This window comes from Streptomyces sp. WAC 06738 (assembly GCF_003945505.1).
In the GTDB taxonomy this organism is placed as follows: Bacteria; Actinomycetota; Actinomycetes; order Streptomycetales; family Streptomycetaceae; genus Streptomyces.
Genome location: NZ_CP029618.1, coordinates 6,602,773 through 6,717,085, shown reverse-complemented (window position 1 = coordinate 6,717,085; position 114,313 = coordinate 6,602,773). Strand labels below are relative to the sequence as shown.

The 114,313-nt window shown below is 73.8% G+C and carries 100 protein-coding genes (2 of these 100 running past the window's edge); 37 read left to right on the top strand and 63 right to left on the bottom strand.

The features are described 5' to 3' along the window. Positions 1–594, bottom strand: partial view of an acyl-CoA dehydrogenase family protein gene (locus DMB38_RS29355; RefSeq protein WP_125937678.1) — the 5' portion only. Its footprint begins 591 nt before the window's first position; only the first 594 of its 1,185 coding nucleotides appear in the window; it begins with the start codon at positions 592–594; its stop codon lies off the left edge, out of view. A gap of 161 nt (positions 595–755) precedes the next feature. Here DMB38_RS29355 and DMB38_RS29350 point away from each other — a divergent pair, with 161 nt between their 5' ends. The 4 genes from DMB38_RS29350 to DMB38_RS29335 all read left to right on the top strand — a co-directional run bounded on the left by DMB38_RS29350 (position 756) and on the right by DMB38_RS29335 (position 5,744). Then, positions 756–2,387 carry an AMP-binding protein gene (locus DMB38_RS29350; protein WP_125937677.1) on the top strand — a complete coding sequence of 544 codons (1,632 nt, stop codon included), beginning with the start codon at positions 756–758 and terminating at the stop codon, positions 2,385–2,387. A gap of 9 nt (positions 2,388–2,396) precedes the next feature. Then, entirely contained in the window at positions 2,397–3,233 is an 837-nt protein-coding gene (locus tag DMB38_RS29345) for a PaaX family transcriptional regulator C-terminal domain-containing protein (RefSeq protein WP_125937676.1), read from the top strand. A gap of 200 nt (positions 3,234–3,433) precedes the next feature. Then, a complete protein-coding gene (locus DMB38_RS29340) occupies positions 3,434–4,261 on the top strand; it encodes an alpha/beta hydrolase (protein ID WP_125937675.1) in 828 nt (275 codons plus the stop codon). Positions 4,262–4,292: 31 nt separating this feature from the next. Next, positions 4,293–5,744 carry a catalase gene (locus DMB38_RS29335; protein ID WP_125937674.1) on the top strand — a complete coding sequence of 484 codons (1,452 nt, stop codon included), beginning with the start codon at positions 4,293–4,295 and terminating at the stop codon, positions 5,742–5,744. A 36-nt stretch (positions 5,745–5,780) separates the two neighbouring features. Here DMB38_RS29335 and DMB38_RS29330 read toward each other — a convergent pair whose 3' ends face one another. From DMB38_RS29330 to DMB38_RS29315, 4 genes are all read right to left on the bottom strand, one after another. Beyond that, entirely contained in the window at positions 5,781–8,102 is a 2,322-nt protein-coding gene (locus DMB38_RS29330; protein ID WP_125937673.1) for a bifunctional salicylyl-CoA 5-hydroxylase/oxidoreductase, read from the bottom strand. A 5-nt stretch (positions 8,103–8,107) separates the two neighbouring features. Then, entirely contained in the window at positions 8,108–8,935 is an 828-nt protein-coding gene (locus tag DMB38_RS29325) for an enoyl-CoA hydratase family protein (protein ID WP_125937672.1), read from the bottom strand. 162 nt (positions 8,936–9,097) lie between these two features. Next, a complete protein-coding gene (argF, locus tag DMB38_RS29320; protein WP_125937671.1) occupies positions 9,098–10,096 on the bottom strand; it encodes an ornithine carbamoyltransferase in 999 nt (332 codons plus the stop codon). 144 nt (positions 10,097–10,240) lie between these two features. Beyond that, a complete protein-coding gene (locus DMB38_RS29315) occupies positions 10,241–11,191 on the bottom strand; it encodes an AraC family transcriptional regulator (protein WP_125937670.1) in 951 nt (316 codons plus the stop codon). A gap of 142 nt (positions 11,192–11,333) precedes the next feature. Here DMB38_RS29315 and DMB38_RS29310 point away from each other — a divergent pair, with 142 nt between their 5' ends. Both DMB38_RS29310 and DMB38_RS29305 read left to right on the top strand, forming a co-directional pair. Next, positions 11,334–11,726: an ester cyclase gene (locus DMB38_RS29310; protein WP_125937669.1), complete on the top strand. Its 393-nt coding sequence runs from the start codon at positions 11,334–11,336 to the stop codon at positions 11,724–11,726. Between the two features lie 117 nt (positions 11,727–11,843). Beyond that, positions 11,844–12,596 (top strand): SDR family oxidoreductase, encoded by a 753-nt coding sequence (locus DMB38_RS29305; protein WP_125937668.1) that lies wholly within the window; start codon positions 11,844–11,846, stop codon positions 12,594–12,596. Positions 12,597–12,613: 17 nt separating this feature from the next. Here DMB38_RS29305 and DMB38_RS29300 read toward each other — a convergent pair whose 3' ends face one another. From DMB38_RS29300 to DMB38_RS29280, 5 genes are all read right to left on the bottom strand, one after another. After that, on the bottom strand, positions 12,614–13,855 hold the full coding sequence (locus DMB38_RS29300; RefSeq protein WP_125937667.1) for an arginine deiminase: 1,242 nt from the start codon (positions 13,853–13,855) through the stop codon (positions 12,614–12,616). Between the two features lie 116 nt (positions 13,856–13,971). Further along, positions 13,972–16,647: a polynucleotide kinase-phosphatase gene (locus DMB38_RS29295; protein WP_125937666.1), complete on the bottom strand. Its 2,676-nt coding sequence runs from the start codon at positions 16,645–16,647 to the stop codon at positions 13,972–13,974. After that, the gene (locus tag DMB38_RS29290) at positions 16,644–18,188 is read right to left on the bottom strand and encodes a 3' terminal RNA ribose 2'-O-methyltransferase Hen1 (protein ID WP_125937665.1); all 1,545 of its coding nucleotides are present in this window, start codon (positions 18,186–18,188) and stop codon (positions 16,644–16,646) included. The genes DMB38_RS29295 and DMB38_RS29290 overlap by 4 nt, the downstream gene beginning before the upstream one ends. A 263-nt stretch (positions 18,189–18,451) precedes the next feature. Then, a complete protein-coding gene (mmuM, locus tag DMB38_RS29285) occupies positions 18,452–19,390 on the bottom strand; it encodes a homocysteine S-methyltransferase (RefSeq protein ID WP_125937664.1) in 939 nt (312 codons plus the stop codon). Continuing rightward, complete coding sequence (locus DMB38_RS29280; RefSeq protein WP_125937663.1) at positions 19,387–19,734, bottom strand: nucleotide pyrophosphohydrolase; 348 nt, start codon at positions 19,732–19,734, stop codon at positions 19,387–19,389. Before DMB38_RS29280 ends, mmuM begins: the two co-directional genes overlap by 4 nt. Positions 19,735–19,853: 119 nt before the next feature. On the opposite strand from DMB38_RS29280, the gene DMB38_RS29275 reads away from it, so the two are divergent. Together DMB38_RS29275 and DMB38_RS29270 are read left to right on the top strand one after the other, a co-directional pair. Further along, positions 19,854–20,591, top strand: a complete 738-nt coding sequence (locus DMB38_RS29275) for a TetR family transcriptional regulator (RefSeq protein ID WP_206337762.1) — start codon at positions 19,854–19,856, stop codon at positions 20,589–20,591. Continuing rightward, positions 20,554–20,775 carry a hypothetical protein gene (locus DMB38_RS29270; protein WP_125937662.1) on the top strand — a complete coding sequence of 74 codons (222 nt, stop codon included), beginning with the start codon at positions 20,554–20,556 and terminating at the stop codon, positions 20,773–20,775. The genes DMB38_RS29275 and DMB38_RS29270 overlap by 38 nt, the downstream gene beginning before the upstream one ends. Positions 20,776–20,803: 28 nt before the next feature. Here the strand turns inward: DMB38_RS29270 and DMB38_RS29265 are convergent, their stop codons facing one another. Then, entirely contained in the window at positions 20,804–21,598 is a 795-nt protein-coding gene (locus DMB38_RS29265) for an SDR family oxidoreductase (protein WP_125937661.1), read from the bottom strand. Between the two features lie 129 nt (positions 21,599–21,727). Next, the gene (locus DMB38_RS29260; RefSeq protein WP_125937660.1) at positions 21,728–22,531 is read right to left on the bottom strand and encodes an NAD(P)H-binding protein; all 804 of its coding nucleotides are present in this window, start codon (positions 22,529–22,531) and stop codon (positions 21,728–21,730) included. A gap of 63 nt (positions 22,532–22,594) precedes the next feature. Between DMB38_RS29260 and DMB38_RS29255 the strand changes: the two genes are divergently transcribed. Beyond that, positions 22,595–23,326 (top strand): AraC family transcriptional regulator, encoded by a 732-nt coding sequence (locus DMB38_RS29255; protein ID WP_240662526.1) that lies wholly within the window; start codon positions 22,595–22,597, stop codon positions 23,324–23,326. Between the two features lie 63 nt (positions 23,327–23,389). Here the strand turns inward: DMB38_RS29255 and DMB38_RS29250 are convergent, their stop codons facing one another. From DMB38_RS29250 to DMB38_RS29230, 5 genes are all read right to left on the bottom strand, one after another. Beyond that, positions 23,390–24,643, bottom strand: coding sequence for an ATP-binding protein (locus tag DMB38_RS29250; protein ID WP_240662525.1), 1,254 nt, complete (start codon positions 24,641–24,643; stop codon positions 23,390–23,392). Between the two features lie 152 nt (positions 24,644–24,795). Continuing rightward, entirely contained in the window at positions 24,796–25,167 is a 372-nt protein-coding gene (locus DMB38_RS29245) for a cell division protein SepF (RefSeq protein WP_047018612.1), read from the bottom strand. A gap of 299 nt (positions 25,168–25,466) precedes the next feature. Further along, positions 25,467–27,032: an alkaline phosphatase D family protein gene (locus tag DMB38_RS29240; RefSeq protein ID WP_125937658.1), complete on the bottom strand. Its 1,566-nt coding sequence runs from the start codon at positions 27,030–27,032 to the stop codon at positions 25,467–25,469. Next, positions 27,029–27,610 (bottom strand): phosphoesterase, encoded by a 582-nt coding sequence (locus DMB38_RS29235; protein WP_125937657.1) that lies wholly within the window; start codon positions 27,608–27,610, stop codon positions 27,029–27,031. The genes DMB38_RS29240 and DMB38_RS29235 overlap by 4 nt, the downstream gene beginning before the upstream one ends. 131 nt (positions 27,611–27,741) lie before the next feature. Continuing rightward, complete coding sequence (locus DMB38_RS29230) at positions 27,742–28,746, bottom strand: winged helix-turn-helix domain-containing protein (protein WP_125937656.1); 1,005 nt, start codon at positions 28,744–28,746, stop codon at positions 27,742–27,744. Between the two features lie 186 nt (positions 28,747–28,932). On the opposite strand from DMB38_RS29230, the gene DMB38_RS29225 reads away from it, so the two are divergent. Further along, positions 28,933–30,198, top strand: a complete 1,266-nt coding sequence (locus DMB38_RS29225) for an SH3 domain-containing protein (protein ID WP_125937655.1) — start codon at positions 28,933–28,935, stop codon at positions 30,196–30,198. A 46-nt stretch (positions 30,199–30,244) separates the two neighbouring features. Then, complete coding sequence (locus DMB38_RS29220; protein ID WP_125937654.1) at positions 30,245–31,099, top strand: peptidoglycan DD-metalloendopeptidase family protein; 855 nt, start codon at positions 30,245–30,247, stop codon at positions 31,097–31,099. On the opposite strand, the gene DMB38_RS29215 is transcribed toward DMB38_RS29220, so the two are convergent. The 10 genes from DMB38_RS29215 to DMB38_RS29165 all read right to left on the bottom strand — a co-directional run bounded on the left by DMB38_RS29215 (position 31,051) and on the right by DMB38_RS29165 (position 43,661). Further along, positions 31,051–31,854 carry a PH domain-containing protein gene (locus DMB38_RS29215; RefSeq protein ID WP_240662524.1) on the bottom strand — a complete coding sequence of 268 codons (804 nt, stop codon included), beginning with the start codon at positions 31,852–31,854 and terminating at the stop codon, positions 31,051–31,053. The genes DMB38_RS29220 and DMB38_RS29215 overlap by 49 nt on opposite strands. A gap of 165 nt (positions 31,855–32,019) precedes the next feature. Then, entirely contained in the window at positions 32,020–33,174 is a 1,155-nt protein-coding gene (locus DMB38_RS29210) for an abortive phage infection protein (protein WP_125937653.1), read from the bottom strand. A gap of 318 nt (positions 33,175–33,492) precedes the next feature. Beyond that, positions 33,493–34,257: a GNAT family N-acetyltransferase gene (locus DMB38_RS29200; RefSeq protein ID WP_125939351.1), complete on the bottom strand. Its 765-nt coding sequence runs from the start codon at positions 34,255–34,257 to the stop codon at positions 33,493–33,495. Positions 34,258–34,384: 127 nt separating this feature from the next. Next, a complete protein-coding gene (locus DMB38_RS29195; RefSeq protein WP_125937652.1) occupies positions 34,385–35,596 on the bottom strand; it encodes an acyltransferase in 1,212 nt (403 codons plus the stop codon). 139 nt (positions 35,597–35,735) lie between these two features. Then, positions 35,736–35,927, bottom strand: a complete 192-nt coding sequence (locus DMB38_RS29190; protein WP_125937651.1) for a DUF397 domain-containing protein — start codon at positions 35,925–35,927, stop codon at positions 35,736–35,738. Then, entirely contained in the window at positions 35,924–36,772 is an 849-nt protein-coding gene (locus DMB38_RS29185; RefSeq protein ID WP_125937650.1) for a helix-turn-helix transcriptional regulator, read from the bottom strand. Before DMB38_RS29185 ends, DMB38_RS29190 begins: the two co-directional genes overlap by 4 nt. Before the next feature lie 134 nt (positions 36,773–36,906). Next, the gene (locus DMB38_RS29180; RefSeq protein ID WP_125937649.1) at positions 36,907–37,929 is read right to left on the bottom strand and encodes an alpha/beta hydrolase family protein; all 1,023 of its coding nucleotides are present in this window, start codon (positions 37,927–37,929) and stop codon (positions 36,907–36,909) included. A 74-nt stretch (positions 37,930–38,003) separates the two neighbouring features. Then, positions 38,004–39,647, bottom strand: a complete 1,644-nt coding sequence (locus DMB38_RS29175) for a phosphodiester glycosidase family protein (RefSeq protein ID WP_125937648.1) — start codon at positions 39,645–39,647, stop codon at positions 38,004–38,006. A gap of 145 nt (positions 39,648–39,792) precedes the next feature. Continuing rightward, positions 39,793–42,195 carry a family 43 glycosylhydrolase gene (locus tag DMB38_RS29170; protein ID WP_125937647.1) on the bottom strand — a complete coding sequence of 801 codons (2,403 nt, stop codon included), beginning with the start codon at positions 42,193–42,195 and terminating at the stop codon, positions 39,793–39,795. Next, positions 42,192–43,661, bottom strand: a complete 1,470-nt coding sequence (locus tag DMB38_RS29165) for a sulfatase-like hydrolase/transferase (RefSeq protein WP_125937646.1) — start codon at positions 43,659–43,661, stop codon at positions 42,192–42,194. The genes DMB38_RS29170 and DMB38_RS29165 overlap by 4 nt, the downstream gene beginning before the upstream one ends. Before the next feature lie 126 nt (positions 43,662–43,787). Between DMB38_RS29165 and DMB38_RS29160 the strand changes: the two genes are divergently transcribed. Further along, complete coding sequence (locus DMB38_RS29160; RefSeq protein WP_240662523.1) at positions 43,788–44,741, top strand: zinc ribbon domain-containing protein; 954 nt, start codon at positions 43,788–43,790, stop codon at positions 44,739–44,741. Positions 44,742–44,844: 103 nt separating this feature from the next. On the opposite strand, the gene DMB38_RS29155 is transcribed toward DMB38_RS29160, so the two are convergent. The 4 genes from DMB38_RS29155 to DMB38_RS29140 all read right to left on the bottom strand — a co-directional run bounded on the left by DMB38_RS29155 (position 44,845) and on the right by DMB38_RS29140 (position 48,715). Further along, on the bottom strand, positions 44,845–45,846 hold the full coding sequence (locus tag DMB38_RS29155; RefSeq protein WP_125937645.1) for an aliphatic sulfonate ABC transporter substrate-binding protein: 1,002 nt from the start codon (positions 45,844–45,846) through the stop codon (positions 44,845–44,847). A 61-nt stretch (positions 45,847–45,907) separates the two neighbouring features. Further along, complete coding sequence (locus DMB38_RS29150) at positions 45,908–46,687, bottom strand: ABC transporter ATP-binding protein (RefSeq protein WP_125937644.1); 780 nt, start codon at positions 46,685–46,687, stop codon at positions 45,908–45,910. Next, positions 46,684–47,496: an ABC transporter permease gene (locus tag DMB38_RS29145; protein WP_125937643.1), complete on the bottom strand. Its 813-nt coding sequence runs from the start codon at positions 47,494–47,496 to the stop codon at positions 46,684–46,686. Before DMB38_RS29145 ends, DMB38_RS29150 begins: the two co-directional genes overlap by 4 nt. Positions 47,497–47,512: 16 nt before the next feature. After that, on the bottom strand, positions 47,513–48,715 hold the full coding sequence (locus DMB38_RS29140) for an ROK family protein (RefSeq protein WP_047018595.1): 1,203 nt from the start codon (positions 48,713–48,715) through the stop codon (positions 47,513–47,515). Positions 48,716–48,984: 269 nt separating this feature from the next. Between DMB38_RS29140 and DMB38_RS29135 the strand changes: the two genes are divergently transcribed. From DMB38_RS29135 to katG, 3 genes are all read left to right on the top strand, one after another. Then, positions 48,985–50,337 carry a family 43 glycosylhydrolase gene (locus DMB38_RS29135; protein ID WP_125937642.1) on the top strand — a complete coding sequence of 451 codons (1,353 nt, stop codon included), beginning with the start codon at positions 48,985–48,987 and terminating at the stop codon, positions 50,335–50,337. Between the two features lie 111 nt (positions 50,338–50,448). After that, a complete protein-coding gene (locus DMB38_RS29130; RefSeq protein WP_125939349.1) occupies positions 50,449–51,534 on the top strand; it encodes a magnesium and cobalt transport protein CorA in 1,086 nt (361 codons plus the stop codon). A 354-nt stretch (positions 51,535–51,888) separates the two neighbouring features. After that, positions 51,889–54,120, top strand: coding sequence for a catalase/peroxidase HPI (gene katG / locus DMB38_RS29125; RefSeq protein ID WP_125937641.1), 2,232 nt, complete (start codon positions 51,889–51,891; stop codon positions 54,118–54,120). 98 nt (positions 54,121–54,218) lie between these two features. On the opposite strand, the gene DMB38_RS29120 is transcribed toward katG, so the two are convergent. From DMB38_RS29120 to DMB38_RS29090, 7 genes are all read right to left on the bottom strand, one after another. Further along, entirely contained in the window at positions 54,219–54,677 is a 459-nt protein-coding gene (locus tag DMB38_RS29120; RefSeq protein WP_240662522.1) for a hypothetical protein, read from the bottom strand. A 250-nt stretch (positions 54,678–54,927) separates the two neighbouring features. Beyond that, positions 54,928–55,500: a dihydrofolate reductase family protein gene (locus DMB38_RS29115; RefSeq protein ID WP_125937640.1), complete on the bottom strand. Its 573-nt coding sequence runs from the start codon at positions 55,498–55,500 to the stop codon at positions 54,928–54,930. A gap of 139 nt (positions 55,501–55,639) precedes the next feature. Continuing rightward, on the bottom strand, positions 55,640–56,737 hold the full coding sequence (locus DMB38_RS29110) for a chemotaxis protein (RefSeq protein ID WP_125937639.1): 1,098 nt from the start codon (positions 56,735–56,737) through the stop codon (positions 55,640–55,642). An 87-nt stretch (positions 56,738–56,824) separates the two neighbouring features. Next, positions 56,825–57,709 (bottom strand): universal stress protein, encoded by an 885-nt coding sequence (locus DMB38_RS29105; RefSeq protein WP_125937638.1) that lies wholly within the window; start codon positions 57,707–57,709, stop codon positions 56,825–56,827. 212 nt (positions 57,710–57,921) lie between these two features. Continuing rightward, positions 57,922–59,391 carry a glycoside hydrolase family 76 protein gene (locus DMB38_RS29100; RefSeq protein ID WP_125937637.1) on the bottom strand — a complete coding sequence of 490 codons (1,470 nt, stop codon included), beginning with the start codon at positions 59,389–59,391 and terminating at the stop codon, positions 57,922–57,924. A gap of 130 nt (positions 59,392–59,521) precedes the next feature. Continuing rightward, positions 59,522–60,949 (bottom strand): multicopper oxidase domain-containing protein, encoded by a 1,428-nt coding sequence (locus DMB38_RS29095; RefSeq protein WP_240662521.1) that lies wholly within the window; start codon positions 60,947–60,949, stop codon positions 59,522–59,524. 575 nt (positions 60,950–61,524) lie between these two features. Continuing rightward, positions 61,525–62,442, bottom strand: coding sequence for a LysR substrate-binding domain-containing protein (locus DMB38_RS29090; RefSeq protein ID WP_125937636.1), 918 nt, complete (start codon positions 62,440–62,442; stop codon positions 61,525–61,527). A 102-nt stretch (positions 62,443–62,544) separates the two neighbouring features. On the opposite strand from DMB38_RS29090, the gene DMB38_RS29085 reads away from it, so the two are divergent. Then, a complete protein-coding gene (locus DMB38_RS29085) occupies positions 62,545–63,654 on the top strand; it encodes an aldo/keto reductase (RefSeq protein ID WP_125937635.1) in 1,110 nt (369 codons plus the stop codon). Positions 63,655–63,681: 27 nt separating this feature from the next. Here DMB38_RS29085 and DMB38_RS29080 read toward each other — a convergent pair whose 3' ends face one another. After that, the gene (locus DMB38_RS29080) at positions 63,682–66,000 is read right to left on the bottom strand and encodes a serine/threonine-protein kinase (protein ID WP_125937634.1); all 2,319 of its coding nucleotides are present in this window, start codon (positions 65,998–66,000) and stop codon (positions 63,682–63,684) included. A gap of 183 nt (positions 66,001–66,183) precedes the next feature. On the opposite strand from DMB38_RS29080, the gene DMB38_RS29075 reads away from it, so the two are divergent. After that, positions 66,184–66,864 (top strand): hypothetical protein, encoded by a 681-nt coding sequence (locus DMB38_RS29075; RefSeq protein WP_240662520.1) that lies wholly within the window; start codon positions 66,184–66,186, stop codon positions 66,862–66,864. Positions 66,865–66,932: 68 nt separating this feature from the next. Here DMB38_RS29075 and DMB38_RS29070 read toward each other — a convergent pair whose 3' ends face one another. Next, positions 66,933–68,039, bottom strand: a complete 1,107-nt coding sequence (locus DMB38_RS29070; RefSeq protein WP_125937633.1) for an N-acetylmuramoyl-L-alanine amidase — start codon at positions 68,037–68,039, stop codon at positions 66,933–66,935. A gap of 262 nt (positions 68,040–68,301) precedes the next feature. On the opposite strand from DMB38_RS29070, the gene DMB38_RS29065 reads away from it, so the two are divergent. From DMB38_RS29065 to recQ, 7 genes are all read left to right on the top strand, one after another. After that, complete coding sequence (locus tag DMB38_RS29065) at positions 68,302–68,937, top strand: XRE family transcriptional regulator (RefSeq protein ID WP_125937632.1); 636 nt, start codon at positions 68,302–68,304, stop codon at positions 68,935–68,937. Between the two features lie 64 nt (positions 68,938–69,001). Then, positions 69,002–70,198, top strand: a complete 1,197-nt coding sequence (locus DMB38_RS29060; protein WP_125939346.1) for an FAD-dependent oxidoreductase — start codon at positions 69,002–69,004, stop codon at positions 70,196–70,198. A gap of 118 nt (positions 70,199–70,316) precedes the next feature. Next, positions 70,317–70,574, top strand: a complete 258-nt coding sequence (locus DMB38_RS29055; protein WP_164716135.1) for a (2Fe-2S)-binding protein — start codon at positions 70,317–70,319, stop codon at positions 70,572–70,574. Beyond that, the gene (locus DMB38_RS29050; RefSeq protein WP_125937630.1) at positions 70,571–71,935 is read left to right on the top strand and encodes an FAD-dependent oxidoreductase; all 1,365 of its coding nucleotides are present in this window, start codon (positions 70,571–70,573) and stop codon (positions 71,933–71,935) included. Before DMB38_RS29055 ends, DMB38_RS29050 begins: the two co-directional genes overlap by 4 nt. A gap of 96 nt (positions 71,936–72,031) precedes the next feature. Further along, on the top strand, positions 72,032–73,036 hold the full coding sequence (locus tag DMB38_RS29045; protein WP_125937629.1) for a proline racemase family protein: 1,005 nt from the start codon (positions 72,032–72,034) through the stop codon (positions 73,034–73,036). 96 nt (positions 73,037–73,132) lie between these two features. Next, positions 73,133–73,405, top strand: coding sequence for a hypothetical protein (locus tag DMB38_RS29040; RefSeq protein ID WP_240662519.1), 273 nt, complete (start codon positions 73,133–73,135; stop codon positions 73,403–73,405). An 87-nt stretch (positions 73,406–73,492) separates the two neighbouring features. Then, a complete protein-coding gene (recQ, locus tag DMB38_RS29035; RefSeq protein WP_125937628.1) occupies positions 73,493–75,322 on the top strand; it encodes a DNA helicase RecQ in 1,830 nt (609 codons plus the stop codon). Positions 75,323–75,362: 40 nt separating this feature from the next. Here recQ and DMB38_RS29030 read toward each other — a convergent pair whose 3' ends face one another. The 11 genes from DMB38_RS29030 to DMB38_RS28980 form a co-directional block, all read right to left on the bottom strand. Then, positions 75,363–76,304, bottom strand: a complete 942-nt coding sequence (locus DMB38_RS29030; protein ID WP_125937627.1) for an aryldialkylphosphatase — start codon at positions 76,302–76,304, stop codon at positions 75,363–75,365. Beyond that, positions 76,301–77,248, bottom strand: coding sequence for a shikimate dehydrogenase (locus tag DMB38_RS29025; RefSeq protein ID WP_240662518.1), 948 nt, complete (start codon positions 77,246–77,248; stop codon positions 76,301–76,303). Before DMB38_RS29025 ends, DMB38_RS29030 begins: the two co-directional genes overlap by 4 nt. Further along, positions 77,245–77,946 (bottom strand): bifunctional 4-hydroxy-2-oxoglutarate aldolase/2-dehydro-3-deoxy-phosphogluconate aldolase, encoded by a 702-nt coding sequence (locus DMB38_RS29020; protein WP_240662768.1) that lies wholly within the window; start codon positions 77,944–77,946, stop codon positions 77,245–77,247. Before DMB38_RS29020 ends, DMB38_RS29025 begins: the two co-directional genes overlap by 4 nt. 52 nt (positions 77,947–77,998) lie before the next feature. Then, positions 77,999–79,015 carry an NAD(P)-dependent oxidoreductase gene (locus tag DMB38_RS29015; protein ID WP_125937626.1) on the bottom strand — a complete coding sequence of 339 codons (1,017 nt, stop codon included), beginning with the start codon at positions 79,013–79,015 and terminating at the stop codon, positions 77,999–78,001. Further along, positions 79,012–80,502, bottom strand: a complete 1,491-nt coding sequence (gene xylB / locus DMB38_RS29010; protein ID WP_125937625.1) for a xylulokinase — start codon at positions 80,500–80,502, stop codon at positions 79,012–79,014. Before xylB ends, DMB38_RS29015 begins: the two co-directional genes overlap by 4 nt. Next, positions 80,499–81,704, bottom strand: coding sequence for an ABC transporter permease (locus DMB38_RS29005; protein WP_125937624.1), 1,206 nt, complete (start codon positions 81,702–81,704; stop codon positions 80,499–80,501). Before DMB38_RS29005 ends, xylB begins: the two co-directional genes overlap by 4 nt. Further along, the gene (locus DMB38_RS29000) at positions 81,701–83,293 is read right to left on the bottom strand and encodes a sugar ABC transporter ATP-binding protein (RefSeq protein WP_125937623.1); all 1,593 of its coding nucleotides are present in this window, start codon (positions 83,291–83,293) and stop codon (positions 81,701–81,703) included. Before DMB38_RS29000 ends, DMB38_RS29005 begins: the two co-directional genes overlap by 4 nt. A 9-nt stretch (positions 83,294–83,302) precedes the next feature. Continuing rightward, entirely contained in the window at positions 83,303–84,331 is a 1,029-nt protein-coding gene (locus DMB38_RS28995; RefSeq protein ID WP_125937622.1) for an ABC transporter substrate-binding protein, read from the bottom strand. A gap of 2 nt (positions 84,332–84,333) precedes the next feature. Beyond that, positions 84,334–84,948 (bottom strand): glucose-6-phosphate isomerase family protein, encoded by a 615-nt coding sequence (locus tag DMB38_RS28990; RefSeq protein ID WP_125937621.1) that lies wholly within the window; start codon positions 84,946–84,948, stop codon positions 84,334–84,336. 214 nt (positions 84,949–85,162) lie between these two features. Continuing rightward, entirely contained in the window at positions 85,163–85,942 is a 780-nt protein-coding gene (locus DMB38_RS28985; protein ID WP_125937620.1) for a GntR family transcriptional regulator, read from the bottom strand. A 291-nt stretch (positions 85,943–86,233) separates the two neighbouring features. Continuing rightward, the gene (locus tag DMB38_RS28980) at positions 86,234–86,671 is read right to left on the bottom strand and encodes a TIGR02611 family protein (RefSeq protein WP_125939343.1); all 438 of its coding nucleotides are present in this window, start codon (positions 86,669–86,671) and stop codon (positions 86,234–86,236) included. Between the two features lie 113 nt (positions 86,672–86,784). Between DMB38_RS28980 and DMB38_RS28975 the strand changes: the two genes are divergently transcribed. The 10 genes from DMB38_RS28975 to DMB38_RS28925 all read left to right on the top strand — a co-directional run bounded on the left by DMB38_RS28975 (position 86,785) and on the right by DMB38_RS28925 (position 98,585). Next, the gene (locus DMB38_RS28975; protein WP_276314980.1) at positions 86,785–87,972 is read left to right on the top strand and encodes a LacI family DNA-binding transcriptional regulator; all 1,188 of its coding nucleotides are present in this window, start codon (positions 86,785–86,787) and stop codon (positions 87,970–87,972) included. 13 nt (positions 87,973–87,985) lie between these two features. Beyond that, positions 87,986–88,756, top strand: coding sequence for an ABC transporter ATP-binding protein (locus tag DMB38_RS28970; protein ID WP_206337760.1), 771 nt, complete (start codon positions 87,986–87,988; stop codon positions 88,754–88,756). Next, entirely contained in the window at positions 88,743–89,576 is an 834-nt protein-coding gene (locus DMB38_RS28965; RefSeq protein WP_125937618.1) for an ABC transporter permease, read from the top strand. Before DMB38_RS28970 ends, DMB38_RS28965 begins: the two co-directional genes overlap by 14 nt. A gap of 61 nt (positions 89,577–89,637) precedes the next feature. Continuing rightward, positions 89,638–90,753, top strand: coding sequence for an ABC transporter substrate-binding protein (locus DMB38_RS28960; protein ID WP_125937617.1), 1,116 nt, complete (start codon positions 89,638–89,640; stop codon positions 90,751–90,753). Between the two features lie 43 nt (positions 90,754–90,796). Beyond that, the gene (locus tag DMB38_RS28955; RefSeq protein WP_125937616.1) at positions 90,797–91,630 is read left to right on the top strand and encodes an N-acyl homoserine lactonase family protein; all 834 of its coding nucleotides are present in this window, start codon (positions 90,797–90,799) and stop codon (positions 91,628–91,630) included. Further along, positions 91,627–92,421, top strand: coding sequence for a glutamine amidotransferase (locus DMB38_RS28950; RefSeq protein WP_125937615.1), 795 nt, complete (start codon positions 91,627–91,629; stop codon positions 92,419–92,421). Before DMB38_RS28955 ends, DMB38_RS28950 begins: the two co-directional genes overlap by 4 nt. A gap of 1,167 nt (positions 92,422–93,588) precedes the next feature. Continuing rightward, a complete protein-coding gene (locus DMB38_RS28940; protein ID WP_125937614.1) occupies positions 93,589–94,584 on the top strand; it encodes a LamG-like jellyroll fold domain-containing protein in 996 nt (331 codons plus the stop codon). A gap of 126 nt (positions 94,585–94,710) precedes the next feature. After that, positions 94,711–96,234, top strand: a complete 1,524-nt coding sequence (locus tag DMB38_RS28935) for a PQQ-dependent sugar dehydrogenase (protein ID WP_125937613.1) — start codon at positions 94,711–94,713, stop codon at positions 96,232–96,234. Positions 96,235–96,792: 558 nt separating this feature from the next. After that, entirely contained in the window at positions 96,793–97,923 is a 1,131-nt protein-coding gene (locus DMB38_RS28930) for a sensor histidine kinase (protein WP_125937612.1), read from the top strand. Beyond that, positions 97,920–98,585, top strand: a complete 666-nt coding sequence (locus DMB38_RS28925; RefSeq protein ID WP_125937611.1) for a response regulator transcription factor — start codon at positions 97,920–97,922, stop codon at positions 98,583–98,585. The genes DMB38_RS28930 and DMB38_RS28925 overlap by 4 nt, the downstream gene beginning before the upstream one ends. A 202-nt stretch (positions 98,586–98,787) precedes the next feature. Here DMB38_RS28925 and DMB38_RS28915 read toward each other — a convergent pair whose 3' ends face one another. Together DMB38_RS28915 and DMB38_RS28910 are read right to left on the bottom strand one after the other, a co-directional pair. Then, positions 98,788–100,992: an MMPL family transporter gene (locus DMB38_RS28915; RefSeq protein WP_125937610.1), complete on the bottom strand. Its 2,205-nt coding sequence runs from the start codon at positions 100,990–100,992 to the stop codon at positions 98,788–98,790. A 194-nt stretch (positions 100,993–101,186) separates the two neighbouring features. After that, positions 101,187–101,582 (bottom strand): DUF6223 family protein, encoded by a 396-nt coding sequence (locus tag DMB38_RS28910; protein ID WP_125937609.1) that lies wholly within the window; start codon positions 101,580–101,582, stop codon positions 101,187–101,189. A 246-nt stretch (positions 101,583–101,828) separates the two neighbouring features. Here DMB38_RS28910 and DMB38_RS28905 point away from each other — a divergent pair, with 246 nt between their 5' ends. After that, complete coding sequence (locus DMB38_RS28905; RefSeq protein ID WP_240662517.1) at positions 101,829–102,113, top strand: hypothetical protein; 285 nt, start codon at positions 101,829–101,831, stop codon at positions 102,111–102,113. A gap of 94 nt (positions 102,114–102,207) precedes the next feature. Here the strand turns inward: DMB38_RS28905 and DMB38_RS28900 are convergent, their stop codons facing one another. After that, positions 102,208–102,441: a hypothetical protein gene (locus tag DMB38_RS28900; protein ID WP_240662516.1), complete on the bottom strand. Its 234-nt coding sequence runs from the start codon at positions 102,439–102,441 to the stop codon at positions 102,208–102,210. Between the two features lie 107 nt (positions 102,442–102,548). On the opposite strand from DMB38_RS28900, the gene DMB38_RS28895 reads away from it, so the two are divergent. Further along, positions 102,549–104,030, top strand: a complete 1,482-nt coding sequence (locus DMB38_RS28895) for an aminopeptidase P family protein (protein WP_125937608.1) — start codon at positions 102,549–102,551, stop codon at positions 104,028–104,030. Between the two features lie 131 nt (positions 104,031–104,161). Here the strand turns inward: DMB38_RS28895 and DMB38_RS28890 are convergent, their stop codons facing one another. From DMB38_RS28890 to DMB38_RS28875, 4 genes are all read right to left on the bottom strand, one after another. Beyond that, the gene (locus tag DMB38_RS28890) at positions 104,162–104,872 is read right to left on the bottom strand and encodes a GntR family transcriptional regulator (protein WP_125937607.1); all 711 of its coding nucleotides are present in this window, start codon (positions 104,870–104,872) and stop codon (positions 104,162–104,164) included. A gap of 144 nt (positions 104,873–105,016) precedes the next feature. Continuing rightward, positions 105,017–105,880, bottom strand: coding sequence for a dihydrodipicolinate synthase family protein (locus tag DMB38_RS28885; protein ID WP_125939341.1), 864 nt, complete (start codon positions 105,878–105,880; stop codon positions 105,017–105,019). A gap of 194 nt (positions 105,881–106,074) precedes the next feature. Next, positions 106,075–108,327: a protein translocase subunit SecD gene (gene secD, locus DMB38_RS28880; RefSeq protein WP_125937606.1), complete on the bottom strand. Its 2,253-nt coding sequence runs from the start codon at positions 108,325–108,327 to the stop codon at positions 106,075–106,077. A 78-nt stretch (positions 108,328–108,405) separates the two neighbouring features. Next, on the bottom strand, positions 108,406–108,846 hold the full coding sequence (locus tag DMB38_RS28875) for a hypothetical protein (RefSeq protein WP_125937605.1): 441 nt from the start codon (positions 108,844–108,846) through the stop codon (positions 108,406–108,408). 286 nt (positions 108,847–109,132) lie between these two features. Here DMB38_RS28875 and DMB38_RS28870 point away from each other — a divergent pair, with 286 nt between their 5' ends. Further along, on the top strand, positions 109,133–109,795 hold the full coding sequence (locus tag DMB38_RS28870; RefSeq protein ID WP_125939340.1) for an HNH endonuclease family protein: 663 nt from the start codon (positions 109,133–109,135) through the stop codon (positions 109,793–109,795). 304 nt (positions 109,796–110,099) lie between these two features. On the opposite strand, the gene DMB38_RS28860 is transcribed toward DMB38_RS28870, so the two are convergent. The 5 genes from DMB38_RS28860 to DMB38_RS28840 form a co-directional block, all read right to left on the bottom strand. Beyond that, a complete protein-coding gene (locus DMB38_RS28860) occupies positions 110,100–110,615 on the bottom strand; it encodes a GNAT family N-acetyltransferase (RefSeq protein ID WP_125937603.1) in 516 nt (171 codons plus the stop codon). A 61-nt stretch (positions 110,616–110,676) separates the two neighbouring features. Further along, on the bottom strand, positions 110,677–111,849 hold the full coding sequence (locus DMB38_RS28855) for an ATP-binding cassette domain-containing protein (protein ID WP_125937602.1): 1,173 nt from the start codon (positions 111,847–111,849) through the stop codon (positions 110,677–110,679). Positions 111,850–111,863: 14 nt separating this feature from the next. After that, positions 111,864–112,703, bottom strand: coding sequence for a carbohydrate ABC transporter permease (locus DMB38_RS28850; protein ID WP_125937601.1), 840 nt, complete (start codon positions 112,701–112,703; stop codon positions 111,864–111,866). Next, positions 112,700–113,557 (bottom strand): sugar ABC transporter permease, encoded by an 858-nt coding sequence (locus tag DMB38_RS28845; RefSeq protein WP_125937600.1) that lies wholly within the window; start codon positions 113,555–113,557, stop codon positions 112,700–112,702. Before DMB38_RS28845 ends, DMB38_RS28850 begins: the two co-directional genes overlap by 4 nt. 10 nt (positions 113,558–113,567) lie before the next feature. Continuing rightward, a protein-coding gene (locus DMB38_RS28840; RefSeq protein ID WP_125937599.1) for an ABC transporter substrate-binding protein crosses the window boundary here: on the bottom strand, positions 113,568–114,313 show its 3' portion. The gene runs 505 nt beyond the window's last position; 746 of the gene's 1,251 nt are visible here — the last part of the coding sequence; its start codon lies off the right edge, out of view; the stop codon is at positions 113,568–113,570.

Sequence of the window (114,313 nt, the reverse complement as noted above, 5' to 3'; positions counted from 1 at the left end):
GGTCACGCCGCGGGCGCCGGCGTCCGGCGTGGTGCGGGCGAAGACGGTGGCGACGTCGGCCTCCGGGGCGTTGGAGATCCACTTCTTCTCGCCGGTCAGCCGCCAGCGCCCCGGCCCGTCCGGCTCGGCGGCCAGCCGCAGCGCCGCCGCGTCGGAGCCCGCCTCCGGCTCGGTGAGCGCGAAGGCGGCGACGGCCCGCCCGGCCGTCACCTCCGGCAGCCAGCGCTTCCGCTGCTCGTCCGTCCCGGCCTGCACGACGGGGTACGCGCCGAGCCCCTGGAGCGCGAGCGCCGTCTCGGCCTCGGTGCACTCGCGGGCCAGCGACTCGCGCAGCAAACAGAGCGTGAGCGCCGAGACCGGCCCGGCGGCGGGGAACACCCGTGTCAGCAGGCCGGGTTCGCCGTCGTCGCCCGGGGCGCCGAGGGCGGCGAGGAGCGGCCGGTTCACCCGTCCCGGCGCGCCCGCCTCGGCCAGCGGGCGCAGCCGCCGCGCGGCGAACGCGCGCAGCTCGGCGCACCACGCCTGGAGCCCGGGGTCGAGCGCGAAGGGCTGCGGCGGCTGCGGGTGCGGCGGCGGCTGCTGCTCCTGCGCCATGCGGCGCTCCTCTCTCGCGGGGGTGGCGTCCGGTGCGCGCCCCAGGCGCGTCCCGTGCGCGTACGGGCCCGCCCCAGCGGGTTATCGCGGACTGTTGACTGTCGTCACGCCAACGCTACGCTCCTTGGGGTACCGCAGGGCAGACCTAGGGGGCCTACGCCATGCAGCTCAAGCCTTCCGCCCACGCCGACACCTTCGCCCGCGACCACCTCCCGCCGCCCGGGCAGTGGCCGGACCTGGTCTTCCCGCTCCCCGGCCTGCGCTACCCCGACCGGCTCAACTGCGGCGCGGAGCTGCTCGACGCCACCGTCGAGCGGTTCGGCGCCGGCCGCCCCGCCCTGCACACCGCCGCCGGCGAGACGTGGACGTACGGCGAACTGCAGCGCCGCACCGACCGGATCGCGCACGTGCTCACCGACGACCTCGGCGTGCTGCCCGGCAACCGCGTGCTGCTCCGCGGGCCCACCACGCCCTGGCTGGTGGCCTGCTGGCTGGCCGTCATGAAGGCGGGCGCGGTCGCCGTGCTGGCCGCGCAGCGCGCGCAGGAGCTGCGCGGCATCTGCGAGATCGCGCGGATACGGCACGCGCTGTGCGACGCCCGTTCGCTCGACGATCTGGCCCGGGCGGAGGTGGCGGGGCTGACGGTCGTCCCGTACGGCGGCGGGGAGCCCGGCGACCTGCTGCGCCTCGCCGACGCCAAGCCCGACGCGTACGCCCCCGTGGAGACCTCCGTCGACGACGTCGCGCTGATCGCCTTCACCTCCGGCACCACCGGCCGGCCCAAGGGCTGCGTCCACTTCCACCGCGACGTCCTGGCCATCGCGGACACCTTCTCCGCGCACGTGCTGAAGCCCCTCCCCGACGACGTGTTCGCGGGCAGCCCGCCGCTGGGCTTCACCTTCGGCCTCGGCGGCCTCGTGGTCTTCCCGATGCGGGCCGGCGCCTCGGCGCTGCTGCTGGAGCAGGCCGGGCCCGACCGGCTGCTGCCCGCGGTCGCGGAGCACCGGGTCTCGGTGCTGTTCACCGCCCCGACCGCGTACCGGGCGATGCTCGACAAGCTCGGCGTGTACGACATCGGCTCGCTGCGCCGCTGCGTGTCCGCGGGCGAGAACCTGCCCGCGGCCACCTGGCAGGAGTGGCGCGAGCGCACCGGGCTGCGGATCATCAACGGGATCGGCGCCACCGAGATGCTGCACATCTTCATCTCCGCGGCCGACGACGACGCCCGCCCGGGATGGACGGGCGTGCCGGTGCCCGGGTACGAGGCGCGGGTCGTGGACGCGGCCGGATCCGAGGTGCCGGACGGGGAGCCGGGGCTGCTGGCGGTGCGCGGGCCCACGGGGTGCCGGTATCTGGCCGACGAGCGGCAGCGGGAGTACGTGCGGGGCGGCTGGAACCTCACCGGCGACACGTATGTGCGCGAGCCCGACGGGTACTTCCGGTATGTGGCGCGCGCGGACGACATGATCATCTCGGCCGGGTACAACATCGCGGGGCCCGAGGTCGAGGACGCGCTGCTGCGCCACCCGGACGTGCGGGAAGCTGCGGTCGTGGGCCGTCCGGACCCGGAGCGGGGCACGGTGGTCGTGGCGTACGCGGTGCTGCGCGAGGGCGTGGTGCGGGGTCCTGAGACGGAGGCGGCGCTGCGGGAGTTCACGAAGGGCGAGATCACGCCGTACAAGTGCCCGAAGGAGATCCTCTTCACGGACGCGCTGCCGCGGACGCCGACCGGGAAGCTGCAGCGCTACCGGCTGCGGGAGGAGCAGGCCGGCCTGGCGGCCGGGAATCGCTAGAGTGATCGAGTGCCAGCCGAACGAACCCCGCGGTCCCTGATCGTCAGCTTCTACGGCGCGTTCGGCCGCGGCGAGGACGCGGGCTCCGGGCGCGTCCCCGTGGCGGCGCTGATCCGGCTGCTGGGCGCGGTGGGCGTGGACCCGCCCGCGGTGCGCTCCGCGGTCTCCCGGCTCAAGCGGCGCGGGCTGCTGGTGCCCGTACGGCACGAGGGCGAGGCCGCGTACGCCCTGTCGCCGTCCGCCCGCACCCTCCTCGACGACGGCGACCGCCGCATCTACCGCCGGGAGGCCCCGGCGGGCCCCGGCGACTGGCTGCTGGCGGTCTTCTCCGTGCCGGAGCAGGAACGCCGCAAGCGCCACCTGCTGCGCTCCCGGCTGGCCCGGCTGGGCTTCGGGCAGGCGGCCCCGGGCGTGTGGATCGCCCCGGCGCACGTCGCGGAGGAGACCCGGCACACCCTGCGCCGCCTGGAACTCGCCCCGTACGTCGACCTCTTCCGCGGCACCCACGAGGGCTTCACGCCGACGCCGGAGGCGGTGGCGCGGTGGTGGGACCTCCCGGCCACGGCGAAGCTGCACGAGGCGTTCCTGGACGCCCACGAGCCGGTGCTGGCGAGGTGGTCCGCCCGCCCGGCGGCGGAGCGGGCCGCGGGCCCGGACGCGTACCGCGACTACCTCCTGGCCCTCGACACCTGGCGCCACCTCCCCTACGCCGACCCGGGCCTGCCGCCCGAGGTCCTGCCCCCGGACTGGCCGGGCGCCCGCGCGGCGGCGGTCTTCGCGGCCCTGGACGACCGCCTGCGGGCCCCCGCGTCGCGGTTCGTCCGCGCCACCCTGCACGCACCGTGACCGGCGGTCCTGCGCGATGAGCCGCTGACCCCTGCCTCCTCCACACCGGCCCTGCCCGAATTGCGGGGTTTCGGCGGCGTAGCGAAGATGAATGCGGTGCTGCCGCGCGTCTTCGCGGCCGCAATCCTCTCGTCACGCCTCTTTGAATCGCCGGGCGGCGGTCCGCCCCCGGCTGCTCCCGCGGGAAGGGAATTCCTGACATGCCGGTTTGCACGACGCGCGACGGTGTCGACATCTTCTACAAGGACTGGGGCGAGGGGCGTCCCGTGGTGTTCATCCACGGCTGGCCGCTGAACGGCGACGCCTGGCAGGATCAGCTCAAGGCCGTGGCCGACGCCGGCTTCCGCGGCATCGCGCACGACCGGCGGGGCCACGGGCGGTCCACGCCGGTCGTCGACGGGTACGACTTCGACACCTTCGCCGACGACCTGAACGACCTGCTCACCGATCTGGACCTGCGGGACGTCACCCTGGTGGCACATTCCATGGGCGGCGGCGAGCTGGCCCGCTACATCGGCAGGCACGGCACCGCGCGGGTGCGTTCCGCGGTGCTTCTCTCGGCGATCCCGCCGCTGATGCTCCAGGGTCCGGACAATCCCGAGGGCGTGCCGCAGAAGGTCTTCGACGACATGAAGGCCGGGATCCTCGACGAACGCTCGCAGTTCTGGAAGGACGCGTCCGTCGGCTTCTTCTCCGCCGACCGCGAGGGCACCAAGGCGACCCAGGGCAACAGGGACGCGTTCTGGTACATGGCCATGTCCGAGACCATCGAGGGCGGCGTCGCCTGCGTCGACGCCTTCGCGGCCACCGACTTCCACGAGGACCTCGCGAGGTTCGACATCCCGACCCTCGTCGTCCACGGCGACGACGACCAGATCGTGCCGATCGACGCCACCGCCCGCAAGACCGCCGAGATCGTCCGGGGCGCCGAGCTGAAGGTCTACGAGGGCGGCAGCCACGGCATCGCCCTCGTGCCGGGCTTCAAGGAGAGGTTCAACCAGGACCTGCTGGCGTTCCTCCAGAAGTGACGTTCCCGAACCCCCCACCCGGAGCAGCGCGATGAGCGATCCGAGCAGCACCGACGACAGCGGCACCCCCGTCGAGAGCGACCAGTACTCGCTCAGCGTCGGCGCCGACGGCCCGATCCTCCTCCAGGACGGCTATCTGATCGAGAAGATGGCCCAGTTCAACCGCGAGCGCGTCCCCGAGCGGGTGGTGCACGCCAAGGGCTCGGGGGCGTACGGGACCTTCCAGGTGACGGGCGACGTCAGCGAGCTGACGAAGGCCGATGTCTTCCAGCCCGGGCGCCGCACCCGGATGCTGGCCCGCTTCTCGACCGTCGCGGGCGAACAGGGCAGCCCCGACACTTGGCGGGACCCGCGCGGCTTCGCGCTGAAGTTCTACTCCCGCGACGGCGTGTACGACATGGTGGGCAACAACACGCCGGTCTTCTTCATGCGCGACCCCAGCAAGTTCCAGGACTTCATCCGCTCGCAGAAGCGCACCCTCGACTCGGGCCTGCGCGACAACGACATGCAGTGGGACTACTGGACGCTCTCGCCGGAGTCGGCGCACCAGGTGACGTACCTGATGGGCGACCGCGGCATCCCCAGGACGTACCGGCACATGAACGGCTACAGCTCCCACACCTACCTGTGGACCAACGCCGCCGGCGAGCGCACCTGGATCAAGTACCACTTCAAGACCGACCAGGGCACCGGGTACCTCAGCGACGCCGACGCCGCGGCGCTGGCCGGCGAGGACGCCGACTTCCACCGCCGCGACCTGGCCGAGGCCATCGCCCGCGGCGAGGCGCCGTCGTGGACGCTGTACGTGCAGGCGATCCCGTACGACGACGCGCCGGACTACCGCTTCAACATCTTCGACGTCACCAAGGTCGTCCCGCACGGCGACTACCCGCTCACCGAGGTCGGCCGGATGACGCTGGACACCAACCCCGGGGACTACTTCGTCCACATCGAGCAGGCCGCCTTCGAACCCAGCAACCTGGTCCCCGGCATCGGCCCTTCGCCGGACAAGATGCTCCAGGCCAGGCTCTTCTCCTACGCCGACACCCACCGCTACCGCATCGGCACCAACTACGCGCAACTGCCGCCCAACCGGTCGGAGACCGAGGTCCGTTCGTACGCCAAGGACGGCGCGATGCGCTATTACCCGCCCCAGGTGGCCCGCCCCTACGCGCCCAACTCCTACGGCGGCCCGGCCGCCGACGAGGAGCGCTCCAACCACCCGCCGCGCTGGACGGTGGAGACCGCGGAGATGGTCCGCGCCGCCTACACCCTGCACGCGGACGACGACGACTTCGGCCAGCCGGGCACGCTGGTGCGCGACGTCATGGACGACGCCGCCCGCGACCGCCTCGTCGGCAACATCACCCGGCACCTGCTCAACGGCGTCAGCGAGCCGGTACTGCAACGCGCGGTCGCGTACTGGCGCAGCGTCGACCTGCGCACGGGCGACAGGGTCGCCGCGGGCGTCCGGCAGAGCTGACGCGCGGGGCGCACCGGCCCCGCCGCCGGCCCGCGCTCAGCCGCCGTCCAGTGTCAGCCGCGGCTTCGGCCCGTCCGTGCGCCCGGTCGGCGGCCTGCGGCTGCCCGCGCGGTACGGGGCGGGCCACGGCGCGCCCGGTCCCGTGTAGCCCTGCTCGGCGGCGGCGTGCAGCGTCCAGTGCGGGTCGTAGAGGTGGGGGCGGCCCAGGGCGCACAGGTCGGCGCGGCCGGCGAGGATCAGCGAGTTCACGTCGTCCCACGAGGAGATCGCCCCGACCGCGATCACCGGGATCCCGGTCTCCGCGCGGATCCGGTCGGCGTACGGCGTCTGGTACGAGCGGCCGAACGCCGGCTGCTCGTCGGCGACGACCTGGCCGGTGGAGACGTCGATCGCCGCCGCGCCGTGGGCGGCGAACGCGCGGGCGACGGCGACCGCGTCGGCCGCGGTGGTGCCGCCCTCGGCCCAGTCGGTGGCGGAGATCCGCACGGTCACGGGGCGGTCGGCCGGCCACGCGGCCCGTACGGCGTCGAAGACCTCCAGCGGGTAGCGCAGCCGGGCGTCGAGGTCGCCGCCGTAGGCGTCGGTGCGGCGGTTGGTGAGCGGGGAGAGGAAGCCGGACAGCAGGTAGCCGTGCGCGCAGTGCAGCTCCAGCAGGTCGAACCCGGCGCGGGCGGCGCGGCGCGCGGCGGCGGCGAACTCCTCGCGGATCGCGTCCATTCCGGCGCGGTCCAGCGCGCGCGGCGTCTGGTTCAGGCCCGCGCGGTACGGCAGCGGGGAGGGGGCGACGACGGGCCAGTTGCCCTCGGGCAGCGGCTCGTCGATGCCCTCCCACATCAGCTTCGTGGAGCCCTTGCGGCCGGAGTGGCCGAGCTGGATGCCGAGGGCGGCGCCGGGCGCGTGGCCGCGTACGAAGTCGACGACGCGGCGCCAGCCGGCCTCCTGCTCGTCCGACCAGAGGCCGGTGCAGCCGGGGGTGATGCGGCCGCTGGGGCTGACGCAGACCATCTCGGTCATCACCAGACCCGCGCCGCCCAGCGCTCGGGCGCCGAGGTGGACGAGGTGGAAGTCGCCGGGCAGGCCGTCCTCGGCGACGTACATGTCCATCGGCGAGCACACGACGCGGTTGCGCAGGGTGAGGCCGCCGAGGGTGTACGGCGTGAACATCGGCGGCGTGCCCTCCGGCACCCCCGCCTCGCGCTCCACGGCGGCGACGAAGCCGGGGTCGCGCAGCCGCAGGTTGTCGTGGGTGATGCGGCGGCTGCGGGTGAGCAGGTCGAACGCGAACTGCCGCGGCGGGCGGCCGAGGTGGCGCGCCAGGTCCTCGAACCACTCGCGGCTGGCGTGCGCGGCGCGCTGGGTGGAGGCGACGACGGGCTTGCGCTCGGCCTCGTACGCGGCGAGCGCGGCCGGCACGTCCGGCTGCTCCCCGACGCACGCGGCGAGCGCGAGGGCGTCCTCGACGGCGAGTTTGGTGCCGGAGCCGACGGAGAAGTGCGCGGTGTGGGCGGCGTCGCCGAGGAGGACGACGGCGCCGCCGCCGGGCGAAGGCCGGTGCCACCAGCGGTCGTTGACGACCGTGCGGAACGCCGTCCACTGCGAGCGGTTGCCCGTCAGCGGCCGGCCGCCGAGCGCGTCGGCGAAGTACGCGGCGCAGCGCTTGGCCGTCTCCTCCTCGCCGCAGGCGTCGAGCCCGGCGCGGCGCCAGACCTCCTCGCGCATCTCGACGATGACGGTGGAGGCCGCCTCCCCCGACGACCCAGCCGACGCGGCCGATATCGCGTACGGGTAGCCGTGCAACTGCATGACGCCCGCGTCGGTCTCGACGATCTCGAAGCGGAAGGCGTCGAACGCGAACGGCGCGGACAGCCACACGTACCGGCAGCGGTGTTCGGCGATCCGCGGGCGGAAGACGCCGGCGTGCGCCTCGCGGGTGGCGCTGTTGACGCCGTCGGCACCGACGACGAGGTCGTGGCCGCGGGCGAGTTCGGCGGCGGGCGGCGCCTCGGTGCGGAACCGCAGGTCGACGCCGAGGTCGCGGCAGCGCTGCTGGAGCACCGCGAGCAGCCGGCGGCGGCCGAGGGCCGCGAAGCCGTGGCCGCCGGAGCGCTGCACGGTGCCGCGGTGGACGATGTCGATGTCGTCCCAGCGCACGAACTCCCGCTGCAGCGCGGCGTAGACGACGGGGTCGGCGTGCTCGATGCCGCCGAGGGTCTCGTCGGAGAGCACGACGCCGAAGCCGTACGTGCTGTCCGGGGCGTTGCGCTCGTAGACGGTGACCGTACGGGCGGGGTCGAGCCGCTTGAGGAGCGCCGCGGCGTAGAGCCCGCCGGGCCCGCCGCCGATGACCGCGGCCCGCACGGCGCTCAGCGCCCCTGCCAGGCGGGCGGCCGCTTGGCGGTGAACGCGGCGTGGAACTCGGCGTAGTCGGCGCTCTTCATCAGCAGCGCCTGGGTGGCCGCGTCCATCTCGACGGCGGCGGCCAGCGGCATGTCCAGCTCGGCGGTGAGCAGCGCCTTGGTCTGCGCGTACGCGAGGGTGGGCCCGGCGGCGAGGCGGCGGGCCAGCGCCTGGGCCGCCTCGTCGGCGCGGCCCTCGTCGGCGAGTTCGCTGAGGAGGCCGATGCGTTCGGCCTCGGCGGCGCGCACGGCGTCGCCGAGCATCAGCAGCCGGGTGGCGTGGCCGAGGCCGACGACGCGGGGCAGCAGGTAGGCGGCGCCCATGTCGCCGCCGGAGAGGCCGACGCGGGTGAAGAGGAACGCGAAGCGCGCGGAGTGGTCGGCGACGCGGAAGTCGGCGGCGAGCGCGAGGACGGCGCCGGCGCCCGCGGCGACCCCGTGCACGGCGGCGACCACCGGGAACGGGGCCTCGCGCAGGGCCCGTACGACCTGCCCCGTCATGCGGTTGAAGTCCAGCAGCCGGCCGGTGTCCATGGCCAGGGTGGCGCCGATGATCTCGTCGACGTCGCCGCCGGAGCAGAAGCCCCGGCCCGCGCCGGCGAGGACGAGCGCGCGGGTGCCGCCGGTGCGGGCCAGCTCGGCGATGAGGTCGCGGAGGTCCGCGTACGCCTCGAAGGTCAGCGCGTTGAGCTTCTCCGGGCGGTCGAGCGTGACGGTGACGACGCCGTCGTCTTCTGTGACCCGCAGGTGCTCCCACTGCGCGGTGCGGCCGGCGGATCCGGTGAACGGGCTCATCGTGCGCGGCCCCTGTCTGCAGACGGTGGCGGGCGGTGGCGGTAAGCCGAAGTTATCACCCGTACGTGACTGTCGTCACGACCACGCGATACGGGACCGGGGCGCACGCGCTCCGCCGCACGGCCCCGGGGAGCGGGCTGCCGGGCGGCCGGGGGCGGGGCGTCAGCCCAGGGTGGCGACCATGAGCGCCTTGATGGTGTGCATCCGGTTCTCCGCCTCGTCGAAGACGACGGAGTGCGCCGACTCGAAGACCTCGTCGGTGACCTCCAGCGACGTCAGCCCGTGCCGCGCGTGGATCTCCCGGCCGACGGCCGTGCCGAGGTCGTGGAAGGCGGGCAGGCAGTGCAGGAACTTCACGTCCGGGTTGCCGGTGGCGCGCAGCACGTCCGTCGTCACCGCGTACGGGCGCAGCGCGGCGATCCGCTCGTCCCACACCTCCTGCGGCTCCCCCATCGAGACCCACACGTCGGTGGCGACGAAGTCGGCCCCGGCCACACCCTCGGCGACGTCGGCGGTGAGGGTGATCCGCGCGCCGGAGGCGGCGGCGAGCCGGCGGGCCCCGGCGACGACGGCGTCGGCGGGCCAGTACGCCCGGGGCGCGACGATGCGCACGTCCATGCCGAGCAGGGCGGCGGTGACGAGGTAGGAGTTGCCCATGTTGAAGCGGGCGTCACCGAGGTAGGCGTACGCGATCTCCCCGACGGGGCCCGGGCGGTGCTCGGACATGGTGAGCACGTCGGCGAGCATCTGCGTGGGGTGCCACTCGTCGGTCAGGCCGTTGTAGACGGGCACGCCCGCGTACGCGGCCAGTTCCTCGACGGCCGACTGGGCGGCGCCGCGGTACTGGATGGCGTCGTACATCCGCCCCAGCACCCGGGCGGTGTCCTTCACCGACTCCTTGTGCCCGAGCTGCGAGCCGGCGGGGTCCATGTACGTGGTCGACGCGCCCTGGTCCGCCGCCGCGACCTCGAACGCGGCGCGGGTGCGCGTCGAGGTCTTCTCGAAGACCAGCGCGACGTTCTTCCCGGCCAGCCGCCGCCGCTCGGTGCCCGCCCGCTTCGCCGCCTTCAGCTCGGCGGCCAGCGCCAGGAGGTGGTGCAGCTCCTCGGCGGTGTAGTCCAGCTCCTTGACGAAGGTCCGGCCGGTGAGGTCTATCGCCATGGTTCCGCGCTCCTGAGATTCTATGCGTGCGAACGCATCACTATACAGACCGCCCGGTGGGCCGGGTCCCGTCACCACCGTCGCGCCGATGACGCCTACCCGCCTCGCCGCCAGTGGTGCACAGGACGCCTCCGTCAGCTTCCGTCAGCTTCCGTTCGCGGTCGACTGCGGCGGCTGCCGCGCCCGGCTCCGGAACTGTGCGGGCGACGAGCCGACCACGCGGCGGAACGCGGTGCTGAACGCGCTCTCGGAGAGGTAGCCCGTGGCCCGCGCCAGCTCGGAGATCGACAGCGTGTCCCGGGCGAGGGCGTCGCGGGCGAGGCTCATGCGCCACTGGATCAGGTACTCCAGGGGCGGGACCCCGACGTGGCTCTTGAAGGCCCGCGCGAACGCGGAACGCGACATGTGGCTGATCTCCGCCAGCTCCTTGAGGCTCCAGGAGTGGGCCACGTCGGCGTGCACGGCGCGCAGCGCGGCGCCGATGCCGTCGTCGTTGAGCGCCCCCAGCCAGCCGGTGGGCCGGTCCGTCTGCCCGGCGTGGGCGCGCAGCATGTGCACGAGCAGGATCTGCGCGAGGTGGTTCTGCACCAGCGGGCCGCCGGCGGCGGTGACGCCGACCTCGGTGGCCAGGAGATCGATCAGTTGCGCGAGCCGCCCGCCGTGGGGATCGGCCACGCGGACGATCACGAGCGGCGGCAGGAGGTCGGTGAGGAGGCCCGCGTTCCGCTCGTCGAACGCGATGTGCCCGATGCAGAGGTAGAGGTCGTCCTCGGCCTCCGGGCCGATCCGCACGAACCCGTCCGCCGCCCCCGCCAGCACCGGCTCCGCGGGGCGCGGGCTCGCGTCGGGCGAGGAGGCGAGCACGTAGGGCGGCGGGTTGCCCAGCATGAAGGTGTCGCCCTCCCGCAGGAGCACCGGCTCGCGCCCTTCGAGGATGAGCCGGCAGGTGCCGCGCACGAGACCGCCGATGCGCACGTGCAGGAACGGGTCGAAGCGCAACGCCCACTCGCCCGTGGCCCTCAGGCTGGGCCCGATCACCGTGCGGGGCCGGAGCAGGCCGATCGCGTCGGCCACGGGATCACGGAAGCCGAGCACCGGGCACCTCCTCCTGGACGATACGTAAAGAAGTCCGGACTCTCCATCATGGATCGTACTCCGCTCTTCCCGCAGTATCGATGTCGCGGGGGGAACGTGAGCACACGAGTACAGCCCGGACACCGGGCGAGGAAGGCAGTCGATGTCCGACTTCGACATTCGCGAGTTCTACGACCGCTACTGCGAAGCGCTCAACGCGCATGAGTTCGACCGCATGGACGAGTTCGTCGCCGAGTCCATCCTCTCGCACGGCCGGCCGGCCACTCGCGCGGACGTCGTCGCGGCACTGAAGAGCATCACCGACGCGGTTCCCGACATGTACTGGGAGATCAAGGAGGTGGCAATCCACGGTGAGACCCTGGCCTGCCACTCCGTCAACCACGGCACCCCCGCCAAGGAGTGGCTCGGGGTGGCTCCCACCGGCGCCCGGATCGAGATCGACGAGTTCGCCCTGTACCGGATCCGTGACGGGAAGTTCGTGCAGATGTCCAACGTCCACGACGCCGAGGCCCTGAAGAAGCAGCTCGCGGGCTGACCACCTCGTGGACGATACGTAAAGAAGTGTGGACTCCACATCATTGATCGTGCCGACCCGCTCCCGCACCCTCGATCTCGAACGGATCGGCAACGAGAGACTGAGGGAGACACCCACATGGGACAGCTCGAGGGCAAGACCGCGGTCGTCACCGGGGGCAGCACCGGTATCGGTCTGGCCACCGCCGTACGGCTGGCGGACGAGGGTGCGTACGTGTTCGTCACCGGGCGGCGCGAGGCGGAGCTGGAGGCCGCGGTCAAGACCATCGGAGCGGACCGGGCCACCGGGGTGGCCGGCGACATCGCCGCGATGGCCGACCTGGACCGGCTCTTCGACGCGGTCCGGGCCCGGGGCGAGGGCCTGGACGTGCTCGTGGCGAACGCGGCGATCGGCACCTTCGTGACGCTGGAGCAGACCACCGAGGAGCACTTCGACCAGACCTTCGCGGTCAACGTCCGGGGCACGCTCTTCACCGTGCGCAAGGCGCTGCCGCTGCTCAACGACGGGGCCTCGGTCGTCCTGGTCGGCTCGACCGCGGGCGACCGGGGCATGGAGGCGTTCGGCGCGTACGCGGCGTCGAAGGCGGCGGTCCGGTCCTTCGCGCGGACGTGGTCCAACGAGCTGAAGGACCGCGGGATCCGGGTCAACGTGGTCTCGCCCGCATGGATCGAGACCCCCGGGGGCACCGCCGCCTTCGGCGACGAGGAGACTGCGCGGGCCGTGAAGGAGAACGTCGCCGCGACCGTGGCCAAGGGGCGCATGGGCCGCCCCGAGGAGGCCGCCGCGGTCGTGGCCTTCCTCGCCTCGGAGCAGAGCAGCTATGTCGTCGGCGCGAACCTCTACGTCGACGGAGGCACCAACCAGATCTGAGCCGGCACCACCGGTGCCTAGACCGGGTCGCGCTCGACGGGGCAGCTCATGCACCGCGGGCCGCCCCGGCCCCGGCCCAGTTCGCTGCCGCGGATCTCGATCACCTCGATGCCCTGCTTGCGCAGGAACGTGTTCGTCGTCGAGTTCCGCTCGTACGCCACCACCACGCCCGGCTCCACCGCCAGCACGTTGCAGCCGTCGTCCCACTGCTCCCGCTCCGCGGCGTGCACGTCCTGCGTCGCCGTCAGCACCCGGATCCCGTCCAGGCCCAGCGCGGCGGCGATGGCGTTGTGCATGTGCTCCGGCGGATGGTCGGTGACCTTCAGATCGTCGCTGCCCGAGCCGGGCTCGATGGTGTACGAGCGCAGCATGCCCAGACCCGCGTACTGCGTGAACGTATCGCCGTCGATCATCGTCATCACCGTGTCGAGGTGCATGAACGCCCGCGCCTTCGGCATGTCAAGCGCCACGATCGTCCGCGCGGAGCCCGCCGCGAAGAGCCCGCGCGCCAGCAGCTCCACCGCCTGCGGCGTGGTGCGCTCGCTCATCCCGATGAGCACGGCGCCGTTGCCGAGGACCAGTACGTCGCCGCCCTCGATGGTCGACGGGTAGTCCTCCTGGCCGCCGGACCAGACGTGGAACTCGCCCGACTCCGGCCCCGCGAAGAGCGGGTGGTGCTTGTAGATCGCCTCGAAGTGGACCGTCTCGCGCTGCCGCGCCGGCCAGCGCATCGCGTTGATCGACACCCCGTCGTAGACCCAGCAGGAGGTGTCCCGGGTGAACAGGTGGTTCGGCAGCGGGCCGAGGAGGAAGTCGTCCGGGTCCATCACGTGGAAGCGCACCGACGCCGGCTCGGCGAACCCGCCCAGGTACTCGCGCTTCGTCATCCCGCCGACCAGCGCCTCCACCAGCGCCGCGGAGTCCAGGGACTCGAAGGTGGCCCGGAGCTTCTCCGTGGCGAGCGGCCCGTACTCCTTCTCGTCGAAGACCCGGTCGAGGACCAGCGCCCGCGCCTCGGGCAGGTCCAGGCTCTCGGCGAGCAGGTCGCCGAAGAGGTGGACCTGCACACCGCGGTCGCGCAGCACGTCCGCGAAGCCGTCGTGCTCCTCGCGGGCCCGGCGGACCCAGAGCACGTCGTCGAAGAGGAGGGCGTCCTTGTTGCGGGGCGTGAGCCGCTTCAGCTCCATGTCCGGCCGGTGGAGTATCACGCGGCGCAGGCGACCGGCCTCGGAGTCGACGCGGAATGAGGGCGCTGGCATGGGATCAGACTGCCACGCGGGGCGACGCGGGGCAGCGGTTCGGGATCAGTGACGGCAGCGGCGCGGGAGGGCAGGGTGTGGCGGGCCCGCGGTGGTGGTGCGCGGGCCCGCCCGTCTCACAGCCGCGGGTCCACCGGCTCCGACTCCAGCGCCAGCACCGCGAACACCGCCTCGTGCACCCGCCACAGCGGCTCCCCCGCCGCCAGCCGGTCCAGCGCTTCGAGGCCGAGCGCGTACTCGCGCAGCGCCAGGGAGCGCTTGTGCCCCAGGTAGCGGCTGCGCAGCCGGGTCAGGTTCTCCGGCCGGGTGTACTCCGGGCCGTAGATGATCCGCAGGTACTCCCGGCCGCGGCACTTGACGCCGGGCTGGACGAGCCGGCCCTCCCCGCTCCGTACGAGCGCCTGGAGCGGCTTGACGACCATGCCCTCGCCGCCGGCCGCCGTCATCTCCTGCCACCAGGCCACGCCCGCGGCCACCGACGCGTCGTCGCCGGTGTCGACGTACAGCCGCCCGGTGCGCTGGAGCAGGCCGGTGGCGTCCTGCGCCACCAGCCGGTCGAGGAGGGCGAGCTGCACGTCGTGCGGCTCGCCCGCCAGGCTCCGGCCCTCGGTGGCGAGGAGCTGGAACGGGGCCAGGCGCACGCCGTCGAGGCCGTCGACCGGCCAGCAGTAGCGACGGTACGCGGCCGAGAACGACTCGGCGTCGGCGGCCCGCTCGCGCTGGCGGTCGAGGAGGGCGGCGAGCGCGGTGGCGGGGTCGGTGCCGGTGCCCGCGTCGGTGGCGCCTTCCGGGTCGGTGCCCGCGACCGGCGGTACCGCGGGCGCGGTGGCCGCCAGGCGCGTGCGCGTCGCCTCCAGCGCCGCCAGCGCACCCGGGAAGACCGCCCGCGACGCCGCGCCCACCGCGGCGTACTGCTGCCGCAGCAGCCCGCCCGCCTTCAGCGACCACGGCAGCAGCTCGGCGTCGAGCAGCAGCCAGTCCGTCCCCAGCTCCTCCCAGAGCTCGGCCGCCGTCGCGGCGTCGCGGACCCGGGCGAGCACCTGCTCGGTGCGCTCGGCGTCCGGGAAGAACGGGCGGCCCGTGCGCGTGTGCAGCGCGCCCGTCACGCCCGCGCCCGGCGGCAGGCCGAAGCGCTTCTCCGCCACGCCCGCGTCCCGGCACACCAGCGCCACGGCGCGCGAGCCCATGTGCTTCTCCTCGCACACCACCCGCGCCACGCCGTCCGCGCGGTACGCCGCGAACGCCTCCGCCGGGTGCTCCAGATGCCCCTCCTCGGCGGAGGTGGCGGTCGGCGCCATCGTCGGCGGCAGGTAGAGCAGCAGCCGCGGGTCGACCGCGAAGCGGCTCATGACCTCCAGAGCCGCCGCCGCGTTCTCCTCCCGTACGGCGACGCGGCCGTGCTGGCCGGTCTCCACGACGCGGCGGCCCTGCACGTCGGCGAGGTCCAGCGGGCGGTCGCCCGCCGTACCCGGTGCGGAGTCCGTACCGGCGGCGCCGGCCGCGAGGGGCTTGACCGGCTCGTACCAGACGCGCTCGGCCGGGACGTCGACCAGCTCGCGCTCCGGCCAGCGCAGCGCGGTCAGCTTGCCGCCGAAGACGCAGCCGGTGTCGAGGCAGAGGGTGTTGTTGATCCACGACGCCTCCGGCGTCGGGGTGTGGCCGTAGACGACGGCGGCGCGGCCGCGGTACTCCTCGGCCCACGGGTAGCGCACCGGCAGCCCGTACTCGTCGGTCTCGCCCGTCGTGTCCCCGTACAGCGCGAAGGAGCGCACCCGGCCGGAGGTGCGGCCGTGGTACTTCTCCGGCAGGCCGGCGTGGCTGACGACGAGCCGGCCGCCGTCGAGGACGTAGTGGCTGACGAGCCCGTCGACGAACGTCCGTACCCGCTCGCGGAACCCGGGCTCCGCCTCCTCCGCGCGCTCCAACTGCTCGACGGTCTCGGCGAGGCCGTGCGTCAGCTTGACGTTGCGGCCGTGCAGGAGGCGGCCCAGCTTGTTCTCGTGGTTGCCGGGCACGCACAGCGCGCTGCCCGCGGCGACCATGCCCATGACGCGGCGCAGCACACCGGGGCTGTCCGGGCCGCGGTCGACGAGGTCGCCGACGAAGACCGCCGTACGGCCCGCGGGGTGCACCCCGTCCTCGTACCCGAGGCTCGTCAGCAGCGTCTCCAGCTCGCGCGCGCAGCCGTGCACGTCGCCGATGAGGTCGAACGGTCCCGTGAGGTGGGCCAGATCGTTGTAGCGGCGCTCCAGCACGACCTGGGCGGCGTCGATCTCGTCCGTGCCGCGCAGGTGGTGCACGGCGCGGAAGCCCTCGCGCTGGAGCCCGCGCAGACCGCGGCGCAGCTCGCGGCGCTGCCGCGGGATGACGTGGGCGCCCATGCCGGCGCGGTCGGGGCGGGCGGCGTTGCGCTCGCGGCAGACGCTCTCGGGGACGTCGAGGACGATCGCGACGGGCAGCACGTCGTGCTCGCGGGCGAGCCGGACGAGCTGACGGCGGGCCTCGGGCTGGACGCTGGTGGCGTCGACGACGGTGAGCCGGCCCGCGGCGAGGCGCTTGCCTGCGATGTAGTGGAGGACGTCGAAGGCGTCGCCGGAGGCGGACTGGTCGTTCTCGTCGTCGGCGACGAGGCCGCGGCAGAAGTCGGAGGAGAGGACCTCGGTCGGCTTGAAGTGCCGGCGGGCGAAGGTGGACTTGCCGGATCCCGTGGTGCCGATGAGGACGACGAGACAGAGGTCGGGGACGCCGAGGCGGCGGGCGGCGGTGCCGGATGCCGGGGTGGTGTCGCTCATGACGCCTCCTTCGGGGTGTGGCCGGGGCCGGTCGTCCCGGTGGTGGTGCCGGTGGCCGTTTCGGTGCCGGTGGCCGTTTCGGCTCCGCTGCGGGCGGCGGTCCTGGTGAAGACCGCGAGCTGGGTCGGGTGGCCGACCTCCGGGTCGTCCTGGCCCACGCCCTCGTACGCCACCGCGTAGCCGAACCTGGCCGCGACCGGTTCGGCCCAGGCGCGGAACTCCGCCCGGGTCCACTCGAAGCGGTGGTCCGCGTGCCGGACGTGGCCCGCGGGCAGCGACTCCCAGCGCACGTTGTACTCGGAGTTGGGCGTCGTCACGACCACCGTCGCGGGGCGGGCGGAGCCGAAGACGGCGTACTCCAGGGCGGGCAGCCGCGGCGGGTCGACGTGCTCCACGACCTCGCTCAGCACGGCGGCGTCGTAGCCCGCGAGCCTGCGGTCGGTGTACGTGAGCGCGCTCTGCAGCAGCGACACGCGCGCGGCCTGCCGCTCGCCCATCCGCTCCAGCCGCAGCCGGCGGGCGGCGGCGGCGAGGGCGCGTACGGACACGTCGACGCCGACGATCTCGGTGAACCGCGGGTCGTTCAGCAGCTCCTTGACCAACTGGCCCTGGCCGCAGCCGAGGTCGAGCACCCGGGCCGCGCCCGCGGCGCGCAGCGCCTCGGCGATGGCCGCGCGGCGCTGCACCGCGAGCGGCACCGGCTTCTCCTCGGTGTCGGTCGCCTCGTCCACGGCGTTGTCCAGCTCCTCGGGCTCGGCGTCGTCGGACTCGGCGAGGCGGGCCAGCTCCAGCCGCTCCAGCGCCTCGCGCGCCAGCGACCAGCGGCGGGAGAGGTACCGGCCGGTGATGAGGCGCTGCTCGGGGTGGTCCTCCAGCCAGCCCTCGCCGGCGCGCAGCAGCTTGTCGACCTCGTCGGGGGCGACGCCGTAGTGCTTGGCGTCGTCCAGCACCGGCAGCAGGACGTACAGGTGGCGCAGCGCGTCGGCGAGCCGCACCTCGCCGTCGAGGACGAGGGACACGTACCGCGAGTCGCCCCACTCGGGGAACGCGGGGTCCAGCGGCACGGCGTCGGCGGTGACCCGCCAGCCCATGGGCGCGAAGAGCCGGGCGACCAGCTCGGGGCCGCCGCGGGCGGGGACCGCGGGGACCTCGATGCGCAGCGGGAGGGGCTGGGCGGCGCGCTCGGGGTGGGTGCGGCTGGTGCCGGTCATGGCCGTGCGGAAGACGCGGCCGAGCGCGACGGCGAGGAGGGAGGACGCGGCGTACGGCCGGTCGTTGACGTACTGCGCGAGGGCGGAGTCGGGGCTCTTCCCCTTGCCGCCCCTGCCCTTGCCCTTCGCGGCGCGCACGAGGCCGACGGGGTCCACTTCGAGGAGGAGCGCGGCGGTGCAGCGGGCGGGGGTCGCCTCGGGGTAGAAGACGTGGGCCGTGCCGCGCGAGGTGGCGAACTCCTGCGCCTTGCCGGGGTGCTTGTGCAGGAGGAAGCCGAGGTCGGTGGCGGGCGCGGCGTCGGTGCCGGTCGCGGTGATGGTCAGGAACACGTGAGCGAGTATTTCGTGCGGGGTGGGGCGCGGGCCATCGGGTTTCGGGTGGGGCGGGGGCGCGAGAGCGGTGCTCACGCGAGAGCGGTGCTCTTGGTACGGGTCGGTGCTCTCGCAGGAGAGCGGCGGCCGCACGCGAGAGCGGCGCTCTCCGGCGGCGGTCGGTGCTCTCGGCGCGGAGCGGTGCTCGCGGTCGGGAGCGGTGCTCACCGAGGCGTCGGCCGCTCACCGCGCGGAGCGGTGCTCACCCACAGGGGCAGTGCTCAGCCGGGGGTGCCGCTCCCGTGCAGTTCCGCCGCCAGGGCGGCGATCGCCTGCGGGCCGACGCGGCAGCAGCCGCCCACGGCGGCGGCCCCCGCGCGCCGCCAGCCGGCCGCGGCCTGGGCGTCGAACGAGCCGGGGCCGCGCCAGGCATGCGTCTCCGCGTTCCAGGTCTCGCCGCTGTTGGGGTACGCCAGCACCGGCTTCCCCGTGACGCGCGCCGCCGTCTCCACCGCGTACGTGACGTCCTCCGGCGCGCAGCAATTGACCCCCACCGCCGCCACCGCCTCGTCGTCCGCCGCGAGCGCGAAGGCGTCCGCCAGCGGCTCGCCCGCCCGGGTCGCCCCGCCCGCGACCGTGTACGTCAGCCACACCGGTACGCCCAGACCCGCCGCCGCCCGCAGCAGCGCCGTCGCCTCCGTCACGCCCGGGACCGTCTCCAGCGCCAGCACGTCCGGCTCGGCCGCCGCCAGCACCTCCAGCCGGGGCCGGTGGAAGCGCTCCAGCTCCGCGAGGCCCACTCCGTCCCCGTACCGGCCGTGGTACTCCGAACCGTCCGCCAGCATCGCCCCGTACGGCCCCACCGACGCCGCCACCCACACCGGCCGGGGCGCCTCGTCCGCCACCCGCCGGGCCAGCGCCACGCTGCCCGCCAGCAGCCCGGCCGCCTCCGCCGGGCCGACGCCCCGGCGCGCGAAGCCCTCGAACGTCGCCTGGTAGCTCGCCGTCAGCAGCACGTCCGCCCCGGCCCGTACGTACGCGGCGTGCGCGGCCTCGATCTGCGCCGGGTCCTCCGCGAGCACCCGGGCCGACCACAGCGCGTCCCGAAGGTCGCAGCCCTGCGCTTCGAGCTGGTTCGACAGGCCCCCGTCCAGGACCAGCGGCGGGCCGCCTGCCGCGGCGCGCCCGACCGCCTCCGCGAACGACGACGCGGGTCTCAACGCCCCTCCCCCGGCTCCGGATCCTGCGGCGCCGGGAACCGCTCCTCGTTGCGCTCGATCTTCGCCGCCAGCGCCGCCAGCGGGTCCACCCCCACCGCCGAGCAGAACTGCAGCAGGTACGACAGCACGTCCGCGACCTCGTCCGCCACCCGGTGCGCCGCGTCCGGATCCGCCATGATTCGCGCGGACTCCTCGGGCGTCAGCCACTGGAAGATCTCCACCAGCTCCGCGGCCTCCACGCTCAGCGCCGCGGCCAGGTTCTTGGGGGTGTGGTACTGCTCCCAGTCCCGCGCCGCGGCGAACGCCACGAGCCGCTTCTGCAGTGCCTGCACGTCGTCGGTCATGCGCCCCTGTCTACCACCCGGGCCGCCGGTGGCGGCGCCCGCCGACGCTCTCTTGCCCGGGCTTAACTTAACGACGTACAGTCAACTTTACCTTGTTCCGGACGGCATGGAGGGGTTGCGTGGAGTCCGACGGTTCCGAGCGCGGGGGCAGCCGCAGCACCGCGGCCGGCAGGGGTGTCTGGCTGCGGAAGGGTCCGGACCGCCCCGGCCGGGCCTCTCCGCTCTCGCAGGCGCGCATCGCCGACGCGGCCGTGGCGCTGCTGGACGAGGGCGGCGCCGACCGGCTGACGATGCGCGGCCTGGCTCAGCGCCTCGAGGTGAGCGCAACCGCGCTGTACTGGCACGTGGCGTCCAGGGAGGACGTCCTGGATCTGGCCTTCGACCACATCTTCGCGCAGGTGCCCCTCCCGGAACCCGGCCCGGAGTGGACCCTGGACGTCGAACGTCTGGTGGTGGGCTGGCACGCGGCGATGCTGCGGCACCCGTGGTCACCCGCCCTCGTCGGCAGGCCGATGCTCGGCCCGAACGTCCTCGCGCGCACCGAGTTCCTCCAGTCCGCGCTCGTCCGCGGCGGCCTGACGGGCCGGGCCCTCGCCCTGGCGACTCATCTGCTCGCGAACTACGCGATCGGCGCGGCCCTGGTGGAAGCAACCTGGCAGCGGGGGCGGGACCCGGCCGTCCGCGCCGAGGCGCAAGCCCACCTGGCCGCCCGCACCGACCTGTACCCGACGCTCAACGAGCACGGCCACCTGGACGACCGGTGGCCCGACGAAGAACTCTTCGCCGCCGGCGTCCACACGATCCTGGGAGCGGTGACCCATGACGCTGCTGCGCGTCGAACTCGACGCCGACCGTGACCGCGCCCGGCGCTTCGACGCACGCGTCAGGCGCGGCGAGCCGTTCCCGAAGGAGCGTCAGCTCGTCATCGACGAGGCGTGGGCGCGCGGGTACACGCCCACCGGCAAGGTGACGTACCGGGGCCTCGGCCAGGGGCAGCCGCCCACGCTCAAGTTCGACGTGGAGGTCGACGTCTCGACGTGAGGGACGGCGGCGCCGCGGCGACCACGCCTTAGTGCACCCAGCGCCGGAAGCCGGACTCCGCGTCGACCGTGTTGCCCGTGATCGTCGCCGCGTCGCCGCCCACGAGGAGCGCCACCACGGCCGCCGCCTCGTCCGGTGTGTTCCACGTGCCGCGGGGCAGCGCCCGGCCCACCTGGGCGGCCAGTTCCTCCGTCGCCCAACCGGTGTCCGTGGGACCGGGGTTGACGCAGTTCACGGTGATGCCGCGGTCGACGAGGGCGTCCGAGAGCGTCAGCGTCAACTGCTGGAGCGCCCCCTTCGTGGCGGCGTACGGGATCTCCTGGCTCATCGGTGCCAGATGCTGGCCGGAGGTGAAGAGCACGACCCGGCCGCCGCCCCGCTCCTTCCCCGCCGCCGCGTCGTACTGCGCCGCGTACGCCTGCACCAGCAGCAGCGTGGCCCGGACGTTCACCGCCCAGCACAGGTCCAGTTCTGCGGCCGTCAGCCCGTCGAGGTCGTACGTGGAGCTGCGGGCGTGGTTGACGACCAGGGTGTCCACCATCCCGTACCGCTCCCCCGCCGCGGCCAGCAGCGCGGCGGGGGCGTCGGGTTCCGCGAGGTCGGCGTGGGCGTAGGCGAGCCGGTCGCCCTCGCCGCCGAGAGCGGCGGTGACGGCCGCGGTCCCGCCGCGGTCGGCGCCCCAGGGCATCTCGTCGTCGTGCGGCGTCCAGCCGTGCGCGAAGACGCGCGTGCCGTCGGCCAGCAGCCGGCGGGCGATGGCGAACCCGATCCCCTGCTCGCGGCTCACGCCGGTGACCAGTGCGGTCCGGCCCTGGAGGGGCATGTGCACTCCGTTTCGCGTCGTTCGTGGGGGCGCCTCGCCGGAATCGGCGGCTCCCCATGATCGGGCACACCCCCGCCCGCCCCGCAACGCAATTTCGCCGACCGGCCGACGCCGGACGGGGTGAGCGCGTCACGGCGCCGCCGCGAACGCCTCCCGGTGGTCGCGCGCCCACTGCTCGAACGTCCTCGCCGGTCGCCCGAGTATCCGCGGCACGTGGTCGGTGGCGTACGCCGCACCGCCGGCACGTGCCCAGCCGATCCCGGTGACCACCTCCGCGGGCAACCCGTCGGAGACGTGCGCGTCGATGGTCCCGACCGGCCGTTCCAGTACGCGCTCCAGGATGGCCGCCTGGTCCGCGAACGTCAGCAACTCCGGCCCGGTCACGTCATACCGCTGTCCGTCGTGTGCGTCGCCGGTCAGGGCGGCGACCGCCACCGCGGCCACGTCCCCCGGGTCGACGACGGCCTGGCGGGAGTCGCCGGTGAGGTTCGGGACCGGCTCCCCGGCCTGGATCGCCGTGCGGTACCACAAGAAGTTCGAGGCGAAGCTCGGCGGCCGGAGCATCGTCCACGCGAGCCCGCTCGCCTCGATCGCCTTCTCCCCGGCGAGGTGCCAGGCGCCGACAGTCGCCCCGTCGAACCGCTCGCCGCTGCCGATGGCGGAGAGCTTGACGATCTTACGGACGCCCGCCGCCCGCGCGGCGGTGACCAGCGCGACGTCGTGGTCCGCGGTCGGTACGGGGGGCACGGTGACGAGGAAGACGGCATCGACGTCGGCCACGGCGCGCGCCAGCGACGCCGGGTCGTCGAAATCCGCCCGCACCCCGCCGGGCAGCTCGCGGCGGGACATCGCCCGGAACGGTACGCCCCGCTCGGTGAGCAGGCGGACGACATGACTTCCGATGGTGCCGGTGGCACCGGTGACCAGGATCATGCGCCGACGATGGCAGAGCTCTCACGCCGCCTTATAGGAAGTTCCGGCACTATCGTGGAGCGCGTGGGTGCTCTCGTCGTGCCGCCCGGCCTGCTGCGCTGGGTGGCCGGAATCGATATCGCTACAGCGTCCGGCCCGGCGGCGGTTGACGTCGACGTACCCGACCACGCCACCACGCTCGTCCTGCGCACCGACATCCACGAGCTGATCGTCATGGGTCCCAGAACCCGGGCCGCCTACCACCTCGGCGGGTCCGGCCATGCATGCGTACGGGTTCGTCTGCGGCCGGGTCGCGCCCGGGCGCTGCTCGGCCGTCCGCTGCGCGATCTCGCCGACCGGGCCCTGCCGCTCCGCGAACTGCCGGGCCTGGACGCCGGCCGGCTCGCCGCCGACCCGGTCGCCGCTCTCGCACAGGCGGTGGCGGACCGCCCGGAGCCACCCGGGCGGCTCGGCGAGGCGGCACGTCTCCTGGCCGGCGCCACCGTCGCCACGACCGCGGCACGGTTGCACATGAGTGAGCGCCGCCTGCGCACCCTCTTCACCGACGGCACCGGCTTGTCCCCCAAGCACTTCGCCCGCATCGACCGCCTGCGCACCGTGCTCGCGGCGGGTGCCGGGCAGTGGTCGGAGATCGCCGCGACGGCGGGTTACTACGACCAGTCCCGCATGACGGCCGAGTTCCGCCACTTCATGGGCGTCCCGCCGGCCGCGTTCACCGCGGGCCGGCGTCCCGCCCCGACACCGTGCACTGCCGGAGTTCCCAGGAACGGGCCTCCGGTGACCACAGAGGCGTAGCAGCCCCGTGATCACCGGCCCCCTCTGTCCCGCCTTCTCCCGGGCCTTCTCCCGCGCTGGTCCCTACGCCTCCCTCGTCCGTTCCTGCCGCCGCTGCGGCAGCGGCACCGCCGTGGCGCACTCCGCTTCCGCCAGCGACGGGTCGCCGACCGAGCCCAGCATCCGGATGTGGCCGCGCTCGCCCATCCGTCCGGACAGCGCCACGAGTTCGCCCGCCTGGCGGGCGTCCATGCCCCGGTCGAGCCCGTCGGCCAGGACCGTCAGCACCTGGCGGGCCGGCAGCACCTCCGAGGCCGGGTCCACCGCCAGCACCCCGGGTCCGGTGAGCAGGACCAGCGCCAGGGCGAGATAGCGCAACTCGCCGTCGCCCAGGGTCTCGACCGGGGTGCTGCGCCGGCCCGGTTCGCGCAGCAGGACGGCGCGGACCAGCCCGTCCCCGTACTCCTCCGTCGTCAGGTCGTGGACCGGGCCCCCGCAGCCGCCGCGCACGGCGTCCACGAGGGCCGCGTGCCGCAGGCCGCACTCGTCGCGTACGCGGCGCAGGACGGCGGGGAGGTTGCGGCTGTCGGGGGTGAGTTGTTCGCCGCCGATGGGCACGGCCGTGGCGGCGCGCATCAGGGCGGGGTGCGGGTCGCAGGGGTAGACGGAGCGGAGGGCGAGGACGGCTTGTTCCGCGGCGGCGAGCACGAGTTGTTCGCCGTCCGTGCGGCCGCCGATGCGGAGCGGTAAGAGGGCGGTGCCGAGCCGGTCGTCGGGGAGCGGGGCGCGGGTGACGGGGGCGGGGCCCGCGGTGTGCCAGGTGGCCTGGACGCGGTCGCGGCGGGGGTCGCGGAGTGCGGTGGCGAGCAGGGTGTGGCCGGCGCCGGTGAGGCGTTCGCCGACGATGCGGAGTTCGGGTTCCGCCTGTACGGCGACGTCGAGTCGTACGTCGCCGAGGGGGCCGCGGACGGTGCAGCCGAGGCGGACGCCGCGGCGTCCTGCGGCGTCGGGTCGGGCCCGCTGCGGTACGCAGGCGGCGGCGCCCCCCGGCACCGGGGCGAACGCCTCCTCCAGGGTGGCTCCCGCGCCGAGTCTGGCCAGGACACCACAGGCTTCGAGGGCCGCGGTCTTGCCGCTGCCGCTGCCGCCGGTGAGCAGCGTGACGGGGCCGAGGCCGAGCCGGGTGCCGCGGTGCGACTTGTAGGCGGAGAGCCGGAGTTCGCCGAGGGTGGCGCGGTCGGTATGGGGGTGGCGGCCGGTGTGGGCGGTGCGCAGGGCGGTGTCCCGCGGCGGGTCGCGCAGGAGGTCGCGGGGAGGGTGCCCGGTGGGGGAGGTCATGTTCCCGGACGCTATTGAGCGCACCGGCCGCGGAACCGTTCCGGCAGCGGCACCTTCGCCCGAACGGGCGAGCCCCCGCGGATCCGTGGGGGCCCGCCCGTTCGGGCGCGGTAAGGACGCCGTGCCGGCGGCCCGTGTGCGACGCGGGGCCGTCAGTGGCCGGCGACCGGTTCGACTTCCGTGCCGAGGGGGGCGAGGAGGAAGACGTTGCGGTCGACGCGGTGCATGGTGCTCTGGATGCCGAAGGTGACGCCGCTGGCGAAGTCGAGGATGCGTTTGGCGACGTCGATCTCGGCGCCGGTGAGGTCGAGCAGGACGGGGACTTGCGCTATCAGGTATTCGGCGACGCGCCGGGCGTCGGCGAAGACCTGGCAGCGGATGACGACGAACTGCCGCTGGTCGGCGTCGACTTCGGGGTCGTCGAGGGCTTGGTGCCCGGTCCAGGAGGGCCATTCGTTGCCGCGCAGGGGGACGACTTCGGCGAGCCCCTGCCACTGCTCGTCGGTGACGTCATGTCCGGTCAACGTGCCTCCTCTGCGGTTCCGCGTGCTCCCGGTGCGGCCATCGGGCGAGTCTATCGATGGGCCGAACAGGTGACCGCGCAGGGACACACGGGATTCCGGGTTTTTACGTCCTGTGCGACTCCAAGGTTCCGCTCGGCTCGTCTTAAGCAAATACGAGGATTGACTTGGGTGTTGGGCGCGGCGGACGATCGGGCGGGATCCCCAGGCGGCAACCCGGCCCGGTCCCGTACGCCGTGCGGCCGGCGGCGTGCGGGGTCCGGCCGGGTGCCGACCGCCTGCGTGTTCCGGTCCCGCGCGGGTCAGTCGCGGCGGTACTGGGCGGGGGAGTTCTTCGTCGCCTGGTCCTCGTGACTGCCGGTCGTGCCGCGGTCGACGTGGAAGGTGGTGAGCGTGGTGACGGGCGAGTCCGGGTCGCGGCGGTCGCCGATGACGCGCATGTGGGCGCTGAAGCGTTCGGGGGTGACGTCGTAGACGTCGTAGCCGTAGCGGTTGCCCTCGAAGTACTTGAGATGCGGGTTGGCGGCGCCCATGACGGGTCCGTTGGTCCGGTTCCACTCCGGTGAGTACGCGCCGGAGGTGACGGAGTGGGCGGTGAACTCGGTGCCGACGAGCGGTGATTCGGGGTCGTCGTAGTCGGTGCGGATGTCGTCGACGAAGGCGGAGTGCCAGTCGCCGGTGACCACGACGAGGTCTTCGAGTCCGGCGGCGTGGACGTGCTGGAGGACTTCCTTGCGTTCGGCGAGGAAGCCGTCCCACTGGTCGGTGAACATGTAGGGGCCGCCGGGTGAGCCGCGGAGCTGGCTGAGCATGATCGAGTTGGCCCAGACGTGCCAGGTGTCGGGGGCGTTGTCGATGTGGTGCTTGAGCCAGTTCTTCTGGTCGGTGCCGAGGATGGTGCCGTCGGGGAGGTTCTGCGCGGAGCGGTGGGAGCGCAGGTCGAGGATGGCGAGCTGGACGAGTCCGCCCCAGTCGCGGGTGCGGTGGATCTCGGGGTCGGGGAGGGCGGAGTCGCCGAAGGAGTCGCGGTGCGGCATGTGTTCGTACCACGCCTGGTAGGCGGCGGCGCGGCGGCGTACGAAGGGGGCGCCGCCGGTGCTCCCGCTGTAGTCGTTGACGACTTCGTGGTCGTCCCAGGTGAGGAACCAGGGGTGGGCGGCGTGGGCGTCGCGGAGTGCGGGGTCGCCTTTGTAGAGGGCGTGGCGTTTGCGGTAGTCGGCGAGGGTGAGGATCTCGGGTCCGTCGTGGTCGCGGACGTGGTCTTCGGGTACGCCGCCGACTTGGCCGTGTTCGTAGATGTAGTCGCCGAGGTGGAGGACGAAGTCGACGTTCTCGGCGGCGATGCCGCGGTGGGCGGCGTAGTAGCCGTCGTGGAATGCCTGGCAGTTGGCGGCGGCGAAGCGGACGCGGCCGACGGTGCCGCCGGGGGCGGTGCGGGTGCGGCCGGTGCGGCTGGTGCGGCCGAGGGCGCTGAAGGCGTAGTGGTAGGTGCGGCCGGGGGTGAGGCCGGTGACGGGGACGTGGACGCTGTGGCCGAGGGTGGCGGAGGCGGGCGCGGTGCCGCGGGCGACGACGCGGCGGAGTCCGGGGTCTTCGGCGAGGGTCCAGCGGACTTCGACGATGTCGGGGAGGTCTTGTTCGGCGGCGAGGGGTTCGGGGGCGAGGCGGGTCCAGAGCAGGACGGAGTCGGGCCGGGGGTCGCCGGAGGCGACGCCGAGGGTGAAGGGTGCGGTGTCGTATCGGGCGCCGAGTCTCTCGGCGGCGGCGCGGGCCTGGGCGGGGCTCAGTCCCGCGGTGAGGGGCCAGGCGGCGCCGAGGGCGCCGGCGGCGGCCGCGGACTTGAGGAGGGTGCGGCGGTCGACGGTCACGGGCGGCCTCCTCGGCGGGTGGCGGTGAGGGTGAGGCTGAGGGCGTCGGCGTAGCCGTCGTTGGCGGTGCCGCCGGCGCGGGTGAGGGTGAGGAGGAGGCGGGCGGTGCGGGCGCCCGGGGGTACGGGGGCGGTGGCGGTGCGTTCGAGGAGGGCGGTGCGGCCGGCGCGTTCTTCCGCGGTGACGGGGCCGAGGACGGTGAGGGCGAGGGGGGTGCCCCGGGTGTCGCGGAGTTCGGCGGAGAGGCGGGCGCCGTCCTGCTGGCCGGCGTAGCCGCCGAGCCAGGCGGTGAGGGTGTAGTGGACGCGGCCGGCGTCGATGGCCTGGTGTCCCGTGGGGCCTGTGCGGGGGAGGTCGATGTCCTGGAGGAGTGCGGTACGGGGACTGTTGCCGCCGGTGAAGAAGCGGGTGCCGCGGTGGGCGGGGCCGGGATCGCCGGGGGTGGGGTAGCCGCCGCCGAGGTCGTAGGGGACGAGGGCGGGGGCGCCTTGGGTGAGGCGCCAGCCGTGGACGGTGGTGACGGGGTCCGGGGTGCCTCCGGGTCCGGTCTCTGCGTCGCCGTTGACGACGAGGTTCACGCCTGCCTCCCTGGTGGTCGGGGTGGGGGTGGTCGGGGTGGGGGGCGCAGGTATCACACCAGCGGTGGGTGAACCTGCGGGGGACGTGCGGCGAATGGTGCCGGGCGCGGGTGCGGCGCGGGTCGTGCCGGTCAGGCGTCGAGGAGGTGCCGGCCGCGGGCGGTGAGGCGGTGGACGACGTGGGGTCCCGCGCGTTCGCTTTCCGCGAGTCCCGCGCGGCGCAGCACGGTGAGGTGGCCGCTGACGGAGGAGGCGGGCATGCCGAGGCGGGCGGCGATGCCGCCGGTGGTGGCGGGGACGGTGGTGGGGGTGAGGGCGGCGAGGACGCGGGCGCGGCTGGTGCCGAGGAGTGCGGCGAGTGCGGTGTCGCGCTGGGGGGCGGGGCCGTCGGCCGGGGGCGGGGCGGGGTGGCGGCGTACGGGGTGGACGACGACGGGTGGGAGTCCGGGGTCGGCGAGGGCGATGGGGGTGGTGTGACAGAAGTAGGAGGGGACGAGGCGGAGTCCGCGGCCGTGCAGGTGGAGGGTGGAGTCGACGGGGTAGGGGGCGATGAGGACGGGGTCGGTCCAGGTGAAGGGTTCGAGGGTGGCGAGGACGGCGGGGAGGCCGGCTTCGAGGGCTTCGAGCTGGCGGGCGCGGTCGGCGGCGACGGTGGCTTCTATTTCGCTCCAGTCGGGGGCGACGAGGTGGTGGTGGAGGTGGTGTAAGGCGTCGGCGAGGTCGGCGAGTACGGTGCGGTCGCCGGCGGCGAGGCGGCGGGTCCAGGAGGGCAGGGGGCGGTACCGGGCGGCGAGGCGGATTTCGCGGGCGAGGCGGGTCGCGGGGGTGGCGCGCAGGGTGCGCAGGGCGGCGGTGAGGCCGTCCTCGGATTCCGCGGGGGTGAGGAAGTCGGGGAAGTAGGTGGCGTCGGCGGGTGCGATGCCGTTGACGAACCGGCAGGTGCGGCGCAGGTCGTGCTCTTGCAGCCGGTGGCGGGCGCGGCGGTGCCAGGGGCGCAGCCGGGCGGGGAGGCGGGGCGCGGGGGTGTACGCGACGTGCAGCCCGAGGATCGCCTCCCAGATCGGGTCGGCGGTGCGGGCGAGCTGGACGTGGCGGAAGTCCCGATCGTTGAAGTGGACATGAAGCTTTCCGGCCATACCCGAGGGTAACCACCCGCGGCCTGCGCTGTCTCCGGCGCGACCGCTCCCGTTCGGTCAGCGGTGGGCTCGGGTTTTCGACGGTGGCGGAAAACCCGTGCGGCACGGGGGTCGCGGGGTGCCTACGATGCGTCGCCGCACGGCCAGCACCTTCGCGAGCAGCTACGGAACACGGGAAGGAGCCAGATGCGGCGCACACCAACACGGAGCCGGTGGCGCAGGGTTGCGCTGACCGGCGTGATCTGCGCGGCCGCCGTCGCGCACCCGGCGTATGCCGGGGCGGCCGGCGGCCCGGCGGAGGCCGGCGGCCCCGCGCCGCCCGCCACCTGGCGGGCGGACCTCGCGGACATCGGCGCGGACGACGTCAACGTCCGGTACGTAGAGGGCGATCTGCGGCTGCGTTCGCGGGCGGCCGCGCCCGCGTCCCTGGGGCCGGTCCCCGGCGAGGGCAGCCAGGTCCTGGCCCCGGAGCGGCTCGACCGTCCAGTCAACCGGGTACGGGCCGAGCTGGACGCCCGGGTCCCGGCGAACGCCGGGGTCGCGGTCGACGTCCGCGGCCGGGCACCGGACGGCGGCTGGACGGAGTGGCTGCCGGCGGGCGCGGAGGCGGCGGAGGCGGCCCGGCTGCCGTTCGCGGTCACCGAGGTCCAGGCCCGGCTGACGCTGCGCGCCTCCGGCACCGGCGGCGCGCCGGCGGTCCAGGGGCTGCGGCTACGGGCCGACACCGACGCGGCGCCGCGCGCCCGCGCCGCCGCGGCCCCGCTGACCTACCGGCTGTTCGCCACCCGCGAGGGCCTGGTGGGCGGCACGACCGCCAACGGCCATGTCATCCAGCCCAACGACCACTTCGTGGCCCTGCCGTCGCGGCGCGGGCTCTCCCCGAAGGGCAGCGCCGAGTACTCGGTGCAGGTCTGCGGCCCGGCGCGGTGCGAGACGGCGCCGGTGTGGGACGTGGGGCCGTGGAACACCAAGGACGACTACTGGAGTCCGCCGTCGGTACGCGAGTCGTGGCGTGACCTGCCGCAGGGCATGCCGGAGGCGCAGGCGGCGTACCAGAACGGCTACAACGGCGGGCGCGACGAGTTCGGCCGCCGGGTCGCGAACCCGGCGGGCATCGACCTCGCCGACGGCACCTTCTACAACGTCGGACTCAACGACAACGGCTGGGTCGACGTGACGTTCCTGTGGACCGGCGACCAGACCGGCAAGCGGTTCCCCACCTGGGGCACCGACGTGCGGGTCCGCCAGGCGTCGAACACCTCCTCCGCGGTGCTGACCACCCTGCCCGGTCCCACGCAGGTGCGCGTGGAGTGCCAGGAGCGCGGCGAGCAGATCACGTACGACGGCCACACCAACGACGCCTGGGCCTACCTGCCCGACTACGGCGGCTACATCTCCAACATCTTCATCGACGTCGCCGACGCCTGGCTGCCCGGCGTCCCCGAGTGCTGAACGCGCCACCCCCACTCCCTCCACCCCCACCGAAGGAGGCGCTCCGATGCCTCGCAGACCCCACTCCCCCGCCCCCGCGCCGGCCCGCGCTGCCGGTGCCGCCGCCGTGCGGCGGCCGGCGCGGCGGGCCGCGGCGGTCGTTCTCGCCGCGCTGCTGACGCTGCTGGGACTCACCGCGGCGGCGCCGGCACAGGCCGACCCCGGCCCCATGCTGGCGCCGAACTTCAAGGCGCCGTTCCCCTGCGGCCAGCAGTGGACGTACAGCCACCACAGCGCCGAGGTGCGGCGCGCGCTGGACTTCATCCGCTCCGACGGCGGCACCACCGCGGGCACGCCGACGGTCGCCTCCGCCGCGGGCACCGCCACCCGGCACTACCAGGCGGGCGGCGCAGGCAACTACATCGTCATCGACCACGGCGGCGGCTGGAAGACGTACTACTTCCACCTGGCGTCGTTCTCCGTCGCCGACGGCGCCTCCGTCGGCCAGGGCCAGCAGATCGGCATCACGGGCAGCACCGGCAACTCCTCCGGCGCCCACATCCACTACGAACAGCTCCTCAACGGCGTCGGCCAGGACATCCGCATCAACGGCTCCGCCCTGCCGTATCCCGGCTCGTACGGCCAGTACCACCTGCGCAGCGACAACTGCGGCAACACCAACTTCACCACCTGGGGCAGCGGCGTGCGCGTCCGCGCGGACGCGCGTCTCAGCGCCCCGGTGGTGACGACCCTTTCCGGTCCGACGAGCGTCTTCGTCGAGTGCCAGAAGAGGGGCGACGTGGTCAACGCCGAGGGCTACACGAACGACTGGTGGAGCCGCCTGCGTGACCAGCGCGGATTCATCTCCAACATCTACATCGACCATCCGGCCGCGCAGCTCCCGGGCGTGCCGCTCTGCTGAACCTCTGCTGAACCCCCTCGGACCCGCAGGGGCCGGCGTCCCGCGCCGGCCCCTGCGCCGGGTCCCGCCTCACCAGGGCGGCGGTTCGCCGCCCTCCGAACCCCGGTCCCGGCCGCGATCCTCGCCGAGAGCACGACGACGATGAGCATCCCGAAGACCAGCACGCGCACCGCGGTCCTGCCCCACCACAGCGCCTCGACCACGGAGTTCTGATCGCGTGCGGAAGCGCCGGCCCTGGCCCGCGCGGCCCCGGTCACCTCCGGCCGCGGCGTCCGGTCCGCGCCGCGGTTGCGCTCCCAGACCTCGCGGATCACCGCCACCTCGCGGTGGGCGCTCAGGCTCCGGGTGTCGATGACGTTCGGCAGGCTCACCCGGCGACCGTCGCGGTGGTAGACCACGACGCCCATGACGGGACGCTTGCGCTGCGCCGACGCGGGCTCGTTGTGCTCGAGTTCGACGGCGACGAGGTCGGCCCAGGCAAGCCGCCTGGTGCGCAGCCAGCGCAGGGTGAGGCCGTCGTCGCCGACGACGGTCACGCCGCGGACGACGCAGAAGGCGAGCAGGAAGAGGGCCAGCGCGGCGGCGCAGAACGGGATCGCGACGGCGGCCGGCGCGCCGGCGCCGATGACCAGCAGGAGTCCGAAGAACGCGAACAGCCCGCCGAAGACGGCGCAGAGCAGGGCGAGGAAGATCATCGATCCGAGGTGGCCGCGGTACGTGCGCACCCGGCCCCCGTCGCCCGTCGTACCGGCCATCCCGCACCCCGTCCCGTACCGTTCCCGGCTTTCCCCGCCCGCACAGCCCGCACAGCGCCGCGGTCCGCGGCGGGCCGCCGCGGGGTGCTGCCGCCGCCGCGGGCGGTCCGAACGCAGAGGGTAGGGGCCGCGCCCGGGGAGGGCACCCGGGCGCGATGGCGGCCGCTACCGCCGGGCGGCGCGGGCGTAGCGGGAGGCGAGCGCGTGGTACGCCTCCTTGGGCTCCCAGTGCCAGGGCGACTCCGGGTCGCCGGGCGTGTCCTGGACCGGCTTGACGATGGCGTAGCTGACGGTGTCGAGGTCGTGCACCGGGTCGTCCGGCCAGTGCCAGGACCCGGGGGTGAGGAACTCGAAGGCGTGCGCCGAGTGGAGCTGCATCGACTCGATGACGTCGTAGACGTCGGTGAGGTACGCGGCCTGCGTGCGCTCGCTGCGCACCAGCGGCTCGGTCAGCTCCGGCGGCGTCTTCTCGTAGTCGACCTTGGCCCACCCCATGCCGCCGTCCGCGGGGGCGCCCTCGTACGTGCAGCAGCCGAACTCGGAGATCGACAGCGGCTTCCCGAAGCGCAGGTACGCGCGCAGGTCGCGGCGGTAGCCGGCGGGGCGCGGGTGGTAGCCGTAGTAGTCGATGCCGACGATGTCGAAGAGGCCCCAGTCGACCTCGTCGTCCTGGGCGGCGGCGTAGCTGAGTTCGCCGCCGAAGACGGACCGGCCGACGGCCGCGGCGCGGGCGGTGAACTCGTCGAGCTTGCGCTGCATCTCGACCGGGTCGAAGGTGCCGTTCTGGATGTTCTCGATCCGCTCGAAGACGTCCGCGCCGGGCACGATGCCGGGCACGAAGAGCCAGAACTCGCACCCGACGCTCAGCTCGACCCCGGCGCCCTGGCGGCGCAACCCCTCGGCGTGCCGGCCGACTTCGGCGAGGTGGTCGAGGATCTCGCGCGGCGGCCGGTCGCCGAGGGTGGGTTCGGCACGTACGTACAGGCCGCGCTCGGCGGCCTCCTCGGCGGTGGCGGTCAGCCGGGCCACGCCGTCGCCGGTGACCTTCACGGCGTTGGCGTGCAGCCCGTCGCGGATGGCGCGGATGTCGCGCCGCATCCGGGCGGCGCTCCACCGGGTGGCGGGCGTCTCCCCGGCGCCGATGGTGTAGCAGACGCTGCGGTACCGCACCCCGCCCTTGCCCCCGGCGGCACGGCCCGCGGCGCCACCGGCCGCCCGCGCCGGCTCCGCGGCACCGCCGCTGTTCGCGGCGGCCACCGACCCGATCGCGGCGGCGGCCCCGAGCCCCGCCGCCCCGGCCAGGAACCGCTTCCGGCTCAACCCTCGTGCCCGCACTCCCCGTCCCTGCATGTACGCCTCCCGTGGCAGCCGCCATCACCGCGGCCCGGCGACCTGCCCGGCCGGGCCTTTCCCGCACATTAACAGAGTGCATGCTCTAGTAATGGCGCATCGGGCAGGGCAGCGCGGCGGCTCGCCGCAGTTCGAACCCGCGCCGGAGGGAAACCGCGCCGTGGCCAAGAGATACGGCAAGCTCGCGGGCCGCTACGAGGCCACCGTCCTCGTAGCGGCCATCAATGAGTGGCTGTGGACCGGCTCGTGGAGGGATGACGAACGGCGAGCCCGTGGAGTCTTGGCGGTTCAGGCGTTGATGGCATGTTCGACGAACTGGCCGCAGGCGCGGAACCCCAGGCGGCGGTAGACGGGCTCGCCGTCGGTCGACGCTTGCAGGACCGCGATGCGGTGGTCTCGCCCGCAGGCCGCGCGGAGGGCCGCGAGCGTGATGGCTCCGCCGTAGCCGCGCCGGCGGTGGGCGGCCAGGGTGGAGATGTTGTAGATGCCGGCGACTCCCGCGTGGTGGAACACCTCGGCGGAGCAGACCGGACGGTTCTCCACGTAGCCCACCAGGTACCGGGCCGGGCAGGTCGCGGCCAGTGCCTGCGGAGCGGCCCGGCCGAAGAAGTCGCGGACGGTTTCTGCGGGTGGATTCCAGTTCGCGGCGAGGACCGTGGCGTAGTCGGCGAGCTGTTCGGGCGTGGTCACCGTCCGGATGTCCAGATCCGGCACGGCGGGAAGCGGCAGGGTGTCGTCCAGGTCTGCCCACATCGCCGTCTCGCGTTCGGACACCGGCAGACCGGCCGCCGCCAGGCGGGCAGTGAGGTCCGCCGGTGTCGAGGCAGGACCCACCCACCAGGAGAAACTGCGGCCGGTGTCGACCAGCCTCCCGGCGGTCTCGGCGATGCGGGCCGTAGCGTCGGCGGCGGTGAAGCGGGCCGCGGCGACGATGTTGAACGTGTCGTCGTCCAGGCCGCTGTCCGCGACCAGGAGGTCTCCGGTCTCTGCGACTGTCGCACCGGACATACTCCGGTGGAGATGACAGGCGTGTTCCGCCAGGTTCCGCTCCATCCTGTCCGTCAAGTCAGCTTCGTCCGGAGAATAGTTATTCATAACGTCGATCCCAGCACGACCGAGCGAAGACGGCATGTCATTTCAGGCAGTGCCACGCCGACGACCGGCACCTTCGATACCCGGTCTAGGGCCGCATCCCGAAGAGGAAGCGGGTCGCCCGCGTGCGGCGGACGAGCAGTTCGTACGCGGTGAGGGTGAGGAGGAGGGCGATCACCACGAGCACGGCGTACTCGACCGGGATCGGCGCGGACCAGCCGGTCACGAAGTAGGCGACGGCGACCACGATCGGCTGGTGCAGGACGTACAGCGGCAACACGGCCGCGGAGAGATAGCCGTAGAGGCGCAGACGCCTCGCCGCCGGGGTCGGCTTCGGCGCCGCACCCGGTTGCGCCGGCCGCCGACGGTCGAGGCGGCCCGGGATGGCGACCACCAGGCACCATCCGGCCGCACCGAACAGCGCCCGCGAGACGGTGGCCAGGGCGGTCATCTCCGTGAAGGGCTCGTCGGCCAGGGCGAAGCCGGGGCCGGAAGCCGCGAACAGCAGGGCGCCGAGCCAGGCTGCGGGCCGGGCGTCGCGCCGCATCACGGTGCGGAAGCGGTCGTCGGCGGCGAGCGCGAAGCCGGCAACGAAGAACAGCAGGTACGACCAGCGGTGCCAGCCCGCGTAGTCCTCTTCCATCCGCCCGAAGGCACAGATCGCCGCGAAGGCGAGGGCCGGCAGGAACACGGTGCCCCGCCGGTACACGGTCGCCTCCGCCACCCGGTCGCCGATGCATCGGACGCCCTCGCGCGGCAGCCACCGGTGAAAGGGCACCAGCATGAGGGAGAACGCCAGGAGCAGCACGACGAACCAGAGATGGCCGGTCTCGAAGTGCTCGCCCTGGACGAGGAAGGGGAACTCTTCTGGCTCCAGGTGCACGTCGTAGAAGCGGGGCAGGAAGCCGAGGTACGACTCGTGGTAGCCGGGGTCGGCCGAGCGCAGCCGCAGCCACTGCGGCAGCGGGTTCAGCGCGAGGGTCGCGAAGACCAGCGGAACACCGAGCCGCAGCAGCCGCTCGGTGGCGAAGCCGCCGGCGCCGCGGCGCTGAAGCGAGTGCCAGGCACCGAGGCCGGAGATGAGGAACAGCAGCGGCATGGCCCAGACGACCGCGAACCCGGCGATGACCATGATGGCTTCTGTGGTCTCGGCGTTCTTGACGTAGAAGTCGTCGTCGGCGGCGAAGACGAGCGCCGAGTGGAAGAAGACCAGCCCGATCACGACCAGCATCCGGATCGCGTCCAGCTCCGGCCGCCGCTCCGGCAGCGGTGCCCGCGCCGGTTCCGCGCGCGTCGCCATGTCTGTGCCCCCCGTCGCCCGTACGCCACCAGTGTGGGAAGGGCGACCCCCCGGCACCACCCCCGCAACGAACTCCGCTCACCTCGTTGCGCGGTGCAAGCCCGTGCGGCCGGGTGCGGCCGCACGGGCGGGGGGTGCTTCAGAGTTCGACGGCCTTGGCGAAGGCGACGAAGTCGGCCCAGGCCGCGGGGGTCACAGAGAGCTGGCCGCCCTCCCGGTCCTTCGTGTCGCGGACGAGGACAGCCTGCGGAGTCACGGCGACCTCGATGCAGTTGTCGCCCTCGGTTCCGCTGTAGCTGCTCTTGAACCACTCCGGTCCGATCCTGCTCATAGGTCTCCTCGCATCTGCTGCAACAAGTCCACCGTAGCTTCGTGGCTGAGTGCCTGGGAACTGAGCTTCCGGTAGCGCTGCTGGAGCATACCCACATCGGCCAGGTCGCTGATCAGATTGCTCGACCGCTGCCCCTCGGAGTAGCCAAGCCACTTGTGGTCGACGGTTTCGGCGAGGTAGAGAGAGCCGTCTCCCCCGGCGTGGTTCTCCATGCGACGCGGCATCACCTGGATCTCGACGTTGCGGCGTTCGCCCGCACCGAGGAGGTGGTCGAGCAGGACGCGGGTGACCTCGACCCCGCCCACATGCCTCTCCAGCAGGGCCTGTTCCAGGATGAAGCCGAAGTACGTGTTCGGACGCTCATCGAGGACGACCTGCCGCTCCAGCCTTGCCGCGACTTGCCGTTCGATCTGCTCCTCGGTCATCGGCGGCAGTCCGGTACCGAACAGCGCGCGGGCGTACGCCTCGGGCTGCAACAGCCCGGGAATCGTGCGGCACTCGTACGCGTACAGCGTCAGCGCCTCCTTCTCGATCACCGCCCAGTGCCTGAACCGCGACGCCAGGCCCGCCTTCCTCGTCAGGCTCAGGCGCGTCTCCCTCAGCAGCCTCGCCGCCAGCGGGCCCAGCACCTCCTCCGCCAGCTTGTCCAGGTCCCTCGGCGGGAACCGGCCGCCCCGCTCGATCTTGGAGATGTGTTCCACCGAGTACCCCAGGCCGTCGGCCAGCGCCTCCTGCGTCAGCCCCGCCTCGTCCCGGAGCACCTTCAGCATCGCCCCGAAGGTCTTGAGATTGTCCGCTGCCTCCGACTCGCCCCCGTACAGGCTGACGTTGCCGACTTTCCCCATGTCCGGCCACCTCTCATGTGTCACTGCCGGAACTCCGGCACCGCCATGATTACGGACCGTGACTACTCCAGTCCAGTGAGTAACCCGCCCAGCCGACGGCTGGGCGGGTCCTGTACGGGTTCCTCAGCGCACCGTCAGCGCACCTTCAGCGCGTCCAGCAGCATCGGCAGCGAGGCGTGCAACTCCCGCTCCCAGTACGCCCAGCGGTGGGTGCCGGGACCGTAGAGGTTGGTGATCACCTTTTTCGCGCCGACCCGCTTCAGCTCGTCGGCCAGCGCCTGGTTCTGCCTGTTGAAGTCCGCCTCCAGGGCGTCCCTCGCGCCGGGCGGGTCCAGCGGGCCCGCCGTGCCGTCGCCGCAGGAGAGGTAGACCGGCGTCGACTTCAGCTTCTTCGCCAGGTAGTACGGATCGTGGGCCTGCCAGATGGCGCGCTGGTCGACCGGGTCGCCCCAGACGCGGCGCGGGTCGTCGCCCTGGCCGGCGAAGAAGCCCATGATGCGGCCCACCGACTCGTCGTTGAGCAGCGGGTGCGCGGCGCCGGAGTAGGCGGCGGCGGCGCGGAACATGCCGCGGTGGCGGGCCGCGTACATCAGCGCGCCCTGGCCGCCCATCGACAGGCCCGCGACCACCCGGTTGCTGCTTGCCCCCCAGTCGCTCTCCAGCAGGCGGCGCAGTTCGTCGGTGTGGAAGGTCTCCCATGCCGGGTCGCCGCCCGCGCCGAAGTTCCACCAGTCGCTGTACCAGCCGTTCCAGCCGGCCTCGGGCATGACGACGAGGACGTTCCGCAGGTCGTCCGTGTCCTCGACGTCGGTCGCCGACGTCCACGACGTGTAGTCACCGCAGCAGCCGTGCAGCAGCCACAGGGTGGGCCAGTTCCGGCCGGGCTCCTTGGCGTTCCAGCCGTCGGGGGTCAGCAGGCGTACGGGGACGGTGCGGCCACCGAGGGCGGGGGACCGTACCGACAGGTCCACCAGGCGCTCGCCGACCTGTTCGACGCCGACGACCTCGGCGTCACCCCGGGGCCCGCCCTGCGCGGCGGCTCCCGCGGGGGCTTCCGGGGCGGCCGCGGCCAGCGACGGGGCGGCGGGGACGAGGGTGAGGAGGAGGGCGGTGAGGATCAGTAGCAAGCGGTTTCTCACGGTCTGAACTGCTGTCATGGCGGCTCCCGTTGGTGGTGTGGGTCGCTGGACGTGCGTGTTCGGACGTGCGTGTTCCCGGCGCAGGAACGTCGTCAGCGCCGCTGCGGCAGGATCAGCAGCGCGTCGCCGACCGGCCGCTCCCCCGCCGCGTCGGACGGGTCGTTGATCACCTCGCCGCCGACGGCCATCGTGGTCGAGCCGCCGCCGTCGAGGTTCACGGCGTCGCGGAGCCCCAGCGCGCGGGCGACGTCGGCGCTTTCGGGGATGCTGAGGCCGAGGGAGTCCGTGGCGCGGCCGTCCGCGGTGACGAGGACGGTGCGGCCCGCGGCGTCGACACCGGCGAGGGTGCGTGGGTTCCGCTTGTGCATCCAGCCGTAATAGAAGCTCGGGTTCCCCGGCTGGACCATGCCGTCCGCGGCGGGCGTGACGTGCGTGCGGCCGTCGCGGACGAGTTCGGGACCGCCGTTGACAACGGCGGTGCCCGGCGTGGTGGCCAGCGGACGGCCGCGGTCGTCGTGCAGCCCGTGGCGTACGCGCAGTAGCTCTCCGGGGCGGGCGAGGGCGGCCAGTTCGTCGGCGTGCGCGCCCGTGGCCTGGACGGAGGTGCCGCCGGCCGGCAGCGGGCCGCCGCGCGGGGAGCGCACCTCGACGACCCGGCCGCGGGCGTCGAGCACGGCCTCGGTGCCGTCGCCCGCGGGGGTGCGGGCCCCGTACTCCCCGGTGAAGGCGACGACTTCGTCGTCGTCGGTGCAGGTCACGTCGTGCCGCGGAAGGGAGGTCGGGGTGTCGTCGGCGGTGCCGCCGCAGTTGCGGATGAGGCCCGGTACGCGGTCGATACCGTCCAGCGGCAGCGCGCCGCCGCGGGCGGTGACGCTGCCCTGCCAGCCGAGCCGGGTGACGCCCGTGTCCCGGGCCGACTCGCGCAGCACCAGCGCGGGCCGGGTGCCGACGGACTCGCTGAGCACGCGGCCGTCGTAGACGCCGGCGCCCGCGGGGTCGCCGGGGGCGCCGGCCTTCGGGTCGAGGACGAAGAACCCGGCGTTCACCCCGGCGGTCGCGCCCGCGGCGGCGGCGAGTTCGCTGGTCTTCTCGCGGTTCTCCAGGTCGGGACCGTACGAGGCGGTGAGCCCGCCGCGGAAGGTGCGCGGGTCGACGGTGAGCACGTCGACCCGCCAGGTGCCGCGGACGCCGGGGTCGCCGTCCCAGCCGGTGTACGCGGCGGAGCCGGTATAGCCGGCGGCGACCAGCCGGGCCCGTTCGGCGTTCGCGGCGGCCTGCCCGTCGAACGAGCCGACGCGGACCCGCCAGCCGAGGGTGCCCCCGGCGAAGTCGGCGAGCGCGGGCGTCGTGACCTCCTCGGCGCGGGCGGCGAAGCCGGCGCCGGTGAGCTTCGCGGCCAGCTCCTCGGCGCTGGCCCGGTCCCGCAGGGCGGCGGGCGGCGCGTCGGGGTCGGGCGAGCCTTCGCCGCCGGGGATGGACACCTCGACGGTCCACGGGAGTTGCGGGCTGCCGGCGCCGCGCACGATGCGGGTGAGGGTGACGCCGGGCTGCAGCGTCTCGGTGGTCCTGGTCTCGGTGAGGCCGGGGTCGCCCAGCGGCAGGGGCTTCGCCGCCGCCGGGGAGGCCGGGGCGGAGGGCACGGACGACGCCGGCACCGAAGCGGACGCCGGGGGCATCGCGGCGGCGGAGGCGAGGAGCGCCAGGACCGTGCCCGCGCCGAGCAGTTTGCTGTTCACGAGGACCTCTCCGAGGTGACGTACGGGGGACGCACGAGGCGGCCCCGCCGGCACCAGGAGTGCCGGCGGGGCCGGTGGACCAGCCTCAGCAACGGTGAGCGCGGCCGGGCCGATCGTCAAGACGTCGGAACCGATCAGGCTGCGATCACCGGCTCCGGTGGGTGCGTACGTAGTCGAACTTCGCGACCGCTCCTTCCTTGTTCATCGACACCAGCCCGATCTGCAGCCGCTCGTCCCCGGGCAGCGTCCACACGCCGTTGTGCACCCAGGTGCGGCCGTCGCGGCTGGTGGCCGCGCGCACCTCGTGCTCGCCGTTCTCCGCGTCGTGGTGGTACGACAGCCGCAGCCACATGGTGTCCGCGGTGGGGCCGCCGAACATGGGCGCGTTGGCGACGGGCGTCGGCGGCGAGGTGGTGGGGCGGCCGCCTTCCTTGCCGAACTCGCTGACGTCGAGGACCGTGCCGCCGCCGCGGTTGAGCGGCAGCGCGGAGTGGGTCATCTTGAAGTACTTGTCGTCGTCGGCGTAAAGGAGCAGTCCCGCCTGCTGGTTGGGCTGGGCAGGGTCGAAGTCGAGCTTCGCCGTCACCGTGTAGTCGCCTTCGGGGGCGTCCCGCAGCAGTACGGAGGCGGTGTTGTTGTTCAGGTGCAGCTCGCCGTTCTGCGTGGGCCAGACCAGTTCGCCGCCGTCCGCGGTCACGCCGGGCGCCGGGCCGCGCAGCCACCGCCACGGGGAGCCGGGCTCGGTGCCGGGCACGGCGGCGGTGTCGAACTCGTCGCCGTAGCCGGGCAGGAGGCGGCCCGTGGCCGGCTCGGGTACGCGCTTGGTGACCGGTTCGTGGAGCCGGGCCGCGCCGACGTTGTCGGCCGCCGCGCCGCCGCCGCGGGCCGCGGTGCCGACCGCGCCCGTCCTGACGGCCGCCCCGGGCAGCTTGCGCTCCTGGGCGGCGACGGCGTCGCGCAGCCGGTCGCCGCTCACCTCGACGCTCATGCGGCCGCCGCGGATCTCGGCGGTGACGTTGTGCCAGGAGTCCCAGTCGTAGGAGGCGGGCAGCGGCGTCACCTGCTCGCCGCGGCTGCGGCCGTCCACGACGACGTCGGTGACCAGGGCGCCGCGTGCGCGGTCGAGCCAGACGGTGGTGTGGTTGCGCGGGTCGCGGTAGGCGACGGTGAGGCCCGCGGCGCCGTCGGACGAGGTCACCCGCAGGTCGGCCTCGGCGCGCAGGTCCCGCGGCGCGGACCGGTCGGTGACGAGGAACGCCTCGCGGTCGCCGCCCCCGTGGGTCGCGTACGGGCCGGAGTCGGCGTCGTCCGCGACCGACCAGCCGCCGGTGCCGGCGCCCTCGGCGCGCCAGCCGTCGAGGGAACCGCTGGCGAAGGTGCCGCCGGCGTCCCAGTCGGTGACGGGGGCGCGCTGCGGGCCCTCGGAGGGCCCGGCGCCGGCGCGGACGACGGGCCAGCCGCCGATCCAGTCGAGCCGGTCCATGAGCATCGGGCGCCGGGTGAGCTGGCGGTCGGGCAGTTGGGGGAAGCGGTCGAGGTCGGGGTCGTCGGCGGGGATGCCGTGGTAGACGAGCCAGTCCTGGCCGGCGAGGTCGGTGGTGAGCCCGTTGTGCCCGGGGCCGATCCAGCGGTTGCCGTTGGCGCCGAGGACGATGGCGCCCTTGCTGGTCGGCGCCATCAGGTCGACGCCCTCGTCGTCGCGGAACGGTCCTGTGGGGCTGGTGGAGCGGCCCGCCTTGACCTGGTAGCCGCTGTACGCGCCGTCGCAGCAGCCGGCGTCGGAGTAGAAGAGGTAGTAGTGGTCGTCGCGGCGGACGACGAACGCGCCTTCCATGCGCCGGCCCTGGGCGACCTTCGTCACCTCGCCGGTGATGCGGGTCCGGTCGGCGTTCATCTCGGCGACGCAGAGGATGTCGTAACTGCCCCAGTACAGATACGTCTTGCCGTCGCGGTCGGTGAACTGCGCCTGGTCGATGCCGCCGGTGGGGCAGCCGCTGGGCGCGGGCAGTACGGGGCCGGTGTCCGTCCACGGTCCGGTCGGGGTGGGCGCGGTGGCGCCGCCGACGGTGTCGCGTCCCGGGACGGAGTAGTAGAGGGTGTAGTGGCCGTCGTTGTAGCGGATGTCGGGGGCCCACAGCCGGGAGCCGCGGTGCCACTCGGGCTGGGTCCCGGGGGTGAAGACCTCGCCCGCGTACTCCCAGTTCGCCAGGTCCTTCGACCGCAGGATCGGCAGCATCCGCTCGCCCTGCTCGCCGCCGGTCTGGAAGACGGGGTTCTGGGTTCCGTAGGAGTACCAGTAGCCGTCCTTGCCGCGGATCGTCACCGGGTCGGGGAAGGTGTCGACGACGCCGTCGGTGACCGGGTTGGTGTACGTCCCGGGGGCGCTCTTCTCCGAAGCCGAAGCCGAAGCCGAAGCAGGCGCCGACGCCGGGGCCTGGGCCCGGCCCGGCTCCGGGGCCGGGTCCGCGGCCGTCGCGGACGACAGCGGCAGCAGCCCTGCGAGGAGCGCGCACAGCAGCAGCGCGGTCCGTGTCCACGTCCGTCTCATGCGGTGGTTCCTTCCGGTTCGAATGCGCTGAGGGTCGGGTCGTAGTCGAGGGCGCCGACGTCGTACATCGGCGTCATCCAGTGGTAGAAGTTGTCGCCGCGCTCGCGCAGCAGGTCGTACAGCCGGCGCAGCAGCCGGCGGCGTACGGGGAGCATCTCGGGGTGCGCGTAGCGGTTGGTCAGCTCGTGCGGGTCGGCGTGCAGGTCGTACAGCTCGTTGACGGACTCGGGGTTGACGACGAGCTTGTAGCGCTCGTCGCGGATCATGCGCTGCGGGTACGGGAAGTGGTGGCCGTGGAACTCGGCGAGCAGTTCCGCGGGCCACTCGGGGTGCTCGCCACGGACCAGCGGCAGCAGGCTGCGGCTGTCGACGGCGGGCGCGGTGTCGCATCCTGCGAGGTCCAGGATGGTGGCGGTGCAGTCGGTGAGGGTCACGAACTCGTCCCTCACCTGCGGCGGGGCACCGGGGACGCGGACGATGCCGGGGATGCGGTAGATGTCCTCGTACATCGCCGGGCCCTTGTCGTGGAGCCGGTGGGCGCCGGTGAACTCGCCGTGGTCGGCGGTGAAGAAGACGGCGGTGCCGTCGGTGAGGCCGAGTTCGTCGAGGCGGGCGAGGATGCGGCCGATCTGGCGGTCGATGAGGGTGACGTAGCCCCAATAGACGGCGATCAGCTTGCGGGTGACGTCGAGGGGGAGGGTGTCGAAGGTCCAGTGCGCGCTGTAGTTGCGCTGGACCGCCGGCTTGCCCTCGAAGGTCTCGGCGATGGACGGCGGCAGCTCGACCAGATCCGGGTCGTACATGTCGTAATACTCGTCGGGCAGCAGGTAGGGCAGGTGCGGGCCGAAGAAGTGGGTGGCGAGGAAGAAGGGGCGGCCGGTGGCCGCGAAGGCGTCCAGGTGCTCGATGGCGCGGGTGGCCAGGTAGTGCTCGAAGGTGGCCTCGGCCGGCTGGTGGAGGCGGGCCGCGAGCAGGTTGCCCGGGTTGCCGTTGGGGGTGGTGCCGCGGATCGGCTCGGAGATCCGGTACGGCGGCAGCCCCCGCTCGTCGAGGTAGGCGAGGTAGTCGGGGTGGTCGACGGGGTTGTGCCAGCCGGGCAGGTCGGGTCCTTCGAAGCCGTAGGAGGCGGCGTTGCGGTGGGTGCCGCCGTGCCACTTGCCGATGAGCCCGAGCTGGTAGTCGCGGGCGGCGAGCGCGCCGGGGAAGGTGAACGCGTCGTCCCGCAGGTCCTCCAGATAGCCGACGTTGCGTTCGTAGTTGGCGAGCAGCCGGTGGCGGAACGGCGCCTGTCCCGTGAGCAGGCTGGCGCGGGCGGGGGTGCAGATGGCGGTAGGGGTGTAGCACCTCTCGAACCGGGTGCCGGTGGCGGCGAGCCGGTCGAGGTGGGGGGTGGCGACGTGCGGGTTGCCGTAACAGCCCAGGGTGTCGACGCGGTGCTGGTCGGTCATGAAGAACAGCAGGTTCACTCTTGCCCTTTCGAGGAAGCCCCAGCGTTCGGATCCTGAGAAATCGAAACCTGATCCTGGCGTCGGGGGCGGCGCAGCGTCATCTGCGTGGGAGGCGTTGTCAGTGGTCGCCGGTAGGTTGCTTGCATGAGGCTGGTGGTGCAGGTCAGGTTGCTGCCGACGCCCAAGGAGGCGTCGGCACTGCAGCGGACGCTGCACGCCTGCAATGCCGCGGCGAACCGGGCCTCGGCAGTGGCGTACTCGACGGGCAAGCGGTCGCGTAACGATCTGCAGAAGGAGGTGTACGCCGAGCTGAAAGCAGACTTCGGTTTGGCTGCGCAGGCCGCCGTCAGATCGGTGAAGAAGACCGTGGATGCCTACACCACCCTCAGGGTCAACGTGCGGGCGGGAAACCTCGGCCCGCCGGGTTCGCAGCGCAGAGTCAGGGCCGAGTCGAAGCCGATCGTGTTCCGCCCGGACGCGGCGCAGCCCTACGACGACCGGATCCTGTCCTGGCAGCACGACGCCCGCACGGTCAGTATCTGGACCACCGACGGGCGCCTGAAGGGCGTGTGTTACGTCGGGCATCCGGAGCAGGTGGCGCTGCTGGCGAAGTACCGCAAGGGCGAGAGCGATCTCGTGCACCGTGCCGGAAAGTGGCTGCTCCTCGCCGTATGTGAGGTGCCCGAGCCCACGGTGGCGGAGCCGAGTGGCTGGATCGGCGTGGACCGGGGCGTCGCACAACGCACCGGACGCGGTATCGCCGTCGAGGACCTCGGCGGAATCCGCGAACGGGTACGGCCTTCCCGCGACCAGCGGGCCGCGCTTTCCTCCTGGCCGTTCCGACAGCTCGGTAAGCACCTGGCATACAAATGCCGCCGGGCCGGTGTGGCGTTCCTCGAAGTCGACGCCCGCCATGCCTCGCAGCGCTGCCCGCGCTGCGGCCACACCGAGCGCGGCAACCGGCCGGCCCGGGATCGTTTTCGCTGTCGTCGGTGCGGGCTCGCTGGTCCGGCCGATCACGTCGCCGGGGTCAACGTGCGTGAGCGCGCACGCCTGGCGTGGGGCTTCGTCAACAGTCCCGCACTGCAAGAGACCTAGCACCTCCTCTCCTGTGGTGGATGCGACCCGTGGCCGTCCTGTCGTAGGGGACAGCCGGGAGCGCGAATCGGTGTGAAGACCCCGGGCCATCAAGCCCGACCCTTCAGGACCGAGAAGCTGACTTGGTGGATGCCTTCGTGTAGAGGTCGCCGAGGTAGTACTCCGCCGGGTCGGGGGCCTCGTCGAGCTGGCCGGTGCCGACGAAGAACTCGGCGAGGTCGTTCAGCCAGCCGCCGACCGTGCCGTCCTCGGTCTTGGCGACGAGGTCCTTGGTGGCCAGGAGTTCCTGGTTGGCGGCGTCGGCCTTCACCTTCTCCTCGTCGAGCTTGAGCATCGCGGCGGTGTCGGCGACGGACTCCTCGGGGTTCTCGAAGCGCCAGTCGTTGGCCTTCTGGAGCACGCCGACGACCTTGGTGGTGAGCTCGGGGTCGACGCCGGTGCCGGCGACGAAGGCGTTGGGGAAGTAGCCGTTCTCGAAGTCGCGGGTGCTGGCGACCTCTTCGAGGTCGGGGACCTTGGCCTTGATCTCGTCGATCATCGGGTACCAGAGGCCGGCGCCGTCGATCTGGCCGGAGGAGAACGCGGAGACGATCGTCGCGGGGTCCATCGGCACCTTCTCGACGTCGTCGATGGACATCCCCTCCTCCTGGAGGGCGAGGTTGAGTGCCATGTCGCCGGAGGTGCCCTCGGGGACGCCGACCTTCTTGCCCTTGAGGCCGGCCAGGGAGCCGATGCCGGGCTGGGCGATGACGCGGTCGGCGTAGCCGAGGGTGTTGACGGCGATGACGTCGGCCTTGCCGGAGGCGGGCAGCCACATCGCGCCGGGGCCGATGTAGCCGAAGTCGAGGTCGCCGGCGCCGAGGGCCTGGATCTGGATGGGGCCGTTGTTGAAGACGGAGACCTCGGCGTCGAGTCCGGCCTCCTTCCACAGGCCCTGCTTCTCGGCGATCGCCAGCAGGCTGGCGCCGTTGTAGTCGTTGATGTAGCCGAAGCGGACGGTGTTGCCGTCACCGCCGCCGCCGCTGTCGTCGGAGCAGGCGGCGACCGGGAGTGATATGAGCGCTACGGTGAGTGAGAGGGCGAGGGTACGACGGGTCGCACGCATGGCGGAGTGGTCCTTTCGGGTGTGCTGAAGTCCTGTGCGGTGTACGGGCGTCGGGGTGCGGTCAGGCGGCGGCCGGGGCGGTGCCCTGGTGGTAGACGGAGTGCCAGACCTCGTTGCGTATCCGGCCGAACTCGGGCGAGAGCCGGATCTCCTCGGTACGGGGGTAGGGCAGGGCGACGTCGACGATCCGGTGGATGCGCCCGGGGCGGGCGGCCATCACCACCACCCGGCTGGCCAGGTAGACCGCCTCGTCGACGTCGTGGGTGATGAACATGACGGTGCGCTTGTCCTGGCTCCAGGTGTCGAGGAGCTGGTCCTGCAACTGCACCCGGGTCAGCGCGTCCAGCGCCCCGAACGGCTCGTCCATGAGCAGCACCTGCGGGTTGACCGCGTACGCGCGGGCGATGGCGCAGCGCTGCTTCATGCCGCCGGAGAGGGTCTTGGGCAGCGCGTCGGCGAAGTCGGTGAGGCCGACCAGCTCGATGGCGCTGTCGGCGCGCTTCCTGCGCTCGTCCGCCGCGAGACCGGCGAGCTTCAGCCCGAACTCGACGTTCCGCCGCACCGTCAGCCAGGGGAAGAGGGCGTACTGCTGGAAGATCACGCCGCGGCCGGGCCCGGGACCGGTGACGGGGCTGCCGTCGACCAGCACGGAGCCCGAGGTGGGTTCCGCGAGCCCGGCGGCCATGTTGAGCAGGGTGCTCTTGCCGCAGCCCGAGGGGCCGACGACGGTGACGAACTCGCGGTCGGCGATGTCCAGGGACACCCCGTCGAGGGCGGTGAAGTCGGTGCCCTTCATCGGGAAGGTCTTCACGACGTCCCGGAAGGAGATTTTCTCGGTCATCGGCGCTCCTGCCAGCCGGTGAGACGCCGTTCGGCGAGCAGCAGCAGCCGGTCCATGACCAGGCCGAGCACGCCGATGGTGATGAGTCCCACGAAGATGGTGTCGAGGTCGTAGTAGGTCTGGGCGTGCTGCATGCGGAAGCCCAGGCCCTCCTGGGCGGCGATCAGCTCCGCGGCCACCACGGTGGCCCAGGCGGCGCCGAGGCCGATGCGCATGCCGACGAGGATGAACGGGGTCGACGCCGGGATCACGACCTTCAGGAAGATCACGCGGTCGGAGGCGCCGAGGACCCGGGCGGCGTTGATGAGCGTGCGGTCCACGTCGACCACGCCCTGGAAGGCGGCGACGACGCACGACAGGAACGCCGCCAGGAAGATGACGAAGACCTTCGGCGTCTCGCCGATGCCCATGAGCACGATCGCCAGCGGGATGAGCGCCAGCGGCGGGATGGTGCGGAAGAACTGGACGTACGGCTCCAGCAGGCCGCGGGCCGTGGGGTACCAGCCCATGAGGAAGCCGACGGGGATCGCCAGCGCGGTGCCGAGCGCGAAGCCGGTGAAGACGCGGCGGAGGCTGGCGAGCAGGTCGTCGGCGAGGGTGCCGTCGGCGATGAGGTCGCCGGCCTTCTGCGCCACGGCGAGCGGTCCCGGCAGGCTCTCGACGTTGAGCGCGGCCAGCACCGCCCAGAGGACGACGCCCGCGGCGAGGGCGATGACGTTCAGTACGAGGGAGCGGACCCGGCCGCGCCGCTCGCTGCGGCGCGTACGTGGCCGGGCGGCCCGCTTGCGGGGTGTGGTGATCACGGCCATACGTACCTCGTTCGTCTCACGCGTCGTCCTGGGGACCGGCGTCTGCGGGGTAGTGGGAGAGCAGGGGGGATTCGTGCAGCACCAGCGCGATGGCGCCGAGCGCGCCGCCGGTGGCGCCGAGGGTCGCGGGGCGCAGCACCACGCGGTCGCGGGAGGCGGGCATGATGTGGGCGCCGAGCGCCTTCTCGATGGGGCCGGTGAGCGCCTCGCCGGCGCGGGCGAGTTCGCCGCCGATGACGATGACGCCCGGGCCTATGGCGTTGCAGACGGCGGCGAGCACGGTGCCGATGTGGGCGCCGGCGACGGCCAGGACGGCGCGGGCCGCGGGGTCGCCCGCGGAGAGCGCGGCGGTGAAGGCGGCGAGGTCGCCGGCCTGGCCGCCGGCGGCGCGGTAGGCGTCGAGTACGGCGCCGACGGAGGCGACGGTCTCCAGACAGCCGGCGCCGCCGCACTCGCAGGGCGCGCCGGCCGGTACGGCGGTGACGTGGCCGAGTTCGCCGGAGAGCCCGAAGGCGCCGCGGTGCAGGGAGCCGCCGACGATGAGGCCGCCGCCGACGCCGTGCGAGACGCGCAGGTAGAGCACGTCGGCGTCGTCGGCGGCGGCGCCCCAGGTGGCTTCGGCGAGCGCGGCGAGGCGGGTGTTGTTGTCCAGGAGTACGGGCACGCCGAAGCTCTTGCGCAGCAGGTCCGACAGTACGTCGAGGCGGCGGCCGCCGGCGGTGAGGTCGCCGGGGGCGCCGATGGGGCCGACGACGCCGACGCCGATGGCGTCGAGCGCGCCGAGGCGCAGCACGCCGCCGGTGAGGGTGCCGACGAGCCGTTCCGCGAGCCGTACGCGCTCCTCCCATGAGAGATCGGGGGCGTGCTGTTCGCTGGCGGAACCGACGATCTCGTGGGCGACGTTGACGGCGGCGACGTGGACGGCGCGGCGGGCGAAGTCGATGCCGAGGGCCTGTCCGGCGTCGGGGTTGAGGGAGAGCTTCTCCACGGGCCGGCCGCGCCGCCGCTCCTCGGCCAGCGGCACGGCGGCGACGACGGCGCCGCTGGCGATGAGGTCGCCGACGATGTCGTAGAGCGTGGTGCGGGAGAGCCCGCAGCGGGTCCCGAGTTCGCCGCGGCTGAGGGGGCCGTGCTTGCGCAGCAGGGAGAGCACGAGCTCTTCGTGCTCGCGGCGGAGGCGGGAGAGGGGGCCTGCGGAGGGGTGCATGGCCGACAGCATGGGGACGCCCCGAGTTTTTCGTCAACAGGTCGGAAAAAAGAAACACACGGCCGCAAGACTCCCGTCACAAAACTCCGTTACCGCTGCTGCACGATGGATCTTGCGTGACCTGCGGCGATGCTCCGGGGCGCGGACCGGGCGGCGCTCGCGGCCCGACCGGATTATTTTTCCGACCTGTTGACGAAAATCTGGGGGCGTTCGCATGCTGTGCGCCAGGACAGGTCCCGGGGCCGCCGGCGCGCGCGGCACGACGAGGAGGACGAGAGAAGATGACCCACTCAGCGAGCGGTTCGTCCATCGGCCGGCGGTCCCTGCTGGCCGGCGCCGGCTCCGTGGGAGCGGCGGCGGCGCTGGCGCCCGTGCCCGCGTCCGCGGCACCTTCCCCTGACGCCGCCCCGGCCGGGGGCGGCGGCAACGCCTCGGGGAACTGGCCGGACCCCGAGCCGTACGGGCTCGCCGACACCCGCGCCGACCTGTGGCCGCGCGACGACAACTCCTTCGTGCTGCCGCTGGAGTTGCGCCCCCGCGACGAGGAGCGCGGCGTGGTGTGGATGCGCGACACGTACGTCAACTGCTTCTCGGTGGACGGCCGTCCGCTGTACGTCGCGACCGGCACCACCCGCGTCCCGGGGCTGACGACCGCGAGCCCGTGGAACGACGGGATCTTCGTCTGGACGGCCCGCTCCCTGCGCGGCCCCTGGAAGCTGGCGGACACCACCGGCATCCGGCCGGACGCGGAGAAGGGCAAGGTGTGGTCGCCGGAGTTCGCCGGGGAGAACCGGCCGGGCCGCACCGTCGTCGCGCCGTGGCAGGAGTACTGGCACGACGACATGTTCGGCAAGCGCGCCAACGCCTGGGCGCCGGAGGTGCACTACGTCGACGGCCGCTGGTACATCGTGGCGTGCATGGGCGACCACTCGCGTCTGGTCGGCTCGTTCATGCTGGTGAGCGAGGGCGGGGTGGAGGGCCCGTACCGGCTGGTCGAGGGGAATCTCGACAAGCCCTTCGGCGACCCGGTCAAGGGCGGCCCGTCGTTCATCGAGCCCGGCGCGTACCACCACATCGACGGCAGCCTCTACAGCGAGGGCGGCGACACCTGGCTGGTCCTCCACAACGACCTGTACGCGAAGTTCCGCGACGACATGGAGGACATCGTCCCGGCGACGGACCTGCCGCGCTTCGAGCAGCAGCGCTACTCCCCCGAGCCGTACCTGGAGGGCGCGTACGTCTTCAGGCACCGCGGGAAGTACTTCCTGCTGCACGCCGCGTGGAACCGGGCCTCGCTCGACGCGTACGGCAGCACGCGGCACGCGTACGAGCCGGGCGGCGCCGGCCGCGTGCAGTACCAGTACGACGCGGTGGTGGCCGTCGCCGACCGCTTCGAGGGCCCGTACTCCCGGCGCTGGACCGCGGGCGTGGGCGCCGGGCACAACAACTTCTTCGCCGACGCGGACGGCCGGCTGTGGGCGACGTTCTTCCGCAACCCCAACTTCGGCTACTGGGCCGACCCCGCCCGCATCGACGACGCCGCCGTCCCCGGCGTCGTGCGCCTGGAGTGGACCGGCGGCCCCGACGGGCGCATCTACGTACAGCGCCGCCGGGGGCGCACAGCCGCCGACTGACCGCGCTCCCCCGCTCCCCTCGCGGCCCGCGGATGATCGCCGCAAGGCGCCCGGCGCGCGGCGGACCGGTGGCAGACTGGCACCGGTCCGCCGAAGGAGCCCGCAGTGTCGATGATCAAGAGCCTCCGCCACGTGGTGCGCAGGACACCCCGGCGCACCGTGGACCTGAGCCACCACGCCCGCTCGCCGCTCGGCAGCGCGGTGGTGAACTGCGTGTCGTACCTGGACGGCGCGCGCCTCCAGCAGGGGAACTGCCCGGCCGCCGAGGCGCTGCGGCAGGTGCGCAGGCGCGGGCACGGCTTCGTCTGGATCGGGCTGCACGAGCCGCGGCAGGAGGAGTTCGCCGGGCTCGCGGACCTGTTCGGGCTCCATCCGCTGGCGGTGGAGGACGCGGTGCACGCGCACCAGCGGCCGAAGGTCGAGCAGTACGACGACACGCTCTTCGCCGTCTTCAAGACCGTGCGCTACGTGGAGCACGCGGAGCTCACCGCGACCAGCGAGGTCGTCGACACCGGCGAGCTGATGGTCTTCGCGGGCCCCGACTTCGTGATCACCATCAGGCACGGGCCGCACGGCTCCCTCGGCCCGCTGCGCGAGGCGCTGGAGGCGGCGCCCGAGCAGCTCGCGCAGGGCCCGGCGGCGGTGCTGCACGCGATAGCCGACCACGTCGTCGACGACTATCTCGCGGTGACCGACGCGGTGCAGCGCGACATCGACGACGTGGAGACCGCCGTCTTCAGCGAGCACGCCCGCAGCGGCGACGCGGGCCGGATCTACCAGCTCAAGCGCGAGCTGCTGGAGCTGCGCCGGGCCGTCGCCCCGCTGGACCGGCCGCTGCAGCGCCTCGCCACCCGTCCCATGCCGCACATCGCGCCGGGGATCCGGGCCTACTTCCGGGACGTGGCCGACCACCTGCAGCGGATCACCGACCAGATCACGTCGTACGACGCGCTGCTGGACTCCATCCTCCAGGCGCATCTGGCGCAGGTGACCGTGGCGCAGAACGAGGACATGCGAAAGATCACGGCATGGGCGGCGATCATCGCGATCCCGACCATGGTGTGCGGGGTGTACGGGATGAACTTCGACCACATGCCCGGGCTGGAGTCGGTCTACGGGTATCCGGCGACGCTGCTGGTCATCGCGGTGGCGTGCTACGTGGTGCACCGGGGGTTCCGGCGCAACGGCTGGCTCTGAGGCCCCGTGGCACAGCCCGGGGACAGGTGTCCGGACCCGGCGGGCGGGCGCCACTCCGATCCGTTACTAAATTGGCGTCCTTCTTGACTTAGAATCTGTCCACCGTAGGATCGGAGTCGGCGACAGCCACAGGAAACAGGAAGAACTCGTACGGCAGGAACGAAGACTCCGACATGCGCGTACGCCGCCGTTTCGAACCGCACGGCTGCCCGGAGCCCGGTTCGAGGGTCGCGTCCAGGTGTAAACCGGCGACACCGCACGGTTCACGCCCGGCTGCCCCGGCGCTTCCGTACTTCCTCCGCCCCGCGGCCCCCGAGCACCGCACCCTCAACCGCATGGTCCGGAAGGATTTTCATGGCCGACAAGCCTGAAGCACACGTCACCGACACCCACCCGGAGGGGGCGGCAGGCTGCCCCGTCGCGCACGGCCGCGCCCCGCACCCGACCCAGGGCGGCGGCAACCGCCAGTGGTGGCCCGAGCGCCTCAACGTGAAGATCCTCGCCAAGAACCAGCCCGCCTCCAACCCCCTCGGCGAGGACTTCGACTACGCCGAGGCGTTCCGCAGCCTGGACCTGGCCGCGGTGAAGCGGGACATCGCCGAGGCGCTGACGACCTCGCAGGACTGGTGGCCGGCCGACTTCGGCAACTACGGCCCGCTGATCATCCGGATGGCCTGGCACAGCGCCGGTACGTACCGCATCCACGACGGCCGCGGCGGCGCCGGCTCCGGCCAGCAGCGCTTCGCCCCGCTGAACAGCTGGCCGGACAACGGCAACCTCGACAAGGCCCGCCGGCTGCTGTGGCCCGTCAAGCAAAAGTACGGCCAGAGCCTGTCCTGGGCCGACCTCATGATCCTCTCCGGCAACGTCGCGCTGGAGTCGATGGGCTTCACCACCTTCGGCTTCGCCGGCGGCCGTGCGGACGTCTGGGAGGCCGAGGAGGACGTCTACTGGGGCCCCGAGACCGAGTGGCTCGGCGACAACCGCTACAGCGGCGACCGCGAGCTGGAGAACCCGCTCGGCGCCGTGCAGATGGGCCTCATCTACGTCAACCCCGAGGGCCCCAACGGCAACCCCGACCCGATCGCCGCCGCCCGCGACATCCGCGAGACCTTCCGCCGGATGGCGATGAACGACGAGGAGACCGTCGCCCTCATCGCCGGCGGCCACACCTTCGGCAAGACCCACGGCAACGGCCCCGCCGACGCCGTGGGCCCCGCCCCCGAGGGCGCCCCGATCGAGGCCATGGGCCTGGGGTGGATCAGCACCCACGCCAGCGGCAAGGGCGGCGACGCGATCACCAGCGGCCTTGAGGTCACCTGGACCGGCACCCCCACCACCTGGGACAACAGCTTCTTCGAGATCCTCTTCGGCTACGAGTGGGAGCTCTTCAAGAGCCCCGCGGGCGCCCACCAGTGGCGGCCGAAGGACGGCGCCGGCGCGGGCACCGTGCCCGACGCCCACGACCCCGCCAAGCGGCACGAGCCGAGGATGCTGACGACCGACCTGTCGCTGCGCTTCGACCCGTCGTACGAGCAGATCTCGCGGCGCTTCAAGGACAACCCCGCGGAGTTCGCGGACGCCTTCGCCCGCGCCTGGTTCAAGCTCACCCACCGCGACATGGGCCCGAAGGTGCGCTACCTCGGCCCGGAGGTGCCGGCCGAGGACCTGATCTGGCAGGACCCGCTGCCGGAGGTCACGCACGAGCTGGTCGACGCGGCGGACGTCGCGGCGCTCAAGGCCAAGGTGCTGGAGTCCGGGCTGTCGGTCTCCGAGCTGGTCTCCACGGCGTGGGCCTCGGCGTCGACGTTCCGCGCCAGCGACAAGCGCGGCGGCGCCAACGGCGCCCGCGTCCGGCTGCAGCCGCAGATCGGCTGGGAGGTCAACGAGCCGGACCGGCTGGCGCGGGTGCTGCGCACGCTGGAGGGCGTGCAGGAGGAGTTCAACGCGGCGCAGTCCGGCGGCAAGCGGATCTCGCTCGCCGACCTGATCGTCCTCGCCGGCGCCGCGGGCGTCGAGAAGGCGGCCAGGGACGGCGGCATCGAGGTCCAGGTCCCGTTCGCGCCGGGCCGTGCCGACGCCACCGAGGAGCAGACGGACACCGAGTCCTTCGCCGCGCTGGAGCCGGCCGCGGACGGCTTCCGCAACTACCTGGGCAAGGAGACCCGGCTGCCGGCCGAGTACCTGCTGCTCGACCGCGCCAACCTCCTCAGCCTCACCGCCCCGGAGATGACCGTCCTCGTCGGCGGCCTGCGCGTGCTGGGCGCCAACTACCAGCAGTCCGCGCAGGGCGTGTTCACCGACACCCCGGGCACGCTGACGAACGACTTCTTCGTCAACCTGCTCGACCTGGACACCACGTGGACGTCCGCCAACGGCGACGGCCAGCTCTTCGAGGGCAGCGACCCGGCCACCGGCGAGGTCAAGTGGACGGGGACGCGCGCGGACCTCGTGTTCGGCTCGAACTCGGAGCTGCGCGCGGTGGCGGAGGTGTACGCGAGCGACGACGCGAAGGAGAAGTTCGTGCACGACTTCGTCGCGGCGTGGGACAAGGTCATGACCCTGGACCGCTTCGACCTGGACTGATCCCGGTCCGAACCCCGTCCGACCCGCTGTGCCGGCCCCTCCCGCTTGCGGGAGGGGCCGGCCGCCTTCGAGAGCCGGGGCCCGGCCGTGCGGAGCCGCTACGCGGCCATCGTCACCGACGTCCGGGCGAGGGCCGGCGTGCGGCGGGTGCGGCGGTCGTCGGCGAAGACGACGGCGCGGAGGACCGCGAAGCGGCCTATGCCCGCCAGGGCCGACGCCGAGAGGTAGACGGCCTGTTCGGTGACGACCGAGGGGTTCGCCTGCGCCGCGTGCAGCGCCAGCAGCGCGGCGGTGGTGAAGGCGTAGCAGACGGCGACCGTCAGCGCCGACTGGAGGTGGACGCGCCAGCCGCCGCGCTCGCTGCGGAACGACACCCGGCCGTGCAGCTCGGTGGCCAGCAGCGTCGACACCACGGTGATCAGCGCGTTGGCGACCATCATCGGCATGGCACCGTCGAGGAGTACGAGCGCACCGCTGGAGGCCAGTCCGACGCCGCCGCCGCAGGCCACGAACCGGGCGAAGGCCGCGACTGCCGGGCGGCTGGGGAGCTGGATCACGGTGTCCTCCGAGGTCGGTGCGCACCGCCGTTGCGATGCCACCCTCGAAGTTACGGATCATCCGCGCCCGCCACGATCCGGGTTCCCCCCGGCCTTGGTAGGGGTTACCCCCCTTCGCCCCCTAGGGCTGGACTCCCCCCGCGGTAGCGGTGAGGACCACCGCGCCCACCGGTCCCGGGCCCCGAACCCGCCCTCCTGCCAGGGCGGTTACCCCGTCGCGTACCGGAACGTCCCCGCCCGTCCGGGAGGTTCAGTGGAGGACGTCGAAGACGTTCTTCTGGATGCCGTTGGCGTACGCCTCGGCCGCGACCAGCTTCAGCTTCTGGGTGTCCTTGGAGGTGTCGCTGTACAGGCGCTTGCCCGCGCCCAGCAGCAGGGGGAAGACCAGCAGGTGGTAGCGGTCGATGAGGCCCGCGTCCGCCAGGCCGTGGTTGAGGGTCGCGCTGCCGTGGACGATGATCGGCGCGCCCTCCGTCTCCTTCAGGGCGGCGACGTCGTCGAGGGAGCGGAGGATCGTGATGTCGCCCCAGTCAGTGACGAGGTCGTCCTCGGCGAGGGTGGTGGAGACGACGTACTTCGGCAGCGCCTTGTATCTGGCGAACTCCTCCATGCCCGGCCACACCGGGCTGAACGCCTCGTAGCTGACGCGGCCCATCATCAGCGCGCCGGCTTCCTCCTGCTCCTCGCCCTTCAGCGCGTACGCCTCCGGAAGGAACTCGGTCTCCTTGAAGGTCCAGCCGGAGTTGCGGTAGCCGGGCTCGCCGCCCGGGGCCTCCATGACGCCGTCGAGGGAGACGAAGGCGGTGCTGATGAGAGTGCGCATGGTCGGTGGCTCCTGGTCCGGTGGTGGCTGCGGCGGGGTGGCCCCGCGCCGCTTGCGGTCATCCTTTACGACGGCACCGGCGCCCGGAAGTCATCGCCCGCCGCGCGCCCGCCTTCGGCCCCCGGTCCCCGGCGCGGCCTCAGTAGCGCAGCACCGCCGCGATGCGCTCGTGGTCCGCGAGGGCGTCGTCGGGGACGAACGTGACGTCGGCGCCGGTGTCGAGGGCCTGCTCGACGATCTCGTCCACGATGTCGTGGCGGGCCTGGGGGTCGTCGTCCTCGGCCGGCACCAGGTGGTCGTCGTCGGCCGAGCGCACGGTGATGCGGTAGTTCTCCTCGACGACCAGGCGGTGGACGCGGCCGTCGGTGACCTTCGACCAGACCTCGTCCACGCCGCCCGCGAAGGCCCGGCGGCCCCGGGCATCGTCCAGGGCGGCGATGGCCGCGGCGGCGTGCTGGCGGGCCTGGGTCTCCCGGGCCGGGGCGACGGCACGGGCGACCGCGTCCGGCGGCCCCTGGGCCAGGCCGCCGTGGTGGACGTGGACGGCGGTCGCGGAGGCGGTGCCGGTGTCGGCGAGGAGGGCCAGGGCGGCGTCCTCGCCGGTGGCGTAGAGGGGCCGGGGGTCCTGGGCGAGGACGGCGTGCAGCGCGGCGTCGGCGTCGCGCAGGAAGGTGCGGACCTCCTCGTCGCGGAACTTGCTGGGCGTGTCCCCGATCCGCTCCTCCCGCTCCGTGTCCGGGTTGTCCACCGTCCGGGTCATCGGGAAGCCCCCGACGGTGGCCTCGGTGACGCGCTCGCCCGAGCCGCTCCACAGGGTGACGCGGTCGGCGGCCAGGGACAGCACCCAGTACGGGCGCTGCGCCGCGTAGGCCGCCACCAGGTTGCGGGTGAGGAAGGAGTCGGCCAGCACGACCCGCTCGGGGACGGTGCGCGGGAGGGCGAACACGCGGTGCTCGGCCACGGTGGCGAAGATGACGAGGCCGTCGAGCGCCAGGGAGAGGTCGGTCTCCTCGACGGCCGCGGCGAGTTGCGCGCGGATCTCCTCACGGGCCGCGCGGGTCACGCCGGGGTCGCGGTCGAGCTGCCGCTCGGCCTCGGCGATGACGTTGCGCAGCCGCACGGAATCCTCCGCGTTGCGGGGCGCGCGCCGGTGCGTGGGCAGCGTGAGCGACACGGCGGGGTACGGGCGCCGCTCGCGCAGTTCCGCGAGCGCCGTGGGGGTGAGCGAGGTGTCCATCGTGCCTCTCCAGGTCCTTCGGCCGTCGGTGCGGCGGGGATCAGGGCCGGTCAGGGCCGGGGGTCGGAGCGCGGGGGCCGGTGCCGGTCAGGAGCGCTCACCCGCGCCGCGTACGACGGCGACCGGGCAGTGCGCGTGCTGCAGGAGCGCCTGGCTGACCGAGCCGAGGAGCAGCCCGGCGAAGCCGCCGTGGCCGCGGGCGCCGGTGACGAGGAGGCCGGCGTCCTTGCTGGCCTCGATGAGCAGTTCGCGGGCCGAGCCCTCGACGGCGGTACGTTCGACCCGTACGTCCGGATACGACTTCTCGGCGCCCGCCAGCGCCTCGGCGAGCACCCGGTCGCCCTCCGCGGCCGGTCCGTCCGCGGTGGGCCCGGCGGGCTCGTCCCGCCCCGGCGAGTACCTGGTCCAGGCGCTCCACACGTGCAGCGCGACGAGTCCCGCGCGCCGCCTGGCCGCCTCGGCGAAGGCGAACTCGACGGCGGCGGCCCCGGCCGGCGAGCCGTCGACCGCCAGCAGCACGGGACCACGGGGCCCCGCGCCGCCGGCGCGTACGACGAGCACGGGGCAGTGGCCGTACGCGGACAGGTGGACCGCCGTCGAGCCCACGAGCAGCCGGGTGAACGCGCTGAGGCCGCGGCCGGCGACGACCGCCAACTGCGCGGTCTTCGTCTCCCTGACCAGGACCTCCATGGCCTCCCCGGTCACCACGGCCCCGTGGGCCTTGACGCGGGGCTCCGCCGAGCGCGCGTGCGCCACGGCGTCCTCGACGGCCTTCTCCGCCTCCTTGCGCAGCGCGGTGTCCCCCGGGAGCATCGCGGGCGCGCCGGGATAGGCGCCGAAGGCCGGCCAGAGGAACGCGTGTACGACCCGCAGGGGGCAGCCGCGCAGCTTCGCCTCGCGCGCGGCGACCGCGACCGCGTCGAGGCCCGCCGCGGAGCCGTCCACGCCCACGACGACCGGCGCAGTCTCCATCCCGCCACTCTCCGTTCCCGCGCGCCTCACGCCTCCCGCGGGCCGCACACCAGGGGTCCTGACCCGAGCCTGTGCCACCCGCGCCGGACACACCAGCGCTACGCCCGCAGTCGGGTGACCGCCCCCGGGGCGTCCCGCCGGCGGCGCCCCGGGCCCGGGAGGAGACGACCGCGGGAATCCGGGAGCGCGGTCCCGGTGCTCCGTGTCAACCGCTACGGGGCCGCGTTCATCAGGTCCAGGGCGCTCTGCTGGCGGGCCGCGTCCGTCGTGTCCAGGGGGCCGTACCAGCGCAGGCCGTACTGGTCGAGCGCGTTGCGGTCGGCGGCGTGGGCGCGGTCCGCCTGGCGGGTGAGGTAGGCGGTGTACGGGTGGTCGGGCAGGGCGGCGTTGAGCTTGCCCAGGCCGCGGACGTGGGCGCCCTTGAAGGACGGGCCGTCGGCGCCGCAGTCGCCCGACTCGCAGGGGTCGCGCAGGATGCCGTCCGCGGTGTGCAGTGAGGGCGCCGTGGTGGCGGCGTCGGCGAGGCGGCGGGCGGTGGTCAGGAGGGCGTCGTCGCCGGTGGCGCGGTGGAGTTCGGTGAGGGCGCCGAGCAGCACGCCCTGGTTGTACGACCAGACCGGCTGGCCGTTGTTGCGGCACGTGCCCAGGTCGATGCCGTCGTTGACCAGGGAGGAGCCGTTGATCATGCCGGTGCCCTGGAACCAGCTCCAGCCGTCGCGCGCCCGCTTCAGATACGCGGTGTCGCCCGCGATGCGGTTGTGCAGGGCCGCGTTGAGGTGGATGTAGAGGGAGTTGGAGATGGCGTTCTTGTACGTCTTCGCCTGGCTCCACCACACGCCGCCGCCGCAGCGGCCGTCCCAGTACGCGGCCATGTGGTCGGCGTCGGCGCGGGCGGTGTCGAGGTAGCGGCGGTCGCCGGTCAGGTCGTACGCGGCGATCCAGGCCAGGCCCCACCAGCCGGTGTCGTCGATGTAGTCGTTGCGGAACTGACCCTGGTGGGCGCCGAGCTGGCGGTCGTAGGTGTGGCCGATGGCGTACTCGTAGCTGCGCATGCCGCTGACACGGATGTTGTCGATGACGGCGGTGAGGGCGTTGGCGGAGTTCCACCAGCCGGTGGTGGCGAAGAGGCCGGTGGCCCGGTCGTAGAAGGACATCTGCGCGGTGGCGGCGGCGGTCCTGCGGTCCCAGGCGTTCCAGGTGCTGCGGGCCCACGGGGTGCAGGCGATGTCGGGGCGGTCGGCGGCCTTGCCGCAGGCGCGCAGGGCGCCGACGCCGCGGTTCGCCCAGTCGTCGACGTTGTACATGCCGGTGCGCCAGCCGCGCTGGCCGGCGGGGATGGCGGTGTTGCCGAGCCGGCTGCCGGAGGCCCAGGTGCGGCCGCCGTCGAAGGAGCGGTCGAGCCAGACCTCGTCGCCGGGGCTGCCGTTGCCGATCGTCGCCCAGCCCATGGCGCTGTCGTCGTCCACGTGCAGCGCGAGGGTGCGGGAGAAGAGGGTGGCGGTGACCGCGGTGCGGTCGCGGGTGGCCTGGGCGGGGTCGCGGGCGTCGCAGTGGACGTTGCAGATCGGGGCGAGCTCGGGCGCGGCGGGTGGGGGCTGCGCGGCGGAGGTGGGGGCGGGGACGGCGGCCAGGGAGCCGGCGGCCAGCGCGGCCGCCGCCGTCAGCGTCGCTAAGCGCTTCATAGGCACACAGTGACTGCATGTCATGTTTACGTCAACGACGGCCGCCGCGTCGTGCTCGACCGGGGCCGCGGGCGGTACGGCCAGGCCGGCCGGGGAGGCCCCCGGCCGGCACGTCGGCGGGCCGTTTGGGTCAGGCGATCTTCATCGTCGCCATCATGCCCATCGCGGAGTGGTCGAGCATGTGGCAGTGGTAGACGTACGAGCCCTTGTGGGTGTCGAACGTCGCCTGGACCTTGACCGTCTCGTTCGGGCGCAGGTTGACGGTGTCCTTCAGCCCCGCCTCGCCCGGCCCCGGCGCCTGGCCGTTGCGCTCCAGGACGCGGAACTGGACGAGGTGCATGTGGAAGTTGTGCCACGCGATCTGGTTGAGGTTCTTGATCGTCCAGATCTCGCTGGCGCCGAACCGGATCTGCTGGTCCACCCGGGCCGGGTCGTACAGCTTCTCGTCCATGTACGCCTGCGGGGACGGCCGGCCGTCCTCGTCCATCCGCAGGGTGACGGTGCGCTCGGCGGTCGGCTGCGGCAGCGGCGGCAGCTCGCGCAGCACGTCGGGCACGCGGCTGCTGTCCTTCGCGGTCCTGACGATGTCGAAGCGCAGCACCTGGCCGACGAGTTCGGGGGTGCCGAAGCCGCCGGTGTTCTTCAGCACGACGCTGCTGCCGACGGGGTAGCGGGAGAAGTCGATGACGACGTCGGCGCGCTCGGCGGCGGACAGCGGGATGGCGGTGGTGCGGTGCGGGCGCGGCAGCAGCCCGCCGTCGGAGCCGATCTGGATCATCTCGCTGTCGTCCTCCAGCCGCAGCTCCATGAAGCGCTGGTTGGAGGAGTTGAGGAGCCGGATGCGGTACTTGCGGGCGGCGACCTGGACGTACGGGTACGCCTTGCCGTTGGCGATCATCGTGGAGCGCTGCCGGTCGCCCATCGTGTAGTGCAGTCCCGTCGCGTCCACGTTGGCGTCGCGGATGGCGATGGGCAGGTCGTACTGCCCGGTGGGCAGCGGCAGCGCCTCTTCCACCTCGTCGGTGATGAGGTACTGGCCGGAGAGCCCGCGGTAGACGTTCTCGGACTCGATGTGGTGGGCGTGGTCGTGGTACCAGAGCGAGGCGTGCGGCTGGGTGTTGGGGTAGTAGTACGTACGGTCGGCGCCCGGGGCGATGGTCTCCATCGGCTGGCCGTCGTGCTGCGGCTCCACCTCCCCGCCGTGCAGGTGGACCGACGCGGGCACGTCGAGCCGGTTGCGCTGCTGGATGGCGACGGGCCGGCCGCGGCGCGCCTTGATCAGCGGGCCGGGGAAGCTGCCGTTGAACGTGAGCACCTGCGACTGGACGCCCGGGATTATCTCCGCGGTCCCCGGCTGCATCGTCATGACGTAGACGTCGACGCCGCCGGCCGTCGACAGCGGCGACAGCACCGTGGGCCGCGGCATGGGCTGGGTGAAGGGCGTGACCGCGAGTGCGGCGTTCGCCGCCCGCTCCGCGCCGGCGGGCTCGGCCCCGGCCGGCGTGGTCACCAGCGGCACTAACGCCGCGCCGGTCACCCCCGTGCACGCCGTTGCCATACCCGCAGCGAGCACCCTGCGCCGACTCACCATGAAAGTTGCCTCCATCGAACTGTGAACTTGTGTGCGCCCCGGAACGCCGGATCGCCACGGCGCCGTGGCGGACGGGATCAGGGGTGCGGGAGGGATGAGGGTCGTGGCGTCCGGACGGTCCCGGGGGTGTGTCACCCGGGCCGTGGACGGTCCGTGCGGTCACCGGTGCGGGCCGGGTCCGGGAGCCTTTGGGCCCGGCCCGCAACGGGTTCTGCGGGATCCGTAACGGATCGACAGGCGAGGTGTGAGCGACTCGCACCCCACGTCCGCAGTATGGATCGCCCCACTTGGGACTGACTTGATTTCATGCAGGAGGGATGGCGGCAAAGCCCGAAGCGGACTGATTTATTCTTCAACAACATGAACGCGGGCCGGGCACGGCCACGCGCGGGATCCGGTCGGCGTGCATGCCGCGGGCGGCGCTCCGCCGCAGGTGGGAAGCAGGTTGAGCGGTCCGGCGCCCGGCGGACGGCCGCGGCGGCCCCAGCGGAAGACCCGGCTCCATCCGCCCGCGGGTGCGCACTTCTTGACGACTTCTTTACTCACCGATTGGCGGGCGGCCGGCCTGCCGTCCAGCCCTCGGCGGCGGCGAGGGCGCGGGCCGTGCGGACCAGCGCCGCGAGAGCGGGGGCGTCCCGCGCGCCGCGGTGGACCAGCCGCAGGGGCACGGGCGGCAGCGGGTCGGTGAGGGTCAGGCGGGCGGCGGCGGGGAGCAGGTGCTCGGCGACGGAGCGCGGCAGCAGCATGAAGCCGTCGGCGAGGACCCCGAGATGGTTGCGGAGGCCGGGGACCGGGTTGTGCCAGACGGCGAAGTCCTCGCCGGTGCTGCGGGCGGCGGCCAGGACCGCGTCGTGGTAGTCGGGGGCCAGGTCGCGGGCGAGGAAGCGGAAGGTCTCGCCGCGCAGGTCGCGCAGGGCCACCGCACCGCGGCCGGCGTGCCGGTGACCCGCGTGCACCACGGCCACGTACTCCTCGGCGCGCAGCGTCAGCGCCCGGCAGTCCGGCGGGATCGGCAGGTGGCGGCCGAGCGCGGCGTCGAGCCCGCCGGTGCGCAGGCCCTCGACGAGTCCGGGGTCCCAGGACTCGACCGCCTCCACGGTCACCTCCGGGTGTGCCTCGGCGAGGGCGGCGAGGAGCAGGGGCATCTCGGAGTGCGCGGTGGTCGGCCCGTAGCCGACGCGCAGGGTGCCGGTGGCGGTGCGGGCGGCGCGGCGGGTGACGGCGACGGTCCGCTCGGCGGCGGCGAGCGTCTCGCGCGCGGCGTCGACGAACGCCTGCCCCGCGCCCGTGAGCCGGGTCGGCCGGCGCTCGAAGAGGACGACCCCCAACTCGGCCTCCAGTTGCCGTATCTGGCGGCTGAGCGGCGGCTGGGCGATGTGCAGCCGCTCGGCGGCGGCCTGGAAGCCGCCGGTCTCGGCGACGGCGATGACGTAGCGCATCAGGCGCAGGTCCAGCGGCATACCTTCAGGGTATGTGCCCAGACCAAACCGGTCTGTGCGTTCGGCCCACGCCCCGGCTTACGCTCCGAGCGGCAAGTGCCCCGCCACCGATGGGAGTTGGCCATGACGACCGACGACAGCCCGACGACACCGACCCGCGGCGCCACCCGGCGCCGCGTGCTCCAGGCCACCGGCGGCCTGGCCGTGGCGGCGGCAGCGGCCGGCGCCGGGACCGCGGCGGCCGAGGCGCGTCCCGGGGCACCGGGGCGGCGGGAGCTGATCACCCGGGAGGTACCGGGCACCGGGGAGCGGCTGCCGGCCGTCGGGCTCGGCACGTTCACCACCTTCGACACCCTGCCGGACGCGCCCACCGGCCACATCGCCGAGGTGGTCAGGCGGTTCTACGAGGCGGGCGGCCGGGTGGTCGACACCTCCCCGCTCTACGGTGCCGCCGAGACGAACACCGGCGCGGCCCTCGCCGGCTTCCAGGACCGGGTGTTCCTGGCCGACAAGATCTGGTCCACCGGCGACTTCCTCTGGGACGAAGGCCATGCGCTGGCCAGTCTGGAGCGCTCCATGGAACGCCTCGCGCGCGGCCGGCCGCTGGACGTCGTACAGGTGCACAGCCTGGTCAACATCGACTGCGTCCTGCCGATGCTGCACGCGTGGAAGAAGGAGGGCCGCATCCGCGCCATCGGCGTCACCCACCACGAGCCCGCCTACTTCGACGTGCTGGCCGACTGGATCGAGCGCGGCGACGTCGACTTCGTCCAGGTGCACTACTCCCTACGCACCCGCGCCGCCGAGGAGCGCGTCCTGCCGGCGGCGGCGGACAACGGCGTCGCGGTCCTGGTGAACATGCCGCTGGAGAAGGCACGGCTGCACCACGTCGTACGCGGCCGGGAGGTGCCGGACCTCGCGGGGGAGTTCGGTGCGGCCACCTGGTCGCAGTTCTTCCTGAAGTGGGTGCTCGGCCACCCCGCCGTCACCGCCGTGCTGCCGGCCACCTCCGACCCCGACCACCTCACCGAGAACGTCGGCGCCATGCGCGGCGAGCTGCCCGACCGCGCGCTGCGGCGGCGGATGGTGCGGTACATGGAGGAGGTGCCGGGCTTCGACGCCCTGCCCACCGCCCCCTGGTACCCCGGCAAGTCCTACCCGGGGCTCGTCACCCGGGCCCAGTCGGGGATCCGCGGGCGCAGCCCCTGGTGGCCACCGGCACCGGCGGCCTGAGACCGCTCCGGATGCCGCCGCCGGGGGTCAGGCCGCCGGTTCTCCCTCGGTAGCGGTGCGGTGGGCGGCGACTTCGGCCCGCAGGCGCTCGGCCTCGTCGTGCTCCCCCACCTCGTCGAGGTGGAACGCCTGCCACTCGCGGACGCAGAGGGTTTCCGGGTTGCCGGGACCCTCGACCCGCTCCCAGTCGGCCGCGACCGCGGCCAGCAGCCGGGCCGCCTCGGCATGGTCCCCCGCCCCGCCGACGTAACGGGCGTGGAAATGGCGCGCGTTCATGGTGTCTTTGCAGTCGGGCCCCATGACGCGCTCCCAGTCGGCCGCAACCTCGCCCATCAACCGCGCCGCCTCGGCGTATTCGCCCGCCTCTCCCAGCTCCCACGCGCTGAGGTGGCGGGCGAGCAGGGTGTCGCGGTGGTCCGGGCCCAGGAGGCGCGCGTGGTCGGCGGCCAGTCCGGCGTGCAGCCGGGCGGCCTCCGCGTGCTCCCCCGACGCGCCGAGATAAGTGGCGTGGCGCTCGCGCACGCTCAGGGTGTCGTCGTGGTCGGGACCCAGGACGCGACCGGTGTCGGCGGCCAGTCCCGCGAACGCACGCACGGCCTCCGCGTGTTCCCCGGCCTCACCGAGATGGCGGGCCCTGCTGCCGCGGGCTGCCAGGGTCTCGGCGTGGTCGGGGCCCCGCACCCGGGAGAGGTCGGGGATGAGTTCGCTCATCAGGCGGGCGCCTTCCGCGTGCTCCCCCGACGATCCGACGTAGTGGGCGTGGAGCATGCGGGCGACCAGGGTCTTCTCGTGGTTGCGTCCGTGCACGCGGATCCGGTCGTCGAGGAGGTCGGCGAAGAGGCGCGCCGCCTGCGCGTAGTCCCCCGTGTCCGCGAGGTTGCAGGCGTGCAGATGGCGGGTGAGCAGCGTGTCGGGGTGGTCGGGGCCGTGCAGGCGCACCATGTCGGCGACGAGGTCGGCGAGGAGGGGCACGGCTTCCTCCGGCCGGCCCGCGTTCCCGAGCGCTTCCGCGTGGTGCCGGCGGGTGATGAGCGTGTCCCGGTGATCGGGCCCCCGCAGCTGCAGGATGCGCGGGAGGACGTCGGCCAGCAGCCGCTCGGCCTCCGCGTGCCGGCCCGTCTCCGCGAGCGCCCGGGCCTGGTGCTGGCGGGTGAACTGCACGTCGGGATGGTCGGACCCCAGCACCCGGGCCCGGTCCGCGACGAGGGCGGCGAGCTGCCGTTCGGCTTCCTCGTACTGGCCCGACCTGGTGAGCTTGAGCGCCTGCCGGTGGCGGCGCCGCAGCGCGCGGGGGCGGTCCTCCTTCGGTACGCGGCCGGAGGCGGCGGGGGCGGGCGGGGCTTCCGGCTCCGGCTCCTGCGGCCGGCCGCCCGGCTCCGTCGGGGTGTACCGCGGGGGCGCGGTGGCCGTGGGCGCGGCGTGCGGAGGCGGCGGCGCGCCGTCGGGTTCGGTGGCCCGCGCCGTACCGGGTACGGCGCGGGCCTCGATGAGGGTGTGCACGGCCGCGGGCCACGGCGCCGCGGCGGAGAAGTCGTCGCCCGGGTCCCACTCCGCGGCGATGAGGCCGAGGAGTTCGGCGGGGGTGGGCCGGTCGTCCGGGTTCTTGGCCAGGCACGCCGCCGCGAGGGTGCGTATCCGTTCGGGCACCTCGTCCAGGTGCGGTTCCGCCGTCACCACGCGGTGCAGCACTCCCAGCGGCGCGCCGTGCCCGAACGGCTCGACGCCGCCGGCGGCATAGGCCAGTACGGCGCCGAAGGAGAAGACGTCGCCCGGCTGGCGGACTTCGCCGTCCTGGGCCTGCTCCGGGCACATGAAGCCGGGCGTGCCGATGGTCGCGCCCGTCCCGGTGAGCACCGTGCCGTCCACGGCCCGGGAGATCCCGAAGTCGATGACCCGCGGCCCGTCCGCGGCCAGCAGCACGTTCGACGGCGTGAGGTCGCGGTGGAGCAGCCCCTCGGCGTGGATGGCCTGGAGCGCCTCGACCAGCCCGGCGGCCAGCGGCCACACCGCGCCCTCGGGGAACGGCCCGGCCGCCCGCACGGCTTCGGCCAGGGAGGGGCCGGGGACGTAGAGCGTGGCGATCCACGGCGGATCGTCCTCCGGGCCCGCGGCCATCACGGGCGCGGTGTACGCGCCGCTGACCGACCGCGCGGCGGCCACCTCCCGCCGGAACCGGCCGCGGAACTCGGGCTGCCGCGCCAGGTGGGCGTGCACCACCTTCACCGCCGCGGCCCGCCCGCCGGGCGACCGGCCGAGGAACACCTCCCCCATGCCGCCCGCGCCCAGCCGGCCGCGTAGCACGAAGTCGCCCACCCGGGCGGGATCCCCAGCCGCCAGCGGCTCCACGGCACTCCTCCTTCCGCACCGGAGCGCACGTCCCCCCGGCACTGCTCGACCCCTACCCAACCACCTGGAGAGCCCCCGTAGTCGACCTTGGCGGCAGGTGCGCGCGAATCACCTCGTGGCGGGGACCCGTCCCGGGCCCGGGGCATTATCGTGCGGGCGGATCGTGGCGGGAGGAGCGGCATCGTGGGACGTGTGCGACGGGGCGTGGCCGGGCTCGTGCTGGTCGCGGCCGCCGGGCTGGCGGGGACGGCCGCCTGCACCGGGGGCGATGACGGCGGCGACGCGAAGGGGCGGAAGGAAGCGGACCCGACCGCTTCCCCCGACCCGCTGCCGCGTACGCCGCCGCCGGCGCGGCAGACGGTGGCGAGCAGCGAGGACGCCTGCGACTTCACCGGGCCGTTCGAGGCCGGCAAGGTGAAGCCGTACCTTCCCGGCGGGCCCGCATACGAGGGCCCCGGGCCGCATCCGGCCGTACTCTTCAAGGACGACATCGCCGTCGACGAGAGCGAGCCGCCCCAGCTCCCGGGCGACTGGACGCCGGACTTCGCGAACACCGACACCCAGCTCGTGGTCTGCCAGTACGACGACGACAGCCACGACAGCCGCACCGTGGGCACCTGCACCTATCTCGGCGGCTCGCACAACACCGGCGACGGCGTGGTCGACGTGCAGAGCGCGCGCTACGTCTTCCGGGTCTTCGAGGCCGCCACCGGCGAGCCGGTGACGAAGTTCGCCCTGGACGGCACCACGAGCCCGCAGCAGACGTGCCCCGACTCGGCCCTGTATCCGGCCACGGACTTCCAGTTGGTGACGAGCGAAGCGCTCGCCGACCGGCTCCGCCCGTTCGTGGCGGGCCGCCGCTGACACCGGCGACCGTCGCGGGCCCGGGGGGCGCGGCGGTCGCCGGTGCCGTTGCGTGCGTGCTCAGGCCCTCAGGACAGCAACTGCTTCCACACCGTCGCGTCCAGCTCCCGGCCCGCCGGCGCCCGCCGCCCGCGGCCGAGCAGCGCCTCGACGGCCTTCGCGACCTCGCCGCCGGCCCCGGCGCGCCCGCGCGGGGTGATCATCGGCCAGATGTCCGCGCCGAGGTAGCCGGTCTCGTCGTTGCGCTTGTGGAACTCCGCCGAGCAGGAGTGCCGCTCGATGCCGCCCTCCTCGGCGAGCGTGGCCACGGCCTGCTTCGTCTCCGGGCCGAAGAGCCCGTCGGCGGGCAGCCCGGTGAACCCGCGGGCGCGCAGCAGGTGCTGCGCCGCGCGCACCACGGGGCCGCTGTCGCCGGGGCGCAGCAGCGGCCAGACGGCGATCCGCTCGGGCTTCGGGGCACCGAGCACCCCGGCCACCGCATCGCGCAGCTCCGGCAGGCGGGCGTAGAGCACGTCGCCGGGGCACTCGGTGGAGTTGAAGTCGCGGTGGCCCTGGATGTTCTCGACCGGCCGCCCGTACTGGCCGGCGATCCAGGCGACCATCGCGACGAGCGAGTCCCACAGCGCGGTGGGCACGTCGACGTCGGTGTAGAGGCCCTCGTTCTCGATGCCGATGACCTCGCTGTTGCGGCCGCCGACGTTGGCGCCCTGCACGTGCTGGGTGCCGCCGCGCACGACGCCCAGGCTCTCGTGCCGGCCTTCGAGGCAGTATCCGCCGCGGCTGATGGTGAACTGCTGGCCGGTGTCGCCCCACCCCTGGGTGTCCATGTGGAAGTTCTGGATGGACCGGCAGATTTCCATGGCGTGTTCGAGCGAGTAATCCTCGCTGTTGCCCGGTTCAGCGGTGTGGTGGACGGCGATGTACGTCGGCACGTGGTCGAGGATGACGATGTCGGTCGCCGGCGGTCGGGCACCCCATTCCGCGGTGCCGTAGATGCGCGGTTCGGGCGCCGCGAGCGCACGGGCGCCGCGTGCTGCGCCGGGGGCGGCCAGGGTCGCTGAGCTGGGCGCGGCGTGTGCGAGCCCCGCAGCGCCGAGGCCGAGTGCGCCGGCCGCGGAGGCGGTCAGTCCGCCGCGCAGCAGGGCGCGGCGGTCGAAACCCGGATGTGCTGCCATCCTGGTCTCCTTCTTCAGGTGGGGGGTGGATGTGGGGGGATCAAGGATTGTGCGCGCGCGCTGTCCGGTCGGCCATGAAAACATCCGGGACATGCACACGACAACCCCTGAGTAACAACGGCCCCTATTCCACGGGGAATTGGGGTCAACTCCCGCGTCAATGGGCCGACCAATGAAAACGACGATACGCGAATAACCATTACGCTCGTCGCCGCCTCGCCGGGCGCGGGGTAGCCTCTCGCACGACTGTCGAGGAGGTCCGGTGGTACGCGAACAGGCAGGCCGGGTGCTCGGGGCCAACCTGCGGGCGCTGCGCGCCCGGGCGGGGCTCTCCCTCTCCGGGCTGGCGCGCGCCTCCGGGATCGCCAAGGGCACGCTGTCGCAACTGGAGTCCGGGACCGGGAACCCCACCATCGAGACGGTGTTCAGTTTGTCGAACGCTCTGGGGGTGCCGGTGTCCTCGCTGCTCACCGAGCGCGAGGACCCCGACGTGCTGCTGGTGCGCTCGGCCGGCCTCGACGTGCTCAGCAGCAACGCGGTCGACCTGCGGATGCTGCGCCGGATGGATCTCACCGACACGGTCGTCGAGCTGTACGACCAGCGGGTGCGCCCGGGCGAGGTGCAGCACTCGGCGGGCCACCCCGGGCGCGAGCACGTCGTCGTCACCTCCGGGCGGCTCCGGGTGGGCCCGCCGGAGGCGCCGTACGAGCTGGGCCCCGGCGACTACGTCTGCTTCCCGGCCGCCGCCCCGCACGTCTACGAGACGGTCGGGGGCCCGGTGCTCTCGGTGCTGATGCTGGAGTACCCGGCCGCCGCGCACCCGGTCCCGCCGGTCGCCTCGTGCGCCGTGCCGGCGCCGCGACAGAACGCACCTCGCCTCCCCGGAACAGGGGCTTGACCGCCGATCGGCGCCCTCCATACGCTCGTTGACGTTCGTTTTAATGAACGGAGGTGGGCGGCAGGTGGCGTACGACGTCGTGGTCGTGGGCGCCGGAGTGATCGGCGCGGCCTGCGCCGAGGCGCTGACCGCCGCCGGGCTCTCGGTGGCCGTGCTCGACCACGGCGCCCCCGCGAGCGGCACCACCGCCGCGGGCGAGGGCAACGTCCTGGTCTCCGACAAGGCGCCCGGACCCGAACTGGCCCTCGCCCAGCACTCCCGCCGCCGCTGGCCCCGGTTGCTCGCGGAACTGCGCGACCTGCTCGGCCCGCGCCGCGCGGAGGCGGAGTGGGAGGCCAAGGGCGGCCTCGTCGTCGCCACCGCGCCCGCGGCGGCGAGCGCGCTCGCGGACTTCGCCGCGGCCCAGCGCACCGCGGGCGTCCGGGCGGAGCCGGTGACCCCCGCGGAGGCCGGGGCGCTGGAGCCGCACCTGACCGCGGACGTCACGGCGGCCGTCCACTACCCGCAGGACGGCCAGTTGCAGCCGGTGCTCGCGACGACCGCGCTGCTGGCGGCGGTACGGGAGCGGGGCGGGCGGGTGCGCGCCGGCGTCACCGCGCACGGGGTCGAGACCGGCGCCGGGGGCGCCGTCACCGGCGTGCGCACCGACCGGGGCACGGTGCCGTGCGGCGCGGTCGTCAACGCCTGCGGGCCGTGGGCCGGCCGGTTCGCCGCGGCGGCGGGGGCGCCGGTCGCGGTGCTGCCGCGGCGCGGTCTCGTCCTCGTCACCGCCGCGGTGCCGGCGGGCACGGTGCGGCACAAGGTCTACGACGCCGACTACGTCGGCGCGGTCGCCGGCGGCACCGCGGCCCTGCAGACGTCCACCGTCGTGGAGGCCACACGGGCCGGGACGGTGCTCGTCGGCTCCAGCCGGGAGCGGGCCGGCTTCGACGAGACGGTGCGGGTGGCGGTGCTGCGCGAGCTGGCGCGCAAGGCGGCCGGGCTCTTCCCCGTGCTCGCCGGAGTCCCGGTGATCCGCGCGTACGGCGGCTTCCGGCCGTACGTCCCCGACCACCTGCCGGTGATCGGCGAGGACCCGCGCCGCCCCCGGCTCTGGCACGCCACCGGCCACGAGGGCGCGGGCATCGGGCTGGCGGCGGGCACCGGGCAGTTGCTGGCGGACCTGTTCACGGGGCGGGCGCCGGAGGTGCCCGCGGAGCCGTTCCGGGTGGACCGGCCGGGAGTCATGACGGAGGCGGAGGCGGCGGATGAACCGGCGTAGGCGGGGGCGGGCGTGGCGCGGCGGCCGGACCGGGGCGGGAGGCCCGTTGCCGGACCGGGCGGCGGGGGCCGGTGAGCGGCGTCCGGGCGCGGCCCCGGCGGGGCGGGGCGGGGACCCGTTGAGCGTGCGGGTCGACGGGGAGGAGCTGGTCACCGAGGCGGGGCGGACCGTCGCCGGCCTGCTGCTGGCGCTCGGCCGGGTGTCCTGGCGCACGACCCGCGGCGGCGGCCGGCCGCGCGGCGTCTTCTGCGGCATCGGCGTCTGCCACGACTGCCTCGTGGTGGTCAACGGAGCCGCCGACGTCCGCGCCTGCCAGCGCCTCGTCCGCGACGGCGACGACATCCGCACCCAGGACGGCGCGGAGCTGCCGGCATGAGCGGGCCCGGGGCGGAAGGACCCGTCGTCGTCATCGGCGGCGGGCCCGCCGGGATGGCCGCCGCCAGGGCCGCGGCCCGGCACGGCGTCCGCGTCCTGCTCGTGGACTCCGGCGCGGCGCTCGGCGGCCAGTACCACCGGCAGAACTCCCTTACGGGCCACGACCGGTTCGCGCTGCCGCCCGGCGTCGAGCATCTGCCGCACACCGTCGTCTGGGCGCTGGAGCCCGTGCCGGAAGGCGGGCACCGGGTGCACCTGCGCACCGGCCCGGCCGACGGCCCCGGCCGTACCGCGCGGAGCGTGGCGACCCGCGCGCTGGTGCTGGCCACCGGGGCGTACGACAGGGCGCTGCCGTTCCCCGGCTGGGACCTGCCCGGCGTCTACACCGCGGGCGCCGCGCAGGCGCTGGCGAAGGGGCAGGGCGTGCGCGTCGGCGAGCGGGTCCTGGTGGCAGGCACCGGTCCCTTCCTGCTGCCGGTCGCCGCGTCGCTGACGGCGGCCGGGGCCCGGGTGGCCGGGGTGCTGGAGGCCGCCGAGCCGGTCACGGCCTGGCTGCGCCGGCCCGCCGACGCCGTCGCCGGATGGCGCAAGTCCGGCGAACTCGCCGGGTACGGCGCGCTCCTGGCCCGCCACCGCATCCCGTACCGGCGCCGCACCGCCGTCGTCGCCGCGCACGGCACGGACCGCGTGGAGGCGGTCACCACCGCGCGCCTCACCCCCGGCTGGGAGATCGTGCCGGGCAGCGAGCGGCGGGTGGAGGCCGACGCGGTGTGCGTCGGCTTCGGATTCGTCCCGCAGGTGGAGACCGCTCTCGCCGCGGGCTGCGCGCTCGCCGGCGGGTTCGTCGCGGTCGACGCGGCGCAGGCCACCTCGGTGCCGGGGGTGTTCGCGGCGGGCGAGCTGACGGGCGTCGGCGGCGCCGGCCCGGCCGCCGCGGAGGGCGAGGTCGCGGGCGTCGCCGCGGCGAAGCTCCTCGGCGCCCGTCCGGCGCCCCCGGCGGCGGCGCTGCGCCGGGTACGGGCCGGACGCGGGTTCGCCGCCGCGCTGGCGCGGGCGTACCCGGTGCCGGACGGGTGGCGCACCTGGCTGGCCGACGACACCCTCGTGTGCCGCTGCGAGGAGGTCCCGTACGGCGAACTGCGCCGCGCGGTCCGGGAGCGCGAGGCGCTCGGGGTACGGGCCGTGAAGCTGGTCAGCAGGGCGGGGCTCGGCCAGTGCCAGGGCCGCGTGTGCGGCTCCAGCGTCGCCTGCCTGACGGGCGTGGTGGACGCGGCGGCGTTCGCGCGCCGCCCGATCTCGTCGCCGGTACGGCTGGGCGAGCTGGCCGAGCCGCCGCCCGCGGACCCGGAGCCCGGAACGTGACCGTCCCCGTACCGCCACACCGTCCTTCCAAGGAGACCGCCATGCCGCACGACACCCTGGACAGAGCCGTCCCGGCCCACCCGGCGGGGGTGTGACATGCGCGCCTCCCGCTACTTCACGGCCGTCGACTCGCACACCGAGGGCATGCCGACCCGGGTGATCACCGGCGGCGTCGGGGTGGTGCCGGGCGCCACGATGGCCGAGCGCCGCGCGTACTTCGCCGAGCACCTGGACGACATCCGGCGACTGCTGGTGAACGAGCCGCGCGGGCACGCCGCGATGAGCGGCGCGATCCTCCAGCCGCCGACCCGGCCGGACGCCGACTACGGCGTGCTCTACATCGAGGTCTCCGGGCTGCTGCCGATGTGCGGGCACGGCACGATCGGGGTGGCCTCGGTGCTGGTCGAGACCGGGATGGTCACGGTCACCGAGCCGGTCACGGAGGTCCGTCTCGACACGCCCGCGGGGCTGGTGACCGCCCGGGTCGCGGTCTCGGGCGGCAAGGCGGAGTCGGTGACGTTCCGCAACGTGCCGTCGTTCGCGCTGGAGCTGGACGCGGCGGTGGAGGTGCCGGGCCTGGGGCGGGTCACGTACGACATTGCGTTCGGGGGCAACTTCTACGCCATCCTGCCGATCGAGCGCCTGGGCATTCCGTTCGCGAAGGCGGAGAAGGAGCGGATGCTCACCGCGGGCCTGGCGATCATGGACGCGATCAACGAGCGGAACCGGCCGGTGCACCCGGCGGACCCGGGGATCTCGGGCTGCAAGCACGTCCAGTTGACGGCGCCGCCCGCGGGCGGCCCGGCGGACGCGCGCAACGCGATGGTCATCCACCCGGGCTGGTTCGACCGCTCCCCCTGCGGCACGGGCACGTCGGCGCGGATGGCGCAGTTGTACGCGCGCGGGGAGCTGGAGCTGGGCGCGGACTTCGTCAACGAGTCGCTGCTCGGCACGCTGTTCACGGGACGCCTGGAGGCCGGGACGGAGATCGCCGGCCTGCCGGCCCAGATCCCCACGGTGACGGGCCGCGCCTGGATCACCGGCATGTCCCAGTACCTCCTGGACCCCGACGACCCGTTCCCCGCCGGCTTCACGCTGTAGTTCCGGGCCCCCGCGGGAGGGCTCCCGGGCGCTCCGTCCTACGGTGCCGGTGGTGGCGCCCGGACCGCCGGGTGCACCGACGCGGAGGAGCGTGGCATGGCACGGCGGTGGAAGCTCGGCGCGGCGGCGATGGCCGCGGGCACGGCACTGCTGGTCGCGGGGTGCACCGACCCCCCGACCGACTCCAGCGAGATCGTCACCTTCACCGACGGACACGGCCGCGTGTGCACGGGCTCCGTCGTCGTGGACCGGGAGCAGAGCGAGGGCACCGACTACGAGATCACCGGCCTCGACTGCGAGTACCCGCCCGAGGGCCGGAGCCCGGGCCCCGACTCGTACCGCCCGCTGCCGCAGCGGGAGTCCGACTAGCAAAGGACCCGACCGGACCGGCCGCGCTGCCCGGCCGGTCCGGAGGTCTCCCCGCGGGGTGTCGGTGGCGGGGCATAAACTCGCCCGATGAGTTCCACCGAGGCGCTGCAGGTCCTCAGCAAGGTCTTCGGCTACGAGTCGTTCCGCGAGGGGCAGCAGGAGATCATCGACCATGTCGTGGGCGGCGGCGACGCCCTCGTGCTGATGCCCACCGGCGGCGGCAAGTCCCTGTGCTATCAGATTCCCGCGCTGGTCAGGCCCGGCACCGGAGTGGTGATCTCGCCGCTCATCGCGCTCATGCAGGACCAGGTCGACGCGCTGCGCGCCCTCGGCGTGCGGGCCGGGTTTCTCAACTCCACGCAGGATCCCGACGAGCGGCGGATGGTGGAGGCCGAGTTCCTCGCCGGGGAGATCGACCTGCTCTATCTGGCGCCCGAGCGGCTGCGGGTGGAGTCCACGATGCGGCTGCTCGACCGCGGGACCGTCGCGCTGTTCGCCATCGACGAGGCGCACTGCGTCGCGCAGTGGGGGCACGACTTCCGGCCCGACTACCTCGCGCTGTCGGCGCTCTCCGAGCGCTGGCCGGACGTGCCGCGCATCGCGCTCACCGCGACCGCGACCAAGGCGACGCACGCGGAGATCGCGAGCCGGCTGCAACTGGAGCAGGCGCGGCACTTCGTGGCCAGCTTCGACCGGCCGAACATCCAGTACCGCATCGTGCCCAAGCGGGAACCGAAGAAGCAGCTCCTGGAGCTGCTGCGCACCGAGCACGCGGGCGACGCCGGCATCGTCTACTGCCTGTCGCGCAAGTCCGTGGAGGACACCGCGGCCTTCCTCGTGCAGAACGGGATCGACGCGCTGCCCTACCATGCGGGGCTGCCCGCGGCGACCCGCGCCGAGCACCAGTCGCGGTTCCTGCGCGAGGAGGGCATGGCGATCGTCGCCACCATCGCGTTCGGCATGGGCATCGACAAGCCGGACGTGCGCTACGTCGCCCATCTCGACCTCCCCAAGTCCGTCGAGGGGTACTACCAGGAGACCGGCCGCGCAGGACGCGACGGCCAGCCGTCCACCGCGTGGCTCGCGTACGGGCTCCAGGACGTGGTGCAGCAGCGCAAGCTCATCGACGGCTCCGAGGGCGACGACGCGCACCGGCGGCGGGCGAGCGCGCACCTCGACGCGATGCTCGCGCTCTGCGAGAGCGTCGACTGCCGGCGCTCGCAGTTGCTCGCGTACTTCGGCCAGAGCGGCTCCCCCTGCGGCAACTGCGACACGTGCCTCACGCCCCCCGAGTCCTGGGACGGCACGGTCGCCGCGCAGAAGCTGCTCTCCACGGTGGTGCGGCTGCGGCGCGAGCGGCGGCAGAAGTTCGGCGCCGGGCAGATCGTCGACATCCTCATGGGCCGCAAGACGGCCAAGGTCATCCAGCACGACCATGACACGCTCTCGGTCTTCGGCGTCGGCGACGACCTCGCGGAGCACGAGTGGCGCGGTGTCGTACGGCAGTTGCTCGCGAAGGGGCTGCTGGCCGTCGAGGGCGACTACGGCACGCTGGTGCTCACCGAGGAAGCCGACGAGGTGCTCTACCGGGGCCGCAAGGTGCCGCTGCGCACCGAGCCCAAGCGGGCGGCGAAGGCGGCGAAGGCGAAGTCCGGGTCCAAGCGCGCCGAGGCCGTCGCCCTGCCGGCGGAGGCGGCGTCGCTCTTCGAGCGGCTGCGCGCGTGGCGGGGTGCGACGGCGAAGGAGCAGGGGGTGCCCGCGTACGTGATCTTCCACGACGCGACGCTGCGGCAGATCGCCACCGAGCGCCCCGGCTCGCTCGCCTCGCTGGGTTCCGTCAGCGGCGTCGGCGAGAACAAGCTCGCGAAGTACGGCGAGGCGATCCTCCAGACCGTCGCGGAGGACGACGCGGGATGAGGGCCGCGGGGTGGGGCGCGGGTGAGGGCGGGCCCTCGCCTCAGGGCGCGCCGCTCCAGTCCAGCAGCCTCGCCGGGTTGGCCACCGTGACGGCATCGGCCAGCGCCTCGCCGCCCTCGGCCACGACGCGCGGGAGGAAGCGGCGGGGCAGGTAGTCCAGGCCCGGCATGCCGCCGTACGCGCGGTAGCGGCTGCGGCGCGCGACGTCGCCGCCGAGCAGCAGCCGGCCGGGACCCGCGCGCTCCGCGGTGGCGAGCAGGCAGCCGAGCACGGTGGAGTCGGGGTGGCTGCGGTGCCGGGCCATGCCGTCGTAGCCGAGGTACGCGCCGGCCGCGCAGAGCTCCGCGTGCAGCCCGGGGTCGGGGTTGCGGTCGGCGTGCGCCAGGACGACCCGGTGCGCCGGCACCCCGTGCCCGGCCAGCTCCGCCAGCACCTCGAACGCCGCGCTGCCGAACTCCAGATGGACCATCACCGGCGCCCCGGTGGCCCGGTGCGCGGCGCCGGCCGCCGCGAGCACCCGGTGCTCGAACGGGGTGAGCGACCAGTACCCGGCGCCCGCCTTGACGATCCCGGCGCGCAGGGCCGGCCCGGTCCGTACCGTCAGGTCCGCGTCCGCGTACATGCCGTCGGTGAGCTCGGTGGTGAAGAGGCCGGCCAGTTCGGCTTCGGTGAGCGCGAGCAGCGGGTGTCCCGGCGCGTAGTGCGGCTCGCGGTGGGCGCCGGTGGTGTGCACGACGTGCAGACCGGTGGCGCGCGCGATGCGGGCGACGCCCGCCGGGTCGCGGCCCAGGCCCACCGGGGTCGCCTCGATCATCGCCGTGAAGCCGGCCGCCCGCAGGTAGGCGGCCTCCTGCCCGCTGCGCGCCTCGTCGTCCAGCTCGTCGCCGGGCAGCAGCGGCGAGACCTGGAAGAGGTGCTCGTGGTAGTCGGTGCGCCCGAGCCGGTCCGCGGGCAGGTCGCCGAGGACGGTGCGGACGCTCACCGTACGGCCTCGGCGGCGGCGGAGAGCCGGTCGACGGTCGCGGCGTCCAGGGTGAGGCCGAACACCTCCGCTATCACCTGGGACCAGCCGTGGATGAAGTACCGCCAGCCGTCGACGACGTCGAGGTCCCGTTCGGCGGCCTGGGCGCGGGCCGCGTGCAGGAAGGGCAGCGCGCCGCGGTAGTTCAGCTCCCACGCCACGGCCCCGCGCGGGAACCGCGCGGCGGGCGACAGCGGTGATCCCGGCCGGTCCTTGCCGAGACCGGTGGCGTTGACGACGAGGGTGCCGGGCGGGGCCGCCGCGAGCAGGTCGTCGGCGTGGCCCTCGGCGACGACGGTACGCAGCCGGGCGGGGTCCGCGCCGCCGCGCCGGAGCACGTCGGCCAGCTCGGCGAGCCGGCCGGCGGAGCGGTCGGTGCAGACGATGCGGGCGGGGGCGTCGGGGCGGCGGGCGAGGTAGTAGCTGATCGCGGTGCCGGCGCCGCCGGCGCCCAGGCAGAGCAACTCGCCGCCGGTGGCGGCGAAGTGGCCGGGCGCGAGGAACTCCTCGATGGCCAGGCCCGCGGTGAGCGGGTCCTTGGCGTGGCCGATGAAGCGGCCGTCCCGCTTGGAGACGGAGGACACCTCGCCGCAGAGCCTGGCGAAGTCGTCCAGTTCGTCGAAGAGGTCGGCGGCGGCCCGGTAGACGCCTATCTTGTGCGTGGTGATCAGCGCGCCGAGGAGGAGCGGGTCGCGTCTGATCCGCTCGGCGACGGCGCGGTAGCGGGCGGGTTCCGCGTCCGGCGGCAGGTCGAAGCCGACGAGCCGGGCGGTGGGCAGGCCGAGGAGGCGGGCCCACTCGGGGAAGATCCGCATGATGGACGACTCGCCGGTGCTGACGCCGACGAAGGCCATGGCCGCCGTGTCCGCGGCGGTGCCGGTGCCGGCGCCGGCCGGCGCGCTCAACGGACCGCCTCCGCACCCGGGTCGGCGGGGCCCGCCGGTTCCGCGGCACCGGCCGCGGCGCCGGAGCCGTCGGCGCCGGACGCCGCTTCGCGGACCTTCGCCAGCGCCGCCGCGAACGCCCGCGCCCGTACGGTGAGCGAATCCCAGCGGCCCGCGGCGATGTGTGCCGCGGAGGCCAGCTCGCCGCCCGCGCCGACCGCCAGCGCTCCGGCACCGAACCACTCCGCCAGGTTCCCGGCGGAGACCCCGCCGGTCGGCACCAGCGGCACGTCGGGGAACGGGCCGCGCAGCGCGCGGAGATAGCCGGGGCCGCCGAGGGAGGCGGGGAAGACCTTGACCGCGTGCACGCCGAGCGCGGTGGCGGTCATGACCTCGCCGGGGGTGAGGGCGCCGGAGAGCACGGGCAGGCCCGTGTCCAGCATGGCGGCGGCCAGTTCTGCGGTGGTGCCGGGGCTGACCAGGAACGCCGAGCCGGCGTCGGCCGCGGCGGCGGCCTGCGCGGGGGTGAGAACCGTGCCCGCGCCCACCAGCGCCTCGGGATGCCGGGCGCGTACCTCGGCGATGACCGCGGGCGCGTCGGGTGTGGAGTAGGTGATCTCGATGCCGGTGACGCCGCCCTCGATCAGCGCCGCCACGGCGGCCAGGGCGCCGTCCGGCGTGGGGGCGCGGAGGACGGCGACGACGCCGGCGCGGCGCAGGCCGGCGAGGGGGACGGGGACGCGGCGGGATCCGCGGGGGACTGCTGGGTGGTCACGGTGCGCTCTCTTCTGCGGCGGGTACGGGCAGGGGTACGGGGTGCGCGGGCTCGCGTCCTGCGAGCACGTCGAGGACGGCCCGTACGGCACCCGCGCCCATCCGGTCCACCGCCTCGACGGTCTGCGCGCCGAGGTGCGGCGTGAGGACCACCCGGTCGGCGAACTCGGCGGCCAGCAGCGGGCTTTCCGCGGCGGCGCCGCCCTCGCCGGCGAGGGTGTCCGCGGCGTACGCGGCCAGCCTGCCGTCCCGCAGCGCCGCGGCGACGGCGTGCTCGTCGACGAGGTCGGCCCGCGCGGTGTTGACGACGATCAGCCCCGGCCTGGCCCCGGCGAGCCACCGCTCGTCGACCACCCGGGTCCCGCCGGGAGCGTGCAGGCTCACCGCGTCGCACCGCCCGGCCAGCTCCGCGAGCGGCGTCCGCCGGACGCCCAGCACCTCGAAGACCACCGGGTCCAGGTACGGGTCGTGCCCCAGCACCTCGGTGCCGAACCCGGCGGCGCGCCGCGCCACCCCGCGCCCGACCCGGCCGAGGCCGACGACGCCGAGCGTGAGGGTGCCCAGCTCCCGGCCACGGCGCGGCTGCCAGGACCCGGCGCGTACCGCCCGGTCGCCGGCGGCGACGCCGCGCAGCGCGGCGAGGAGCAGCGCGACGCCGAGGTCGGCGACGGCGTCGCTGTTCGCGGCCGGGGTGTTGGTGACGGTGACGCCGCGGCGGGCGGCGGCGGCCAGGTCGACGCTGTCGACGCCGACGCCGTAGCGCGCGACGACCTTCAGCCGCGGCGCGGCGGCCAGATGCGCGTCGGTGACGGGCGCGGTGCCGGCGATCCAGGCGACGGCGCCGGCCAGCAGCGGGGCCAGCTCGGCGGGGTCGTGGACGGTGGAGCCGCGCACCACGCGCAGCCCGGCGGCGGCGAGCCGGTCCTCGACGGGCGCGGTGCCGCTGCCGAAGGACCGCGAGGTCACCAGCACCACGGGGGCCGCGCCCGCGGCGGCTTCGGGTATCGCGCTCATCGCTTCTCCTTCGCGAACCACGGTTCCAGCCGCTCGTACGCCTCCAGGAACAGCGCGTGCCGCCGCCGGTAGTCGGCGTGCCGTCCCGGGTCCGGAGTGAACTCGGCGGTGACGCCGGACAGGTCGCGGGCGACGGCGAAGCCGTCGACGAGGCCCGCGCCGACGCCCGCGGTGACGGCCGCGCCCAGGCTGTTGGCCTCCTCGACGATGCTGCGGCGGCGCACGGTGGCGCCCCAGACGTCGGCGAGGATCTGCAGCCACAGGTCGCTGGCCGCGCCGCCGCCGATCGCGTCGACCCGGTCGACCGGGTGTCCTGCTTCGCGGAACGCGCCGACGCAGGTGGCGAGGTTGAACGCCACGCCCTCCAGCACCGCGCGGGTCAGGTGCGCCTCCTGGTGGTGGCGGGTGAGGCCGAGGAACGCGCCGGCCGCGGCGGCGTTCCAGTACGGGGAGCGCTCGCCGAGGAGATGCGGCAGGAAGTACAGGCCCGCGGTGTCGGCGTCGGCCGCCGCGGCGAGCAGGTCGGGGAAGCGGTCCCCGCCCTGGCCGGGGCGGAGCACCTCCGCCACCCAGTCCAGCGACGCGCCGCCCGCCTGCATGGTCGCGGTCGGCACGTAGCGTCCCGGGACGACGTGGTCGAAGGTCATGGTGCGCATCAGCGGGTCGTGCAGCGGCCGTTCCGCGGAGAGCGAGACCCAGGAGGACGAGCCGAGGTAGGTGTACGCGCCGTCGGCGGGGTCGATGACGCCGGCGCCGAGCGCGGCCAGCGGGCCGTCGCCGCCGCCGAGGACGACGGGGGTGCCGGCGGCCAGCCCGGTGGCCTCGGCGGCTTCGGGGAGCAGCGGCCCCGCGACGGTGGTCGACGGCACGATCTCGGGGAAGAGCGCCGGGTCGATGCCGGCCGCGGCCAGCACCTCGGCGGACCAGGCGCCGGCGGGCTGGTCGTAGGCGTTGGTGCTGGAGGCGTCGGAGCGGTCGGTGGCCAGCACGCCGGTGAGCCGGTGCACGACGTAGTCCTTTGCCAGGCAGACGTGGGCCACCCGGGCGAAGGTCTCCGGCTCGTGGTCGCGTACCCACATCACCTTGGTGAGCGAGTAGGTGGGGTGGAGCTGGTGGCCGAGCAGGCGGTACGCCCGCTCGGCCCCCAGCGCCGCGGTCAGCCGGCCGGCCTGCTCCTGACTGCGGTGGTCGGCCCAGATCAGCGAGGGCCGCACGGGACGGTACGCGGAGTCGAGCAGTACCGCGCCCATCATCTGCCCGCTGAACCCGACGGCGGAGACCTCCGCGGGGCGGACGCCGGTGTGCTCCAGCAGCCGCCGGGTGGCGGCGCAGACGGCACGCCACCACACCTGGGGGTCCTGCTCGGCGACGCCGCCCGCGCGGAAGTCGGTGCCGTAGTGCTCGGTGAGGGCGGCGACCGGGGTGCCGTCGTCGGCGTGCAGCGACGCCTTGTCGCCGGTGGTGCCGAGGTCGTGCGCGATGATCATGGTGCCGCTCGTTTCGTCGGGGTCGGCTCACCGGCAGTCTCGTCGCCCGCGGTCCCCCGGTCCGGTTGCGCCGTGCCGCCCGCCGGTACCGGCTCTCCCGGCTCTCCCGGCCCTCCGGGTGGCGGCGTGTCCGCCACCGGCTTGGCCTTGCCGCCGCGGCGGAGGTTGTGGACGTGCTCGGTGGCGACGGCGGCGAGGATCAGCACGCCGATGACGATCTGCAGCCAGAAGGGGTCGATGCCCAGCAGAGTGCCGCCGTTGTTGAGCATGCCGACGACCAGCGCGCCGACGAGCGCGCCGAGCGCGCTGCCCTTGGCGCCGAAGAGGCTGGCGCCGCCGATCACGCAGGCGGCGATGGCCTGGAGTTCGTAGCCGTTGCCCGAGGTCGGCACGCCGTTGCCGAGGCGGGAGGCGAGGAGCACGCCGGCCGCGGCGGCGAGGGTGCCGGAGAGCACGTACGCGCTGACGAGCACGCGGCGTACGGGCACGCCCGTCAGCCGGGCGGACTCGGCGCTGGAGCCGACGGCGTAGACGTACTCGCCCCAGATCGTGCGGCGCAGCAGCAGCGCGAAGAACACCGTGATGAGCACCATCAGCCAGGTGAGATGGGAGATGCCCAGCAGGCTGCCGCCGCCGATCTCGGCGAAGCCCTCGGGCAGCGGCTGCACGGTGCGGCCGTCGCTGAGCAGCAGGGTCGCGCCGCGGGCGGCGCCCATCATGCCGAGCGTCACGATGAACGGGGGCATCTTGAGGAACGCCACCAGCAGGCCGTTGATCAGCCCGGCGGCGGCGCCGACGAGCAGCGCGAGGAGGACCGCGCCCGCGATGGGCAGTCCGCCGCCGGTGTCGTAGACCACCTTGGCGGCGACGATGCCGGACAGGCCGACGACGGAGCCGACGGACAGGTCGATGCCCGCGGTGAGGATGACGATGAGCTGGCCGACGGCGATGATCGCGAAGATGGACACCTGCCGGCCGAGGTTGTCCAGGTTGGTGCCGGTGAGGAACGACTCGGTGGACATGGTGAGTGCGAAGGCCAGCACCAGCAGCACGGGGATGCCGCCGGAGGTGCGGCCCAGCACCTGGCCCAGGCGCAGGATCTCCCCGTCGGCGGGCTGGCGGGCGGGGCGTTTGCCGAACTGGATGCCCTTGGACGTGCCGCCGCCGGCGGCGGGGGCGGTGGCTCTGGCGAGGTCGGTCATCGGTTCTCCAGGGACGGTGCGGAAGGTTCGGCGGGTCCTGGCCGGCCGGCCGCGGGGGCGCCGGCGGCGGGGGACGCGGCCGCCGGGCCCACGGGGCTCGCCAGCCGCAGCACGGCCTCCTCGGTGGCCTCCGCGGCGGGCAGCGAGCCCACGAGACGGCGCTGGCGCACCACTTCGACGCGGTCGCACAGGCCCAGCAGTTCGGGGAGGTAGGAGGAGACGACCACGATCGCCAGGCCGTCCGCGGCCAGTTCGGCGATCACCTGGTAGATGTCGGCCTTGGAGCCGACGTCGACGCCCTTCGTGGGCTCGTCGAGCAGCAGCACCTTGGCGCCGGTGGCCCGCCAGCGGGCGACCAGCGTCTTCTGCTGGTTGCCGCCGGAGAGCGAGGAGACCGGGTCGCCCCAGTCGCCGAGCTTGATGCGCAGCCCCGCGGAGGCGGCGGTGACGTGCTCGCGCATCCGGCGGCGGCGCAGCACCCCGAAGGTGCCGGTGCGCGGCAGGCTGGCGATGGCCACGTTCTTCTCGATGCTCAGGCCCGGCAGCAGCCCGGACTCCTTGCGGTCCTCGGGCAGCAGCCCGAGCCCGGCCCGGGCAGCGGCCCGCGGGGAGGTCGCGTGGACGCGGCGGCCGTCGACCAGGACCTCGCCGCCGAGCACCGGGTCGGCGCCGAAGGCGGCGCGCAGCAGTTCGGTGCGCCCGGAGCCGAGCAGCCCGGCCAGGCCGACGACTTCGCCGCGGCGTACGGTCAGGTCCACCGGCGCGGGGAAGCCGGCGGGGCGCAGGCCCCGCAGCTCCAGCCGTACGTCGCCGGGGTCGGGGCGCTCGCCGGGGTACAGGTTCTCGATCCGGCGGCCGACCATCGACTGCACGAGGGAGTCCTCGTCGTACGCGGCCATCGGCCGGGTCTCGACCACCCGGCCGTCGCGCAGCACGGTCACCCGGTCGCCGACGGCGAACATCTCCTCCAGCCGGTGGGTGACGTACAGGACGGAGACGCCCTCGTCCCGCAGCGTGGCGATGCGGGCCAGCAGGGCGTCCGCCTCCTGCGCGGAGAGCGCGGTGGTCGGCTCGTCGAAGACCACGAGCCGCGCGTCCTGGCCGAGCACCCGGGCGATCTCGACCAACTGCCGGGTGGCGGTGGTCAGTTCCGACACCCGCGTACGGGGGTCGAGGTCGGCGAGGCCGACGCGGGCCAGCATCTCCCTGGCCTGCGCGCGCTGCCGGCGGCGGTCGACCCAGCCGGCGCGCGCCGGCATCCCGAACATGCTCAGGTTGCTGGCCACGGTGAGCTCGGGCATGAGGCTCAGCTCCTGATACACCACGCCGATGCCGGCGGCGCGGGCCTCCGCGGGGGTGACGTGGGCGCGCATCTCGCGGCCCAGCACCCGGTACGTGCCGCCGTCGCGGGCCACCGCGCCGGTGAGCACCTTGATGAGGGTGGACTTCCCGGCGCCGTTCTCGCCGGCGAGGCAGTGCACCTCGCCCGGCGCGATGTCCAGGTCCACGGCGGCCAGCGCCGTCACGGCGCGATAGCTCTTACCCACGCCCCGCAGGCTGACCACGGGGCTCGACTCGGGGGTTGCCATGGCCCGCCCTCAGCCCTTGGTCTTGGGCGGGTTGAGCAGTTGCTCGTACTGGGCCTCGTCCACGGTCGACTTGTCGATGACGACGGCGCCCGGGTCGAGCCGGACCGGCGGGGTGCTGTCGCCGGCGGCCATCGCGGCCTCGACGACGCCCTGGTAGCCGAAGAAGAACGGGTTCTGGACGATGATCGCGTCGATGGACCCGTCGCGTACGCCCGCGATCTCCGCGGGGTCGGAGTCGAAGGCGACAACCGCCACGCGGTCACTGGCGTTGCGTTCGGCGACGGCCTTGGCGGCGCCGGTGCCGGAGGTGTTGTTGTCGGCGAAGACCCCGGCCAGGTCGGGCGTCCCGGTGAGGGCGTCGTTGACCTGGGAGACGGCCTTGTTGAGGTCGTTGTCGTTGACGGAGGTCTGGATGATCTCGGCGTCCGGGCACTTGGCGGCCAGGCCGCTCTTGAAGCCGTTGAAGCGGTCGACCAGGACCTGCTGCCCGGAGGTCGAGCTCTCGTGCAGGATCTTGCCGTTCTTCTGGCCCTTGTCGGTGAGCAGTTCGCACATGCGCACGCCGGCCTGCTCGCCCGCCTTGACGTTGTCGGTGCCGATGAAGCCCTCGGCCTCGGTGGTGATCGCGTTGTCGACGGTGATCACCTTGATGCCGGCGTCGCGGGCCCGGTCCACCGCGCCGTTGAGCGCGGTGGAGGAGTTCGAGGCCAGCACGATGGCGTCGGCGCCCCGGGAGATGGAGTTCTCCACCAGGCTCACCTGCTCCTCGATGTCGGTCTCCGAGGTCGGGCCGAAGAGCCCGAGGTCGATGCCGAAGTCGTCGCCCGCCTGCTTGGAACCGGCGAGCATCGACTGCCAGAAGTCGGAGTCGGTGGCCTTGGTGATGACGTCGACCTTGGTGCCGCCGACCGCGGCGCCGCCGCCCGACGAGGAGCCGGAGTCGTCGAACGCCGCCTTTCCGGCGGCGACGCCGCCGGCCGCGAAGACGACGGCCAGCGCGGCGGCCACCCCCGAGGAGACGAAACGGATGCGCGCCATGGCTACTCCTGGTTGCTAGGGGACGTGCGGGGGGACGAAGCGGTGAAGGGGACCAGCAGCGGTGGGGCGCCGTCCGGGGCGCGCCGGACGCGGTAGCCCATGCCGTGGTCGAGGACCCAGCCGTAGTCGTGTCCGGCGTTGCCGGGGTAGACGGCCAGGAAGCGGTACGGCTCGTCGCCGGTGTTGACGCTGCGGTGCGCCCAGCCCGGCGGGATGTAGCCGATGGCGCCCGGGTACATGTCGATCCACCGCGGCCGGTCGCCGTCGAAGAGCAGCAGCCCGCCGGTGCCGGCGAGGCCGAGGTAGATCTCGCCCTGCGGGTTGGGGTGCTGGTGCCCCTTGGTCATGTGGAACTCGCCGCCGACAGTGCCGGGCCGGATCGTGGTGATCGACTGCGGCAGCTCGCCCTCCGCCTCCGGCACGGGCGAGGAGGCGACGTCGTACACGACGGGGTCGCCGTCCCGTACCGCGGCGCGCCAGGCGTCGCCGTCGGCGAAGAGTCCGTCGAGATCGGACATGCGCCGGGTGAGCACCGGGCCCGACGGGCTCATGCCGCCGGCCCGCGGATCGAAGGTGATGAGACTCGGCTCGATGGGGGGCGATGCGTATGACGGCACCGTGGCCTCCTGGGGTCGTGCGGGGTGCTTCCGGAGGGCGTCAGCGTGATGACCTGGTCATTTGACATCCTGTACGGTCAGGATGTCAAGGGTCCCCGCAGCGGCCCTCCGCGCTCCCCCGCGGACGCGTCGCGGCCGGCCCGCTCGGGTGAGCGGACCGGCCGCGTGGGTCGTGCCGGGTGGGGGCGTACGGGACGCGTACGGCCCGGGCGCGTCAGTCGGTGACGATCATCAGGGGGCGGGGCGGGGCGCCCTGCCGGCGGGAGAGCTCCACCTCGAAGCGGCTGCGGTCGCCGCGGTGGAAGGCGACGAAGCTCTCCACCGGGCGGCCCTGCTCGCCGACGCTGACGCTGCGCAGCACGAGCACCGGGGCGCCCCGGTTGACGCCGAGGCTGCGGGCCAGCTCCGCGGAGGCCACCGCCGCCTCCACCGAGCGCCGGCCCTGCACGAGCCGTACCCCGAACCGGCCCTCCAGCAGCGCGTACAGCGACTCCTGGGTCAGGTCCTCGTCGACCAGCCCCGGGGCGACCTCCTGCGGGACGTGGGTGATCGTGAGCACCCACGGCTCCTCCTCGACGAACCGCAGCCGCTCGATGACGATCACCGGATGCCCCGGCGGTACGTCCAGGGCCCCCGCGACCTGCGCGTCCGCCGGGACGACCTCGAGCCGGCGGACCTGGCTGCGCAGGTGGCCGCCGCGGGCGGCGACGTCCTCGTACAGCCCGGTGAGGGACTGGACCAGACCCTCGGGGGTCTTGGGGTGGGCGACGAAGGTGCCGCGGCCCTTGATCCGCTCGATGACCCCCTCGGACTCCAGCTCCGCGAGGGCCTGGCGGACGACCGTCCGGGAGACCCCGTAGCGTTCGCACAGCTCGTGGTCCCCCGGCAGCCGGTCGCCGGGCTTCAGCTCGCGGCTCTCCATCTCGCCCAGGAGAATCTGCTTGAGCTGGTGGTAGAAGGGGAGCAGCGACGAACGATCGATACTTGACTGCATGTCATGAGAGGATAACAACCCTCTCGACACGGCCGCCCGCCGGGCGCGGCCGGCCGCCGCGGCCATCTTCCGGCCGGTGGGGCTGACGCTGCCCGCGCAGACACGGGTGCAGAGACCGCTGTGCGCATCGGCCGTCAACCGGTCGGTCCACCTGCCCGATCGCGTGCGTACCGCCAAAGGCCCGGCCCCGGCGGGCAGCGCGGCGGCTGCCTGCCGGGGCCGGGGAGAGGCGCGCGGGACGGGGACCGTGCGTGACGGGGCGTGCGCGCCTCGGGCCGTTCACCCCGGGGCTCAGACCTTCCAGGGCATCTCGAAGCCGAACTTATACAGGTAGATACCGAGCAGTACGCCGCAGATCACCAGGCCGATCGAGGTCAGGATCGCGTTCCGCCGGCGGACCTTCGGGTCCAGGGCGCGCTGCGCGGCCTCCGTGACCTTCCGCTTCGTCCAGTGCAGGACTATCTGCGCCCAGACGAACTCCGTCGCCCACACCGCCATGCCCGCGAAGATCACCAGCCAGCCGGGGCCCGGCAGCGGCAGCAGGATGATGCCGCCGATGACTATCGCCAGGCCCACTATGAAGACCCCGACCTGCCAGCTCAGGTGCAGCGCACGCGAGCGCTGGATGAAGTGCGGCGCCTTGGACCCCCACGCCTGGTGCTCCGGAGTACCCGGCTTATCCGGTTCATCCAGCTTCGCCACCGGAGCGTCGGTGCCGGCCTCGTCCATCCTCTTCTCCCCCTGATCGTCACGCTCGACATCCATGGACACACGTTACGGCTTGCGGCACCCCCGGCCGTCCACCCGATGGACCGTCGTACGGGGTCCTTCTCCTCCCCTGGGTGTATGGCCGCGACCCGGCCGGCCCCGCACACCCGCGCGCGCCGCGCTCACCGCCGAGGGGGTTGACTCGCGGCGACCCGCGATTTACGTTGGACAAAACGGTTTGGCAAACCGATTTGCGTGAGGAGAGCGGGATGGCACGACCGGTCATAGCGGATGTCGCCGCCCGTGCGGGCGTCAGCAGGACGACCGTCTCCCACGCCCTGTCCGGCAAGCGGCCCGTCAGCCCCCGCGTGCTCAAGCGGGTGCAGGAGGCGATGGCCGAGCTGGGCTACGTGCCGCGGCGCGCGGCCCAGACGCTCAAGAGCGGCGCCTCCCAGATCGTCGGGCTCATCGTGCCGGACATCAGCAACACGTTCTTCGCCGACCTCGCCAAGGGCGTCGAGGACGTCTCCCTGGACCAGGGCTACAACGTCGTCTTCGGCAACACCGCCTTCGAGGTCGAACGCGAGCGCTTCCACCTCAACATGATCCGGTCGCAGGCCGTCGACGGCGTCGTCTACGCCGCCGGCGCGCCGTCACCGGCCCCCGACACCGCCGAGATGCTGGCGGGGATCCCCTTCGTGCTGGTCGACGAGGAGGTGCCGGGAATCGGCGCCACCAGCGTCGTCTCGGACAACGCGGAGGGCGGACGCCTCGCCGCCCGGCATCTGGCGGCACTGAACCACCGGGACGCCCTCGTGCTGTCCGCCTCGTCCCAGCTCATGTCGAGCCTTCGTCGCGTCGAAGGTTTTCGTGACCTCTGGCTGGAGACGGGCGGCAGTTGCGAGGTGCGCCCCGGTGGGTTCACCTACGACGGCGGCTACGCGGCCATACGCGAAGCCGCCGTCCTCTTCCTCGAGCGCGGCTTCACCTGCGTCTTCGCCGTCAACGACATGATGGCCCTCGGCGCCGTCGCCGCGCTGCGCGACCTGGGGCTCGCCATCCCCGCGGACGTCTCCGTCGTCGGCTTCGACGACGTGCTGGCGGCCCACCTGATCGAGCCCGCGCTCACCACGGTGCGCCAGGACGCGGCCGTCCTCGGCCGGACCGCCGCCGAGGAGCTGTACCGCATCATCGCCGACCCCGCGAGCGGGCCGGAGCACACCGTGCTGCCCGTGACCTTAAGGGAACGCCACTCCACCGCGCCGGCGGCGGCCCGCCGCCCGGCAGGCCGAAGGAGAGCGCCAGGCCGCACAAGAGAGTGAGGAGCGTGAGGACGTGTCCGGCATCCATGTAGCACAGGCATCGAAGCTGTTCGTCAGCCGCCGGCGGGAGACGCTCGCGCTCTCCCGGACGGAACTCAGCGTGGCATCCGGGGAGATCGTCTGCCTCGTCGGCCCGAGCGGCTGCGGGAAGACCACGCTGATGAACCTCATCGCCGGCTTCGAGCAGCCCACGGAGGGCAGCGTCGAGGTCGGCGGCCGGCGGGTCGAGGGCCCGTCGGCGGACCGCGCGGTCGTCTTCCAGTCGGACGCGGTCTTCCCCTGGCTGACCGTCCGGGACAACGTCTCGTACGGCCCGCGCATGCGCGGCGTGCCGCGCTCGGAATGGGCGCCGGCCGTGGACCACTTCCTGGCCCAGGTCGGGCTCAGCGACTTCGCCGACGCCTACCCCAAGGAGCTGTCCGGCGGCATGCGCAAGCGCGTCGACCTGGCCCGCGCCTACGTCAACGAGCCCGACGTGCTCCTGCTCGACGAGCCCTTCGGCGCGCTCGACCTCTTCACCAAGGAGGAGATGTGGCTCTTCCTCATCAAGACGTGGGAGGCCGCGCCGAAGACCGTCCTCTTCGTCACCCACGACATCGAGGAAGCCCTCTTCCTCGGCGACCGGATCGCGGTCATGACGCCGCGCCCGGCGCGGGTGCGCGAGATCGTGCAGGTCCCGTTCGACCGGCCCCGGGACCTCGACGTCCGCGGCGAGCCCGAGTTCCAGCAACTGCGCCTGCGCATCGCCCATCTGCTGAGGGAGACGACCGATGACGCTGCCTGAGACGACTCCCGTACGGCCGCCCGCGGCGCCGGACGAGCAGTCCCGTACCCCGAAGCACCCCGTGCGGCGGCTCGCGGGCCCCGCGCTCTCCGTGGCCGTGATCGCGCTGGCGCTCTTCCTGTGGTGGCTCTTCACCACCGCCACCGACGCCATCGACCCGCTGAAGTTCCCCGCGCCCGACAAGGTGTGGGACAGCGCGTCGAACCTGCGCGAGACGCTCTGGTCCGACGCGACCGCGACGCTCGGCCGGGTCGTGGTCTCGTGGTCCGTGGGCAGCGCCCTCGGCGTCGCGGTGGGGCTGCTCATGTCCCGCTCCCGCGCGCTGTTCTACGCGCTGACGCCGGTGATCGAGGCCGTCCGGCCGATCCCGCCGGTGGCGCTGATCCCGTTCGTCATCCTCTGGTTCGGCATCGGCGACAGCGGCAAGATCTTCCTCGGCGCGCTGGCCTCGTTCATGGTCATGGTCGTCAACACGATCGTGGCCGCGGGGAACGTCAACCCGCTGTACGGCCGGGCCGCCAGGTCGCTGGGCGCGGGATCGGGGCAGGTCTACCGCACCGTGGTGCTGCGGGCCATCGTTCCCGAGCTGCTCTCGGGGCTGCGGATCGGCAGCGCGCTGACGTTCGCGGTCGTCGTGGCCGCGGAGTTCCAGGGCGCGCAGAGCGGTCTGGGTCGGCTGATCATGCAGGCCAGCCGCACCCTCAACACCCCGTCGGTGCTGGTGGGCACGATCATCATCGCGATCGAGGCCGTCCTGCTCGACCGGATCATCAAGCTGCTGAGCGACCGGGCCACGCGCTGGTCCGCGTCGGCTCCGTGAGCGCTCCCCGCGCCGTCCCGCCGCCGGGGCGCGCGCACGAACCACCCGAGGAGAGCACGACATGCGCACGTCCTCACCCCTGACCGCAGGACTCGCCGTCTCCGCCGCCCTGCTGCTCACCCTCTCCGCCTGCGGCTCGGGCTCCGAGCCCGGCGGCGGCGACCCGAACACGGTGCGTCTCGGCATCTCCCCGTTCCAGGACACCATGCTGCCGATCATCGGCCAGGAGAAGGGCTGGTTCGAGGAGGAGGGCCTGAACGTCGAGCTGAAGACGCTCGCGTGGAACACGGTGACGCCCTCGGTCGCCTCCGGCTCCGTGGACGTGGCGATCAACAACACCACGGGCCTGGTCTCGGTGGCGGAGGCCACGGACGACATGGTCTACGCCTACGGCTTCAACCCGTTCACCGAGGGCTCCGCCCTCGTCGCCCGCCCCGGCAGCAACCTCACGACGTACGACGACGCGGTCGAGAAGGGCGCGGACGAGGAGAAGGCGCGCACCGAGGTCATCGAGCAACTGCGCGGCAAGACGGTCGTCACCACCAACGCCACCGACATGGGCAAGGCCCTCGACTACGCGCTGGAGTCGGTCGGCATGTCGACCGACGACGTGACGGTCATCGACATGGACCCCGACCAGGGCCTCGCCGCGTTCCTCTCCGGCACGGGCGACGCGTACATCGGCGGCGCCCCGCAGCGCGCCCGGGCCGTCGCCGACGGCTCCCCCGTGCTGCTGGCCGGTCCCGACCTGGCCCCGCCGCCGATCAACGGCTGGGTCACCACGGACTCGTACCTGGACGAGCACGAGGAGAAGATCCTCAAGCTCACCCACGTCATGCACCGCATCTTCCGCTACTGCGACGCCGAGACCGAGGCGTGCGGGAAGACGATCACGGACCGGCTCAACAAGGAGACCGGCAGCCAGTCCAGCGTCAAGGACTTCGTGGCCGCCTGGCAGAAGATCGAGCTGTACGCGCCGAACGCGGCCGCGGTGAAGAAGTGGGTCCTGGACGAGGACGGCGTCGCCTACTGGAAGCGCACCTGGGACGGCGACAACGACTACCTCACCCGCACCGGCGCCCTCGGCTCCCCCGTCGATCCGGAGAAGCACTTCGCGGGCGGGCGGGTCTGGCAGGACTACGTGGACAAGTACGGCGAGCACGAAGAGGGCTACTGAGCACGGCGGCCCGCGGGCCGGCGGGCAGAGCGAGGAGGACGCCATGAGCGGCAAGCACACCATCCACCACATCGTGACCGGCGAGCTGGAGAGCTCGCTGGCGGTGAGCCTGCTGAACAGCGGCGCGCATCCGGACCTCGACCGCGAGTCCGTGCTCCCGTACGGCTACCGCCACGACATCCGGCGCCGCGACGGCAGCCTCAACGAGGGCGTGATGGTGCCGGTGCCGGTGTGGCTCATCGAGGGCGCGGACCGCACGATCCTCATCGACACCGGCCTCGGCGACCTCGACGAGGTCTCGGCCATGCAGTCGCGCTACGGCGTCGACTTCGTCGCCGAGCGCCGCGGGTCGCAGCAGGACATCGTCGCGGGCCTGGCCGGGCACGGGGTCCGGCCCGAGGACGTCGACGTCGTGGTCCTCACGCACCTGCACTTCGACCACATCGGAAACAACGAGCTTTTCCCGCGGGCGACCTTCGTCGTGCAACGCGACGAGCTGCCGCAGGGAATCGCGCCGCCGCAGTTCTGCATGTTCTATTACCCGGAGTACTCGTACAAGGTCACCGACGTACGCGACCGGCTCCGGGTGATCGACGGCGACGTGGAACTCGCGGACGGCATCAGGCTGGTGAAGATCGGCGGCCACACCCCCGGGTGCATGGTGGTCATGGTCGAGACCGCGAGCGGCACCGTCTGCCTCACCAGCGACGTCATGTACAACTACCGGAATCTGGAGCTGAACTGGCCGATGGGGTCCTTCTGGGACCTGGCCCAGCTCATGCGTGGATACGACCGGCTGCATCGCGAGGCCGACATCATCGTCCCCGAGCACGACTGGCAGTTCACGGAGCACTTCCCGAAAGGAACCATTCGATGACCGCGAAGAAACTGCTGCTGCTCGGTGAGTCGTGGACCACGCACATGATCCACCAGAAGGGGTTCGACACCTTCACGACCACGGAGTACGCCGAGGGGGCGGGCCCGCTCACGGCGGCGCTGTCGCGCCTCGGCTGGGAGGTCGACCACCTCCCGGCGCACACCATAGAACGGGACTTCCCCGCCGACGCCGCGGCGCTGGACGCGTACGACTGCGTCGTCATCTCCGACGTGGGCGTGAACACCTTCCAGCTCACGCGCTCCGTCTTCACCGACGGCGACCGGGACGCGGACCGGCTGGGGATGATCCGCGCGTACGTGGAGGGCGGCGGCGGGCTGGCCATGGTCGGCGGCTACCTGTCGTTCGCGGGCATCGACGGCAAGGCGCGCTACGGCGCCAGCCCGCTGGCCGACGTCCTGCCCGTCCGCGTCCTCGACCACGACGACCGGCGCGAACTGCCGGACGGCCGCATCCCCGCCCCGCGCCCGGAGCCGCACCCGGCGCTGCCGGACGTGGCGGGGCCGTGGCCGTACCTGCTGGGCTACAACAAGACCGTGCTGCGGGACGAGGCGACGCTGCTCGCGGAGATCGACGGCGACCCGCTGATCGCGGTACGCGAGGTGGGCGCGGGCCGCACGGCGGTCTTCACCTCCGACATGTCGGCCCACTGGGCCCCGGCGGCGTTCACGGACTGGCCCGGCTACGGCCCGCTGTGGGACGCACTGCTGACCTGGACGTCGAAGGCACCCCGGGCCGCGGAGCCTGCGACCCCGGGGACGGCACTGCGGTAGACGGCCCACCCGGGCCCCGGGAGCCGGGGCCCGGGGGCCGAGTGAAGAGGGAGCAGGGGACGGGGGCTCGGAGCTGGGGCGGGCGGCGTCCGGCCGCGACATCGGGGGTACGGCCGGGCCGCGCCCCGCCACGCGCGGCGGCTCCGCGGGCCGGAGCGAAGGCACCGGGAACGCCCGCCCGTTACGCCGCCCGCCCGGGGCCGAGCGAGGGGCAGGGATCGACGGGGGCAGGGCGACGCGCGGCGGCCGGCCGCCGCGGGCGCGCCCCAACGCCGCACACGTCAACCGGCCTTTCACCGCACCACCCCAGCCGACCCGTACGGCCGCGCGCCTGCCGCGTGCGACGCCGCGGGGCGCGGTGGCTCCGCGGGGAGGAGGCACGGAAGCGCGTCGGGGCGAGGCGGCCTGCCGGGCCGGGTGGCGGGCGGTGTCCGGCCCGCGATGCGGGGGTGCGGCCGGGCGGCGCCCCGCCACGCGCGGCGGCTCCGCGGGGCGGGGACGAGGCACCGGGCCGATCGCGCGTGGGGCGGCCGGCCGGGGCCGAACGAGGCTCAGGGGTTGCCGGGGCCGGGTGACTCGCGATGTCCGGCCGCGACATCGGGGGTACGGCCGGGCCGCGCCCCCGCCGGGCGCGGCGGCTCCCTCGCCGGGCCTTTGGCGTGCGGCCCGGGCGGCCAGCCGCTGACGCGCCTCCCGCGCCCGGCGCGAAGGCACCGGGAGTGACCGCCCGTTATGCGGCCCGCCGGGGCCCGCAAGGGGCGGGGCCGGGCTGCGGGCGGCCTCGCCCGGGGCGGGGTCGCGTCGCGTCCGCGGCTCCGCCGCCCGTCCGGCGCCGCGCCGCGCGCCCGCCCCTACGCCTCCTCTGTGCAGGTGAGACGCCCAGACCTCGGCCTGCTTGCCCCCACTCGGCTCTCCCAGGCCGCGTCACCGGCCAACCACGCCGGTTTCAGCGGCTCTGCTCCCGTGGCCCGCGCGGGCTCTCCCTGCGCCGGGCTCATCCCGGTCGCCGCGGCGGAGCCGCGACGGCGCCGGGCTCATCCCGGTTCCCCGCGGCGGAGCCGCGTTCGTGCTTGACGCGGTCACGTCGCGCGGATAGCGTCCGCCAAGGCGTTTTAGCAAGCGCTTACTGGGACCATGAAGTCCTCTTCTGGCAGGGGAGATGACGCAATGCGCAAGCACAGCGGGAGCGTTGCCGCGCGGGCCGTCGCGGCGGCCGCGGCGCTGGCACTGACCGCCCTCGCGGCGGGGCCGGTGCAGGCGGTGCAGGGTGGGGACACGGCGGAGGCGGCGGAGCGTGGCGCGCCGGTCGTGCTGCCCTCGCTGGGGCCCGACCTCGTCGCGTACTACGACTTCGGCCATCCGGTCCGCGGCAACCCCGCCCTCGAACGCGACCGGGGCCGCTCCGGCACCGACATCGAACTCGTCAACGGCGGCGCCGCCATGCGCGTGCCCGACAGCGCCTTCCCGGGCGCGGGATCCGCGCTGCAGACCGCCCAGGTCTCCCCCGCCACCGCCGGGAACGACGACTGGAAGGCCGGCGTCTACCGCCCCGGCGGCGTGCCGAGCATGCGCGCGTTCAACGGGGCGCAGTCCGCCACCGTCATGGGCTGGTTCAAGATGACCGGCGACAACCCCTCCCCCAACTCCAACACCGCCGACCCCGACGACCGTTACGGCGCCATCGGCCTCGCGGGCGTGCTCTCCGGCACCTCCGACGGCCACGGCGTACGGGCCCTGCTGGAGCTGATCGAGGTGAACGGCGAACTGCGGCTCGTGGCGCTGGGCCGCCGGGTCGACGAGGGCTCCTCGCAGACGTTCGCCGCCGCCGAGGACTGGCGCCGGCTGCTGCCGCCCGACGAGTGGGTCTTCCTCGCCGCGACGTTCGACTACTCCGACGGCACCATGGCGCTCTTCCGCAACGGCGAGCGCCTCGACGGCTTCTACACCAACCCCGGCGACCCCTGGCAGGTCGGCGGGCCCGGCGAGCACCGCGCCTCGCCCACCGACCCCGCGGGCATCAAGATCGGCGGGAGCTTCCCGCAGAACACCCGCGAGGCCAACCCCTGCAACTGCCGCATGGACAGCCTGATGTTCCTCGACCGCGAGCTGACCGGCAGTCAGGTACGGGCGCAGTACCGGCTGATGGTCGCGCCCCGGCCCTGAGCCGACACCCCGCCACCCGGCCGTCCGGTCGCGGCCATCCGGCCGCCGCCCGCCCCCTTCCCGTACGCCGTCCGCCGCACCACGCGCCCGCGCACCCGCACACGCACCCCCAGAACGGAGCCCGGCATGCACCCACCCACCCGCCGAAAGCGCCGCCTCCTCGCCCCCGCGCTCGCCGCCGCCGTGGCCGCGACCGCCTTCCTCACCGCACCCGCCGAGGCCCGCACCGAGCCGACCGCCGCGCCGGACGCGACCGCGGGCGCCGCCGCGTCCGGCGACTCCCTCCTGCCCAAGCCCGTACCCGCCAAGCTCGGCCTCGTCGTCGAGGAGTACGCGCAGTTCCCGAAGTCCGAGCCCACGCCCCCGCCGTCCGACCCCCGGCTGATGCGGCACGCCCGGATCAACGCGCTCACCGAACTCCCGGACGGCTCCGGCCGCAAGGCGGTGCCCGACCTCAACGGCAAGCTCTACCTCGTCGAGGACGGCGCGGAACCGCGCACGTACCTCGACGTCGGCGCCACCTTCGCGCCGCAGTTCTTCTCCGGCCAGGGCCTCGGCCAGGGCTTCGGCTACGCGGCCTTCCACCCCGACTTCGCGCGCAACGGCATCTTCTACACCGTGCACACCGAACTGGCCTCCACCACCGACAAGAAGCCGGACCTCACCCCGCAGCCGAACACCGCCTACCACGGCATCATCACCGAGTGGACCGCCGACGACCCGGCCGCCGGCACCTTCTCCGGCACCCGCCGCGAGGTGCTGCGCCTCGGCTTCAACGGCCGCATCCACGGCATCCAGCAGATCGCCTTCAACCCCACCGCCCGCGAGGGCAGCGCCGACTACGGCAAGCTGTACCTCGCCGTGGGCGACGGCGGCACCGGCGTGCGCACCACCGAGCCGCAGAACCTCGCGCTGCCGCACGGCAAGCTGCTGCGGATCGACCCGCGCGGCAGCAACAGCGCCAACGGCAAGTACGGCGTCCCCTCCGACAACCCGTTCGCCGACCGGCCCGGCGCCCTCGGCGAGGTCTTCGCGTACGGCTTCCGCGACCCGCACCGCTTCAGTTGGGACACCGGCGGCAAGCACCGGCTGTACCTCGGCCACATCGGCGAGCACGCCATCGAGTCGATCTACGAGGTGCGGGCCGGGGACAACCTCGGCTGGAGCGAGCGCGAGGGCCCGTTCGTCTTCGACAAGAACCCGGCCGACCCGTGCGACGCGTACCAGCCGCTGCCGCCCGACGACGACAAGTACGGCTACACCTACCCCGTCGCCGCCTACGACCACGACCCGCCGGCCGACTGGAACTGCACCTCCGACGTCGGCCGGGCCGTCTCCGGCGGCTTTGTCTACCGCGGTGACGACCTGGGCAAGCTGCGCGGCACGTACCTCTTCGGCGACCTGGTCGACGGCCGCGTCTTCGGCACGAAGACGGGCGAGATGAGGCGCGGCGCGGAGATGGCGACGATCCACCAGCTCAGGCTCTACGACGCCGCCACCGGAAACCTCGTCACGGCGCAGGACCTGGCCGGCGACACCCGCGTCGACCTGCGCTTCGGGCAGGACTCGGCGGGCGAGCTGTACCTGCTGGCGAAGGCGAACGGCAAGGTCTGGAAGGTCACCGGCACGCGCGGCCCCGCGCTGCCGTAGCCGGAACGGGGCCGGCCCGTACACAACGGCCGCGGGCGGCGGTCCGGGAAACCGGGCCGCCGCCCGCATTACCGGCGAATTCCCCCGGCGGCAGCCCGCGGGGGCAACATCCGCAACTGCTCCAGCATGGGTAGTGCCCACTACCCGATCGAGCAGTGGACCCACGGCAGAACGCAGGTCTGACCTCCTTATCAGTGTGAGATTCCTCTGCCGAATACGGCGCGCCCATTTGCGGATCCAGCCCACGCACGAACAAGGAGATCGTCCGGCGGCGAGTGGCAGGGCTATCTGGACTACGAGCACGGCCACCCCGTTTCACCGCCTTCGCCGACCCGGTACGGCACGACAGTAAGCGCGGCTTTCTTCCCGGCCCACTACTCGCCCGGGTAGTGGCGTCGGATTCAGTGGGTCACGCCACGGCGAACGGAGGCGGCCCGCGGGAATTCTCCGGGTGCCGCGACCGCCGTACTCTCCGTCAAAACTACTGTGTCCGCGGTAGTCGGATTGTCCTCCGCAAGCAGTACTCGGAAGCCGGGAACCGCGGTTATGGTGCTCGGTATGAGCGCCCGGCTGTCCACGGTCTGGGCCCGGGCGAGAAGCCTGGTGATCGCGGTCTGCGTGGCGGCCGTGCTCCTGATCACCGCGCTCTCCGGGGACCACGCCGCCACGAAGCTCGACCTGCTCGGCTACGGGCTGCTGGTCACCAGCGGCCTGGCGCTGGCCGGCAGCGCCCGCGCCCCCGTGCCGATACTCGCCGTGACCGCCCTGTGCGTGGTGGGCTACAACGCCGCGGGCTTCGACGTGCCCGCCGTGGCCTACCTGTTCGCCGTCTACGCCGCCGTGCGCTCCGGGCACCGGATCGTCGCGGTCGCGGTGAGCGTCGGGCTGGTGCTCAGCCTCCCGTACGCCGTGATGGCCTACCCCGGCGACGGCGCGGGCGACGCCTACGCGCAGGCCCGCGGCGTGCTCGAACTCGCCTGGCTGGTCGCCGCGGGCGCCGCCGGCGAGGCGCTGCGGCAGGCCATGCAGCGGGCGGACGAGGCCGAGCGCACCCGCGAGGAGACCGCGCGGCTGCGCGCCAGTGAGGAACGGCTGCACATAGCACGGGAGTTGCACGATTCCCTCACCCACCAGATCTCCATCATCAAGGTGCAGTCCGAGGTCGCCGTCCATCTGGCCCGCAAGCGCGGCGAGGATGTCCCCGAATCGCTGCTCGCCATCCAGGAGGCGGGCCGGGAGGCGACCCGGGAGCTGCGCGCGACGCTGGAGACGCTGCGCGACGAGGAGGAAAAGGCCCCGGCCCACGGTCTTGACCGGGTGCCGGAGCTGGTGGAGCGCACCCACGGGACAGGGCTGCACACGACGCTCACCATCGAGGGGCAGCGGCACGACGTGCCCGAGGCGGTGGGCCGTACCGCCTACCGGATCGTGCAGGAGTCCCTCACCAACACCGCCCGGCACGCCGCGGCCTCCACCGCCTCGATCCGCATCTCCTACCGCCCGGACGCCCTCGCCATCCGCATCGACGACGACGGGACCGCCCGGCCGGGCACCGCCCCCAAGCCCGGCGTCGGCCTGCTGGGGATGCGCGAGCGCGTCGCCGCCCTCGGCGGCAGCCTGCGCGCCGAGCCGCGCACCGAGGGCGGCTTCACCGTCCAGGCCGAACTACCCGTGGCGAGAATCCCGTGATCCGTGTACTGATGCTCGACGACCAGCCGCTGCTGCGCAGCGGGTTCCGCGCGCTGCTCGACGCCGAGGACGACATCGAGGTGGTGGCGGAGGCGGGCGACGGCAAGGAGGGCCTGGCACTGGCGCGGGAGCATCTGCCGGACCTCGCGCTCGTGGACCTGTCGATGCCGGTGATGGACGGCATCGAGACGACCAGGCGCATCGCCGCGGACCCGGCGCTCGCCCACATCCACGTGGTGATCCTCACCAACTACGGCCTGGACGAGAACGTGTTCAACGCGCTGCGGGCCGGCGCGGCCGGGTTCCTGGTCAAGGACATCCTGCCCGAGGACCTGCTGCACGCCGTACGGGTGGCCGCCCGCGGCGACGCGCTGCTGGCGCCGTCGATCACCCGCAGGCTGATCAACAAGTACGTGTCCCGGCCGCCGCTGGACCCGTCGGCCGTCCGCGGCCTGGAGGAGCTCACCAACCGGGAGCGGGAGTCCGTCGCGCTGGCCGCGCAGGGGCTCTCCAACGACCAGATCGCCGACCGCATGGTGATCAGCCCGCTGACCGCGAAGACCCACATCAACCGGGCGATGTTCAAGCTGCACGCGCGCGACCGCGCGCAACTGGTGGTCATCGCCTACGAGTCGGGCCTGGTGACCCCGCGCGGCCGGTGAGGGGCCGCGCGGGGCGCGGCCGGGCGCTCAGATGAAGTCCATCGTCCCGGCCTTCCAGCGGGAGTGCGACTCCAGCTTGTAGTACTCGCCCCCGGGCGCCACGGCGACGCCGTAGACGAACTTGCGGTCGCCGTCGCCGGCCGGGACGCCGAAGCGGGGAACCCCTGTTATGGGATTCCCCGCCCGTCTTACCGCGAGAAGGTCAGACCCTGGCCTCTTCCCCGACCTCGGCCGGCGGCGGCGAGGCCGTCTCGGGCGCCCGGCGGCCGGGCATCCACCAGTTGGTCTTGCCGCACAGCTCCATCACCGCGGGCACCAGGACCATCCGCACGATGGTGGCGTCGATGAAGACGGCGACGGCCATGCCCAGGCCGATCTGCTTGACCGAGACGTCGTGGCCGAGCAGGGAGGTGGTGAAAACCGCGATCATGATGGCCGCGGCGGCGGTGATGACCTTGGCGGTCCGCGCCAGCCCGCGGGTGACGGCCGTCCGGGTGTCGCCGGTGCGCTCGTACTCCTCGCGGACCCGCGAGATGAGGAAGACCTCGTAGTCCATCGACAGGCCGAAGAGGAGCGGGAACATCATCATCGGCACCCAGGTCGTGATGGGCATGCCGGTCGGAAACCCGAGGGCCGAGCCCAGCCACCCCCACTGCACCACCGCGACCAGCACGCCGTACGCGGCGCCGATCGACAGCAGGTTCATCACCGCGGCCTGCAGCGCGATCGTCACCGACCGCACCAGCGCGACCAGCAGCACCAGCGACAGCACGATGACGACCGCGATCATGAACGGCAGCCGCGAGCCGGTCTCCTCGGCGAAGTCGATCGCCCCGGCGTTCGGCCCGCCGACGTGGACGGCCTCGCCGCCGGGCGCCTTGGGCAGCACGTCGTCGCGGAGTTCGTGGATCAGGTCCGCGGTCTTCTCGTCCTGGTAGCCGGTCTCCGGGAACGCCATGAAGGTGGCGGCCTCGCCGTCCTCGCTCACCCGCGGCTGCGTCACCTGCGCGATACCCGGCGTGCCGTCGACCGCCCCGACGGCGGGACCCAGGTCGCCGCCCGCGGCGTCGACCTCCGCGGCGAAGATCAGCGGCGCGCCGTAGCCGGGGCCGAAGCCCTCGGAGACGATCTCGTACGAGGTGTAGCTGCTCCGGTCGCGCGGCTGCACGCTGGCGTCCGGCAGGCTGAGCCGCATCGACAGCGCCGGCGCAGCGAGCACGAGCAGCCCCGCGGCGGCCAGCACCGCGGCGGCCAGCGGCCGGCGCTGCACCACGCCGGCCCAGCGCTCCGCGGGGGTGCGGCGCTCGGCAGCGGGGGTGCTGTCGCCGGCGCCGCGGGCCGTACGGCGGGGAAGCCGCAGCGAGTTGATCCGGTGCCCGGTGAAGCCGAGGAACGCCGGCAGCAGGGTCACCGCGGCGACCATCGTCACCAGCACCGTCAGCGACGCGGCGACGGCGACGCCGGTCATCAGCCGCTGCCCCATGGCGACGAGGCCGAGCAACGCGATGACCACGGTGGTGCCGGCGAAGAGCACGGCGCGGCCCGCGGTGGTGAGGGCGCCGACGGTGGCGTCCTCGGGGCTCTCGCCGTTCTGCAGTTTCTCCTTGTAGCGGGTGACGATGAACAGCGCGTAGTCGATGCCCACGCCGAGCCCGATGAGGGCGGAGACCAGGATGGTGAAGTCCGGCGACGGGACGAGGTGCCCGACGATCTTCATGAGGGCGATGCCGCCGAGGATCGCTATCAGCGCGGTGACGATCGGCAGCCCCATCGCCACCAGCGAGCCGAAGGAGATGAAGAGGATGACCGCGGCGGCCAGCACGCCGACGCTCTCGGCGGGCCCCTGCTTGGGCGTCTCGGCCGTCTCCGCCTTCTTGCCGCCGAGCCCGAGAAGCACACCGTCGCCGGCAGCGTCCGTGACGGTGGTCACCAGCGGCTTGACCTCGTCCTTCGTCGCCTCCTTGTCGGTGAGCGGAATGGTCGTACGGGCGATGCGGCGGTCCTCGGTGACCAGTTGGCCGTCGTCGTACGGCGAGACCACGGGACCGGTGACCGGCGAGTCGGCGAGGTCGGCGACGACCTTCTCCACCTTCTGCCGCACGGCCGGGTCGTCGATCCCCGCGTCCGCCTTGATCGCGAGGGTGAGGGTGTCGCCCTGCTCCTCGGGGAAGTGCTTCTCCATCAGGGCCTGCGCCCTGGCCGACCCGGAGTCCCCGCCGGAGAAGTCGTTGTCGGGGTCGGCCGCGAGGCCGAAGCCGGCGGCCGCCACGGCGATCACGCCGACGATCCAGGTGAACAGGACCAGGCGGCGGCGCCGGTGACAGAACCGGGCCAGCCTCGCCAGGGCGCCGTCCGGGCGGGCGGTCTCGGTGGGCATCATCGTCTCCTCGGGTCTCGTGCGGTGCACCCCTCATCCTCGGGACGGGGATCACCGGAGTCGACGTACAGACGCAGGCACTCCGCGGGCCGCACTACCGCGGCCGCGGTACTCCTCTTGCGGTACATGTCAGTCGAAGGGAGCGGTCGTCCCGGCCGCGGACGGGACCGGGCGCGAACCGCTGACCGGCGCGGGGAGCGGGCCCGGGGCCCGCGCCGACCGGGTCAGGCCGACACCGCGCGGCGGGCGCGGGCCAGGGCCAGGCCGCCGAGGGCCAGTCCGGCAACACCGAGGACCAGGGCCACGATCGCGCCGCCCCGGCCCGAACCCGAGCCGACGCCGTCGGAGCCGGCGAGCGCCACCGCGCCGATGACGATCCCGGCCACCGACACCACCGCGGACACCAGCGGCCACCGCGCTCCGCCCAGCTTGCGCGCCAGCGCGAGCCCGCCGAGGACCACGCCGATCAGGGCCAGGGCCGCCGCGGCCGTGGCCGGGCCGCGTCCCTGGCCTTCGTCGCTCTCGGCCGCGACCGCGACCTGTGCGGCCGCGGGTGCCGCGGACGCGAGGACGGCGAGCACGGCCGTCGCGGCGGCGGTGGACAGGTGACGGACGGACATCGGGGACCCCTTCGGTCGCACGGCGGTTGGCGGCGTCAGCGTACGAACCGGCCGGGCCCCCGGGCGTCCTCCGGACGCGGCCGGTTTCCGCTACCGCCGCGGCGGTAGCGGGGCCCGGCGACGCCTGCGGCCACAGCACCCGGCTACCGCGGACGCAGCACCGCGCGCCGCGGGGTTTCTCCGAATGGCGTCGAAACGCCCTGGAAGTGCCCGGTCGCCCCGGCGTCAGCCGCGGCCATGGTTTCCATGGTGAGTTCCTCTCCGCAGGCGCGGGGCTCGGGATGGCTGGTGGCGCTCAACACCACCGGGCTGTACGTGGGCGTCACGCTGGCCGGCGCGGGCGGCGGCGCGGCGCCGGCCGTCTCCGACGGCACCGGGGTGGCGGTCACGGCGACGGCGGTGGGGCTGGTCGCGTACGCGGTGACGGCGCCGGCGATCCGCCGCCATCCGGCGGGCGCGCCCGGCCCGGCGGCGGGGCAGTCCGCCCCCGTGTCCGTACCGCCGCGTCCGCGGACGGAGGAAATACCGTGAACGCGGGATGAGCCCGCGGGCCCCGGCCGGGGTACGGTCGGGGCACCGGCTGTCCCCGGCCCCCCGGGGGTCGACGGCATCCCCGCGCCCGCGTTCAGCGGTCGCTCGCCGTGATCCGCCTCGGGCTCCAGCATCCGGTCGCGCCCTGCCCGCGCTCCCGCTCCGCGCGGGAGTAGCGGGCAAGGTCGCGGGCCGAGAAGAGGGTCATCCCCGCGTGGAAGCCGGCCACCGGCACCCGCGCCCCGTAGGCCGGCCGCCCGTCCCCGGTGCGGACCCGGGCGTTGCCGTCCCGGTACTCGTGCCGTACGCCCCGACATCCCGGATGCACGCGGTCCGCCCGCTCTCCGACGCCAATTCCCGCCGGTGGGGCGGGAGTCGGCGTGTAACATAATAATGTGCAATTTTATTGTTCCCCGCTCGCCAGGAGCCGCCCCGATGGACAAGCAACTCGCCCGCCCGCACACCGGCAGCCACGACCTCGACGTCCCGGCCGCCCTGCAGACCTTCATGAGCACCGCGTGGGCGCCCACCCCGCTGCCGTCCGGCCGCCGCGTGCCCGGGTACGGCGCGTTCGAAGGCCGCCGCGCGCGGCTGTCCGCGCGCTTCCCCGGCGAGCGGCTGGTGGTGCCCGCCGGGGTACTCCAGGTCCGTTCGAACGACTGCGATCACCGGTTCCGCCCGCACAGCGCGTACGCCTGGCTCACCGGTCTGACCGGCGAGGACCAGGCGGGGCACGTCCTCGTCCTGGAGCCCGCGGGGGCCGAGGGGCACGAGGCCGTGCTGTACGTGCGGCCGCGCTCGGCCCGGGACACCGACGAGTTCTACCGGGACCGCCGCTACGGCGAGTTCTGGGTCGGCCGCCGCCCCGACCTCGGCGAGGCCGCGGAACTGACCGGTCTCGCCTGCCGGGACCTCGACGACCTCGCCAGGCTCGCCGGCGGACCCCGGCCGCGGGCCCGGGTGATCGCCGGGCTCGACGCCCGCGTCGACGGCCTCTTCGACCGCGGCCCGCACAGCGCCGCCGACCCCGCCCCGCACGCCGAACTCGGCACGTACCTGGCGGAGTTGCGGCTGGTGAAGGACGACTGGGAGGTCGGGCAGCTCCAGTCGGCGGTCGAGCACACCGTGGCCGGCTTCGAGGACGTCGTACGCGCCCTGCCCGCCGCCCTGCGCCACCCGCGCGGCGAACGCTGGCTGGAGGGCGTCTTCGCCACCCGCGCCCGCGCCGAGGGCAACGGCACCGGGTACGAGACCATCGCCGCCTCCGGCGAACACGCCTGCGTGCTGCACTGGATCCGCAACGACGGCCGGCTCGACCCGGCGCGGCTGCTGCTCCTCGACGCCGGGGTGGAGACCGACACCCTCTACACCGCCGACGTCACCCGCACGCTCCCGCTCTCCGGGCGCTTCTCGCCGGTGCAGCGGCAGGTGTACGAACTCGTCCTCGCCGCCCAGGACGCCGGCATCGCCGCCCTCCGGCCGGGCGCCCGCTTCCGCGACTTCCACCGGGCGGCGATGGCGGTGATCGCCGAGGGGCTGTACGACTGGGGCGTGCTGCGCGTCACCCCCGAGGAGGCGCTCGCCCCCGAGAGCGGCCTGTACCGCCGCTACACGTTGTGCAGCAGCGGGCACATGCTCGGTCTGGACGTGCACGACTGCGCCCAGGCGCGGGCGAGCGCGTATCTCGACGGGGTGCTGGAAGCGGGGCAGGTCCTCACCGTGGAACCCGGGCTCTACCTCCAGCCCGACGACGAGACGCTGCCGGGGGAACTGCGCGGCATCGGCGTACGGATCGAGGACGACCTCGTGATCACCGAGGACGGCGCCCGGCTGATGTCGGACGGGCTGCCGCGGGACCCGGACGCCGTCGAGGAGTGGATGGGGACTCTGCTCGACGGCGGCCGCCGGGCGGTCTGAGCGGAGGGCCGGGCGCGTGTGCCGTCCCCGCCCGCGTCCGGCCCCGTCCGCTCGGCCGTCCCACCGCCCGCGGCACCGCACGGCGCCGCGGGCGGCTCCGCGTTGCCGCGCCGCGGTCGGCGCGGCGGCAGTCAGCCCTCGCCGAGGCGCAGTGCGCTCGCGCGCTTCGCGGCGCTGCGCCGGCCTGCCGCCCAGAGGGTGCGGATGTGGCCGAGGTGGCTCGCCATCAGCTCCTGGGCCGCGGTGGCGTTGCCGGCGATCATCAGGTCGAGCAGGGTGAGGTGCTCCTGCGCGGAGTCGACGAGCACGCCGGCGCGGTCGAGATCCGTCAGGCCGTACAGCCGGGAGCGGTTGCGCAGTTCGGCGACGACGGTGACCAGGTGGTCGTTGCCGGCGAGCGCGAGCAGGCTGAGGTGGAAGCGGCGGTCTGCCTCCAGGTAGCCGATGAGGTCGTGGTCGCGGGTGGCCTTGACGATGTCCTCCGCGAGCGGGCGCAGCGCCTCCAACTGCTCCTCGGTGGCCACTTCCGTCACCCGGCCCACGGTGGGGACCTCGATCAGCTCGCGGATCTCCGTGTAGTTGTCGAGGTCGCCCTCGGTCATCTCGGTGACCCGGAAGCCCTTGTTGCGCACGGCCTCGACCAGGCCCTCGCGGGCGAGGTCGAGCATGGCCTCGCGCACGGGCGTGGCCGAGACGCCGAACTCCGTGGCCAGCGCGGGCGCGGAGTAGATGACGCCGGGCCGCAGCTCGCCCGCTATCAGCGCGGCCCGCAGGGCGTTGGCGACCTGGTCGCGCAGGTGCTTCTGCACCGAGATGAGCTTGCCCCGCTTCGCCTCAGCCATGGTGCTGCCTCCGGGAGCGGCGGGAGCCCGTTGCGCGATGTGACATTGTTCTATCGTACCCCGGCCTTCCGCCCCGGCGGCCGGGACGGATGGCGGCTGCGGGTTCCGTACGCGGGTGTGCTCCGTACGCGGTGGTGCGCCAGGTCAGCCCAGGCCCTCGGCGAGCAGCTTCTCCGTGACGCCCCTGACCACCGCGGCCTGTTCGTCCGTCAGCGGGGAGCGCGGCGGGCGGCAGGGGCCGCCGTGCAGCCCGGCGACGTCCATGGACAGCTTGATCGCCTGCACGAACTCCGGCTTGGAGTCCCAGCGGAGCAGCGGGTGCAGCGCCCGGTAGAGCGGCATGGCCAGCGCCAGGTCGCCGCCGGTGGCGGCGCGGTAGAGGGTGGCGCAGGCGTCGGGCAGCGCGTTGGGGAAGCCGGCGATCCAGCCGACGGCGCCGGCGACGGCCAGTTCCAGCAGCACGTCGTCCGCGCCGACGAGCAGGTCGAGTCCCGGCGCCAGTTCGGCGAGTTCGTAGGCGCGGCGGACGTCGCCGGTGAACTCCTTGACGGCCACGATGCTCTCCTCGCCGTGCATGGCGGCGAGGAGCGCGGGGGTGAGGTCGATGCGGGTGTCGTACGGGTTGTTGTACGCGACGACCGGCAGGCCGGCCTTCGCCACCTCGGCGTAGTGCGCGCGCACCGCCGCCTCGTCCGCCCGGTACGCGGTGGGCGGCAGCAGCAGGACCGAGCCGACGCCGGCCTCCGCCGCCCGCTCGGTCCAGCCGCGGGCCTCCGCGCTGCCGTACGCCGCCGCGCCCGCCATGACCCGGTCGCCGTCGCCGGCCGCGGCCACGGCGGTGTGCACCAGGCGGACGCGCTCGTCGTCGGTGAGGGTCTGGTACTCGCCCAGGGAGCCGTTGGTCACGACCCCGTCGCAGCCGGCGTCGAGGAGCCGGCGCACGTGCTCGGCGTAGGCGTCGAAGTCCACGGTCAGGTCGGCGCGGAGCGGGAGCGCGGTGGCGACCATGAGGCCGTGCCAGGGACGGGACCGTTCCTGTGGGGCAGAGGTCATGGAGTTCTCCGGGTGAGTCGCGGCAGGCAGGCGCGGGCCGCGCGGTCGCGGGCCCGTGAAGAACAGTACAATGTCACATGGTTAGTTGGATACCGCGCCGGACGGCCGGTGCCCCGCCGTCCGCGCGCCAGGCGCGCGGACGGCGTCGCTCACCGCCTCGTCCCGGCGTCGAGTTCGATGGCGAGCGGGGTGGCGGTGAAGACCGAGGAGTACGTGCCCGCGGCGATGCCGACGAGGAGCGCGAGCGCGAAGTCGGTGAGGGCGCCGCCGCCGAGCAGCGCCAGCGCGGCGAGGATGAAGACGGCGCCCATGCCGGTGTTCACGGTGCGCGGCAGGGTCTGCAGGATCGCCGTGTTCGCGGCCGTGCGGAACGGCTTGCGGCGGTCGGCGGCGACGAGTTCGCGGACGCGGTCGTACAGGACGACGGAGTCGTTGACGGAGTAGCCGATGACCGTGAGCAGGGCGGCGAGGAAGATGCCGTCGATGGGCTTGCCGAGCCAGGCGAAGACGCCGACGAGGATCACCGCGTCGTGGACGAGCGCCGCGACCGCGGAGGTGGCGTACGTCCAGCGGAAGCGGACGGCGAGATAGACCAGTTGGGCGGCGAGCGCGACGCCGAGCGCGATGAGCGCGCCGGTGCGCAGCTCCTCGCCCAGGCTGGGACCGATCATCTCGTCGCGGACCATCTCCGCGCCGCCGCCCAGCTCGTCCACCGCGGCGGTGACCTCGGCCGCCTCGTCGTCGGAGAGTTCCTCCGTACGGACGGTCAGCTCGCTGTCGCCCGAGGTGTTGACGACGGCGCGCGGCTGCCCGGCGTCGGCGAGCGCGGCGCGGGCGTCGTCGGCGTCGACGGGCTGCGTGGTGGCGTACTCGATGAGCCGGCCGCCGGTGAACTCCACGCCGAAGTCCAGCCCGCGGGCCACGATGCCGCTGCCGGCCAGCAGCAGGGCGACGCCAGAGAGCGCGAGCCAGCGGCGCGAGTGGCGCATGAGCTTCGGGTCGCGCCGGACCAGCCAGGCGCGTACCCGGCCGTGGCCCGCGATCCCGGAGCGGCCGGGGCGTACCCGCAGGGCGCGGCGGCCCGCGGCGTACTCGGCGAGGACCCGGGTGACGACCAGCGCGCTGAACATCGAGGCCAGCACGCCGATCGCGAGCGTGACGCCGAAGCCGCGCACGGGCCCGGAGGCCAGGAAGAAGAGCAGCCCGGCGGCGATGAGCGTGGTGACGTTGGAGTCGGCGATGGCGCTGAACGCCTTGCGGAACCCGCCGGCCAGCGCGGTGCGCACGGTCGGCCGCCGGCCGGCGGCGTACTCCTCCCTGGCCCGCTCGAAGACGAGCACGTTCGCGTCGACGGCCATGCCGATGGCCAGCACGAAGCCGGCGAGCCCGGGCAGGGTGAGGGTGGCGCCGAGGGCGGCCAGGGCGGCGTACGAGATCAGCGCGTAGCAGGCGAGGGCGACGGTGGCCAGGAAGCCCAGCAGCCGGTAGACGACGATGATGAAGACCGAGGTGAGGGCGGCGCCGATGAGCGCGGCCCAGGCGCTGGCGGAGATCGCGTCGGCGCCGAGGGTCGGGCCGACGGTGCGCTGCTCGACGGTCTCCAGCGGCATGGGCAGGGCGCCGCCGTTGACGAGCAGGGCGAGTTCGCGGGCCTCGTCGCGGCCGAAGTCGCCGGTGATCTGGGTGGAGCCGCCGGTGATGCCGGTGCGGCAGCCGACGCCGGGGTCGACCTGGGGCGAGGAGATGACCTTGCCGTCGAGGACGATGGCGATGCGGCGCGCCGGGTCGCCGGGGGGCGCGCACGCGGCGGCGCCGGTCAGTCCGGCCCAGCCGGAGCCGCCGTCGCCGTCGAAGCCGACGGTGACGAACCAGCCGCGGGCCTGCTGGGTGTCGAAGAGCGCTTCGGCGTCGGCGACGTCGGCGCCGGTGAGCGCGGCGGGCCCGAGGCGCAGCGGCTGCCCGGCCTCGTCGCGCAGCACCTTGCCGTCCGCTTCCTCGCCGTCCGTTCCCTTGCCGTCTGCTCCCTCGCCGTCCGCCGCGGCGCCGTCCGATAGGCCGAGGACGGGGTGGAAGGTGAGCTGGGCGGTACGGCCGAGGAGGTCGGCGGCCTCGCGGGGGTCCTGGACGCCGGGCAGGTCGACGATGATGCGGTCGTCGCCGGAGCGGGTGAGGGTGGGCTCGGTGACGCCGAGGGCGTCGACGCGGTTGCGCAGCACTTCGAGGGTGTGGTCGGTGGTGTCCGCGTCGGCCTTCGCGGCGTCGGAGTCGCGGGCCTCCAGGACGATCTGGGTGCCGCCGCGCAGGTCGAGCCCCAGATGTACGGGGACGAGGACGGCGACGGTGACGGAGAGGGCGAGCACGGCGAGGGCCAGCACGGCCCGCACGCGGGTAGCGCGTGTCATGGGGTTTGCTCCAGCCAGGCATGGCGCGGTGGCCCGCGTGCGCGGGGGCGCGCCGGGGTGGATGAAAAGGGGGTGGTGTCAGATGCCTGGAGCCGGCGGAGGTGCGCGTTCCCCGCCGGGAGCGGGGCTGAAGCCGGGGAGGGTGCCGCCGTCCGGCGGGGCCGGAGCGGGAACGGAGGGGGTACGGGGGAGGTCGTACGGGGGCCGGGGTACGGCGACGAACGGCGCGGAGGGCCGCTCCGCGGTGGCGCCGCGCTGGCCCTGCTGGGGCGCGGCGTGGTCCTCGGGCCCGGCACCGGGGGCGCCGGCGAGGTGCTGATCGGCGCCCGGGGCGGGCTCGCCGACGACGTCGAAGGCGGCACCGTACGACGAAGGACCGCCGGACACCGCCGCCCCGCCGCCCTGCCCGGCGCCGGCCCCGAGCACACCGGCGACGGCGAGCACGACGGCGACGACCACACCCCGCCACCGGCCCCCACCCGGGGAGCCGGGACCGACCGCGCGCGCGTACCTGCTCATACGCGGTCTCCTAGGTAGCCGGACGGGGCCCGCAGCGCGGGCACGAACAGGCCACCCTACCCACCTCCGCCCGGCAAGGACACCCGGCCCCGCCGTCCCCGGCAACGGGGGCGGCGGGGCCCGGCGGGTACGGGGGCGCATAGGCAAGGTTTGTCATGGGCATGTCTATACGCGTAGACGGCGCGGGGCGCTCGAACCCGCGTCAACCGTAGTGCAGTTCGACACCGGCGGACCTCGCCGGCTCTCCGCTCGGTCGCACACGCTCCTCCTCACCCCCCTGGAGGCCCTGTTGCCCGGATCCCCGGCGATATCCCCGCGCGGCCTGATCGCCGCGCTCGCCCTGCTGGCCCTCGCCCTCGGTGTCGCGCTCGGTGCGGCGCCGCCGGCGGCGGCGTTCCCGCCCGACGTGCCGCCCAAGGCGCAAGTGCAATCCGAGCTCAACAGCCTGACGGTGGCCGCGGAAGGCTCGATGACCGGCTACTCCCGCGATCTCTTCCCCCACTGGACCACCGTCTCCGGCACCTGCAACACCCGCGAGACGGTCCTCAAGCGCGACGGCACCAACGTCACCACGGGCGCCGACTGCTACCCCACCGGCGGCTCCTGGTACAGCTACTTCGACGGCGTCACCCGCAGCTCGCCCGCGCAGATCTCCATCGACCACATCGTGGCCCTGGCCGAGGCCTGGCGCTCCGGCGCGAGTTCGTGGACCACCGCCCGCCGCCAGCAGTTCGCCAACGACCTCACCGGCCCGCAGCTCATCGCGGTGACCACCGAGGTCAACAGCTCCAAGGGCGACCGCGACCCGGCCGACTGGAAGCCCCCGCGCACCGCGTCCTGGTGCGGATACGCCAAGTTCTGGATCCACACCAAGTACCGCTGGAACCTGAAGATCGACTCCGCGGAGAAGTCCGCGGTGCAGAGCATGCTCAACGGCTGCTCGTACTAGACACCACCGCCGGGCGCCCTGGCCTGACGGCCGGGGTGCCCGGTGCGCCGGGTCCGGTCAGTTGAGCACGCGCAGCACGGCCCGTACGGCTCCCGCGATCCCCCGGCCGATCCACCCGAGCACCCCCAGCGAGACGGCCGCGCCCGCGCCTTCCGCGGCCACGTCGGCCCGGCTCGACCCGGCCCGGCACGCCGGGCAGGAACGGGGCCAGCGGCGCTTCCCCGCACCGCACTTCCGGCAAGTCGCCACGAATTCGTCCCCCCGCTGCTCCCGGCCCGAGGCCCCCTACGGCGTCCGGATCAGGTTACACAGCGGGCCGCGGACCCTCGCCGGCCAGGTCGCGCCGGTACCACGTGCCCTCCTTGCCGCCGAGGTGGGCGGGATCCGCCGGGCCCGCGGCCACGAAACCCGCCTTGATCAGCACCCTGCGGGACGCGGCGTTCCCGTGGACGATGGCCGCGCGCAGGGTGTGCAGGCCGTACGCGCCCGGCGCCCGGCGGCACAGCTCCCGGACGGTCGCGGTCGCCAGCCCGCGGCCGGTGGCGTGCTCCGCGACCCGGTAGCCGAGTTCCGCGGTCCCGTCCTCGATGTCGACCAGGTTGAACCTGCCGAGCACCGCGCCGTCCTCGCCGACCAGCACGTGGAAGGCGCAGACGCCGGCCTCCTGCTCCGCCAGCAGCGCGCCGAAGCGGTCCGGGAAACGGTCGAAGAAGGCGTCGCCGCGGTCGGGGACCGCGGCCGCGAAGTAGGCGCGGTTCGCCAGCTCGAACGCCAGGACCGCGGGCGCATGTCCGGCACGCAGCCGCTCCAGCTCGGGCATCGTCCGACTCTATCCGCGCGGCCGCGCGGAAGGCCCCCGGTTTTTTCGCCGGAGGGCGGCGTCAGCGGGCGCCGTCCGGCAGGCGCGCGCCGTCCGCGGGGTCGAAGTAGTGCAGCGCCTCGGGACGTACGGCGAGGTCCACCGTGTCCCCGGACTCGACCGGCATGTCCGCCGGGACACGGGCGCACAGCAGCCGCTCGCCCCCGGCGCCGGCCGGGCCCGCGGGACGGTCCTCCGCGAACGTGGCCCGCGCGATCGCCGCGGCCTCGCCGGGCGCCGCGGGGGCGGCGAAGAAGAGCAGCCGGTCCGCCCCGAGGTTCTGCCGCACCGCGCACGTCACCCGCAGCGCGCACGCGGCCGCGCCCGCGGCCCGCGGCTCGCGCAGTTCCTCCGGCCGGATGCCGACCAGCACCCGCTCCCCCACCCCCGCCGGCGGGCGCCGCGCGGCCGGCAGCCGGAGGCCGAACCCGGCGAGGTCGAGCCCGTCCGGACGCACCGTGCCCAGGGCGAAGTTCATCGGCGGGGAGCCGATGAACGCGGCGACGAACGCGTTGGCCGGCCGGGCGTACAGCTCCTGCGGCGCGGCCACCTGCTGGAGGACACCCGCCCGCAGCACCGCGGCCCGGCTGCCGAGCGTCATCGCCTCCACCTGGTCGTGGGTCACGTACACGGTGGTGACGCCGAGCCTGCGGTGCAGTTGCTCCAGCTCCGCGCGCATGGTGACGCGCAGTTTGGCGTCCAGGTTGGAGAGCGGCTCGTCCATCAGGTACGCCCGCGGGCGCCGGGCGATGGCCCGGCCCATCGCCACCCGCTGGAGCTGCCCGCCGGAGAGGGTCGCCGGGCGGCGGCCGAGCAGGTCGCCGAGCCCGAGCAGGTCCGCGACCTCCCGTACCCGGGTTGCCGCCTCGCGCTTCGGGACGCCGCGGACCTTGAGCCCGTAGCCGAGGTTGCCGGCGACGGTCATGTGCGGGTAGATCGCGTAGTTCTGGAAGACCATCGCCACGTCGCGCAGCCGCGGCGTGAGCGCGGTGACGTCGGAGCCGTCTATGCGGACGGCCCCGGACGACGGCCGCTCCAGCCCGGCGAGCAGCCGCAGCAGGGTCGACTTGCCGCACCCGGAGGGGCCGACGAGGACGAAGAACTCGCCCTCCTCGATCTCCAGGGACACGTCGTCCACCGCCGCCCGGGTGCCGTCGTACCGCATGACCACGTGGTCGAGCCCGATGGACGTCATCGCGCCCTCCTCTCTCACCCGTGCAGGGTGCTGGTGAAGCCCTTCATGACCGTTCGCTGGGCGAAGCCGAAGAGCACGACGACGGGGCCGGCCGCGATGAGCGCGGCGGCGAAGATCAGCGGCCACTGGGCGGCGAACCTGCCGACGAACGAGTAGACGGCGACCGGCAGCGTCACCTTGTCCGTGTCGCCGACGAACACGAGCGCGACGAAGAAGTCGTTCCAGACGAAGAGCCCGGTCAGCGTCGCGACGACGCCCGTGACGGGGCGTACGAGCGGGAGGACCACCCCGGCGAAGACCCGCAGCGGGCGGGCCCCGTCGACCCGCGCGGCCTCCTCGTAGGCGAGGGGCAGCCCGCGGATGAACCCGGTGTAGAGGAAGACGGCCAGCGGCATCTGCAGGCCCACGTACACGAGGATCAGGCCGGCGCGGGTCCCGGTGAGGCCGGCCTCCACCATGAAGCCGTAGAGCGGGATGATCCCGAGCTGCACCGGCATGATCAGGGCGAAGCCGAAGAGGCCGAAGAGCGCGCCGGAGAGCTTCGAGCCGCGGCGCGCCAGCGCGTACCCGGCGGGTGCCGCGACGACGACGAGGATCAGCACCACCGCGAGGGTGGTCACCACGCTGTTCACCAGCGCCTGGGAGAACGACACGGTGCCGCCGCCGGCTTCCGACCAGGCCCGCTCGACGTTGTCCAGCGTGGGGTCCCCCGGCGGCCGCAGCGCGGACTCGCCGGCCGCCTCCGGACCGCGCAGCACGGTCGTCAGCACGAGGTAGACGGGGAGCAGCATGGGGATCGCGGCGATCCAGAAGCCCGCCTCGCGGAAGGCCGTCCAGCGGCCGTAGCGGTTCACGGACGCCTCCCGCGCAGCAGGCGCGTCTGGACCAGCGCGACGAGCGACACCCCGGCGACGAGCAGCAGGGCGACGGCGGAGCCGTAGCCGAAGCGGCCGTTGACGAAGGTCTGCTCGTAGACGTACGTGCCGAGGGTGTCGGTGCCGCCCGAGGGGCCGCCGCCGGTGAGCGCCATCACCTGGTCGAAGAGGAGGAACGCGGAGATCGTGGCGAGCACCGTGCCGATGACGAGCGCGGGGCGCAGCAGCGGCAGCGTGATGTCGGCGAACCGCCGCCAGGGCCCGGCGCCGTCGACCTCGGCCGCCTCCAGCAGCTCGCGCTGCACGCCCTGGAGCCCGGCGAGGTAGATGAGCATGTGGTAGCCGGCGAACTGCCACACCATCACGACGGCGACCGCCAGCAGTGCGGTGGTCCGCTGCCCGAGCCACGGCTGTGCCGAGGAGCCGAGCCCGACGGCCTCCAGCAGTTCGTTGAGCGGCCCGTCCACGTCCAGGATGAACGTCCAGACGTACGCGACCACCAACGGGCTGACGACGGCCGGCACCAGGAAGAGCGCCCGCAGCACGTGCCTGGTCCGCAGGGTGTGCGCCAGGCCGAGGGCGAGGCCGAGCCCGGCGGCGTTGACGCCGACCACGTACAGCGCGGCGAGGATCAGGGTCTGCGCCACGACGTGCGAGCCGTCGCCGAAGAACTCGGTGAAGTTGCCGAGTCCCACCCAGGACGGCGAGGTGAGCCCGTCCCAGTCGGTGAAGGCGTAGGCGGCGCCGACGAGGGAGGGGACGAGGAGGATCAGCAGGGTCACGGCCGCCGCCGGGACGACGAACAGCCAGGGTACGGCTCCGGGTCGCTTCATCGCGGGCTCCTCACGGTGCCTCCGAGGTCCACAGCGCGTCCATGGACTCCAGGACGTCGGCGGGTTCCGTGCGGCCGGTGAGCATCTCGACCAGGCCGCTGTCGAAGCGGGCGATCAGCTCCGGGTTGGGCCACTGCTGGTCCATGACCGGGGCGGTCCGCCCCTCGCGCAGGTACGGTTCGAGCGCCGCGGCGTACCCGGGGGCGCGGGGCCCGCCGGAGTCGCCGGGGACCGCGGGGACGGCGCCGTCGAGCGCGGCGTAGCGGGCGCGGTGCCGGGCGTAGAAGTCGATGAACTTCCTGCCGAGCGCGGCGTCGCTCGCCTTGGCGGGGACGACGAGGCCGCCGCCGGCTCCGGCGGGCACCCGGATCCGGCCGGGGTCGTCGGCACCGGGGAACGGCGCCACCGTGAACTCCGCGTCGGGGGCCGCCGCCTGCCACATCGGCAGGGTGACGGTGGGAGCGACGGCCATCAGTGCGTCGCCCTCGCCCAGCGCGCGGGCGGCGGCCTCCCGCGTGGTGCCCGCCGCGTCCTCGCCGAAGCACCCGGCGTCGCGCATCTCGCCGAAGCGCGCCACCGCCTCGCGCCAGCCGGGGTTGCCGGCGAAGGTGACCTCGTCGCGCAGCCGCTTGCCGCCGTAGCCGGGGTCGTCCGCGTAGACCGTGGACGCGGCGAGCGCGAAGCCCACGCTGTGCGGCATCTTGGAGTTCTCGTGGCCGCCCAGCGCGAACGCCACCCTGCCGTCGCGCACCGCGC

Excerpts from the sequence above, each read along its gene's own strand:
- DMB38_RS29350 (WP_125937677.1), top strand. The coding sequence starts at position 756 with ATGCAGCTCAAGCCTTCCGCCCACGCCGACACCTTCGCCCGCGACCAC.
- DMB38_RS29340 (WP_125937675.1), top strand. The coding sequence starts at position 3,434 with ATGCCGGTTTGCACGACGCGCGACGGTGTCGACATCTTCTACAAGGAC.
- DMB38_RS29335 (WP_125937674.1), top strand. The coding sequence starts at position 4,293 with ATGAGCGATCCGAGCAGCACCGACGACAGCGGCACCCCCGTCGAGAGC.
- DMB38_RS29325 (WP_125937672.1), bottom strand. The coding sequence starts at position 8,935 with ATGAGCCCGTTCACCGGATCCGCCGGCCGCACCGCGCAGTGGGAGCAC.
- argF (WP_125937671.1), bottom strand. The coding sequence starts at position 10,096 with ATGGCGATAGACCTCACCGGCCGGACCTTCGTCAAGGAGCTGGACTAC.
- DMB38_RS29310 (WP_125937669.1), top strand. The coding sequence starts at position 11,334 with ATGTCCGACTTCGACATTCGCGAGTTCTACGACCGCTACTGCGAAGCG.
- DMB38_RS29305 (WP_125937668.1), top strand. The coding sequence starts at position 11,844 with ATGGGACAGCTCGAGGGCAAGACCGCGGTCGTCACCGGGGGCAGCACC.
- DMB38_RS29300 (WP_125937667.1), bottom strand. The coding sequence starts at position 13,855 with ATGCCAGCGCCCTCATTCCGCGTCGACTCCGAGGCCGGTCGCCTGCGC.
- DMB38_RS29295 (WP_125937666.1), bottom strand. The coding sequence starts at position 16,647 with ATGAGCGACACCACCCCGGCATCCGGCACCGCCGCCCGCCGCCTCGGC.
- DMB38_RS29280 (WP_125937663.1), bottom strand. The coding sequence starts at position 19,734 with ATGACCGACGACGTGCAGGCACTGCAGAAGCGGCTCGTGGCGTTCGCC.
- DMB38_RS29270 (WP_125937662.1), top strand. The coding sequence starts at position 20,554 with ATGACGCTGCTGCGCGTCGAACTCGACGCCGACCGTGACCGCGCCCGG.
- DMB38_RS29265 (WP_125937661.1), bottom strand. The coding sequence starts at position 21,598 with ATGCCCCTCCAGGGCCGGACCGCACTGGTCACCGGCGTGAGCCGCGAG.
- DMB38_RS29260 (WP_125937660.1), bottom strand. The coding sequence starts at position 22,531 with ATGATCCTGGTCACCGGTGCCACCGGCACCATCGGAAGTCATGTCGTC.
- DMB38_RS29250 (WP_240662525.1), bottom strand. The coding sequence starts at position 24,643 with ATGACCTCCCCCACCGGGCACCCTCCCCGCGACCTCCTGCGCGACCCG.
- DMB38_RS29230 (WP_125937656.1), bottom strand. The coding sequence starts at position 28,746 with ATGGCCGGAAAGCTTCATGTCCACTTCAACGATCGGGACTTCCGCCAC.
- DMB38_RS29225 (WP_125937655.1), top strand. The coding sequence starts at position 28,933 with ATGCGGCGCACACCAACACGGAGCCGGTGGCGCAGGGTTGCGCTGACC.
- DMB38_RS29220 (WP_125937654.1), top strand. The coding sequence starts at position 30,245 with ATGCCTCGCAGACCCCACTCCCCCGCCCCCGCGCCGGCCCGCGCTGCC.
- DMB38_RS29215 (WP_240662524.1), bottom strand. The coding sequence starts at position 31,854 with ATGGCCGGTACGACGGGCGACGGGGGCCGGGTGCGCACGTACCGCGGC.
- DMB38_RS29200 (WP_125939351.1), bottom strand. The coding sequence starts at position 34,257 with ATGGAGCGGAACCTGGCGGAACACGCCTGTCATCTCCACCGGAGTATG.
- DMB38_RS29195 (WP_125937652.1), bottom strand. The coding sequence starts at position 35,596 with ATGGCGACGCGCGCGGAACCGGCGCGGGCACCGCTGCCGGAGCGGCGG.
- DMB38_RS29190 (WP_125937651.1), bottom strand. The coding sequence starts at position 35,927 with ATGAGCAGGATCGGACCGGAGTGGTTCAAGAGCAGCTACAGCGGAACC.
- DMB38_RS29185 (WP_125937650.1), bottom strand. The coding sequence starts at position 36,772 with ATGGGGAAAGTCGGCAACGTCAGCCTGTACGGGGGCGAGTCGGAGGCA.
- DMB38_RS29180 (WP_125937649.1), bottom strand. The coding sequence starts at position 37,929 with ATGACAGCAGTTCAGACCGTGAGAAACCGCTTGCTACTGATCCTCACC.
- DMB38_RS29170 (WP_125937647.1), bottom strand. The coding sequence starts at position 42,195 with ATGAGACGGACGTGGACACGGACCGCGCTGCTGCTGTGCGCGCTCCTC.
- DMB38_RS29160 (WP_240662523.1), top strand. The coding sequence starts at position 43,788 with ATGAGGCTGGTGGTGCAGGTCAGGTTGCTGCCGACGCCCAAGGAGGCG.
- DMB38_RS29155 (WP_125937645.1), bottom strand. The coding sequence starts at position 45,846 with ATGCGTGCGACCCGTCGTACCCTCGCCCTCTCACTCACCGTAGCGCTC.
- DMB38_RS29150 (WP_125937644.1), bottom strand. The coding sequence starts at position 46,687 with ATGACCGAGAAAATCTCCTTCCGGGACGTCGTGAAGACCTTCCCGATG.
- DMB38_RS29145 (WP_125937643.1), bottom strand. The coding sequence starts at position 47,496 with ATGGCCGTGATCACCACACCCCGCAAGCGGGCCGCCCGGCCACGTACG.
- DMB38_RS29140 (WP_047018595.1), bottom strand. The coding sequence starts at position 48,715 with ATGCTGTCGGCCATGCACCCCTCCGCAGGCCCCCTCTCCCGCCTCCGC.
- DMB38_RS29135 (WP_125937642.1), top strand. The coding sequence starts at position 48,985 with ATGACCCACTCAGCGAGCGGTTCGTCCATCGGCCGGCGGTCCCTGCTG.
- DMB38_RS29130 (WP_125939349.1), top strand. The coding sequence starts at position 50,449 with ATGATCAAGAGCCTCCGCCACGTGGTGCGCAGGACACCCCGGCGCACC.
- katG (WP_125937641.1), top strand. The coding sequence starts at position 51,889 with ATGGCCGACAAGCCTGAAGCACACGTCACCGACACCCACCCGGAGGGG.
- DMB38_RS29115 (WP_125937640.1), bottom strand. The coding sequence starts at position 55,500 with ATGCGCACTCTCATCAGCACCGCCTTCGTCTCCCTCGACGGCGTCATG.
- DMB38_RS29110 (WP_125937639.1), bottom strand. The coding sequence starts at position 56,737 with ATGGACACCTCGCTCACCCCCACGGCGCTCGCGGAACTGCGCGAGCGG.
- DMB38_RS29105 (WP_125937638.1), bottom strand. The coding sequence starts at position 57,709 with ATGGAGACTGCGCCGGTCGTCGTGGGCGTGGACGGCTCCGCGGCGGGC.
- DMB38_RS29100 (WP_125937637.1), bottom strand. The coding sequence starts at position 59,391 with ATGAAGCGCTTAGCGACGCTGACGGCGGCGGCCGCGCTGGCCGCCGGC.
- DMB38_RS29095 (WP_240662521.1), bottom strand. The coding sequence starts at position 60,949 with ATGGCAACGGCGTGCACGGGGGTGACCGGCGCGGCGTTAGTGCCGCTG.
- DMB38_RS29090 (WP_125937636.1), bottom strand. The coding sequence starts at position 62,442 with ATGCCGCTGGACCTGCGCCTGATGCGCTACGTCATCGCCGTCGCCGAG.
- DMB38_RS29085 (WP_125937635.1), top strand. The coding sequence starts at position 62,545 with ATGACGACCGACGACAGCCCGACGACACCGACCCGCGGCGCCACCCGG.
- DMB38_RS29070 (WP_125937633.1), bottom strand. The coding sequence starts at position 68,039 with ATGGCAGCACATCCGGGTTTCGACCGCCGCGCCCTGCTGCGCGGCGGA.
- DMB38_RS29050 (WP_125937630.1), top strand. The coding sequence starts at position 70,571 with ATGAGCGGGCCCGGGGCGGAAGGACCCGTCGTCGTCATCGGCGGCGGG.
- DMB38_RS29045 (WP_125937629.1), top strand. The coding sequence starts at position 72,032 with ATGCGCGCCTCCCGCTACTTCACGGCCGTCGACTCGCACACCGAGGGC.
- DMB38_RS29040 (WP_240662519.1), top strand. The coding sequence starts at position 73,133 with ATGGCACGGCGGTGGAAGCTCGGCGCGGCGGCGATGGCCGCGGGCACG.
- recQ (WP_125937628.1), top strand. The coding sequence starts at position 73,493 with ATGAGTTCCACCGAGGCGCTGCAGGTCCTCAGCAAGGTCTTCGGCTAC.
- DMB38_RS29015 (WP_125937626.1), bottom strand. The coding sequence starts at position 79,015 with ATGAGCGCGATACCCGAAGCCGCCGCGGGCGCGGCCCCCGTGGTGCTG.
- xylB (WP_125937625.1), bottom strand. The coding sequence starts at position 80,502 with ATGATCATCGCGCACGACCTCGGCACCACCGGCGACAAGGCGTCGCTG.
- DMB38_RS29005 (WP_125937624.1), bottom strand. The coding sequence starts at position 81,704 with ATGACCGACCTCGCCAGAGCCACCGCCCCCGCCGCCGGCGGCGGCACG.
- DMB38_RS29000 (WP_125937623.1), bottom strand. The coding sequence starts at position 83,293 with ATGGCAACCCCCGAGTCGAGCCCCGTGGTCAGCCTGCGGGGCGTGGGT.
- DMB38_RS28995 (WP_125937622.1), bottom strand. The coding sequence starts at position 84,331 with ATGGCGCGCATCCGTTTCGTCTCCTCGGGGGTGGCCGCCGCGCTGGCC.
- DMB38_RS28985 (WP_125937620.1), bottom strand. The coding sequence starts at position 85,942 with ATGCAGTCAAGTATCGATCGTTCGTCGCTGCTCCCCTTCTACCACCAG.
- DMB38_RS28980 (WP_125939343.1), bottom strand. The coding sequence starts at position 86,671 with ATGGACGAGGCCGGCACCGACGCTCCGGTGGCGAAGCTGGATGAACCG.
- DMB38_RS28965 (WP_125937618.1), top strand. The coding sequence starts at position 88,743 with ATGACGCTGCCTGAGACGACTCCCGTACGGCCGCCCGCGGCGCCGGAC.
- DMB38_RS28960 (WP_125937617.1), top strand. The coding sequence starts at position 89,638 with ATGCGCACGTCCTCACCCCTGACCGCAGGACTCGCCGTCTCCGCCGCC.
- DMB38_RS28955 (WP_125937616.1), top strand. The coding sequence starts at position 90,797 with ATGAGCGGCAAGCACACCATCCACCACATCGTGACCGGCGAGCTGGAG.
- DMB38_RS28950 (WP_125937615.1), top strand. The coding sequence starts at position 91,627 with ATGACCGCGAAGAAACTGCTGCTGCTCGGTGAGTCGTGGACCACGCAC.
- DMB38_RS28940 (WP_125937614.1), top strand. The coding sequence starts at position 93,589 with ATGCGCAAGCACAGCGGGAGCGTTGCCGCGCGGGCCGTCGCGGCGGCC.
- DMB38_RS28935 (WP_125937613.1), top strand. The coding sequence starts at position 94,711 with ATGCACCCACCCACCCGCCGAAAGCGCCGCCTCCTCGCCCCCGCGCTC.
- DMB38_RS28930 (WP_125937612.1), top strand. The coding sequence starts at position 96,793 with ATGAGCGCCCGGCTGTCCACGGTCTGGGCCCGGGCGAGAAGCCTGGTG.
- DMB38_RS28910 (WP_125937609.1), bottom strand. The coding sequence starts at position 101,582 with ATGTCCGTCCGTCACCTGTCCACCGCCGCCGCGACGGCCGTGCTCGCC.
- DMB38_RS28905 (WP_240662517.1), top strand. The coding sequence starts at position 101,829 with ATGGTGAGTTCCTCTCCGCAGGCGCGGGGCTCGGGATGGCTGGTGGCG.
- DMB38_RS28895 (WP_125937608.1), top strand. The coding sequence starts at position 102,549 with ATGGACAAGCAACTCGCCCGCCCGCACACCGGCAGCCACGACCTCGAC.
- DMB38_RS28890 (WP_125937607.1), bottom strand. The coding sequence starts at position 104,872 with ATGGCTGAGGCGAAGCGGGGCAAGCTCATCTCGGTGCAGAAGCACCTG.
- DMB38_RS28885 (WP_125939341.1), bottom strand. The coding sequence starts at position 105,880 with ATGGTCGCCACCGCGCTCCCGCTCCGCGCCGACCTGACCGTGGACTTC.
- secD (WP_125937606.1), bottom strand. The coding sequence starts at position 108,327 with ATGACACGCGCTACCCGCGTGCGGGCCGTGCTGGCCCTCGCCGTGCTC.
- DMB38_RS28875 (WP_125937605.1), bottom strand. The coding sequence starts at position 108,846 with ATGAGCAGGTACGCGCGCGCGGTCGGTCCCGGCTCCCCGGGTGGGGGC.
- DMB38_RS28860 (WP_125937603.1), bottom strand. The coding sequence starts at position 110,615 with ATGCCCGAGCTGGAGCGGCTGCGTGCCGGACATGCGCCCGCGGTCCTG.
- DMB38_RS28855 (WP_125937602.1), bottom strand. The coding sequence starts at position 111,849 with ATGACGTCCATCGGGCTCGACCACGTGGTCATGCGGTACGACGGCACC.
- DMB38_RS28845 (WP_125937600.1), bottom strand. The coding sequence starts at position 113,557 with ATGAAGCGACCCGGAGCCGTACCCTGGCTGTTCGTCGTCCCGGCGGCG.